Below are 84314 nucleotides of genomic sequence, written 5' to 3'. Positions count from 1 at the left end.
GTTGCTTGGCCTGATGGCTAAGTGATATTGCTCTTTAAAAATTTGGAAAAGCTGAAAAATTAAATTCTGATAGATAACGTAAAGTTATTTATCGAGTTTTCGAAAGAAAATGCCGATTAATAGTTCTATATAGAACAATTAATTAGCGTCTACTTTAGTATTCAATATTAACTTCTGGCGAAGTTAAATCAGTCTTTGATTTACAACTTAAAACTATTTTGGGTTGTATGGTTAAGTGACTAAGCGTACACGGTGGATGCCTTGGCAGTTGGAGGCGATGAAGGACGTACTAACTTGCGATAAGCCTAGTCAAGCCAGTAAGAGGCGCTTGAGACTAGGATTTCCGAATGGGGAAACCCACCTGCTTGCAGGTATCGTTAACTGAATACATAGGTTAACGAGGCGAACGCGGAGAACTGAAACATCTAAGTACCCGTAGGAAAAGAAATCAACCGAGATTCCGAAAGTAGCGGCGAGCGAAATCGGAGCAGCCCTTAAGCTTTAATGTAGTTAGTGGAATATGCTGGAAAGCATGACGAAACAGGGTGATAGTCCCGTACACGACAACTTATTTAAAGTGAAATCGAGTAGGTCGGAGCACGTGAAACTTTGACTGAATATGGGGGGACCATCCTCCAAGGCTAAATACTCCCAACTGACCGATAGTGAACCAGTACCGTGAGGGAAAGGCGAAAAGAACCCCTGTGAGGGGAGTGAAATAGAACCTGAAACCGTGTACGTACAAGCAGTAGGAGCCTACTTGTTGGGTGACTGCGTACCTTTTGTATAATGGGTCAGCGACTTATATTCTGTAGCGAGGTTAACCATTTAGGGGAGCCGTAGCGAAAGCGAGTCTTAACTGGGCGCTTAAGTTGCAGGGTATAGACCCGAAACCCGGTGATCTAGCCATGGGCAGGTTGAAGGTTGAGTAACATCAACTGGAGGACCGAACCCACTAACGTTGAAAAGTTAGGGGATGACCTGTGGCTAGGAGTGAAAGGCTAATCAAACCGGGAGATAGCTGGTTCTCCCCGAAATCTATTTAGGTAGAGCCTCGGACGAATACTTACGGGGGTAGAGCACTGTTAAGGCTAGGGGGTCATCCCGACTTACCAACCCTTTGCAAACTCCGAATACCGTAAAGTAATATCCGGGAGACACACGGCGGGTGCTAACGTCCGTCGTGGAGAGGGAAACAACCCAGACCGTCAGCTAAGGTCCCAAAGTGTATGTTAAGTGGGAAACGATGTGGGAAGGCTAAAACAGCTAGGAGGTTGGCTTAGAAGCAGCCACCCTTTAAAGAAAGCGTAATAGCTCACTAGTCGAGTCGGCCTGCGCGGAAGATGTAACGGGGCTAAACATACCACCGAAGCTACGGCTGCGAATTTATTCGCGGGGTAGGGGAGCGTTCTGTAAGTGGCTGAAGGTGTGCCGGGAGGCATGCTGGACATATCAGAAGTGCGAATGCTGACATGAGTAACGACAAGAGGAGTGAAAAACTCCTCCGCCGGAAGACCAAGGGTTCCTATCCCATGTTAATCAGGGTAGGGTGAGTCGACCCCTAAGGCGAGGCTGAAGAGCGTAGTCGATGGGAAACGGGTTAATATTCCCGTACTCGGTATGAATGCGATGGGGGGACGGAGCAGGCTAGGCAAGCATGGCGTTGGTTGTCCATGTGAAAGGCTGTAGGCTGGTGACTTAGGAAAATCCGGGTTGCTAAGGCTGAGAGTCGAGACGAGCCACTAAGGTGGTGAAGTTGTTGATGCCCTACTTCCAGGAAAAGCCTCTAAGCTTCAGTTTATACTGAATCGTACCCTAAACCGACACAGGTGGTCAGGTAGAGAATACTAAGGCGCTTGAGAGAACTCGGGTGAAGGAACTAGGCAAAATTGTACCGTAACTTCGGGAGAAGGTACGCTCTTGTTTGTGAAAGACTTGCTCTGTAAGCAAACGAGAGCCGCAGTGACCAGGTGGCTGGGACTGTTTATTAAAAACACAGCACTGTGCAAAATCGTAAGATGACGTATACGGTGTGACACCTGCCCGGTGCCGGAAGGTTAATTGATGGGGTTAGCTTAGGCGAAGCTCTTGATCGAAGCCCCGGTAAACGGCGGCCGTAACTATAACGGTCCTAAGGTAGCGAAATTCCTTGTCGGGTAAGTTCCGACCTGCACGAATGGTGTAACCATGGCCACGCTGTCTCCACCCGAGACTCAGTGAAATTGAAATCGCAGTGAAGATGCTGTGTACCCGCGGCTAGACGGAAAGACCCCGTGAACCTTTACTACAGCTTGGCACTGAACATTGACCCTACATGTGTAGGATAGGTGGGAGGCTTTGAAGCGCAGACGCTAGTTTGTGTGGAGCCGACCTTGAAATACCACCCTTGTAGTGTTGATGTTCTAACTTAGGCCCCTGAATCGGGGTTGAGGACAGTGCCTGGTGGGTAGTTTGACTGGGGCGGTCTCCTCCCAAAGAGTAACGGAGGAGCACGAAGGTTTGCTAAGTACGGTCGGACATCGTACGGTTAGTGTAATGGTAGAAGCAAGCTTAACTGCGAGACAGACACGTCGAGCAGGTACGAAAGTAGGTCATAGTGATCCGGTGGTTCTGAATGGAAGGGCCATCGCTCAACGGATAAAAGGTACTCCGGGGATAACAGGCTGATACCGCCCAAGAGTTCATATCGACGGCGGTGTTTGGCACCTCGATGTCGGCTCATCACATCCTGGGGCTGAAGTCGGTCCCAAGGGTATGGCTGTTCGCCATTTAAAGTGGTACGCGAGCTGGGTTTAGAACGTCGTGAGACAGTTCGGTCCCTATCTGCCGTGGGCGTTTGAGAATTGAGAGGGGCTGCTCCTAGTACGAGAGGACCGGAGTGGACGAACCGCTGGTGTTCGGGTTGTGATGCCAATTGCATTGCCCGGTAGCTACGTTCGGAATCGATAACCGCTGAAAGCATCTAAGCGGGAAGCGAGCCTCGAGATGAGTTCTCACTTTGACTTAGAGTCAACTGAAGGGCCGTTGAAGACTACAACGTTGATAGGCGAGATGTGGAAGTGCTGTGAGGCATTAAGCTAACTCGTACTAATTACCCGTGAGGCTTAACCATACAACGCCAAAGTGGTTTATAAGCGACAGAAGTTAATAGACTAAAGTAGACAAAAGAATTTAATAAGCTTTTTCCAGATTTAAGAATTAAACAAGGTGACCAACCTCAGGGTATCGCGAAATCGGTTCACCTTGCGCAAATGGAATGCTCGTGCGAGGCACGATGTCATTAGACATTTGCCCCCAGTTTTCCTGGTGACTATAGCGTTTTGGAACCACCTGACCCCATGCCGAACTCAGAAGTGAAACAAAACAGCGTCGATGATAGTGTGGATTACCCATGTGAAAGTAGAACATCGCCAGGGCCAAATAAGAGAAACCCGTTGCAGAGATGCGACGGGTTTTTTGCTGTTTGGGGTATAGAAAACCTCGCAAGCCAATCAACACATCGCGAGGTAAACTCGCTCCTACCACAGCATCAGCACAGTGCAACATGGTAGGAGATGTATGGACTCCTCTCCCTTAACGGGAGAGTACGGTATAATACCAATTAGTCTTAATACTTGCTCAATTTGAAGGAGCAAATCTGACGCTAACTGTGTTAAAAATTTTTCATTTAGAACAACTAAATAGCAAAATTTTCGCCGTGTTATCGACAAGATTTTCTCGCCTCAAAATAGATCACTTAATTAAGCGAATTGGTATAATACCAATCCATCTTAACTTTTTCCCACCTCTATCCAGTCACGTTGACACATTTTAACCACTCGTTTTGTACATGATACAAAGTCATTCCAAGCCTCACTACAACTCTCAACAATATCTTCATAACCTTTGAAACAGCGGTTCGCTAAATGATGCTGACGCAGCCAACTCCATACACGCTCTATTGGGTTCTGCTCAGGAGAATAGGGAGGTAGCTTGATAATGGCGACATTATCAATATCTGTTACCAGTGACGCTAGGTGCCATCCAGCACCGTCCATTAACACAACAGCATGTCGGCCTGCTGCTGTCTTCGCTGATATTTGCTGCAAATGCTGTTTCATGACACTCATGTTCACCCATGGTGTGATGAGTGCTTCAGTATGCCCCGTTGAAGGGCATACAGCGCCGCATAATCAAACGGTTGTTGTTTGACGGCCCTCGGTCGAGTTCCCTTTTTTGCCCAAAGGCGTGTCGTGGTGTTTTGCTGACCAAATCTGGCCTCGTCTTGAAACCAGATATCCACGTCATTCAGGTTGATAAATAGCGGGATCGTTTTGATCAATTCCGTTTGCAGTTTTTTTAAAGTCCTGCTGAACTTGTTCGGACTGTTTCGGGTGGCGAGAGCGGCTAGTTATCCAGCTAAAGCCTAATTTTTCCAATAATTTATAAATCGCATTAGGGTGGCAAGAGACGTTAAATTCATCTTCAATGTATTGCTTTATACGATACCCTGTCAGCCTACAACCGTTGTCTATTTCGACTGTATTTTTCAATATACTGGCACAGTTGTTTCTGCTGCGCATCGTTTAAATAACAACGTTTACCGATAGGTTTTTTAGCGTCAAGGCCAGTGAGCCCCTCGTTAAGGTAGCGCTTCACCCACTCATTTACCATTCTTCTGCTGACATGCAGCATGGCAGCAATTTGTGTTTTATTGTGGTTATCACGGTAGTGCGCGACCGCTAAATAACGGATCTTTTTACGCGCGTCTTTTTCTGATTTAGCTAACTTGAAAAGTTCGACAGAAGTATGAGTATTCAAAGTTTATTTGTCAGTTGGAAAATAAATACAATTAGATCACAAATCATTACTTAATGGTATTATAAGCCACTTTACTCAGTATATTGTGAGCTGTAAATATCGGCGATCCCACTACCTTTTGTGTGAGATCTTCGTTATGATTTTGCTTTTGTTTCACAACTAATTACGAAATGTCAGAACTCTATCATTGGTTTGATCTCTTGGGCGTTATGGTTTTTGCAATTTCGGGAACCTTAATTGCGCATAGTAAACATATGGATGGCTTTGGTGTGATTGTCCTTGCGACAGTAACTGGTATCGGAGGGGGAACATTACGAGACTTGATTTTAGATCAACCTGTTTTTTGGCTTCATGATACTAGCTATATTTACGCTATTTTATTTGCTGTAGCTGTGAGTATATGGTGGTTAAATCGACATCAAAATATTCCAAGAACTGTACTGCAGGTTGCTGATGCCATTGGGCTTGCTTTTTTCGCTGTAATGGGAGTACAAAAGGCTCTAAGTATAGGAATGCCTGATACGACAGCTGTGATCATGGGCGTATTGACTGGGTGTTTTGGTGGGGTAATCAGAGACGTATTAGCCCGAGAAATTCCGCTTCTTCTTAAAGGAGAGTTATACGCAATCACCTGCATTTTTGGTGGGGTAGTCTATACTCAGGCAATTAAGTTGGGCATGGCAATAGAATACGTAATGGTGTTGTCTATGGCCGCAACCTTATTATTAAGGTTAGCGGCTATGCGATACCACTTGGTGTTACACGTATTTAACTATAAATATTAGTTAAGCAGGAGACATGGATGTCTTTAGCAAGAGTCTTCACTCGAGCACAAGTAGGGATCACCGCACCTGAGGTTATCGTCGAGGTGCATCTTAGTAATGGTTTACCTGCCTTTAGTATTGTAGGGCTTCCTGAAACCTCTGTTAAAGAAGCCAAAGAACGCGTCCGTAGTGCGCTTGTTAATGCTGGCTTTTTATTTCCAGAACAGCGTATCACAGTAAACTTAGCACCAGCAGATCTACCCAAAGACGGGGGTCGCTTTGACTTTGCAATCGCACTAGGTGTTCTCGTCGCATCAGGGCAGTTAGATAGCCATGCTATTGCTGATAAAGAGTTTTATGGTGAACTTGCGTTAAATGGTGAGCTGAGGACGGTCACTGCCATTTTGCCATCTGTTATTGCAGCAGCGAAGGAGGGGCGAATTGCTTACCTACCAATCGGTAACGATGCAGTTGCGAGCCTTGCCGCTGATGCCAATCGTGTTGCTATAAGCTGCTTGCGTACAGCATGGTTAGGCTTAAGCGGCCAGCAATCACTTATGTTTAATCAACTCTACCCGGACGAATTAAATATACAAGCTTCAGGTGGGAGCTTGCTGGATATGGCTGAGGTGAAAGGGCAAGAGGGGGCGAAGCGAGTGCTAGAAATAGCCGCGGCAGGTGGGCATAACGTTTTATTTCTTGGTCCACCAGGTACTGGAAAATCGATGCTTGCTCAACGTCTACCTACAATAATGCCGCTAATGACGGATAATCAGGCGTTAGAAACAGCTTCTATATATTCCATACTGGGAAAAACAATCAGCCAATCAAACTGGAAAACAAGGCCTTTTAGAGCTCCACATCATACTTGCTCTGCGGTAGCCTTGGTTGGAGGCTCGTCGAATCCGAAGCCTGGGGAGATATCATTGTCAAATAATGGAGTTCTATTTTTGGACGAATTACCAGAATTTGATAGGAAGGTACTGGACTCATTACGCGAACCGATGGAAACGGGCATGGTAACGATTTCGCGCGCAGCTCGACAAGTTGATTACCCTGCAAACTTTCAACTTATCGCAGCATTAAACCCCAGTCCTACTGGTTGTTACACTGACAAGCGAGCATCTCCAGATCAAGTATTGCGCTATTTGGCTAAGATTTCAGGTCCATTTTTAGACCGAATAGATCTACAGGTAGAATTACCTCGTCTAAAAACGGAAGAACTACAGTCACAGCATGATGGTGAGTCTAGCGCGACAATAAGGGCTAGGGTGGAGCAGGCCTATAAAACAGCTTTAGCACGTCAGGGAAAATGTAACGACCAACTGAGTGTAAAAGAGCTAAATCATATCTGCTATCTTGCTGATGCTGAACGTTTATTTCTAGCAAAGGCGGCGGAAAAACTAAAACTATCACCACGTTCATATCATCGAATAATCAAAGTTGCGCGTACCATCGCAGATCTGAGTTCTACACCTAATATTAGCCTATCGCATTTAAAGGAGGCGCTGAGTTATCGTGCGCTGGAGAGGTTGTTAGGTCAGTTGACACAGTATTAGCTAACTGCATAGGTAGGGTTCGTGGTAAATATTAGGCTGACAGCATATAACCTTTACCACGAACCGTTACAATGCGTTTTTGTTCTTTTTCATCACCGAGTTTTTTTCGTAGTCGGCCAACTAACACATCAACCGTTCTGTCGCTTGGACTCCAATCTGGTTGCCCAATGTCTTCTGAAATACGCTCTCTGGATGTTGCCCTTCCAGCATTAGAAATAAGACAAATCAACACTTTATGCTCTGCTTCGGTAAGCCGAGACTCAATACCGTGTTGATTGATTAAGGTACGATTGTCAGGGTGTAGTTTAAAGTCGGCATATTCGATAAACTCTTCTGATTCATCGTCTTTATTACCAACTAAACGTTTGTATAAGGCGCGCATACGCAGTTCAAGCTCAAGAGTATCTACTGGCTTACAGACGTAGTCATCTGCGCCTTGCGCAAGGCCTGCGATTCTATCAGCTTGAGAGTCTCTACTGGAAAGCATGATAACACCAAGGTCTGATAAGGTATTAATCTCTTTCGCGAGTTGCAGGCCATCGGTGGCGGGTAAAACAACATCAACAATAGCGAGTGCAAATGGGTTTTGGGCTTGAGCTTGGATAAGCTCAAGCGCATTAGCACCCGTATTGTCTACAGTGATACTGAACTCGGTATTTTCAAAGTGACTACACAGCCGCTTTGCTAAGAGTTCATCATCTTCAACTAATAAAACCTTTATGCTCATGTTTTCACTGTTAATTGTTGTTTAATTGTCGTTAATATAACACTGAGAGATCGCTGCTTGGAAGTGCATGAAACGAATTCTTACAACTCTATATCAGGCACGTTAACCTGACAACCCAGTTCGATCAAGGGGGAAGCTAGCTTTATTGTGAAATTATATACAATGAAGTGGTTGATCGTTGCTTCCATAAACGAAAAGACGGCACACGGTGCCGCCCAAAGTTGATTATTTACCGTATAGGTGTTCCCACCATTGTGGTTCTTGCTTTAAATGTTTATCGAAATAAGCGAGCATGGTGTTCCACCAATGGAAGCGTTTGTCACGAGCAAAAATTTGGTGATCTGCGCCTTTGTATTCGACCAATTCAACATCTTGGCCAAGGATCTTCAACGCCGTGTACATATTGTGACTTTCACCTGGCGGCACATTGGTATCTGCGTCACCGTGAATTAACAATAATGGTGTTGTTACATTGTCTGCATTAAATACCGGGCTATGTTGTGAGTAAAGGGTTGGATTGTTCCAGGGGAAACTTCCTTTTGATGCCTCGCCAGAATATAAATAGCCCCACCAACCTTGGCCCCAATATGAGGTAATATTCGAAATACCGGCATGTGAGATAGAAGCTGAGAACAAATCAGTTTTTGTGGTCAGCAGCATGGTCATGAAGCCACCGTAAGAGGCACCCAAATTACCTAGACGCTTATCATCGACGAAAGGATAGGCTTTCACAAACTCTTTAGTACCCATGATGATATCGTTAGCGGTATGTTCACCCCAAGCATTGACGTGCTCTGCTGAAAATTTCTGACCGAAACCTGTTGCACCAGTTGGTTGCAAGACATAAACAACATAGCCTTTCGCTGCCCATAAATTAAATGGGTAACGGCCTGTAAAGCCACGAGTCACAGGTGAGGTGCCGCCGTAGTAATACACAAGTGCTGGATATTTTTTAGATTTGTCTAAATCATGTGGCAGATATACACGACCCTTAATCTCCACGCCTTCAGTATTAGTAAAATTAAACTCTTCTAGGTTGGCAATTTCCGCATTCTGGTATGCGATATTTGTTGAGTCCCACAGCGTGTCGGCTCGCTTATCTGAGGCAGACATGGTTTTTAACTGCTGTGGAGTTGATGCAGTAGTTCCTGTGAATAAGATCTCTGGATTACGTTCACTAGACACAGAATAGTTCGCGACAACATCAAGTCCAGTGTTTAAGCGTTTGAAAGTAGACTTACTTTCGTCAAAGAAGAAAAGCTGTTGACGATCTTGGTCAGTCGCTTTTAGTACCACATCGCCATTATTGAGTACGGTAAAGCTGCCTATGGCTGGATCAAAGTTTTTACTCAGCGCTTTTACATTTTTGCCTTTGCGATCTATCCAATAAAGTTGACCGTCATAGTTATTCGCGAGCATATCTTCAGGTAAGTTGCGTCCTGCACCTTCCGCAAAATCTGGGCCTGCTGTTACGTAAATACCATTTTTAGTGTATTGAGCGCCATTAAATGTACGATACTGACCAATGACACTTTGCTGATTGTTTGACAGGTCTATTTCTACCAACTCCGTCAACATATGGGGTGGCTGCGCATAATCTTGCTTATTACGGGTAGCTAAAACCGTGTTTTCCTGTGCGTCAAAGTCAGCCAAGCTGTGGCTGTGTGTGCCAACAGTCACTGGATTCAGTAGCCCGCTTTTAATATCTAGTAAGAATATTTGCGATTGAGTGCGGGCATATGACCATCTATCTTCTAATCCTTGATAATGCTTTGTCAGTTTGCCTTCTTCTTTGCCACTGTTAGTCCAAGCAAAAATAAGCGTCTCATTATCAAAAAACTCGATACTATTCGCGCCGTTGAGCTTTGTAGCAACTTGAGTACGTTTAAAGGTTTTTACATCAAGAATGTAAGCTTTGTTATCTTTTAAATAGGTGAGTTTGCTGCTGTCATCACGCCACGCAAAGCTATTTGCACTCATGCCATCGAAACTGTAAAGCATGTCACCATCTTCATTGTATAAAGCAGTTTCGGTGATTGCTGAGTTGCCTTTTTCATCATCGTAGTGGCGTACAGTTGAAATGTAATATTCGCCGTTAGGTGCAAGTGAGATAGCACTCACTGTTGGAGCATCAAACAATTGCTTTGCAGACAGCGCTTTGGTTTGTTTTTCTGTCAGCGTGATAATGTCATGTGCTGCTTCACCTTCAAAGCTAAGATCAACCTTATTCCAGTCATTTACCTGCTCAGCGATAACGAGGATTTGATGATCGCCTTTGACTACATCAAGCTGAACCTCTTTAACACCGGAGGCCGGCTCTCCATTTAGAAATACTTTGGCTTTCTCAATGCCCTCAAGCTTGAGTTTACCTGAGACAAAGCGTTCAGTAGTGAAATTAAACTTCAGAGCCTGTAGTCCAGGTATCGTTAATTGAGATACTTTATTCAGTGATTGCCATTTGCTTTCATTATTGAATAGCGTTACCTGTTTGGTGTCTTGTTGTAATGATGGTAGCAGGTTTTCAATAATTGCATCACGATGAGCTGTATCCGCTGGCTTTATTGTTGATTCGCCTGCGATGGGACCCAAAAATTGTATTTTTGATTCATCTAATGGGCTTGCTGAAAGTTGTGCTGAGACTGCCGTAAATAGTAGAGTGACGGCTGTACGTAATTTCATTTATGTGCGCCTATTGTAGGTAATTATATGATAAAACTATATCATAGTATTTTGAACCGGTTGTATTGCTGCGATAGACGTCCTAAATTTAATAGTCTGTGTTGATGAGCAACATAACGTATGCGGTTAAGCAAACACTTAGCGTTGAATAAAGAGGAGAATTTACTTGGTTTTATTATTAACCTATATGTTTTTGGCAATAGCTATCTCTTTTATCTGTTCGGTGATGGAAGCGGTGCTACTCAGTATTACGCCAAGCCATATAGGGATCTTAAAGCAAGAAAACGATGCATTGGCATCGCGAGTTCAACGCCTGAAAGACAACATTGATCAGCCTTTGTCTGCCATTCTAACGTTAAATACCGTTGCGCATACCGCCGGTGCTGCAGGGGTTGGCGCACAAGCCGCCGTGGTATTTTCAGATGCAGCTGTCGGTATTGCCTCGGCAGTGATGACGCTACTGGTTTTGGTACTGTCAGAAATCATTCCGAAGACCTTAGGGGCGACTTATTGGCGCGGATTAACGCCAATCGTTTCAAGTGTGTTGGTATGGTTAGTTCGAGTATTGAAGCCATTTGTGTGGATGTCGGATCAACTTACAAAAGTGATTGGCCGCAAAGGTGATGAAGCCCACTATATTCGCCAAGAAATTGAAGCAATGGCGGAGATTGGCTCTGAAGCTGGCGCATTGCACCAAGATGAAACGGAAACCATTCGCAGCTTGTTGCGTTTTCGCCATGCCAGGCTCGAAAGCATCATGACACCCAGAACGGTGTTGTTTAAAGTGCATAAAGATATGACTGTGCATGAGTATCTTTCTGAGCATGGTTCGGTCGCTTTTTCTCGGGTGTTGGTATTCGATAAAAATACAGACGACATCATCGGCTTTGTACACAAGAATGACATTATGCTTGCTTATCATAGGCTTGGAGAAGAATATAAGATTGGTAAGCTATCTCGCCCTCTTTATACCGTACCGGAAACGCTAGCTGCTCCAGAGCTATTCAAAGCGTTACTGGCAAAACGTTTACACATCGCACTTGTCATTGATGAATATGGTGATGTACAAGGCATAGTGACATTAGAAGATTTGCTCGAATCATTAATGGGAATGGATATTGTTGATGAGCGAGAGCAAACCACGAACATGCAAGCTGCTGCTAAGCAAAAGTGGCGAGAACGAGTTGATAATCATGATAACTTGATTGAAGACATTGACGAAGTTGAAGCAATGTCTGAAGTGCAGAACCGCGAAGAGGAAACACCCTCTCCAGAGGTTAAGGGTTCGAATTAATCATGCGCTGCCAAGAGTGTATCCACCCTATAAGGTCTGTTAGTGGTTTGGGTTTGCTGATTAAAAAACCCTGCATTAACAGGCTATGTTTGTAGCGGTCAAGGTATTGTAGCTCTTCAATCCGTTCTATACCTTCTGCAACTATGTCTAATTGCTGATTTTGCGCGATGTCGATTAAGCTGTCGATAAGTACCTGAGAAAAGCGATCCGATTCCACATGGGTTATCAAAGAGCGGTCAATTTTGATCTCAGTAAACGGCAAAGATTTTAATTGCTGAATATTGGTAAACCCAGTGCCAAAGTCGTCTAACGAAATATCAAACCCTCGGATCCGTAAACGGTTCATGGTTTCCAATTGGATAGACTGATTCATTGGCTGGTTTTCAGTAATCTCTAAAATGATATCACTGGGCTTTAAGCGGTTTATTTCTAGAATAAGCGCTAGCTTATCTGGGCAGCTTAAATCATTTAGTTGTACAGGCGATAAATTAAAGGCCATTTTAATCGGATAATTTAGCTCAGATTTGATTGTTTTAAACTCGTCCGTTGCCTTTTCAAAAAGCTGGAACGTAATGATGTTGATTAGGTCGGTGTCTTCGGCCACACCAATGAAATGGTCCGGTAAAATGACCTGCTCGGTATTTTTAGACACAATACGGGCAAGCACTTCGACGCTTTTAATCTTTTTGTCACCACGGTGAACCTTTGGCTGATAGTAAGGCGTAATTTCATTGTGACTAATGGCGTGCAAAAGATCGCTTTCGGTCACCTTTTCAATGCGGCTACGTTTAACAGTGGTATACGTCTCCATTTTCTTGAGCATACGCTCGACATCAACCAATTGTACGGGTTTAGAAATATTGCCGATTAGGTGTGCATTGGACTGTCTGGCAAGATTGGTTGCTAGATCAATAATCTTCTCGTCCATTTCGGAAATAATAATAATACCGCCAGAAAACCTTAGCTCTCCTAGTTGGCGAATAAACTCCATGCCATCCATTTCGGGCATATTGAGATCTGTAAAAATGGCGTCGAATTGATGAGGAGTCTGCCGTATTTTTTCTACAGCATTCACCGCACTTGAGCAGGTTGTGACATGCTCAATGCCAAGCTCAGTCATAATGGCTTGCATTACGACGAGGATCGCGGGTGAATCATCTACTACCATTATCCGATGTTTTGCTAATGACATTAACAATTCCTTCGTATACCTTACCTCCTTAAAGTCTAGTACAAATAATTTAAAGTGCTCAAATCCCAAAACGCTTTAAAAGGTGATTTTTACTCAATTTAAAGCGCAATAACGACACTGTACCTGTATTTTTCTAATTCAGATTTCGGTAGTACTTTATGAAGCGGTTGCTTTTAGCGATAATGGCTCAAACGACCTTTGGATCTGAATATGAATAGAGTAGAGCTTTCGCTAGCGGATAAAGCAGTATCTATCTTTTTTAACCAAAAACAAGTAGTACAGCTTTTTGTCGAGCAGCAAGCGATTACCTTTGAAGAGCAGCACAATGGCATTTTTGCGACTATTGATGGACAAGCACTGGCGGTAAATACAGAGCAGTTACCTCAGGGCTTACTTGGTATTGCAGTAAATGGCGCTGAGCTTCAGTGGCTCGAAGTGAGCACCGAGACACCTAAAGAAAAACGTAGTTTATTTGGTTTGGCGGCATTGGGCTTAAAGTTATTCAAAAGTGCCAAGGTGGTCAAAGCTGCACTAGCTGGCGCATCCGTGGCAGGATACGCATGGTTATTTTCTTGGCAGTTTGCGGTTATGCTTGTGGCTTGCTTAGTCGTTCATGAATATGGCCACGTCCGTGCTATGCGTTATTTTGGGATCAAAACCAAAGGCATCTATTTGATCCCTTTCGTTGGTGGCCTGGCTGTAAGTGACGATAAGATCACGACTCGCTGGCAAGATGTAGTTATTTCGTTGATGGGACCGGCATTTGGTTTGATAACCTCAATCCTTGGAGTGGTGTTGTATTACGCGACAGAGATGGAAATCTTTGCTGGTGTTGCAGTATTAAGTGCACTGTTGAACTTATTCAATTTACTACCTATTTTGCCGCTAGATGGCGGGCATGTTCTAAAAAGCATAAGCTTTTCAATGCGCTCTTGGGTGGGGTTATTAGCGTGTATGGCTGGGGTACTATTCGGCCTTTGGATCAGCTACACCTTTGGCTTAATCCTACTGGTAATATTCATTTTGATTGGTAGTTTTGAAATCCTGATTGAGTGGCGTGGCCGTAATTACAGTCACTTATTACCACTTGACCGGTATGGGCAAGTGGTCAGCGCCATTATGTATATAGTTGTTATTACAGGTCATGTTGCGGTAATGATGCATTTTGCTGATTCAGAGAGCCCAATCCTAAGCTTACCAATGAAAATTTTATCAAGTTAATCTGTGTAACAAGGTGCATTACGCACCTTGTTATAGAGGGAGCAACAATAAAGTTGCGATAATTACACCCGTTACCAGCAATTGAACTAGGCAAAATCCCATAATATCTTTGGCTTTAAGGCCTGCAATTGCAAGTACCGGGAGTGCCCAAAATGGCTGGATCAGGTTAGTCCAAGCATCACCCCATGCAACGGCCATGGCGACTCTGGCTATGTCTGCATTAAGTGCTTCTGCTGCGGGAATGATTATTGGTGCTTGTACCGCCCACTGACCGCCGCCAGAAGGCACAAATATATTTACAAGGCCAGCGCTTAAAAAGGTCCACAGCGGTAATGTCCATTGACTACTAATAGAAACAAATCCTTGAGATATTTGTTGCGCAAGTCCTGTTTCTACCATCATAGCCATGATCCCAGCATAAAAAGGAAACTGGATCACGATACCGGCACCACCTTGAATTGCTTGTTGTAGACTATTGAGAATATTTGCAGGGGTTTTGTGTAGCAGCATGGCTAAGAACAAAAACAGGGCTATGACGATATTCAATGTCAATGTGCCTGCGTTAAATATAAAGTAAAAGCCTAGGTAGCTAAGACCGATTGCTCCCCCTAACATGCCAAGCCATGAGGCATTTTCTAATTTTGCAGCCGGAGTATTGCGGTTACTGATATCATTACTTTGTTCAATGAGCTTTTCTTTATCAACAATAACTGCGTCATCATCTTTGGGAAGCATCAGTTTATTTATAAGTGGTAAAACGATAAAAATACTGAGTACGATGAGCAGGTTAAATGGTGCAAAGATTGTCTCTGAAGTGGTAACAATACCGATGCTCTTTTCACTAAAGTGGCCCGGGGTTGCGATAGTTAGAGGGACTGAGCCTGATAGACCAGCGTGCCAAACAACAAAACCAGAGTAAGCACTAGCCACTAACAGGCGATAATCGACTTTCACTTTTCGGGCGATGGCCTTTGCAAACAAAGCTCCGACAACTAAGCCAAACCCCCAATTTAACCAGCTGGCGCTCATCGCAACAAAGGTAGTGAGTATAATTGCTTGAGAGGGAGTCTTAGCTAGGCCAGCTATACGGTCTAGTGCTTTCGCTATTGGAGGGGTCACGGCAAGCATGTGACCACATAATAAAACTAACAACATTTGCATCGCAAAAGTAAGCAGCTTCCAAAAACCATTACCCCATGCCTCAAGCACCATGACAGGCGTTGCTGGAGTAAATAGTGCAGCGAGTATCATCACCAAAAAAGTGAGTAAAAGTACAATCACAAATGGATCGGGTAGATACTTGTCGACTAATTTTGTTAGCGGGGTGGTAAACTTGCTAAGCATAAGACATCCTGTTTTCATTATTATTTTATGTAAATCAAAGTGATTGAATTACGCATCATAATATAGCTAAACTTTAAGCTAAAAGTTAGTGGTTTAGGCTAACTTATAGTGAACAGAAAACAATGATTTTCATTGGTTTCTTTTAAAATCAAAGTGTTAGGGTTGGCATGAAATCTGATATATTAAAAAGAAAGACTTTAAGTAACTAAGAGAGGTAACTATGTCTGGACAAGGTTCTGGTGGTAATGTAATTGCAGCGATTTGTAACGTCTTTTTCCCTGGCCTTGGTCAGTTGGTTCAAGGTCGTATATTGGCGGCTTTAATCTTCGCAATTGTTGTTGTAGGTGGGTATGCGCTGTGGTTTTTATTGGTTCCACCCGTGATTGCAGCCGTTTTCCATTTGTGGGCTATCATTGATGCTGCTAAGTATACGCCGCCTAGGTATTAACGGTTATACCAAAAAGTATAACCACCCAGTCAGACTGACCATACTTAGCACAGTAGACAGCACAACGGTAGCCGCAAGCGTTGCCTGTTGGCTGTCGAGCTGTCTAGCAACAAGATAGGCATTGACTCCCAAAGGAGAGGCACTCATTAAAGTCACCACCTGAACTTGCTGAGTTGCCAATCCTAAATAAGTGGCAAAGAGATAAACCAATCCCGGTAGTAGCATCAGTTTTACTGCACTTAGCCATATTGCACCGTGTAACTTTCCTCGTACACCATACTGCACCAAGCTTGCACCCAGAATAAATAACGCCCCAGGAATGGCAGGTTTTGCCAACCAACTAAAGCTTTCAAGCATTAAGCTTGGTAGCTTTAATCCAGCAATGTTTAATATCAAACCACTCGAAATACTTATCACGATTGGATTTAGCAGCAGTGGTTTCACAATATCCACCTTATTCTTGTGTCTTGCTGCCAGTAAAAAAGTCATAAAAAACAGCATCGCACTGTGGAATGTAATAATCATAAACACCATAGCTGCGGCTTGTTCACCGAGTGCCATTAAGATTATCGGTAATCCGACTAACACAGTATTAGAGTAGGTGCCACTTAATGCTAATGTTGCACTGTCTGCTTTTGAGCGATGTTGCGCTTTAAAGAGAAATAGGTATAAGCCTGCATAAGTCAGAGCGACTGGGAGATAAAAGGATAATAACAAGGAGCCCGTCGCGAGGCTTTCCAGATCTGCTTGCACCATACTGCTAAATAACAGCACAGGAATACATAAATTAAAGATAAAAGTACGCAAGCCATCAAGCTGATTGATGGCGATAAAGCCAATCTTTGCACTCAAAAAACCAGAATTAACAATAAAGATGAGAGGAAATAAGATCTCAACAGGCGACATGCGTTGACCAATAATCGAGAGGTTAAAAGGTAATTCTATCAATGAATGCTTAGCGGACGCCACTTAGGTATAATAAAAGAAGGTGATTTAGTTAAGAAGCAAAGATGGAATACCAGTTTATTCGTGACCCACTTTCTGGGTTTCGAGCTCGCTTAAATGACGAGCATGCGTTGATAGGTCGTTGGCTGAGCGAGGAGCTTGCACATGAGCGTATTGTCAGCCTGCTGACGCAGCTTGAAAACCTGCCAAATCAAAAAGAAGAGCTTGTGTTGGCTGGAAAAGAGATCCGCGCTACGTTCACGCTGCAAGAAGCATTATTTGAAAGCCACGCTCTGTTTCATGAAAGTGATGACTTAGCGCAATACCAAGAAGACGCACTGGCTTTAGATGAATCAGGTATGATGGCGGTTTGTGGCTATGAAGACTTTTTACCCATGCTGATAGAGTGGGCTGAATTTACCAAAGCTAAATAAGCTCTGTGGGGGCCGTTGATCTTTCATTCTTGAGTTCAACAGCCTCCTGAAATAGAGCTTATTTTGGCGTACCATAGAGTTGCTCTGCTCTATTAAATAACACCCAAGAAGTGAGTATATACTTATCATTGGAAACCGGAATGTTGCCTCTATGGGTATGTGTAAAATATCCAGGCGCTATGACCATAGAGCCTTTTACTGGGGCAATCTTACGCTGCTGATAATAAAACTCAGTCTCTCCACCTTCCTCGACATCGTTAAGGTAGAACATAAATAACAGTACTCGGTGTAAGGCTTCATTATGGTCGTGCTGAGGGTAGACTTCGCTGTGCCAATAGGGATAGCCGCCTTTATTTATTTGATATCGCTGGGCTTGGATAGCGCCTAAACGAAATAGCTGTTGAGCAAGGACCGGGAGTTGTGGCTTGCCGACTTCTTCAAAGTTATCCACAGTGAGATCGACAGGCTCACCAGTTTTGGGGTGATACACTTTAAGCCCAAATGCACCGATGATCATAAAGAAATGTTCTTCAAGGTACTCAAATAAGTGCTTTGCCGTAACCTGTTGAATGTGTTGTAACTGTTTGGCATAGTCAGGATAGGAATTTAAATAAAGGTCGTGACTGACTTTTTTACTCAAGTCGACACCACCAGACGTAGTCCCCTGTTTTAAATGTGGGCTTTGATCGAAGGTCTTTACGAATTCATCGCAAAAGTCTGAACTGAGTGCGTTATCGTAAACGCGAATAAAATCACTCATGTTTTTCCCTAGTTTTTATTGGAGTTATTATGCTGTCTGAAAAGCTTATGCCGCGTTTTTGTGACACAGATGTGCTTGGACATATCAACAATACCGTACTCCCTGTGTGGTTTGAAGCCGCGCGCACACCTATTTTCAAAATATTTACACCAGATTTAAATCCAAAAGAGTGGAAATTGATTGTTGCTAAAGTCGAGGTCACCTTTAAAGGGGAGCTATTTTATGGTCAGGAAGTCGAGATAAAAACGGCTGTTGAACATATCGGCAACAGCTCATTTGTGATTTTACAGCAGGCTTGGCAGCATGGAGAGTGCTGTGCTGAAGGTAAAACCATTATGGTGCGATATGACTTTGCGGTTAAGCAATCTCAACCGCTGAGTCAGCAAGAGCGCGATGCGCTAGGCGCGTTTATGGTTGCTGCGGCTTAAACTGATGACCAATTGCCGCTGAAATACAAGGCTTTACTGTATAGGTGTAGCCGTATTCCGCGGCGTTATCCGGCATGATCTCTAAGATCTCATAATCGTTTAATTCAACAATATTACTGCCTTCGCTATGTTCGCAACGTGAGTTTCCGTCAGACTCAAAGCGAAAGATAAAGTAAGCCAATATTTGGTTTAGCACATCGTTATAGTTTTTACCTTGCTCATGCAAATCTGGGTTGGGATCGTTATTAATAGATACCGTTAACGACTCTGGCTCATCTGCAGTGGACTGTGCTTCACCTTGTTGTGGAGTATCACCACTCATTTCTGCCACTGGTGGTTGAGTTTCCGATGCTCCTTCGTTTTTTTCTTCGGAGTCAGAGGAGCGTGATTCTTTCGCGTTGGCTTGGAAAGAAATTCCGTCCTCATCTATTTTGAAATCAGAAGAAAACTCAGTAAATGCGGTTGAAGCGCCTGATTTAGCGATGCCAAGCACCAAGAAAGCCAATAAAACAAAACACATGATCAGCCTGATGATTGCAGTTGTTGCCGGGTAGCGATAGTGATTCTGATGCCAAAAAGGCTTTATACGCAATGGCTTAAGTAGGAAGAGCACAACGACATAGCAGGTCATAAATAATTGCGCGAGAATTAACAAGAAGGTACTGGTAATAAAAAACCAAGTAGGTAACGACAGCAACACACTCAAATTATGTGTGTAGGGGAAGTTATCTGTGCTGACGCCAGTTAAATCATTAATACGACCATCAGCTTGAACTAACACAAAGTTCGCGATAAAGGCGTAAAATAACAGTATCAGTGCTTTTCCTGGCACACTTTCCCAAAAGGTCATGATCCTCGGCCAAAACTCATAACATAGTGCTGTTACAGTGGTTATTAAGATCAAAAAGCCGATGAAATTATTATCTTCAGTTTCACTCAAGCTGAACATAAAAATGATAAAACTGACTAAATAATAGCGTTGAGCCAGCGTTAGACTTTGCCAAAATTGGCCGATGGAAAAGCGCAGTCTTGCTAGGTACGCGGTTAAGTTTTTTGGCGCGAGAAGTTGATGCATAATAAGTGAATTTGTAATTATTATGCACCAATCATAGAGACTTTTAGAAATTAAGACAATAAGGGCTTAAGGTACTTACCTGTGTGTGAAGCTGCAAAGTTAGCCACCGTTTCAGGTGTACCTGAGATGAGTATTTGACCTCCTCCAGCTCCTCCCTCTGGACCTAAGTCTACAATCCAGTCTGCGGTTTTGATGACATCTAGGTTATGCTCGATAACCAACACCGTATTACCATGATCGCGCAGACGATGTAGCACGGCGAGTAGCTGTTGAATATCATGGAAGTGCAGACCTGTGGTCGGCTCATCGAGAATGTAGAGTGTTTTGCCAGTATCTCGTTTTGATAGTTCACGAGCGAGCTTAACACGCTGCGCTTCACCACCGGACAAAGTCGTGGCGGCTTGCCCTAGACGAATGTAGGAAAGGCCAACGTCCATTAAAGTTTGTAGTTTGCGATTGATTGCGGGAATTTTATCAAAAAATTCTCGAGCGTCCTCAACGGTCATTTCCAACACTTCGTGGATATTTTTACCTTTGTACAGCACTTCCAGTGTTTCACGGTTATAGCGCTTACCAGTACAGACATCACAAGGAACGTAGACATCTGGTAGGAAGTGCATTTCTACCTTTATAACGCCATCGCCTTGACAGGCTTCGCAGCGACCACCTTTAACATTAAAACTAAAACGGCCAACCTTATAACCGCGTGAACGCGATTCTTGTGTCCCCGCAAATAATTCGCGGATAGCGGTAAAGATCCCTGTATAAGTTGCTGGGTTCGAACGTGGTGTGCGACCGATAGGACTTTGATCAATATCGATAACTTTATCAAAGTGATCCAGCCCATGAACAGATCCATACGGTGCCGCTTCTTGCGTTGTTGCACCGTTTAATTCCTGATGGGCAAGCTTGAATAGGGTGTCGTTAATGAGGGTCGATTTACCCGAACCAGATACCCCTGTTACGCAGGTCATTAGACCAACAGGCACTTTTAAGTCGACACTTTTTAGGTTATTGCCCGTTGCGCCTTTAAGCTCAAGCCATTTGTCATCACATTGATGACGTTGCGCTGGGACTTCAATGCGTTTTTCGCCACTGAGGTATTGACCCGTTAAGGAGTCTTTACTCTGCATTAGTTCATCGCGAGTTCCCTCCGCGACGACATAGCCACCGTGTACACCGGCCCCTGGGCCTATATCTATAATGTGATCGGCTGCACGAATGGCGTCTTCATCGTGCTCTACCACAATCACGGTGTTGCCAAGATCTCTTAGATGCGTAAGTGTTTTAAGTAAACGGTCGTTATCGCGTTGATGCAGACCAATTGAGGGCTCATCCAGCACGTACATCACCCCTACAAGACCTGCGCCAATTTGGCTTGCAAGACGGATCCGCTGGGCTTCACCGCCAGATAACGTGTCAGCACTACGCTCCAAAGAGAGGTAGTTTAGGCCGACATTAATCAAGAACGATAAACGGTCGCGGATCTCTTTGAGTATTTTGTCCGCAATTTGTGCTTTTTGGCCAGTGAGTGCTAAGTCGATAAAAAATTGACTGGCTTCGCCAATACTCATGGTTGTTACGGTTGGCAGGTTGGTCGAGCCGATAAACACATGGCGAGCTTCTTCGCGCAGGCGTGAGCCATGGCAACTTGGACACGCTTGGCTGGTTTGATATTTGGCGAGTTCTTCTCTTACTGAGCTTGACTCCGTTTCCCGATAACGGCGATTCATATTGTTTAAAACGCCTTCAAACTCGTGATTGCGGGTAATAAGATCGCCTCGGTCATTGCGGTACTTAAACGCAATTGTAGTTTTGCCAGAACCTTCCAATACCACTTTTTGAAATTTGCTCGGTAGATCTTGAAATGGCGTTTCCAAATCAAATCCATATTGCTCGGCAACTGAGCTTAGCATTTGAAAATAGTAAAAACTGCGTTTATCCCACCCTTTGATTGCACCGCCAGACAAGCTTAGTTCTGGGTTTTGCACTACACGTTTGGGATCAAAATACTGCTTTACACCCAAGCCATCACAGCTTTGGCATGCACCTGCAGGGTTATTGAAAGAAAACAATCTTGGTTCAAGTTCACTCATGGCATAGCCACAAGTTGGACAGGCAAAGTTGGCCGAGAAGACCAGTTCGTCTGCGTCGCTATCATCCATATAGGCGATTTGTGCAATGCCATCAGCTAGATCAAGCGCGGTTTCAAAAGACTCGGCTAACCGTTGCTCAAGCCCTGCTTTGACTTTGAAACGATCCACCACAACTTCGATAGTGTGCTTTTTCTGTAGCTCTAGCGTCGGTGGATCTGAGAGATCGCACACCTCGCCATCAATACGTGCGCGAATAAAACCTTGGCTCGCAAGTTCTTCTAACAGTTTTACGTGCTCACCTTTACGGTTTTTCACCACCGGTGCAAGTAGCATAAGTTTGCTACCCTCAGGTAGCGCCAATACAGTATCAACCATTTGGCTGATAGTTTGTGCGGCTAGCGGTAAATCATGCGTAGGACATCTCGGTTCACCCACTCGGGCAAAGAGTAATCTTAAATAGTCGTATATTTCGGTAATAGTTCCCACTGTTGAGCGTGGGTTGTGAGAAGTCGACTTCTGCTCAATGGAAATCGCGGGAGACAAGCCCTCAATGTGATCCACATCTGGTTTTTCCATCAGCGATAAAAATTGCCTCGCGTACGCAGATAAAGACTCAACATAACGACGCTGGCCTTCTGCGTATAAGGTGTCAAATGCTAAAGACGACTTCCCTGAGCCAGAAAGACCCGTGATCACTATCAACTTGTCTCTTGGAATGGTGAGTGAAATGTCTTTTAAATTGTGGGTACGGGCACCCCTAACTTCTATTTTATCCATACGACCCTTGTGTTTTTTCGTGCGCTGTACTGAGTACGCGATACTAATCCACTAAATTGAAACCTGGATCAGTCAAAGCATGATGTGAAGTGAACAGATTACCGCATCCCGAATACAAAATTAAGTTATCTCTGCTAAACGAACTAAACTTATTAAACCGATCAACTTGGGATATTGATTTTGTATCGACTTTTATTGCTTTTGGCGTTGCTTTGCCAAAATGTCTTCGCTTGTGAGCTGGTGGTGCGGTTTGAGAATTATGCTGCGCAGTCTAAGTTAAATGATAACCTTGTTTGGCACGGTATGGATGTTGATTTTGCTAAAGCCTTGTTAGATGAAGCGGGGTGTAGTTATCGTTTCGCAAGTATTCCTTGGGGTCGGGCGCTGAAGCTTTTAGAGGAAGGTGATATCGATCTTATTTTGAGCGTCACAAAAACACCAGTACGTGAACAGTTTGCGTATTTTATTGGTCCCCAACGAATGGAAACCATTGTTTTTGCAATGAACTCAGGGGAGCCTCACCAGCTTGACTCACTTGAGTCGTTATTCCATCTGTCAAAGCCCATCGCTATTCAGCGTAATGCTTATTACGGTGAGGCGTTTACAGCTCGCCTTGCGCGTCGTACCGACAGTGAAACACAATTTATTTATGTACCCGATAATCAGGTAAAATTAAATTTGCTCAAAAAAGGACGGATCGCAGGGTTTTTAGAAGAAAAATTCAATATCCTGTATCAAAGTAAAAATAACCCTGATTTTGAAAAGTTTACTATTAGCCCGTTGGTTATTAACGAAAATCCAGTATATTTTGCCTTTAGCAAGGCACGCATCACGAGCGAGCGTTTGCACCGTTTGAGTCAAGCATTTGAACGGGTAAAACGTAGTGGAAAATTAGATCAGATCACGGCCAAATACGGCGTCAATTAACGCTTTCTTTTTCTCGTAGTAGGTCGTTCAAATCCATGTTAGTAACACTCGCATTGCAAAGATCCGTTCGCGCTAGTGTAAGTTAAGAAAAGAGTTTGTTAAACTTGCGCGTGATTTTCGATAGTGATGAATACCGCCTTATGTCTAATGACTCTTTAAATCCAACTGAAAAGCGCGCCGCGATTTCTCTTGCTGGCGTTTTCGCTTTCCGCATGCTTGGTTTGTTCATGCTGATGCCAGTGTTAGCTGTTTACGGCCAGTCTTTACAGGATGTCTCGCCACTGTGGATTGGTTTGGCTATTGGTGCTTATGGTTTGACTCAAGCTGTACTACAGATACCCATGGGTTGGTTGTCTGACAAGTTCGGTCGTAAGCCAATCATCATTGGTGGGTTGTTGGTATTTGCATTAGGATCCGTTATCGCTGCATTAGCAGATTCAATCTATTGGGTGACATTTGGTAGAGCACTACAGGGTATGGGCGCGATTGCAAGTGCTTTACTCGCGCTAGCCGCAGACTTGAGCCGTGACGAGCAGCGTCCCAAGGTAATGGCGGTCATTGGCATGTGCATTGGTATGAGCTTTGCTGTAGCCATGTTATTAGGACCAATGATTGCGGCGTCTTTTGGTATCGCAGGGATCTTCTGGCTGACGGCGGTATTGGCAATTGTAGGTATCGCTATCATTACCTTTATGGTGCCAAATGCGGTAAATAAAGCCCCAAAAGGTGACACAATTGCAAGTTTTGCAGATATTCGTCGCCTAGTTCAAAATCCACAGCTACTGAGGCTTGATCTGGGGGTGTTGCTATTACATTTGACGCTGACCACGATTTTTGTAGCCTTGCCAGGCCAGTTGATCCGTGACGGCCTTGCCGCAGATAGGCACTGGCAACTCTATATTCCGGTATTTTTACTCGCTTTCATTTTGATGGCTCCGATGATGATAGTGGCGATCCGCAAACAAAAAGAAAAGCAAACATTCTTGCTTTCTATTGCTATGTTAATAGTAAGCTCTGTCGCTTTATACTGTTTTGTGGATTCCCTTTGGGTAATTGCAGGTGCAATGCTGGTCTATTTTATTGCCTTTAATTTTCTCGAAGCAACTATGCCTGCGTTGGTTTCTCGCATAGCTCCAGCAAACCAAAAGGGATCGGCGATGGGAGTGTTTTCATCAGGCCAGTTTCTAGGTGCATTTATAGGCGGTGCTTTGGGTGGTATCTTGGCGCAAAATTTTGCGGTCGATACGATATTTGCCGCAACGGCCATTATTGGGGTAATATGGTTTGTTATCGCATGGGGCATGCAAGTGCCACCCAAGAGCAAAGCGATCAGCTTAGTTTCTGCTGTAGAAAATGAGCAACAAGCGACGGAATTGGCAGACCAATTGGTTTCATTGCCTGGGGTACTTGAGGCCACGGTAGTGAGAGACGAGAATCGTAGCTACCTAAAAGTAGATGATAAAATTTTTGATTTGAAGCAAGCCAAGCAAGTGCTGGGCTTGTCATAGTGTGAGGAGACAATGCCATGGCACGTGGTGTTAATAAAGTAATTTTGGTAGGTAATCTGGGCCAAGATCCTGAAGTTCGCTATATGCCAAACGGTAACGGCGTGGCTAACATCAGCATTGCAACTACGGATAGCTGGAAAGATAAAAACACCGGTCAATTGCAAGAGCGTACAGAATGGCACCGTGTGGTGTTGTTTGGCAAACTTGCGGAAGTTGCGGGTGAGTATTTAAGAAAAGGCTCGCAGGTTTACATTGAAGGTCGTCTACAGACTCGTAAGTGGACAGATCAAAGTGGCCAAGAAAAGTACACAACAGAAATCGTTGTGGACATGGGTGGTCAAATGCAAATGCTAGGTGGCCGTGGCGAGCAGCAGGGTCAAGGTGGTGGCCAATACCAAGGTGGTCAACAGCAGCAAAATAATTATGGCCAGCAAAGCTATAATCAAGCGCCTCAGCAGCAATATTCGCAGCCACAGCAGAGCCAGTCAAACCAGCAGCAAGGTGGATTCTCACCACAGCAATCGCAACAGAGTTCACAGCAGTCTTCTGGGTTTGGTGGTCAGTCTCAAGGTGGTTTTGCACCACAACAGAACCAAAACAGCGGTCAATCAGGCGGTAGCTCAAATCCTATGGAGCCACCAATTGACTTTGATGATGACATTCCGTTCTAAATGGTGGTATAGCATCTAAGAAAACCCTAGCATCACGCTGGGGTTTTTGTTTTTTACTGGTATAAATATCTTTAAGAAAATGGTGACAAGTAAGCTTAGATAAAGCTTAACATCTTGTACGGTTTGTACGGTTAATAAACTTAACGCATTTCTAGTTTTGGCTCAGGTGCTTATCCTTTCTGTACAATTAAAAGCCTTATCTCGCTTGAGTTTTGCACTATTTTGAACAACACTTCAGTTATCTTTCCACCCAATAAAAACATTATGCCAATTCAGCTGTTAGATGGATTTAGTCGTCAGTATCAAAAAAAGCTAATCGCGGTAAGTTTGGCGGTGTTGTTGTGTCTAAATTTCCTTCTTAATCATTTGTTGCATCTTCAGGTTCACACGCAAGGAGAGGAAGCAGCGGCTGAAATTTCGCTGCTATCAGCTGAGGCTTCTGCCACTGGAGTAAGTGAAATAGCAGTTAAGCACGGTTTTTCGTTATTACCTGCTCCGAATGCAGAAGAACATCAATTTGTAGCGAATGGTCAAACTATTACCTTGTATCATGAATCCATTTGGATAAGTCATGGATATATATTGATATTTTTCAACCTATTGTCTATTGGGCTAGTTTTATTCGTGCATCGGTGGTGGTTTTTATACGGTAAGGCTGAGTCTACCTCAAATGCCCAGCAGCCTGTGGCTCTGCCAGCCCCCGCTCCTGAAGGGCAGTTTGCATTATTTGCGTTAATCCATTGGCAGTGCAGCACACCTAAAGAAGTTGATCTACAGTTACATTTTCAGCTTGCTCTGGTCAAAGGTGTTGGGGAGTTTGGGACTGTCGCGGTTAAATATCTTGTTTCAGGAGCGTTAGCCGTGACGGTAAAACAGGTTGGTGCGACGAAAGGAATGGACTTGGCAAAGCAAATGCATGAAATCGTTTATAGAGTACTGCTAGACTTTCGGGGCGATTTATCACGCAGCAAAGTCAAGCTTGGTGCTTGTTTTTATCAGGAAAATAAACAACAAACACAGGTTTATCAAAGTGCAAAATCAGCGCTCTCGATTGCGCAAAATCAAGCGTGGCAACATACCCATCTAGTTCATCTTACAGAGTTATTGGCAAAACGCCTTAGCGAGGACGGTGAGGCTTTGCTGAGTTATCTAAAAGCCGGGCAGTTTTCCTTATTCTTCCAGCCGTTGTTTGATTTTTTAGCTGAAGACGTGATTGTAAGCGAAGCATTGCTGAGGGTGACTCATAAAGAAATGGGGAGAATTTCGGCCAAGCAGGTGATACAACATCTTTATACGCCAGAGCAATTCCAGTTTCTTGATAGAGCGATAGTCAAGCAGGTATTGTCAGTCTATGAGCAGGAAAGAAGTTTTGGCAAGGTAAGTATTAACTTACACATTTCGAGTTGGATGGATAGACAGTTTATTGAGTGGCTAGAGGGGCAGCTTATCGCGTCTCATAGTGGTGCGGCAATTGGGTTTGAACTTAGCATAGAAGAGGTCTATCAACATGGAGAGCGGTTGTTAGCCGCTTTTGATAGGTTGAATCGACTTGGGTGCGATATTTATTTGGATAATGTTACACAGGCTCTTACGCTAGGGCGCTCCCCGCTTGCTGAGTTGATAAAAGCTATCAAGCTCAGCTATGAGCTAGTACATGGCATTGAAAAGTCTGCATATCGTAAACGCACAGTTAAGCAAATAGTCGCTCAAGCGAGAAGCTTGGGTATTCCCGTATATGCAGTGGGGGTTGAAACCGTTACTGAATTGACTTGCATCAAAGGGCTTGGAGTGAAAGGGGCCCAAGGGCATTATTTTTCCGCACCATTACAACAGCTCGCCGATATTCATTAAGCAGCTTATTTGGGTTTTGGATACTTTTTAGTTGCCAGATACCGTAAACCATCTAATCCTTGTAATCCGCCAGTATGGATTGCGGTGATCACACTGCCTTTTTTGAAGTATCCTTGTTTAGCCAAAGTGAAAATAGCGTAAAACAGTTTACCCGTGTAAATAGGCTCAAGAGGCAAGTTATATTTTACCTTCATTTCACGACAAAAACTCAGCAATTCAGGCGTAGTCTTAGCGTAACCTCCGTGGTGAAAATCATGGAGTAGCTGCCATGGTGCACAGCGCTGAGCTGTGATTAATTCATGTATCTCCCGTGCTAAGTATTCAGCACCTTTTAGTACAGTAACACCTAAAACCTGTGTCTGTTTAGGTACTCCTGAGATTAATCCTGCTATCGTGCCGCCACTGCCTACTGCCGTCATGACATAATCACTTTGAGGCAATGAATGCGCTAACTCTTCAACACCTTTGAGCGCAAGCGCGTTAGTACCGCCTTCAGGTATGATATAGGCATGGTTAAATCTAGCTTGTAGAGTTTGCATGTAATCAGGTTGGTTTCTTTGCCTATACTCGACTCGACTCACGGGATGAAGTGTTAGTCCGCATGCACTGGCCATTTTTAGTGTTGGGTTGTGTCGGTCAATCTCTGGGCCTCTTACAATTAAGTGCCCTTTGATTGAGAAAAGTTTGCAAGCCATACTGGTCGCGTATAGGTGGTTAGAAAATGCCCCGCCAAAAGTGACTAACTCTTCAAGGCCAGCTTGCTTTAGGTGGAGTAAGTTGTATTTTAGCTTACGCCATTTGTTTCCTTGGATCATAGGATGGAGCAAATCATCACGCTTAACCAGCAAAGTTAAACCGTATTTATCCAGTATCGGGTGGTGAATGGTTTGAGTTGGTGACTCGGCGATGTTTGTGATGGTTTGCATGATGAAGTCAGTTTGATATTTTGCGTACTATAATAATTAACCCGAGCATTTCGCTCCAGAGGTTATCGTATCTTCTTAATTACTTCCCGACTATTTTGGACTCGAATTAGTAACACATCGCGATGTTAGAGAAAAATAGACAAAATCTCAGCTAAAAACTGGCAAGACGCTGGTTAATAGTTGTAAACTCAGATATTAATTGTGCAAAGCTTGTGTTTTACTTTGTAAGTACATAGCATAGAGCCCTAACTATAAGAAATAACAAGACCAAACAATTGCCGCTGTTGGGAATGGAACATATGCGAATTGCTCCTTTAACTTTTATTGTATCGGCCTCGATTCTGGCCATGGGTACTGTTGCTCAAAGCGCTATGGCGCAAGATACCGCAACGGTCACAGCCATAGAGTCTGAATTGTCTAATAAGCAAAGTGAATTAGACAGATACTCGGTCGTTTTAGAAAAACACCTAGCAGAGGAAACGCGTCTGCAGTCTCAACTTGAGTTATTGAGAAAACGTTCAGGTGAGTTAGATAAAGAAAAAAATCAGGCCTTAGATGCAATGAATGAGTTGTATCGTCGGCTAATTGATGATCCTTCTATTGATATTTCTTCTGCGCAAACACGTTATCAACAAGCGGTGGCAGATCACAAGCAGAATAAAGAAGACATTGCGATGCAAATTGCGGCGATTGCATCACAGCGTAAAGATATTGAGCAAGTCCGTGTGACTAAGCACACCTTAGTAAATACACTTGAAAACTTAAAGGATCAGCTTGGCACGGCGCGAGTAGAGCGACTACGTAATGAATTTACTCGTGAAGGTACGCTAGAGGTAGACCACACAATTAACTGTAAGCGCACAGAAACCTTGGCAGCGTGTGAACAGCGTGGTCAGCAAATGGGGCTTCAAAAAGCAACCAAGCGTTTTATTGATCAGATTTTTGCAAACCTAACCGAGAGCCGTGTTGTCGAGCCAAAACGCAATATGGCTGGCGCGCAGGTTCAAGTAGTTAGCAGCCACGTTGTAAGCAGTGGATTTAGTGGACAAGGTAACTACAACGTTAACCTCAGCGTGACAATGCGTGGTGACGTAAATAGCAGTCGCTTATGTAACTTATTGAGCTTAGACAATCGTTATTGTGCTGAATATGGCACTCCGCTTGCCGTAAATTACCAGTCGAACTACTCTACAGTCTACAGTGATAATCAACTGACTTTTTCAGACGAGCAAAGTAAGCCGGTTGAAGTCGCGACTATTACTAAACAACCAGTCGGGGAGACCTCTCTTGTAAAAAAGTCTCAAACGGCTGATAAAACAGTCGAGTTGACTTTAAGATCAAATGTTTACGACGACGAAGTGTTTATTAATGGAGTCAGCTACGGCGCGACAAAAACGACAGTAGCAATTCCTGCCGGGTTTTATGATGTTGAGATCCGTAAATTAGGTTATGAACCTTATAAGGCACGTATTAATCTGCGAGCCGCGCAAACCATTAATGCAAAATTGGTCAAAAAACGTCAACCGGTTACCGCGGTTGTGACAAAAAAGGCTGAACCTGAAGCTCAACAAGTACAGGTGATCGCCGTAGCAGCCACTGATAATGAGCTGGCTATTATTCCAGCAGGCACTTTTAAAATGGGCGACCTGACGGGTAATGGTTTACCAAATGAGCGTCCGATTGTTGAAAAAGTGTTGAGCCATTCATATGCCATGCAGAGCACAGAGGTTACAGTGGCAGCTTTTCGCCGTTTTACGCAAAGCACTGGATATAAAACCTTAGCTGAGCAAGGTAAAGGCTGCGCATATTATAAAAATGGCGAACCAGTCTGGGAGCTAGAATATAACTGGGAAAGTCCTGGTTACGAACAGTCAGATAATTTCCCTGTTGTTTGTGTTGCCTACGATGATGCGAAGGCGTACGCCAACTGGTTGTCTGGCGAAAAAGGACAGCAATTTAGACTACCCAATGAAGTCGAGTGGGAATACGCTGCGCGTGCAGGCACTGCATCTGAGTACCCTTGGGGTAATGAAATCGGAAGAAACCTAGCTAATTGTGGTTGGTGTGGTAGTGAGTGGTCTAACAAAAGTCCTTCACCTGTGGCCCAATTTTCACCGAATAGCTATGGCTTATATGATACTGTAGGAAACGTATGGGAGTGGACGCAAAAGCGTGCTTCTCAGAGCGATGTTACAGTGCGTGGCGGTGCATGGAACTTCGCGCCGAGTTTGGCTCGAGTGTCAACTCGCTTAGCGTTAGCGCCAGATTTTAGAGCGAATTATATAGGTTTTCGACTTGTTCGAGAGCGATAAGTAGTAAATTAAGAGCAGCAGGTGATGCTGCTTTGTTTGACAGAATTCTGAAAGGTCACCCAGCCTCATGTTTAAAAAATTACGCGGATTATTTTCTAACGATCTCTCTATCGATTTAGGGACGGCAAACACACTTATTTATGTAAAAGAAGAAGGCATCGTACTGAATGAGCCATCAGTGGTGGCAATTCGTCAGGAGCGAGCTGGTGGCCCAAAAAGCGTTGCGTCAGTGGGTACTGCGGCTAAGCAAATGCTAGGTCGAACTCCGGGTAACATCAAAGCCATTCGCCCAATGAAAGATGGGGTGATTGCTGACTTCTATGTAACAGAAAAAATGTTACAGCACTTTATTAAGCAAGTGCACAATAATAACTTTATGCGTCCAAGCCCTCGAGTACTTATTTGTGTACCTTGTGGTGCAACTCAAGTTGAAAAACGTGCAATCCGTGAATCAGCAATGGGTGCTGGCGCGCGTGAAGTGTACTTAATTGAAGAGCCAATGGCAGCAGCAATTGGTGCTGGATTACCAGTATCTGAAGCGACAGGTTCAATGGTTGTTGATATTGGTGGTGGTACGACGGAAGTCGCGATTATCTCGCTGAATGGTGTCGTTTATTCGTCTTCAGTGCGTATCGGTGGTGATAAGTTTGATGAAGCGATTATCAACTACGTACGTCGTAACTTCGGAAGCCTAATTGGCGAAGCAACGGCTGAACATATCAAACATGAAATCGGTTCTGCATTTAAGAGCGAAACGCCGATTGAAATTGAGGTTCGCGGCCGTAACTTAGCTGAAGGGGTACCACGCTCTTTTACACTCAACTCGCATGAAATCTTAGAAGCGTTACAAGAGCCTTTGATGGGGATTGTAAGTGCAGTAATGGTTGCGCTAGAGCAGTCGCCACCAGAGCTTGCCTCTGATATTTCTGCCCACGGCATGGTATTAACAGGTGGTGGCGCATTACTCAAAGATTTAGACCGTTTGTTGATGGAAGAAACCGGTATCCCAGTGGTGGTTGCTGATGATCCATTAACTTGTGTGGCAAGAGGTGGTGGTAAAGCGTTAGAGATGATAGACATGCACGGTGGTGACGTATTTAGTTACGACTGATGAATTTATTATTTGGCCGAACCGTTCCTTTACAACTGCGACTTACTGTCGCAGTTGTGCTTAGTATTATTCTGATCATTGGTGACCGTTACACGGTTGGTGGGACTATGGTGCGAACCAGTTTAAACACTTTGGTCAGTCCGCTACTGTACGTCGCTAACATTCCCTATGAAGCGTTCAACTTGGGCCTAAAAAGTCTCAATACCAGAGAAAAGTTGCAACAAGAAAACCAAGCACTCAGGGAAAAACAATTAATACAGAGTGAGCAATTACAGCAACTTCAGTTTTTGCAAAAAGAAAATCAAGAATTACGCGCCTTATTAGGTGCTTCGGCTAGGGAAACCAATCAACGTTTAATATCTCAAGTGTTGTCTGTTCATTCGAACCCTTATAGTCATCAGGTTGTGATTAATCGCGGTACGATTGATGGGATCAGCGAAGGGCAGGCAGTTATTGACGAAATGGGCATTGTTGGACAGCTAACTCAAGTGGGTACCACGACATCAAGGGTGCTGCTTATGACTGATACCACCCATGCGACACCGGTCAGAATATTGCGTAATGACGTTCGTACTGTGGTAGAGGGGACGGGTAAAATCAATAACGTTCGCCTGGCTCATGTACCGCATAGCATGGATATTCGCATTGGCGATGTGTTGGTCACTTCAGGGCTTGGTGGTACTTTCCCTGAGGGCTATCCGGTGGCAGTAGTCACCGAGATAGACAGAGACGAAGGCTTGCCATTTGCGCAAGTACAGGCAGAGCCGGTTGCGCAATTAGATCGTATTCGCTTACTCGTGGTGTTAGGTAAACGTAGCCAAGAGGCAATTAATCATGAGTAAACATAGCAACTTATCGATTGCTTTGAGTGTCTTTGTTGCGTTAATCATGGCGCTTATGCCATTACCATTCTCACTTGAGCCCTTTCGTCCCGATTGGGTATTATTGGTGCTGATGTACTGGTCTTTGGCAGTACCTCACCGTGTGAATATTGGTTGGGCTTGGATGACAGGCCTGATAATAGATTTAGCGATGGGCGCGCCACTCGGGGTGAACTCGTTGACCTATTCCATTTGTATTTATATTACCGCCAGCAACTTTCAGAAAATTCGTAATTTCTCCATCTGGCAGCAAGCAGTACTGATCGGGCTATTTCTCGCGCTCTATCATTTGTTACAATTTTGGCTTAATCATTTCTTGCTTGATATCTACTTTAACCCGCATTATCTGTGGCCTGCGGTTACGGGCATGGTGTGCTGGCTGTGGATATTCCCACTGCTGAGAAAATATCGTAGACAGTTTAGGATCAGATAATGTCTATCTCTTTATATTTAGCTTCAGCTTCTCCACGTCGCAAAGCGCTATTAACCCAGCTTGGTTATCCGTTCGAGCAATTTAGTGTTGATGCAGACGAAAGCCCGCTAGACGATGAAACGGCATTACAGTTGGTGGAACGTTTAGCGTGTTTAAAAGCGCAATCAGGTGTGGCGCTAGGGTATACCGACAGGCCGGTTCTTGGCAGTGACACTGTGGTCGTCATTGACGGAGAAGCGCTTGGCAAGCCTCGTGATAAAGCGGATTTCAAAGCGATGATGCAGCGTCTTTCTGGTCATACGCATCAGGTGATGACTGCGATTGCGCTTGCAAATACAAACAAAGTACTGAGCGATGTGATTGTGACCAATGTGACCTTTAAAACGCTTAGTGAAACTGAAATTGATGCCTACTGGGATACTAACGAGCCACAAGATAAAGCGGGTGGCTATGGGATCCAAGGGTTAGGTGGGCGCTTTGTAACTGAGATCCAAGGTAGCTATTTTGCAGTTGTAGGCTTACCTTTGTATGAGACAGACGAATTAATTCAACGGTTTTTAAAATAAAATATGAGTAGCGAACTACTAATCAATGTCACCCCAAGTGAAAGTCGCGTAGCCTTAATCGAAAATGGGGTGCTGCAAGAAGTTCAGGTTGAACGGATCGGTAACCTAGGCATCGTTGGTAACATTTATCTTGGCAAAGTGAGCCGAGTGCTTCCTGGTATGCAGGCTGCTTTTGTGGATATCGGCTTGGAAAAAGCGGCGTTTCTACATGCGTCAGATATCGTGAACAGCGCTTCTATTGAAGAAGGGGTGGCCGAGTCCCCAGTTAAAAAAGTGCAGGATATTCGTGAGCTGGTTAAACAAGGCCAGTTCATTATGGTACAAGTGGTCAAAGATCCGCTTGGCACAAAAGGCGCTAGGCTGACAACGGATATCACGATTCCCTCACGCTATTTGGTGTTTATGCCAGACGCGACTCATGTGGGGGTTAGCCAGCGCATTGAAACCGAACAAGAGCGTGACCGGTTAAAAGAAATCGTTGCACAATATAACGACGAAAACGGTGGTTTTATCGTTCGCACCGCTGCTGAAGGCGCTTCGGAAGCCGAATTACAGCATGATGCAGAGTTTTTGAAAAAACTCTGGCAAAAAATTGTGACTCGCCGCCGTAAAACGAGCAAAGCGAAAATCTTGCACGAAGATCTTACTTTGGCATTTCGAACCTTGCGTGATTATGTTGGTGAGGATATGGAGCGTATCCGTGTTGACTCAAAGCTAACCTACCAAGAGCTAACACTTTTCACCGAAGAGTTTGTTCCCCAACTCGCAAGTGCACTTGAATACTATCCCGGTGAGCGACCCATTTTTGACTTGTTTGATGTTGAGTCTGAGATCCAAAAAGCGCTACATCGTAAGGTTGAGCTAAAATCTGGTGGCTACCTCATCATCGACCAAACAGAAGCAATGACAACCGTTGATGTCAATACTGGCGCATTTGTTGGCCATCGCAATCTTGAAGAAACGATTTTTAATACTAATGTTGAAGCGACGTCGGCAATTGCTAGGCAATTAAGGTTAAGAAACCTTGGTGGTATCATTATTATCGATTTTATCGACATGGTATCAGACGAGCATAAACGTCGAGTATTGCACTCTTTAGAAACTGCGTTGTCTAAAGACCGAGCAAAAGCTAATATCAATGGTCTCTCTGCGCTTGGTCTTGTCGAAATGACTCGCAAGCGCACGCGTGAAAGCCTGGAGCATATTCTTTGTGATGTGTGTCCATCTTGCTCAGGTCGTGGTTCACTAAAAACAGTCGAAACCGTTTGTTATGAAATCTTAAGAGAAATCGTGCGTGTTAATCGTGCTTATGATGCAGACAAATTTATGGTTTATGCCTCGCCAGCGGTGAGCGAAGCCTTGATTAACGACGAGTATCATAATTTAGCTGAGCTTGAATTATTTATTGGTAAGCAGGTTAGCATTCAAACTGAGAGCTTATATAGCCAAGAGCAGTTTGACGTAGTAATGATGTAAAGGGTAGCGGTACATGCAGGCTAAGGCCGTCTGTTTTTTCTGCCTGCGTAAAGCGTGGCAAATTTTTGCGATAACTTTAGTGACACTCGCGGTGCTGGTGTCTGCACTAAAGTACGCCTTACCCTATGCAAATGATTACAAGAGTAACATCGAAGCACTGATCCAAAAGCAACTTAATGTTGATATTAGCATCGGCCAGATCAGTGCGAGTTGGGAAGGCAACGGACCTGCCCTTGTGTTGGAATCACTCTCTTTTAAAGATAATAAAGACTCGCCAATCTCCATTAATATTGCCAAAACCTCTTTACAACTCAATGTATTCGAATCTGTAAGACAAATGCAGATCGCATCGAACTACTTTGTGCTAGAAGGGTTTGAAGCAGATATAGACTTGAGCAAGTTAAGTGCGGCTCAAGATCAAGGTGAATTTGAGCAGCAAGCATTAATTGAAAGCCTTTTCTTAGGCGATGTAGGACATTTTGCGGTGCAAAATAGTCGTCTTAATATTACTTTTTCTAGCGGTAAGACTCATCGTTTGTTACTGAAGGATTTGGTGTGGCAAAACTCTAGCGCATTACACGAAGGTGCGGGAGAAATCGCATTACCGGGGTTTTCTCAAGGCCAGTTTAACGCTCGTCTTTCTTTGTCAGGGCGAAAGCTACGTGAATTGGCGGGTAATATCTATGTATCCGCGGATAAGGTTAATCCGGTCGATTGGCTAGAAGAACTTATTACCCTAGCGCACCCGGATCTTAAAGCAGACATCAATGCTCAGTTATGGTTAGGTTTTGAGCAAGGTACGTTGCAAGATATTACGGTGGATATCAAGCCCAGCGTATTGATATGGCAAGAAGATGAAAATCAGCGCACGTTGGCACTAGACGATGCGCAATTTCTATTACGACCAGATCAGCAGGGTTGGTGGGTGCAAAGTAGTGGTATCCAATTTAGTCGTAATCAAGAAGCGCTTGCTCCTATTTTATTTGAAGCGAAATGGCATAAAGACAACAAGACCTTTTGGTTAAAGGATATTAACGCCAACTTTTTAGCTGAGTTAGCGCAACTTGCTAAATTTCCTGGGCGAGATTTACTTTATGGCATGAACCCCAACGGTCAACTGAGCGCAGCGAAATTCAGCCTAAGTAATAATAATGCTTTTTCGGCATGGGGAGTCGTTGAAGAAATTGCTTTCGAGCCATTTCATGGGATCCCGGGAATTTATGGTACTAGGTTAGAGATGAGTGCGACTGATGAGCAAATTAGGCTCAATTTAAGTGCTGAACAAACTGAACTGCTATCAAAAGAGACCTTCAAAGATAATATTGAGATCCAGCAGCTCACTGGTGATGTCTATATCCGCAATCAACAATCGCAAGGCTGGCGAATTTCTAGTCCCAACTTTTGGCTTAGCAATCAAGATGTAGCGTTAGCCACGGAATTTTCCTTGCAGTTGTCCGATGAGCCTCGGCTTGATTTATATGCAGAACTATTCGGTGGGCGTGGTGAAATCGCTTCACAGTACTTTCCTGTCAGTATTATGCGTAAAAGCTTAGTCGATTATTTAGAAGCAGGGATCCAAAGTGGTCAGCACTTGCAGACTCAAGTCTTACTGAGCGGGGCGCTTTCACAATTTCCATTCGCTGATAAGCAAGGTCAGTTTGAAGTTAAATCACGTTTGAACGATGTGACGTTTGGTTTTGCGCCGGATTGGCCTAGCGTTACTTCAGGTGATGTCACACTACATTTTGAAAACGAAAGAATGGATATCTATGCGCATCGTGGGGAACTTGTTAATCAAAGTATTGATGAGGGGGTCATCGTTAGTATTGCGGATTTAAATCACGCTGATGTGCTGACTGTAGATATTAATCACACCACAAAAGCGAGCACGTTACAGCCTTTCTTTGCGGCAACACCGCTCGCAGATCCGCTCGCGAATATATTAGATATTGTTCAAGGTAAAGGCAAAGCAAAAGGGGATGTGCAATTGGCCGTCGACCTGCACTCAGGTGCCGTACATGCTAAAGGTGACATCTACCTAGACAATAACCCGGTTTTCTTGGCAAAGCCTGGTATGCAATTACAGCAAGTTAAGGGAGTGGTTAGCTTCGATGATGACAATATCAAAGTGAATGATTTGACTGCTACGTGGTTGGACATGCCTTTGTCGTTGGACCTATCAGGAAGCGGAGATAAGCAAAATTACCAAGTAACGACCAAGGTAAGCCTTGAGGCTGGAATAGAACAACTGCAACCGCATGCTAATGGAATTATTGACGGCTACTTTGAGGGCAATAGCGTGCTGAGCACAGATCTTATGCTTAATTTTGCTGATGCGGGATTTAACTATAAAGCCAAATTTGCCAGTGATTTACGGGGGATTACCAGTCATTTACCCGAACAATTCGGCAAACCAGCTGAGCAAGCTAAACTACTAAGCGGCACGGTATTAGGGGATGATATTTCGAATCTCGTTACGGCAAGTCTAGATAATCAATTGTATTTCAATGGCATCATTGAAAATGAATCTGGTGTGATGCGTAATGCACACCTGATTATTGGTAGTAAAGATGAAGGCTTAAATGCAGCAGGCTTTGATATCACAATCAAACAACAAGAAGTAGAGTTGTTACCTTGGTTGCCATTGATTAATCGTATTATCAAGGCGCCGAGCTCAGGTTCTGATCCCGGATTTCTGCCAGCACTAAATCGGGTGGAGGGCTCTTTTTCAAGATTAACATTCTCAGAGATCCCTTTCCATGATGTTGACTTTACTATGGCATCTATTGATGGCCCGATGCAGCTTAAAATCAATAGTAAAGAAATGCGCTCACAAGTCGCTATTCCAGCATCGAACTCAAGCCGGCCTATTCACATTAATAGTGATTATTTACGTCTAAACTTACCTAAGTCAGAGGCACAACAAGAGGCTGTGAAAACAGACATTCACTCGTTAGATTGGCTGCTGAGCTTACCTGCAACCGAATTTGTGTGTGGAGACTGTAAAGTCGGTGAATATCAGTTAGATCAGGTCAATATGTCGTTGTTCGGAGATGGTAATAGACTCAATATCTCAGAGTTAGTGATTGATAAAAAAGATCATAAACTCAATGCCAGTGGCCGCTTTGAACAAGGTAAAACATCACTGAGCGGTGCGCTAAACAGCGATGACTTTGGTGAACTAATGGATGAGTTTGATATTACTTCGACTATCAAAGACTCCCGCGCCAACATTGATTTTGCGCTCAATTGGCAAGGTGCGCCATACGAAATGGATTTGCCTAGCCTAGGTGGCGAGTTAACTTGGCGTTTAGGTGAAGGTCATTTGGCAGAAATAAGCGACAAAGGTGCACGTGTCTTTTCGCTACTGAGTTTGGACTCTTTGATCAGAAAGCTGCGCTTAGATTTTAGAGATGTGTTTTCTAAAGGCTTTTTCTATAACAGTATGAGCGGTTCGGTACAGCTAACGAATGGTATTGCAATTACTGAAGATTCAAAGCTTGATGGCGTACCTGCTGATTTAACGATACGTGGCTATGCCGACCTCAATACCCATGAAATTAATTATGATTTGGCCGTCGCACCACAAGTAACTTCGAGTTTACCTGTGATTATGGCATGGGCGGTGAATCCTGTTACGGGATTAGCTGCACTGGCACTGGATAAAGTGATCCACTCTGCACGAGTGATTTCCGAGATTAATTTTAAAATCACCGGAACGATGCAAGAGCCAGTGGTTACAGAGGTTGATCGTAAGAGTAAAGAAATTGAGTTACCCAAACCGGTTATGCCTCCTAGTGAAGAAGTTACGCCAGATGGTTCTGATGAGAATACAAGTAAAGAAGCACCTGCATTGAATTCAGAATCACATCCAAGTGCTACACTTAAGCAAAGTGAGCAACCTCTTGTGTCGCAAAATAAGGAAAGTGGTAATGGCTAAGGTGATTGCATTGCCAATGTGCTCGGCTAAAGCACCCCAAACAAATATAGATTACCTTAAAAACCAGCTAGCTAAGTTAGTGGTTGAAGAGCTAACCTTAGTCTGTTTACCTGAAACTTGGCTGGCGTTTTGCGACAATGCGCAACAGACTTGGGAATACGCGCAGCATAATGAAGCACTGCTTGGAGAGCTTTCAGCGCTTTGTCAACAACATAACATTTGGTTGGCGGCAGGCACTATCGCGATACCAAGTCAGAACGATAAATATCTGGCTGCGAGTTACTTATTTAATTCGAGTGGTGAAATCGTAGCACGCTATAATAAGATCCATTTGTTTGACGCCGATGTGAGTGACAAAACTAAACAATACCGAGAGTCTGAGCGAACAGAGTCCGGACAGGATGTCGTAGTAGTGGATAGTCCATTTGGCAGAATTGGATTAAGCGTGTGTTATGATCTGCGCTTTCCTGGTTTGTTTCAAATGATGAGGGAGGAGGGAGCCGAGTTGTTTTTAGTCCCGAGTGCTTTTACTTGTGCAACGGGCGAGGCACACTGGCAGCCATTATTACAGGCGAGGGCGATAGAAAACCAATGCTATGTAGTTGCAGCCGCGCAAGTCGGTTGTCACGAAAATGGCCGAGAAACCTACGGGCACAGTTTAATTGTATCACCTTGGGGTGAAGTCCTAGTAGACTCTGGTGCGAGTCTAGAACCCATTTCACAGCAGCTAGATAGCGCGTTTCTTGATTCGATCCGGAAAAAAATGCCTGTTGCGTATCATAACCGATTTAAAAGTGAGTTTTTATGAGTAATGTAGAGCAAAATTTACTGACCAACAGTCAGCTGACACGTGAGCAATTATCACAAACTCTCGCGTATATTCATCAGCACAAAGTAAATTATGCCGATCTGTACTTTCAATCAAGCTACCACGAAACTTGGGTGCTGGAAGACGGCATAGTCAAAGATGGCAGCTACAATATTGAACGTGGTGTTGGTGTGCGTGCAGTAAGTGGTGAGAAGACTGGCTTTAGTTATTCTGATGCGATCAGTATTGAAGCGTTAACTAAGGCTGCAGAAGCCGCACGCAGTATTGCGCAAGCGGGTGAAAGCAATAAAGTCCAAGTATTTAGCGATGTAAAAGCACCCATTCAATTTCAACCCGCGCAGCCAATTACCAGCATGACGGATGCGGATAAAGTGGCTTTACTTAGAGATATTGAGCAGTGTATTCGCGATTTAGCACCTGAGGCGCAGCAAGTGGTCAGTTCGCTGTCGGCGGTATATGAAGAAGTGTTAATTGCTGCAAGTGACGGTACGTTCGCAACCGATATCCGCCCGTTAATACGTTTAAATTGCTCAGTACTACTTGAGAAAAGTGGTCGCAGAGAGCGTGGTAGTGCGGGTGGTGGTGCGCGTTTAGACTATGGTTACTTTAAAGAATTGGTAGACGGTGAACCGAGATGGATGCAGTTTGCCAAAGAAGCAGTACGACAAGCTCGAGTGAATCTTGAAGCCATTGATGCTCCAGCAGGAGCGATGCCCGTGGTGCTGGGTGCAGGTTGGCCGGGCGTTTTGTTACACGAAGCTGTTGGACATGGCCTAGAAGGTGATTTTAACCGTAAAGGTGCCTCTGCATTCAGTGGTAAAATAGGTGAACAAGTCGCTTCGAGTCTTTGTACTGTGGTGGATGATGGCACGATAGCCGACCGTCGCGGCTCTTTGAATGTCGACGATGAAGGTACGCCTGCGGCATACAACGTACTGATTGAAAATGGTATTTTGAAAGGCTATATGCAAGACAAGCAAAACGCGAGCTTGATGGGCGTCGCGCCTACAGGCAATGCGCGTCGTGAGTCTTATGCTCATTTACCGATGCCGAGAATGACAAATACCTACATGCTTGCGGGTGAGCACAGTCAAGAAGAGATCATTCGTAGCGTAGATAAAGGTATTTTTGCTAGTAACTTCGGTGGTGGCCAAGTAGACATTACCTCCGGCAAGTTTGTATTTTCAGCATCTGAGGCCTACTTAATTGAGAATGGTAAGATAACCCAACCTATTAAAGGCGCAACGCTTATAGGAAATGGCCCTGAAGTTATGAAAAAGGTCTCTATGGTAGGTAATGACCTTGCGCTTGATAAAGGCGTTGGAGTATGTGGTAAAGATGGTCAAAGCGTCCCAGTGGGAGTAGGTCAACCGAGTTTGAAGATTGATGAAATTACTGTAGGTGGCACAGCGTAATACCAACCCCATACGATATGACGGTTATCTCATACAAGCAAAAAGGCGCATCAGCGCCTTTTTATATTGTCCAGAGCAACATAGCGTTATGGCATAATTGCTTCTTTTAAGTACTGAAACAGTTCTTTGTAGGCTTTGCCTGGCTTCTCAGCTTTTACTTCTTTACTTGCTTGGCGAGCCATCTGACGCATTTTTTGACGCTCAAGTTCAGGATACTTATCCAATAACTCATTAATCTTGCTATCGCCCTTGGCAATCACTTCATCGCGAATAAGCTCAATCTTATTCAGCAATACGTCTGCTTTATTGTTCTTATTTAGCATCAAATCCATAGCAGCCTGAATGTCTTCGACATTTGGAGTGCTACGCAATGTCTTTGCAATGTAGTTCATATGACGACGGTAAGCATCCGTTTTAGCACGGATCCTATCCGCAACCGTCATGGCCTCTTTAAGCTCGTCCGTTAGAGGTAACTTCTCACGCTGCTTCTTGCCAAGCCCTGCAATTTCACAGCCAAGTTCATGCAACTCTAGCGCTTCGCGCTTAAGCTCGCTTTTTGAAACGTAAATAATCTCTTCTTCGGTCGTTTGCTCGTGTTTAGCCATTGGTCTTGTCTATACTAGTAAATATTAAGGTCTCTAACATTAGAGTATACCACAATTGATCACTACAATAGTTAGTAGCTGTGATAGCATATTAACTAATATGTTTTAGTTAGACGAGCGAGCGGATAAGGTATCTATGACTCAACCTCAACAACACCCTATATATAATCAAATTGATGATGTGAAAAATGCAGTTGCTGATGTGTTAGCGCATGCTAAAAAACTAGGTGCAACCTCGGCAGAAGCGGCGATGTCTAGCACCTCAGGTCTGTCTGTAAGTACACGAATGGGAGAGGTTGAAACCATTGAGTTTAATCAAGATGGTGGTCTTGGTATCAGTGTTTATGTGGGCAATCATAAAGGTTCTGCATCAACCGCGGATCTGAGTCCTGAAGCTCTACGCTCAGTGGTTGAAAAGGCCGTAGATATTGCTCGATTTACTTCTGATGATCCCTGCAATGGTGTGGCGGATAAAGCCTTGCTAGAGATGTCGCCACCGGATTTAGATCTTTTCCATCCTTGGCAGGTTTCTCCCGATGAAGCTATTGAGCAATGTATTGCCGCTGAGAAAGCTGCGTTGGAATTCGATCCTCGAATCGTGAACTCTGATGGCGCAAGCTTATCGAGCCATCAAGGGATCCGTGTGTATGGTAATAGCCACGGCTTAATTGCTGGGTTCCCACGTACCAGACACAGCCTGAGTACCATGGTGATTGGTAAAGAAGGTGAACAAATGCAACGAGATTCTGCATATGCGTTATCTCGCGTGCACACAGAGCTAAAATCCCACAAGAAGTTGGTTTAGAAGCGGCACAATCTACGCTGGCAAAATTAGGCAGTCGCAAGGTATCGACGCGTAAAGTGCCTGTTATTTTTCGAGCGGATATCGCTAACAGCTTATTTGGACACTTAGTGTCAGGTATCGGTGGCGGCGCACTATATCGTAAGTCTAGCTTCTTGTTGGATTCTTTAGACACACAAATTTTTAATCGCTGCGTTAATATTGACGAAAAACCACATTTACCAAGAGGGCTTGCTTCTAGTCCATTCGATAGCGAAGGTGTAAAAACCATCGACCGTGAAATCATTACAGATGGCGTGCTTAACACTTACTTATTGGCAAGCTATGCTGCACGTAGAATGAATATGCAAGCGACAGGGCACGCAGGTGGGATCCATAATTGGCAGGTAAAACCAACGCACGATGATTTAACTTGCCTACTTGCATCAATGGGTACTGGTTTGTTAGTCACTGAACTAATGGGGCAAGGTGTTAATACGGTAACCGGTGATTACTCTAGGGGGCTGCTGGTTTTTGGGTCGAAAATGGTGAGCTTCAATATCCTGTGAGTGAAATTACGATCGCTGGCAATTTAAAAGATATGTTTATGGGCATTGAAGGGGTTGGCGGTGATATTGAATGTCGAGGCGCAGTACAAACCGGCTCCATACTACTCAATAATATGCAAATAGCGGGTGAGTAACTCCCCTCAGCTCAAGGAATGCTGGTTTTGACCAGCATTCTCCGTCACTTCGACACTGTTACTGCTACACTAACAACCAAGTTGCCGTGCCAAGGAATGCAAAGATCCCAACGATATCAGTAACTGTTGTTAGTACTACACTACCAGCTAGCGCTGGGTCGATATTCATTTTCTTTAGCATAATTGGAATACTGGCACCCGCGATACCTGCCGCGACTAAGTTCATAAACATCGCGAAGGCAATAACGGCACCGAGTGTAAAATCCCACTGCCATACAGCAATAACTCCAGCGATCAAGACAGACCATAGGACACCGTTTAGGGCTCCGATCGCCAGTTCTTTACCCATTAAAAACTTTTGGTTAGTTTGGTTGATATGACCAAGGGCAATACCACGAATCACTAAGGTTAGCGTTTGACTACCGGCAACGCCACCCATACTTGGTACTATGCCATTTAACACCGCGAGAATCGGTAAAATATCCAGAGTTCCTTCGAAGAAGCTTGCAACAAACGCTGCCATCAAGGCGGTTAGCAGGTTAATCCCAAGCCAAATAGAGCGACGCTGGCTACTTTTTAGAACTGGCGCAAAGGTATCTTCTTCGTCTTCAAGACCTGCCATACTTAATAAACTGTGCTCGGCATCTTCACGGATGACGTCAACAACGTCGTCGATGGTGACACGACCAAGCAAATGGGCGTTATCGTCAACGACGGGAGCTGAGATCCAGTTATGGCGCTCAAAAAGCTGCGCCACTTCAGACTCATCCATGGAGATAGGGATCGTTTCCTTATCTTCATCCATCAAGTCTCGAACCATGCTGTCAGGAGACTTAGTTAATAAGGTATTGACAGGCAGCGTGCCTAAAAAGCAGTTGTCTTTATCAACTACATACAACTCGTCCGTACCGTCTGGCAATTCGCCTTTAAGACGTAGATATCTAAATACAACCTCTAAGGTAACATCGGGTCGAATGGTGACCGTGTCGGTGCTCATCAAGGCACCTGCCGAGTGCTCCTTATAGGACAATGCTTGTGTCGCACGTTCTCTGTCTTGGCTATCCATCGCACCGATAACGTCTTGGTAGACGGTATCAGGCAAGCTTCTCAGGACATCACCAAGGTCATCGTCGTCCATATCTTCTGTCGCGGCAGCAATTAGCTCCGGTTCCATCTGGGCGATGATCCCAAGTCTTACGTCCTCTGATAGCTCTTCTAAGACATCCCCTTGGATATCTGGGTCAACGAGCTGCCACAACATAGAGCGAACTTTATGAGGAGATGATTCTAAAAGCAGTGCAGTGTCACAAGGTGCGGTCTCTGCGAGCATACGCCTAACTTGAACAAACTGACCACTGTTTAAGGCTTTGGTTACCTTTTGGAGTTGTTCCAGTGTGTAGTCTTGTTCAAATACTTCAGGCATAGGCATCCTTATTGATAATGCTGGCGGATAACGTGATTAAGTTAACCCTATTCATTTATTTTATAGCAGAAACCTATTTCTTAATTTGAATTTTACTCGTGTTGTTTCCGCTGGTGGGTTGCTATCGTTAATGCACGCTAAATATGCGAGCAACGATAAAGTAGGCTTGTCTCGGCAACTCGCTTTACTGCACGAGATAAACCTAAATTGGTATTACAGTGTAACTCAGTTTATTGGGAACTACCAAGGTTTACGCTTAATTATGAGAGACTTATTATACCAATTCGCTTAATTAAGTGATCTATTTTGAGGCGAGAAAATCTTGTCGATAACACGGCGAAAATTTTGCTATTTAACCTGAGGTTTGGATAAGGAATGTTCCAACTCATTGTTGCTAAAGCACAACTTAGTTTTTTCCTTGTCTAGCCAGCAAGTTTTAGGGAAAACAAGGCGAATTTACGCACCAATAGCTGGCTATTGGAAGTGAATTCAACGCAGTTAGCGCTAAAACTGGCTGCTAGAAAGGCATTAATTATCCGCAGCTCAGGTTATTTAGTTGTTCTAAATGAAAAATTTTTAACACAGTTAGCGTCAGATTTGCTCCTTCAAATTGAGCAAGTATTAAGACTAATTGGTATTATACCAGTCTGGTTACGGAGGGGGAGGGTAGCAGGGAATACATGAATCAGGCCTTAGTGCTATATTGGTGATAGCAGCTTGAGTCACTCAGATTCATTAAACTTATTTTCTATTAATCCACCAATGGCGTCTAGTGCATACTGAGCATCAGGACCTTCGCAGACAACTCGCACCTCTTTTCCCTGGCTGCTTTCAAGTAACAACAGTGCTAGTACGCTGTCTGCAGCAGCACTTTTGTCTCCCTGATATAAGGTCACTTCGGCATCAAATTGTGTCGCTAACTGAGCAAGAACTGTCGCAGCCCGAGCGTGTAGACCGAGTTTATTCTGGATTAAAAACGTATCTTCTAACATCTAACCCTCTTGCTCACGGTGACGAATTTTGACGTTAGGATGGGTTTTAGCAAAACGCTCGCCAATGGTTTGCGCTAAGTATACTGAGCGATGCTGTCCACCAGTACATCCGATAGCAATCGTTAGGTAGCTACGATTGTTACGTTCTAAGTGTGGTAACCAAGTTTGTACAAAGGTTTGGATCTGCCAAGTGAATTTTTGCACGATACTGTGGCTCGACAAATAGTCTTTGACAGGCTGATCTAGGCCCGTGAGCGGCTTAAGCTCAGGCTCCCAATGTGGATTTGGCAAAAAGCGCGCATCAAAAACGTAATCCGCTTGTTTTGGGATGCCATGTTTAAAGCCGAAAGATTCAAAAGTAATAATGAGTTGTTTGTCTTTCTTGCCTAAGATTTTTTCGCGGATATCTTCTGCAAGTTGATGAACGCTAAGGCCTGTGGTATCGATGAGAAAGTCGGCTCGAGTGATCAATACGTCTAACAGTTCACGTTCTTTTTTTATCGCGACATCTAATGGAAGATTATGCAGTGAAAGAGGGTGCAAACGGCGTGTTTCAGAAAAGCGCTTTATCAGGGTTTGGTCATCACTGTCTAAATAAAACAGGGTAGGTTTGGCGAAACCGGGCAAGTATTCAAGAATGTCATTAAACTCGTCCTGTTCTTTAGGCAAGTTTCTAACATCAATGCTCACTGCAATTTTATTATAATTGTCGGAAACGCTGCGGACTAAAGACGGTAGCAAATTGACCGGAATATTATCTACACAATAGTAGCCTAAGTCTTCCAATACTCGAAGCGCTACAGATTTACCAGAGCCTGAGCGGCCACTGATAATGATAAGCTCGAGTCCTTTTTCTTCATCACTCATCAGATTCACCTTGGATCACTGCATATAACTCATCATCACTTTTTGCTTGCCTGAGCATTTTACAAAAAGACTTGTCTTTGAGTGTATCAGCAATCGCCGCTAAGGTCTTCAGGTGCTGTTGATTATCACCTTCAGGTACGATGAACGCGACAAAAATATCGACAGGCTGCTTATCTATGGCTTCAAACTGGATCCCTTGTTCGCTGACAAGGACCATTGCAAGGATTTTATCCAAACCTTCAAGTCGACCATGGGGAATAGCAATGCCTTTACCGATCCCTGTGCTGCCTAATTTCTCTCGCGCCATTAAAGCGTCCAAGATAGCATGTTGACTGGCATTCGGAATTTGGCTATGAGCCAGTTCGCTGATGTATTCTAAAATACGTTTTTTGCTATTAAAAAGGACCGCAGCTTTACTGCAGTCCTTGTTCACTAATTCACTTAATTTCATTTTAGTGTCGAGTGAGCTTCTCTTTGTGTTTAATAACTTGACGATCTAGCTTGTCGATAAGGCCATCAATTGCGGCATACATATCTTGATGCTCTGTTGATGCAAATAGCTCGCCGCCGTTTACGTGTAATGTTGCTTCTGCTTTTTGTACTAGTTTCTCGACATCAAGGATCACATGCACGTTATTGATATGATCAAAGTGCCTTTCTAGCTTCGCAAACTTGTTGGTGACATAGTCTCTTAATGAGTCAGTAATTTCTACATGGCGACCAGTTAGATTTAGTTGCATAAGCATTTTTCCTTCTTGGGTTTTACGTCTTATATCAAGCTTTTACGCTGATTTGACGGTGGAATGGCTAGGGATTCACGATATTTTGCAATCGTGCGTCTCGCTACCTTAATTCCTTGCTCAGCTAAGATATCTGCAATTTTGCTGTCACTCAATGGCTTAGCAGTATTTTCTGCAGCTATCAGCTTTTTGATAAGTGCTCTAATTGCTGTAGAAGAGCACTCACCTCCATTTTCTGTACTTACATGGCTAGAGAAGAAATACTTCAGCTCAAATATTCCCCGTGGTGTATGCATGTATTTTTGTGTCGTTACTCGTGAAATTGTGGACTCATGCATCTCAACCATTTCAGCAACATCATTTAGCACCATAGGGCGCATTGCTTCGGGGCCATGTTCAAAGAATGCCTGTTGTTGTTGCACAATGCAATTGGTAACTTTTAATAAAGTATCATTGCGGCTTTCTAAGCTTTTAATAAACCACTTTGCTTCTTGTAAATGTGAGCGAATAAACTGACTATCCGTGCTGGATTTCGCCGTTCTAGACATGGCAGCATAATGGTCGTTTACTCTTATTTTAGGCATAGCATCAGGATTTAGCTCTACGACCCAACGACCTTTTACTTTTTTCACCGATACGTCAGGGATAACATATTCAGGCTCTTCATGAATAATGCTTGCCGCTGGCTTTGGATTAAGACTATGAATTAACGTCATGACCTCTTTGAGGTCCGCCTCTTTAAGGCGCGTTTTCTTTGCCAAAGTTCGATAGTCACGGCTGGCAAGCAAGTCGATATGCTCTGTCAGGATCATTTTCGTTTCGGCAATCCATGGCGTATCTGGAGCGAATTGATTTAGCTGAATACACAAGCATTCTTGTAAACTGCGCGCTGCGATACCGACAGGGTCAAAAAGTTGAATGCGTTTGAGTACGGCTTCGACTTCATCCAGCTCAATAGGCTCTTCGCTATTTTCGTCATTAATGCTTTCTAAAATGTCTTCGCAAGATAAGGTTAAAATGCCTGACAGGTCTACCGCTTCAATAATCGCAATCGCGATAGCTCTATCGGTTGGGCTAAATGGCGTCAGTTCGAGTTGCCACATGAGATAATCATGGAGAGATTCAGAGGTTTCCCCTTGATAAACATTATCGTCATCAGGCAGAGGGCCTGAACTTGCAGCCGGCGCTGCACTCATGTACTCATCCCAAGTGACATCCATGGCAAGGTCATCACTCACAGTGTCTTTGCTCATGGCGGTATCTGAGTCTATTTCATAGTCACTAACAGGCACTTCATCGCCTGAATCTTGATTATCGTCAGCGCTGCTCTTTTCTTGGCCGTGTTGGTCAGCATTTTCGCCGTCAGTATTATCACCTTCTTCCACTTCCAACAATGGATTGCTGTCTAATGCTTCTTGTATTTCTTGTTGCAGATCCAAGGTACTAAGCTGCAGCAAGCGAATGGCTTGTTGCAGTTGCGGAGTCATTGTAAGTTGCTGCCCCATGCGCAGCTGTAATGATTGCCTCATGTATCTCTAACAATCCTTTTTAACAGTTATTAATACTACGTCTTAACTATAGCTTGAATTGTTCGCCTAGGTAGACATCTCTTACGGTTTGATCTGCCAAAACATGTTCTGGCGTGCCTGCAGCGATTAACTCACCATGTGAAACGATGTAGGCCTTTTCACATACGTCCAGTGTTTCTCTAACATTATGGTCGGTGATTAACACACCGATACCGCGGTTTTTTAGGTGCTCTATTATCGTCTTTATATCTAACACCGAAATAGGATCAACACCAGCAAAAGGTTCATCTAACAGGATAAACTTTGGGTTTGCGGCTAAAGCGCGAGCAATTTCTACTCGTCTTCTCTCACCTCCCGACAATGCCATGCCCTGTGAATCACGAATGTGTTGAATATTAAATTCATCTAGTAACTCGTTTAGTTCAGCTTCTCTTTCAACTTTAGATAAGTCTTTTCGAGTTTCTAAAATCGCCATCAAATTTTGATAGACAGTGAGTTTTCTAAAGATTGAAGACTCTTGTGGTAGATAGCCAATGCCGAGTCGTGCACGGCTGTGCATCGGCAGCAAAGTGATATCTTCGTCATCAATCTGAATAAAGCCTTTGTCGCTTGGTACTAGCCCTACAATCATGTAAAAAGTAGTGGTTTTGCCTGCGCCATTTGGTCCCAACAAGCCTACAATACTGCCAGCTTGAACACTTAAGCCAACATTCTTAACGACTTGGCGACCTTTATAACTCTTTGCTAAACCAGTTGCTTTGAGCTCGCTCATTAATTATTACCTTCTTCCTGCGCTTTTTTGTCTTTTGCGTCTTTTTTATCATCCACAGGAACAAGGATGGTTCTGACACGAGAATCTTCCTGATCTGAGCGCTCTGCACTGATCAATTGTTTTTCAATGTCATAAGTGATGACCTGCGCATTTATCTTTTGCCCAGTTTGATTGATTTCCGCATCGCCAGAAATGACTAAGGTGCCCTTCGCAACGTCGTAACGAATTTCATTTGCTTTTGCTTCTAGCAAATTACCATCAGGTTGACGTTCGCTAAAAGTGGCTGGGCTGCCAGTTGCAACAAGCAGCTGTTTATTGGTGCCAAGTTCGGCACGGCGATGTACTTCTAGGCGATCGGCATTTATTTTTCTGTTGCCATGAATAATGACGACATTCTGTTCAAAAATACCGATATTGCTTTGCAGCTGAGCTTGCTGACGGCCAGCATCAATAATGACTTCATTTTGTTCTGCAGCAACTGCCAGAGTAGAACTTGCAAGCAAGCCGATGAAAACTAGTTTGTTAATGATTTTACTGGTCATAATAAATTGTCTTTGTGTGGTTGATGAGTTCGATCACTTGCTTTTGCAGATCCGCATGTAGTCCTTTACCTGTGATCCTAAGACTAGGACCTGTGATAACGACAGGATGTTCCGACTTCATCAATTTTTGCTTAATTTCAACTCGTACATTATCGGCATTGATATCAGTGATCATGGCATTAGGTGTTAAATTCTTTGCCAGTACATTGCCCTCTAATATTAAGGTATTGTTTTCATATAGTGTTGCTTCTAATGCACTTATCTGCCAATTCTGCTCACCGTTGTACAAGGTGAAAATAGGTTTTTCAAAGTGACTAAAGCCAAGGTCTTGATACAATTCCATCTTATCAGCAGTTACCTGATAGTTTAATAAGCCATTTTCACTATAGGTAGTTTGCTGGAGTGTCGTTGCAACATAATCGGGCTTAGCTAACGGTTCATCTTCTTTTGTTGGATCCGTCTTTGATGGATTAAACATGGGTGACCACATCCATACCATTAAAGAGCTAAATATAATGAGTAAGATGACACGCAATACGGTCATGTACTTGATCCTTTGGAAGTTAATAAGTGATGTTGGCTGAGCATGAGAAGATCTGTAAGCTCTCTCACTGCACCAAAACCACCAGGCATCAACGTCGTATAATGAGCGATATGCTTAACAAGTGGATGTGCATCGTTGACGGCAACGGCAAAACCGACTCGTTCCATTACTGGTAGGTCAGGACCATCATCACCAATATACGCGATTTCATCATCACTAAGGTTGAGCTTAGTCTTCAGTTCATCATATGCCACTAGCTTGTTTTCTTGCCCTTGGTAAATATAAGTTACATTTAAACTAGTCATGCGTTGCTGAACTATTTGTGAATGTCTACCTGTGATAACGGCGACTTCGATACCACAATCAATTAAGGCCTTAATACCAAAGCCATCTTTGGTATTAAACGCTTTCAGTTCTTCACCATTATTACCAAGGTATATGCGACCATCGGAGAACACGCCATCAATGTCACAAATCAATAATTTGATTTTCTTTGCTTTTTCCCAAGCTTCAGTTGAAATGGCTTGATATAGATCTTCAAATCGCATTACAGCACTCCTGCTCTAAGTAAATCTTGCGTATTCAGGGCGCCAACTGGAACGTTATTTTCATTTACCACAATCAAGCCATTAATTCGTTTGGTTTCCATGATATTGAGTACCTCAGCCGCGAGCATATCTGCGCGTGCCGTTGTGCTTTTAGCCGTCATTACTTGCGTGATTGGAGTTGTGTGGATATCCACCTTTTGCTCGATAATACGGCGCAAGTCGCCATCGGTAAAAATACCTTGTAATTGCGAGCTTTCATCTACGATTGCCGTCATGCCTAAACTTTTAGCGGACATCTCAAATAATGCTTCTTTAACCGTGCAATGGCTGTCGACCATAGGGATTGCATCCCCTTGATGCATGACGTCAGCAACGGTTAGTAGTAGGCGTTTTCCTAAACTACCACCTGGGTGGGAAAGCGCAAAATCATCAGCCGTGAATCCTCTAGCTTCAAGTAGCGCAACCGCGAGCGCGTCGCCCATTACTAACGTAGCTGTGGTGCTGGCGGTGGGGGCAAGCCCCAACGGGCAGGCTTCTTTCGATACTTTGACACAAAGATGGACCGTCGCATTACGAGCCATCGTAGAATTAGGATTGCCTGTCATGGAAATGACAGGGGCACCTAAGCGCTTAATAACAGGGAGGATTGAGATCACCTCTTGGGTTTCTCCTGAGTTGGAGATCATCAATACAACATCATCTTTGGTGATCATACCCAAGTCGCCGTGACTTGCTTCACCTGGATGAACAAAAAACGCAGGACTGCCAGTACTTGCGAGTGTTGCTGCGATTTTGTTACCGATGTGGCCAGACTTGCCCATACCAATCACAATGATCCGGCCTTGGCAGCCAAACATAATCTCACAGGCTTTTGCAAATTGCTGATCAACAAACTGTTGCACTTCTTCTATTGCTGCAAGTTCAGTAGCAAAAACTTGATTTGCAGAGTCAATAAATGGGTTCGTTGTCACTAGGCTTCCTTAAATGATGTAGTAGATGTAACCGACGAAGCTTGCGACAAGTATACCGCCTTCCAAGCGGTTAATGCGGCGTTTACCTGTCAAGCTGAGGCTCATTAGGATAAGCAGCAGAGTCGCACCAAGCATAATAAAGATATCACGTGAAGCAATATTGGCGTCGAGGACGGATGGGTTAATGATCCCAGCAATTGATAGCACTGCCAATATATTAAAGATGTTCGAACCGATAATATTGCCAAGCGCTAGATCGTCTTCCTTTTTAAGTACGCCAGCAACACAGGCTGCAAGCTCAGGTAAACTAGTACCAACGGCGATAATGGTTAGTCCTATTAACAGGTCACTCATGCCAAAATATTTGGCTATATCAACCGCAGCGCCAACTAAATAGTCCGCGCTAACAGGTAGTAAAACCATACCCACGATGAGCCAGAAAACGGCTTTTTGAGTCGGAATATTGTTTGGAACTTCTTCACAAGCTTCACTTACAAATGGATCCTCGCTATCTCCGCCACCACGCTTCGTGATGATGATAAGTGCGAGAAGAAAAGCGGCGAAGCCTACTAATAATAAAACACCTTCGACGAAGCTGAAGTGGTTATCACTAACGATATACCAAGCTGCTAATGAAACGATAACTAACAGCGGCATTTCGCGGCGTAAAATGCCGGAGCCTACGGAGAGTGGTCTTAATAATGCTGTGAGACCCAAAACGAGTAAGATATTGGCGATGTTAGAACCTATGGCATTGCCCACAGCGGTGTCTGTTTTATCTGCAAGAGAGGCTTGCGCAGCAACCATCATTTCAGGCGCTGAAGAACCCATGGCTACAATAGTTAAGCCAACAATTAATGTCGGTACACCAAAGTTTCGTGCAAGCGCGGCCGCACCAAAAACAAAGCGGTCAGCACTCCAAACCAGTGCAATAAAGCCCAAAACGAGAATAACAAACGATAAAACCATGAACCTCTAGCCAATAGGATTGAAATTTCGATAGATACTACCAAAAGCGCTCTGGAAAGTATAAGCAAACCGTTACATTTCACTACTTACAAAATTTTACCAAAACGATTTTCCATCTTGTTTGAAAAAAAAGTATCATACTTGGATGAATATAGTCTGGATCTGGAGAGCGACTTGTCGCAGTCAATTGTAGAAATCAAGGATGTAACCTTCTCTCGGGGTGAAAGGATCATCTACAAAAACATGAGCTTTTCCGTACCAAAAGGCAAAATTACCGCAATAATGGGACCGAGCGGCATTGGTAAAACCACCATGTTGCGATTAATTGGCGGTCAGCTAAAACCTGATAGCGGTGATATTCTTTTTGCAGGAAACAGTATCCCTAACATGTCACGAGCAGCCTTATACCAAGCGCGAACGCGCATGAGTATGTTATTTCAAAGCGGCGCCTTGTTTACCGATATGAGCGTGTTTGATAATGTGGCTTTTCCTCTACGCGAGCATACCGAACTATCAGAAGATTTAATCCGTTTAGTGGTGCTGATGAAGCTCCAAGCGGTTGGCCTTCGTGGCGCAAAAGATTTAATGCCGGCAGAGCTTTCTGGTGGTATGGCAAGACGTGCTGCATTGGCACGTTCTATTGCGCTTGATCCTGAATTAATAATGTACGATGAACCTTTTGCAGGTCAGGATCCGATTTCCATGGGGGTTCTAGTTCGGTTAATCAAGTCTCTTAATGAAGTATTGGGGTTATCGTCACTGATAGTAACTCATGATGTTACCGAAGTGCTGAGCATTGCCGACCATGTTGTTATTATTGCTGAGCAAGGTGTAATTGGTACAGGCACCCCTGAACAGATGCTTGAACACGAATCTCCATTAGTGCAGCAGTTCTTACAAGGTTTGGCGGATGGACCTGTGCCATTCCATTTTAAAGCGCCTGATTATCAGCAAGCACTGTTGCAAGGAGAGTGAGTATGGTCGACTTTTTACAAAAACTAGGCCACAAAACACTTAGCCGTTTTGCTGCGCTTGGCCGTGCTACAACAATGCTTTTTGGTGCGCTATTTAGCTTACCTAATTTCCGAAAAGGCACGCCGCTTTTGATAAAGCAACTTTACATGGTTGGTCATCAATCGTTGTTGATTATCATGGTGTCCGGTTTATTTATCGGTATGGTATTGGCGCTACAAGGCTATACCGTGTTAGTCGGATATGGCGCTGAAGATAGCCTTGGACCTTTGGTTGCGTTGAGTTTACTTCGAGAGCTAGGTCCCGTGGTAACCGCACTCTTATTTGCAGGGCGTGCAGGCAGTGCGTTAACTGCAGAAATTGGTTTGATGAAGGCTACGGAGCAATTATCCAGTTTAGAAATGATGGCGATAGATCCGCTTAAGCGCGTCGTAGCCCCTCGTTTTTGGGCCGGTTTTATTAGTATGCCGTTACTCGCATTGATATTCTCTGCGATCGCTATTTTAGGCGCACACTTGGTGGGTGTTGATTGGTTAGGCGTAGATTCAGGTAGCTTCTGGTCAATTATGCAATCGCAAGTGTCGTTTCAACAAGACATCTTAAATGGTCTTATTAAGAGTTTCGTATTTGCACTATTAGTAACTTGGATCGCGCTATACAAAGGCTATGACTGTATTCCTACTTCTGAAGGAATAAGTAAAGCGACGACAGAGACGGTAGTACATTCTTCACTGGCTGTACTTGGCTTTGACTTTGTATTAACAGCGGTTATGTTCTCAAGTTAAAAGGTTTTAAAAATGAATACACGGAAAATAGAAATTTTAGTTGGGTTGTTCGTGGCATTGGGCATTGCTGCATTCGTTATGTTGGCGCTTAAGGTGGCTAACTCAGGCTTAAGCGGAAATGGTGAGACTTACACCTTACACGCTAAATTCGAAAATATCGGCTCGTTAAAAACCCGTGCCCCAATTAAGGTGGGCGGTGTTGTGATTGGCCGTGTCGATGGGATTTACATTCATCCGCAAGAGTTCGTGCCTGTGGTATCAATGAGTTTGGATAGAAACTATGAGTGTCAGTTTTCCGATACTTCTTCAGTTTCTATTTTGACGTCGGGCATTTTGGGTGAGCAATATTTAGGTATTTCCCCCGTGATTGCCGCTGAATCAGCAAAGCAAAAATGCCTTGGTCAGGAAGTGACGAGTGAGGATAGTGTCGATCTTGAGTCTCTTTTTGGTGTTGAATCAAAAGCGCTAAAAGACGGTGACATGATCACAGATACGAAATCGGCACTTGTGTTAGAAGAGTTAATTGGTCAGTTCCTATTTAATCAAGGGAGCGAGTAAATATGTTAAAGAACGTCTATGCAAAATGTCTGACTCTATTTGTAGCATTGATGGCTACCACATTGGTACAGGCAAAAGAGGTGGACTCAAGCGATCCTTATAAAATGGTAGAGCAAGTCGCGGCGCAAACTTTTCAGCGTGTGACGAAAGATCAAAGCATCATCGAAAAGGACAAAGAGCACTTACGCGTTATCGTGGAAGAAGAGCTTATGCCTTACATCGATTATAAGTATGCTGCGTACCGTGTCTTGGGTTCGTATATTCAAACCGTTCGGAATATGGATAACGCAGAAGAAAAGGCTGCTGCAGTAGAGCATATTCGTGAGTTTATCGATGTGTTTAGAAACTATCTTATCGCAACTTATGCAGGGGTATTTACCCAATATAAAGATCAAAAGGTAGAGTTTGGTGAGCATCGCCCATTTGAGAATGAAGGCGTGGTGGTTGTTAAAACCAAAATTGTAGAGCCTGGTAAGCCTGATATCAAAATTGATTTTAAAGTTAGACGCGGTCAAGACGGTGACTGGCGCGCTTTTGACATGATGGCGGAAGGCATTAGTTTACTAGATGCCAAACAGTCGGAGCTACATGGTATTTTGCGCCAACAAGGTATTGAACATGTGATTCAACTGTTAGATAAGAAGAGCAAGCTACCAGTGCAATTTAGAGGGGATGATGGTGACGCCTAGTATTTCATTCACCGAAAGTAAAGGTGAAATCGTGTTAACTGGTGAACTTACGAGAGCGAGTTTACCAAGCGCACTGAAACAGTCGACCATCGTTCAAGTGTTGAAAAATGCACAATCAACCGTCTATTTTAACCTTTCTGAGGTGACAAGGGTTGACACCGCGGGCTTAGCTTGGTTAATTCACTCTTTAGGTCAATTGAAACAGCGCGACATTCGTCTCGAGCTGAAAAATACGCCTGAACAACTGCAAAATTTAATGGAGTTGGGTCAGGTGACAACCCTATTTGAGTGAGTCTAATGGAAACAAATCAAGTCGAAACTTTATTGAGAGATGCACTATCGCTTGACGAGATCATCGTCAAAGCTAACGGTAGTCACTACGAAGTCATTGCTGTTGGAACGTGTTTTGACGGATTAAGAAGGCTGAAAAGAGAACAGCTGATCTATGGCCCACTGATGGATACTATTAAAGACGGCACCATGCATGCTGTTAGCATCCGCGCATTCACACCAGATGAATGGCAAAAAGAGCGCAAATTTATTCTTCCACAATAACGGAGTGCCGCAATGGATCAGTTTGTTATCCAAGGTGGCACCACTTTAGCCGGTGAAGTCACTATTTCTGGGGCTAAAAATGCAGCCCTTCCTATTCTTTTCGCCGCTCTGCTTGGCGATGGTAAAAGCCGTTTTTCTAATGTACCGCACTTACGCGATATTGGTACCACTGAAGCCTTATTAAAAACACTGGGCGCTGAAGTTGAGTGGGATGGCGATATCTTAGAAATCAATGGTGCAACGGTAAATAGCGTGCTCGCACCTTATGAACTCGTTAAGCAAATGCGTGCATCTGTATTGGCGCTGGGCCCATTAGTCGCTAGATTTGGTCAGGCGCAAGTATCCCTACCGGGAGGTTGTGCTATCGGTGCTCGTCCAGTCGATCTGCATATTTCGGGTCTTGAGAAAATGGGCGCTAAGATCAAAGTTGAGAATGGTTATATCCATGCGGTAACAGACGGTCGTCTTCGTGGCGCTGAGATCTTTATGGAAACCGTCAGTGTTGGTGCAACTGAAAACTTACTGATGGCTGCAACCCTCGCCGATGGTAAAACTGTGATAGATAATGCGGCTAGAGAGCCTGAGATTATCAACTTAGCGGAATGCTTAGTTGCTATGGGGGCAAAGATCAGCGGGGCAGGCTCTAGCCGAATTGAGATAGAAGGCGTTGAGCGTCTTAATGGTTGCGAGCATAAAATTCTTCCAGATCGCATCGAAACGGGAACCTTTTTGGTTGCTGCTGCAATGGCAAAAGGCGAAGTGCTTTGTAAAAACACGGATTATCATAGTCTTGAGCCAGTGCTTGAAAAGCTACGAGCTGCTAATGCTATTGTTGAGATAAATGAAGACAGTATTTATGTGGATATGCGTCAACGCGCTTTGAAAGCCGTTAATATCAAAACCATGCCACATCCAGGTTTTCCAACAGACATGCAAGCTCAGTTTACTGCATTAAATGTGGTGGCTGAAGGGAGTGCGACAATCACAGAAACTATCTTTGAAAACCGTTTTATGCATGTGCCAGAGCTGCAGCGCATGGGCGCGAATATTCGTTTAGAAGGCAATACCGCAATCTGTGGTGAGACTGAATCATTATCAGGTGCGCAGGTAATGGCAACCGATTTACGCGCATCCGCGAGTCTTATCCTAACGGGTATTGTTGCCACAGGCGAAACCGTTGTTGACCGCATCTATCACGTTGATAGGGGTTATCAGAAGATAGAAGATAAGCTAAGCCGTTTAGGTGCAAATATAAAACGCCGTAAAACCTGAGCTTAATTATTCTGAATAGAAAACGAAAAAGCGTCCACTGGGACGCTTTTTGCTTAACCTTTTTGCCTAATATAATCCAGTTTCGAGTTCAGCAACTTCCACTGTAATAGTGAGGCGTTGACCACCTCTGAGTACTTCAAACTCGAGTTTAGTACCAGGCGCGGTATTGCCAATCGTCTTCAGTGTCCTTTGCGGATTAGTCACAGGCTCTCCACCTACTTTAACCACAATATCGTGCTCTTTCATGCCAGCTTGCCATGCGGGACCCAGCGGGTCTAATTCACTCACAGCAAGGCCGACAATAGGCGTGTAGAGATCCCTCACGCGCTTCCCTGTATTATCTACCGGTGTGCCTCTAAAGCCAAGATAGCCTCTGATCACTCGGCCATCCATAATGAGCTTATGCATGACGTCCAGTGCAAGATCATAAGGGATCGCAAAAGAGATACCTTGGATATCAATATTCAAACGCGTGCGAAACTGTGCCGAGGTAATGCCAACTAGCGCGCCATTAGAATTGACAACGGCCCCACCTGAGTTACCAACATTAATTGCCGCATCCATCTGCAATAAATTATTGAACTGGCTTTCAGTGAGTGCTTGTTTGCCTGTTGCACTGATAATACCTTGAGTAATGGTTTGTCCAATGTTCAATGGGTTACCAATTGCGAGCACCACATCTCCGACACGCGGTGAGTAGTCATGATCGATAGGAATGACAGGCAAATTCTCTGCTGGAATTTTTAATAAAGCTAAATCTGTAATAGTGTCAAAGCCTATCAATTGCGTATCGCTATACTGACGGCCGTCAGGAAGAAGCACGATGATTTGATCGGCATTATTCACCACATGATAGTTTGTTAGTATGTAGCCGTCTCGACTCATAATCACACCAGAACCAAGCTCTCTAACGGTGCTTTGGCGCTGATATCTTGGCTGATTGCTAAAGCCCTCGGAAAAAATCGTCACGACCGCTGGAGCCGTTTTTTCTACTGCATCAGCAAAACTCATATGGTGGGCCTGAATATGTGGGGCCTCAAGTTTTGGCAAATTATCCCTCAACTCAGGATTAAACCAAATGATGATAAAAGCGATCCCAAGTCCGGCAAGTAGCGGTGGAAAAATGAATTTAATTAATTTGAACACAAGAGCTTATATTTATCGTTATCTAATACTGCTAATAATGACACAAAAAAAAACACAGCGACAAGTTTCGCTGTGTTTCATTTGTAATATTTATTGATTTCGTTATTGAATGAGGTAGAAAACAGTCTCGCGACCACGTTTAATTCCAAGCACGATATTGCCTTTAATACCGTTAATTAGCTTAGACATTTCTTTGACGCTAGTGACACGTTTACGATTCACTTGCATGATCACATCACCTTCTTCAAGGCCAACACGTGCCGCTGGTGAGCGGGGCTCTACTGAGGTAATGACGACACCTTCGTTGCCGTTGCGCTCGCCACTCTCTAGTACCGCGCCTCGTAGGTTTGGATGTACATCCTCTGCATTCGCCTGTTCTTCTTGCTTACCACCAAGCTCTACGTCGATAAACTTGGTTTTGCCATCACGGTAGACACCAAGCCTAACTTCACGACCCTCACCCATTGTAGCCACTTTACCATGGAGTTCATTGAAGCTCTCAATATCGTCGCCGTTTAGGCTAACAATGACATCATTAGCTTTCAGGCCCGCTTTATCTGCTGCTGAATCTTCCACTACGCGCATGACATAAGCACCGCGCTTAACATCAAAGCCTTGTGCTTTGGCAAGGCCTGCGTCTAAGGTACGACCCAAAATACCTAATGAACCGCGACGAACTTCTCCGTACTCAACAATTTGATCCACTAGGTTTTTCATCATGTTTGACGGAATAGCAAAACCGATGCCCACATTACCACCTGAGGCGCCTAAAATAGCGGTGTTGATACCAATGAGCTCACCATTTAGGTTAACTAGTGCACCACCTGAGTTACCTTGGTTGATTGCCGCATCTGTTTGGATAAAATCTTCATAGCCTTCTATATTTAAGCCGCTACGACCTAGCGCACTGATTATTCCTGAGGTGACTGTATGACTTAAACCAAATGGGTTACCAATAGCAACAGAAAAATCACCCACTCTTAACTTGTCTGAATTAGCTAGCTTGATTTCTGTTAGGTCTTCGCCGTCGATTTGTAGTAATGCAATATCAGATTCGGCGTCGCTACCGATTAATTTAGCCTCAAACTCTCTGCCATCCTTTAAGGTGACGAGCATTTCGTCTGCATCATCAATAACGTGATTGTTTGTAACGACATAGCCTTTATCTGCATCGATGATTACACCTGAGCCCAAACCACTAAAGGGGCGTTTTTGGCTACGAGGTTGCGGTTGTCCAAAGAAAAAGTCGAATGGGTCGACGCGGCGACGCACTTCTTTGGCGCCTTTTACTTGGATACTAACAACGCCGGGGGCTACCTTTTCCAGCATCGGCGCTAGTGTTGGTAATTGTTGACCGTCTACGGCAACAGGAAGTTTGGCCATGCTTTGCTGCGGTAACAGCAATAAGCTAGAAGAAAGTAAAGCGGCCGATAACAAAGATAGTTTAAATTTCATAGTCGTGAAGTACTCCGCTATTAGCGTTAATATAAGTCATAAGAGGCTGATAATTAGCCTCTTATTAGGGCCTGTTGACCTTTGCTGTTTGACTTTTGTTCCCCTGAGTGGGCTTTGGTCGCGGCGCTCGACTTACCGCCTAGTAATCTAAGCAAAAGTTGAGCAACAATGAACAAAGCGCACTCAGGAAAACCCAAAGGGCAGCGCTTGATTGGCATTTCTACTGTGTTATCGCCTGACTTACATAGAAAAACTATGCTACACAGGCTCTGCCTTGTATAAATACCAATCAAACTGCTGCAAAAGCAAACTCGAAAGATCAATAGGCCCTAGAATCAATAACTTCTTTTAAAGACTATGGGGTCAACAAAAAGTTTCATCAAGAGGCTTTAATTTGCTCACTTTCTTTTTTTTGCCCAGAAAATAACCCAGTTTCACCTTCGGCATAGTCACTTGGTGGTACTTCAAAACTTGGGTCTTGTTTACGTCTTCTCTCTGGACGTGCTTGAAGAGAAGCTTGTAGTTGTTCTGTGGTTTCTTTCGAGAAAAAAGGATCAGCAGGATGAGATGGGCGATCTTGTGTGAGTAGCTGATTGGTTTCTTCCACATGGGTAAGCAGTTGCTGATAGCTATCCTGCATTTTATTTACTAGCTTTTTGGTGCTAGTAAGGTGATCTGATACGTCTTGACGATATTGCTCAAGGTCGTGTTTAGCTTGTTGTGCTTGAACTTCCAGTTCGTCGTGTTTGAACTGCTTTTTCGTTACAAAGCCACCTAAAAAGAATGCAGCAATGGCAACAATGATCAGTAATCCAAGCCAAGTAACGGTAGTCATAGGTTTCTCCCTGTGTGCCTCAACGGCAAATAAAATTAAAACTCTGTTAGAGTTCAATATACGCTGTGAATACAGTCGTGTTAATATAACCTACAAACAAATCGTAAAAAAATATTTAAGTCGATGACGCCTTGGGAAAAATATCAGCAAGATCTAGAACGTGATGATTTTCAATATGACAGCGCGCAAGAAAATGCAGTAAAGCATTTACAGCGACTGTATGACGACCTTATCAATCAGCCGCCAGTCAAACAAAACTTCTTCTCGCGCTTGTTTGGTAAAGCTGAGCCGCCAAAAGTGAAAGGGTTATACTTTTGGGGCGGAGTAGGGCGTGGTAAAACTTATCTAGTTGATACTTTCTATGATGCGTTGCCGACGGAGCGTAAAATGCGGGTGCATTTTCACCGCTTTATGCATCGTGTTCACGCAGAGCTAAAAAAGCTTAATGAAGTGAAAAACCCTCTGGAAAGCATCGCTGACACGTTCAAATCTGAAACCGACATCATCTGCTTTGATGAATTTTTCGTTCAAGACATCACTGATGCCATGTTGCTAGGTGGATTGATGCAAGCGTTGTTCGCGCGCGGTATCGTGTTGGTTGCCACATCAAATATTGTGCCAGATGACTTGTATAAAAATGGTCTACAGCGTGCGCGATTCTTACCCGCCATTGAATTAGTAAAGGCTAATACTGAGGTTGTTAATGTGGACTCGGGTATTGACTATCGTTTGCGTACGTTGGAGCAAGCGGAAATTTTTCACAGCCCACTTGATAAACAAGCAGATGAAAACTTATTCGACTATTTTAACAAACTCTCTCCAGAGCCGGGTAAAGCCGGACAAGCGATTGAGATTGAAGGTCGGATGATCCAAACTCGAATGGTGTCTGACTGTATTGTTATGTTTGATTTCCCTGCACTGTGTGAAACCGCTCGTTCGCAAGTGGATTACATGGAAATCAGTCGCTTATATAATACGGTGATTCTATCTAATGTGAAGCAAATGGGTCAGCAAAACGATGATGCTGCGAGACGCTTTATTGCGCTTGTCGATGAGTTTTATGAGCGCAATGTAACGCTTATCATCTCGGCTGCGGCGCCTATTACTGAACTTTATACCGAAGGTACATTGAATTTTGAGTTCAAACGCTGCATCAGTCGCTTGCAAGAAATGCAGTCCCATGAATATTTAGCAAAAGAGCATTTAGCCTAACGGCAATTGCTTTTTGTTAAAAGGACTTGTTCGGTGTTGGTGTTTGTAAACATCGTATTAGAACGAGTCCTTGTCACGCACACGTCATCGTTTCGCTGGATTTTTTGCCTTTTCGATTTTTTTCGAAATTCTTCAGATTTTCTTGTAGAAAAAAGCACCAAGCGCTGGTTTTCACCCAGAAGGCTTGCTATAATCCGCGGCCTGCCACGTTGCGTTCTATTGCCCTCGTCGGCTTAGCCACTGACTTGAGCGGCATAAAAGTCTTCAACTCGAAGGGGTTAAAGCAAATACAAGTAGAGCGGTAGTCCAAGGACTGCCTGTGGTTTTAAAATTGAAAACTTTGGATTTTTATAATGAAAACGTTTGTTGCTAAACCAGAAACTGTAAAACGTGACTGGTACGTAGTTGACGCTGAAGGTAAAACTTTAGGTCGCATCGCTACTGAAATCGCTCGTCGCCTTCGCGGTAAGCACAAAGCTGAGTATACTCCACACGTTGACACTGGTGACTACATCATCGTAATCAACGCTGAGAAAGTTACTGTAACTGGTAACAAAGCTCAGGACAAAATGTATTATGCTCACTCTGGTTACCCAGGTGGCCTTAAGTCTATCAACTTTGAGAAACTTCAAGCTAAAAAGCCTGAAATGATCATTGAGAAAGCGGTTAAAGGCATGTTACCTCGCGGTCCTCTAGGTCGTGAAATGTTCCGTAAACTTAAAGTTTACGCTGGTAACGAGCACAACCACGCTGCACAGCAGCCTCAGGTTCTAGACATTTAAGGAGCACTATCATGGCAAATCAATACTACGGTACAGGTCGTCGTAAAAGTTCAAGTGCTCGCGTATTCCTACGCCCAGGCACTGGCAACATCGTAATCAATAAGCGCTCTTTAGAAGAGTTCTTCGGTCGTGAAACTTCTCGCATGGTTGTTCGTCAGCCTTTAGAGCTAGTTGAAATGACAGAAAAGTTTGACCTATACATCACTGTTGCAGGTGGTGGTACAACTGGTCAAGCGGGTGCTATCCGTCACGGTATCACACGTGCACTAATGGAGTTTGACGAGTCACTACGTCCAACTCTACGTAAAGCTGGCTTTGTTACTCGCGATGCTCGTAAAGTTGAGCGTAAGAAAGTGGGTCTTAAGAAAGCACGTAAGAAGACACAGTTCTCTAAGCGTTAATTTATTACGTTTCAAGAATTCAAAAACCCAGCTTATGCTGGGTTTTTTGTTTTTAGCATTTCCTATGTACAGTAATCTCTCGTATTTACGGGCTATCTAAATCGTTTTGTCCTGCTTATTTGCTCAAAAATATCGCGTCGAGTTAAAAAAGTTCAATAAATATAATAATTAGTGCAATTCGAGCGGTAACTTGGCGGTTTTTTTTGCTACAATTGGCGAAGCAAGTAGAAAGACCTGAGATCCAGTCACGCGATTTGGTGCGTATCCTTAGTCGAGGGGTTGATCTTAGTCAGTATATTGTTGTGTCAGATGCGATATCATAAATACTCGGTTTCATGCTCGAAGTAATCATAGATGATTTTCTGCGGGTTTATTCGGGCATGGATCTGGAATAACCTTGTTTTAATCAAGGTATTTATTTATGATCGCGTCTATTTTGTAATTTCTTAAATTAACCTGCTGTAACTGATGTTCTCAATATAGCAAGTGTTGGGAATCAAGTGGAGATAAGTGGATGAGCAATGCGCCTGTAGACAACAGCCGACGTCGCTTTTTAACTATCGCTACCTCTGTTGTAGGTGGCGTTGGTGCGGTTGGAGCTGCTGTTCCTTTTATTGCGTCCTGGAATCCAAGTGAGCGAGCTAAATCTGCAGGTGCGCCTGTAGAAGTAGATATCAGCAAACTTGAGTCTGGACAACTTATTCGTGTTGAGTGGCGAGGCAAACCAGTTTGGATTGTTAATCGTACACCAAAAATGCTAGAACAAATGAAGCAACACGAAGACAAACTTCGTGATCCTAACTCAGAAGAGCCACAGCAGTTGGCGTCGGCCCAGAACGATTACCGTTCTCAACGACCTGAAATCTTCGTAGCGGTTGGGATTTGTACTCACTTGGGATGTTCACCGTCTTTCCTCAATGGAAGCTTTGGTGAAAAAGTAGAAGGCACTGATAGTGGTTTCTTCTGTCCTTGTCATGGTTCGAAGTTTGATATGGCGGGGCGCGTATTCCAAAACGTACCTGCACCTCTAAACTTAGAGATCCCTCCGTATACCTTTATTGACGACACTACCATTTTGGTAGGTGAAGAAGAAGGGGTTGCATAATGTCTGTTAATGTAGATAAAGCAGCAAATACGGGCGTCGTGGGCAAAGTTGTTGATTGGATCGATGCTCGTATTCCGATGACTCGCGTCTGGAATATGCACATTGCTCAATACCCAGCGCCAAAAAACTTTAACTTCTGGTACTTGTTTGGTTCACTCGCCATTCTAGTACTGGTAAACCAGATTGTAACGGGTATCTGGCTAACCATGAACTTTGTACCTTCTGCTGAAGGTGCATTTGCATCAGTAGAATACATCATGCGTGATGTTGAATATGGTTGGTTATTGCGATACCTACACTCTACCGGCGCATCCGCATTCTTTATCGTGGTCTATCTTCACATGTTCCGCGGTATGATCTACGGTTCTTATCAAAAGCCACGTGAATTACTGTGGTTGTTCGGTATGTTTATCTTCCTAGCGCTAATGGCTGAAGCTTTCATGGGTTACTTATTACCATGGGGTCAGATGTCTTTCTGGGGTGCTCAGGTAATCATTTCATTATTCGGTGCAATCCCTGTAATTGGTGATGACTTAACGCTGTGGATCCGTGGTGACTACGTTATTTCTGGTGCAACGCTTAACCGTTTCTTTGCACTACACGTTATTGCACTACCACTAGTACTGGTTATCTTAGTGTTCCTTCACATTGTTGCACTGCACGAAGTGGGCTCAAACAACCCTGACGGTGTTGAGATCAAGCGCAAGAAAGGCTCTGTAGCTGAGGAAGACAAACCTAAGTTTAAATTCCATGAATACTACACTGATAAAAAAGATATTGTGGATGCAATTCCATTCCACCCTTACTACACAGTAAAAGATGTTTTAGGTGTTGCTGGCTTCTTAATTTTCTTCTGCGCAATTGTTTTCTTTGCACCAGAAATGAACGGTTTCTTCCTTGAAGCGCCAAACTTTGAAGCTGCAAACCCGCTTAAAACGCCAGCGCACATTTTCCCAGTTTGGTACTTTACGCCATTCTACGCGATCCTTCGTGCTATTCCTGATAAGTTGATTGGTGTACTAGCAATGGGCGCTTCAATCGTAGTATTGGCTCTACTACCTTGGATTGATCGTGGTTCGGTTCGTTCAATTCGCTACCGTTGTGGTTTCCATAAGTTGAACATTGCTCAGTTTGTTGTCACTTTCGTTATCCTTGGTTGGATTGGTGCAACGCCACAAACTGACTTTAAAACGCTATTGTCGCAAATCACGACAGTAACTTATTTTATGTTCTTCGTGTTGCTATTCTTCTACAGTAAAAACGAGAAGACGAAGCCACTACCAACGAGGTTGACGAAATGATGAAAAAGCTAGTAATCGGTTTATTCGCATTGTTGCCAACGTTATCGATGGCAGCGGGCCCATCAGTACCTTTGATGGAAGCAAATAATGACTTAACTGATAAAGCATCTCTACAGCGTGGCGCTAAGTTATTTATGAACTACTGCCTTGGCTGTCACCAAATGCAATATCAGCGTTATGAGCGTACTTTCAGTGACATCGGTATCCCAACTGAAATTGGTCAAGAAACGCTTATTTTCGATGGTTCAAAAGTAGGTAGCCATATTAAAAACTCTATGGCTAAAGATGATGCAGCAAAATGGTTTGGTGCAGCGCCACCAGACTTAACACTTATCTCTCGTGTTAAGTCTCCGGACTACATCTATACTTACTTGAAGTCATTCTATAAAGATGAGTCCCGCCCATTTGGTGTAAACAACGTTGTTTTCCCATTGGTGGGTATGCCTCACGTACTACAAGAGTTACAAGGCTTGCCAACACCGATCACTGAAGAAGTGGAAGAACACGGTCACACAGTGACTAAAGTTGTCGGCACTGAAACAGATGGTACTGGTGAGATGAGTGTTGATGAATATGACCAAGCAGCACGTGACCTTACAAACTTCTTAGCTTATGTAGGTGAGCCTTCTCGCCTAGAGTCAGAAGCTTTAGGTATTAAGGTTATTGGTTTCTTAGTTATCTTCTTCATCCTGGCATTCTTCTTGAAGAAAGAATACTGGAGAGATGTTCATTAATTTGAATATTCAAAGGTAATTTTTGCAATAGGGGCGTTCGCCCCTTTTGCTGTTTAAAGTGATTTAATTACTTTTAGTTTTTTAATGGAGGTAGGCATGGCCGTTGCTGCCAATAAGCGCCCTGTAATGACACTTTTTTCTGGGTCAAACTGTATGTACAGTCATCAAGTACGTATTGTACTTGCTGAGAAAGGTGTAAGTGTTGATATTCATCAGGCTGAAAAGGACAACTTACCAGAAGCTCTACACGAGATTAACCCGTATGGCACTGTTCCTACGCTAATCGACCGTGAGCTTGGTTTGTACCAAGCGAATATCATTATGGAGTATCTAGACGAGCGCTTCCCGCATCCTCCTCTGATGCCTGTATATCCAGTAATGCGTGGTCGTAGTCGTTTAATGATGCATCGCATTGAAACTGACTGGTATTCACTTGCTGAAAAGATCAGCGAGGGTGGTGGTGAAGCTGCACAAGCTCGTAAAGAGTTAACCGAAGCGTTACTAGCTGTAGCCCCTATCTTCAATGAAGCACCTTACTTCATGAGTGAAGAGTTCAGCCTAGTTGATTGTTATTTGGCTCCACTACTTTGGCGTTTACCACAGCTTGGTATTGAGTTGAATGGTGCTGGTAGCAAAGAGCTAAAAGAATACATGCTGCGTTTATTTGAGCGTGACTCATTCCAAGCATCTCTAACTGATGCAGAGCGTGAGATCAGATCGTAATGACGTCTAATCGTCCTTACTTATTACGCGCATTTTACGAGTGGATTGTCGATAACGAATGTACACCGCATTTAGTGGTGAATGCAGACTTTCCCTCGGTACAGGTTCCAACACAATTTGTGCAAGAAGGACAAATTGTGTTGAATGTGAGCCCATCGGCTGTGACGAATTTCTCAATGGATAACCATGCACTGAGCTTCAATGCTCGGTTTGGTGGTCAGCCAATGCAAGTATATGTACCTAACGGTGCAGTATTGGCTATCTATGCAAGAGAAAATGGTGAAGGCACGGTATTCACACCTGAAGAAGAAATCTTTGAAGATGACGAGTTAGATTTGGTAGAAGAGACGGAAGTCTCAGAAGTGCCAGAGACTAAACCAGAACCTGAGAAGAAAAAGGGTTCTCACCTTCGAGTGATAAAATAAAAAAACCTGCGAATGCAGGTTTTTTTTTGGCTATACGTTATTGTTTATATGTACTCAAAGGCTTTGATCACACGTTTTACACCATTAATATTTCTGGCGATTTCTACCGCTGAGTTTGCTTCTTGCTTGGAGACTAAGCCCATCAAGAACACTTCGGCATTCTCGGTAACCACCTTAATATTTGCACCGTTGACTTCGTCTGCCGCCAGTAGCTTGGTTTTAACTTTAGAGGTCAGCCACGTATCATGTGTTTGCGTCGTAATGCCTATATTAGAGCTTATTCTCAACTGGTTATGTACTTGCTTAATTCCAGCAACGTTCTGTAGTGCACGCTCAGCTTCCGTTTTCATTTCTTGATTGGTAACCTGACCAATCATTAATACCACGCCATTAACGCTAACCAGCGTGATATTGGCATGATCCGCGAGGCGCTTAATCTCTTTGATGGCAAGCGTACCTTTAATTTCGATATTGTTATCGTCAATTTGTGCACCGATAGTGCGTCTATCATTTGCTGCAGACACCGCACCAGCTGTGCCTGCAACTACCGCAGCAGCACACCCTTGTAATAACAAGATGGCGGCAAGTAAAGAGGTTATTCTCATCATCATACTTCGTCCTGAGGGAATAAAATTGCGTCGATTAGCTCACTTAAACAGTGGGTATTGAATAGTTGTGACTCGATTATTCGGCTTGGGCGTTTACTTGGGATCCGGATCTCTACATCCTGTGGGCCTAACAAGCCGGTTATTTCACCACCATCATCGCCAACTAGCGCGATAACTTTCATATCTCTAGTAAGGGCAGCTTCTACCGCGCCAATAACCGCCTTTTCTTGTCCGTTAATGGCATAAGCTACCAGCAAGTCTCCTTGCTGCGCGAATGCACGTATTTGCTTGGCAAAACGCTCTCTGGCTTTGCCATTTTCTGGCGACGCCAAGTTATATTGCTCATTCGTCAGTGCAATTGCTGGCAGACACGGGCGTTCCGTTTCGTAAAAGTTGCTTAAGATGGTTGCGAAGTGATGCGCCAACATATGATTACTTGGCGCCCCGCAGCAGATGATTTTATTGCCATTGATCAGACTCTGAGCCATCGTCATAGCTGCGGTTTCTAGCGCTTTAGGCAATACCTCGCCCGCCGCTATCTGCGCTTGAATTGACTCTGTAAATATAGATTTTATAGATTCTTGCATGCTAAAAAATATTTCTAATCCAGTTTATTTCAGGGGGGTCGGCCCCTTGAATGGCAACAAAGTCGACTCTAAGTTGCGTGTTATGCAAATTTTGCTGTGCTAAATAATTATAAATACTACGCTTTAATCTTTGAAGCTTAGTTTTCGATAGCGCGTTAATTGCGCCACCAAAGTGTCGGCTATCACGATACTTTACTTCAATAAACACTAAGGTTTGCGACTCTCGCATGATAAGGTCTATCTCTCCGAATTTACAGAGATAGTTTCTGGTGACAGGGGTTAATCCTTGTTTTACCAAGAATTGCTCCGCAATCAACTCAAAATGCTCGCCCTTACTCCGTGTGTTGCTAAATAGTCCTTTGAACATCCAGATATCCTATCTGATCAAAGAGTCTCCCGTAGGTTTCTCTTGTTGCATAAATAATGGTAGTGGAGGCTGTTCATCCAAGCTCACCAAGCGAATTTGTTTATTATGATACTGTGCCCAACTCAGTTTTCGTACAACATCAGTGCCGCCATGAATACTGAGCTGGCCGGTTAAGCCATCAAAACTTTTACCCGATAGCCAAGCCAGCTGGCGCAGCTCTGGGACTAAATTCGTGGCGTCATATGCCATCGCAAATAGGCGCTGTTCTAGGTCGGCCTGTTCAGGCCATAAAGATTGATACGCATCTCTAAGCGATGCTTGTTCTACTGCACCCGGCAGCATCCACGGTTGCTCAGTAAAATAAAGCCCTTCTAAATCGCCCTTATCTGTAACATCAATTTGTTTACTATAACTGCGAGAGCTTGCATACAAAGGGATCCTGTCTGCAAACGTACTGACATTGACATCTAAATAAGGCTTGAGCAGTCGGGTTTCCATTGCATCACCTAAAATATAGATGGCATCAATGTCGCGTCTAGAGCGTGTTTCGCTTTTGACCTCTTTACGAAATAGACTTTTGATGACACTGGTGCGTGCTTTGGAAGCGTCGACCTCTAAAATATCCGTGATGACATCTGCCATGTTGGTACTATTGGTGTAATAGCCCACTTCTGGCTCGGTCTCACTGTAGTGCTTCCAACCTTGGTCAAAATACTCAATCAAACGTTTACCAGATGCGTTTGCTGGAGCCAGTAACATTGGCTTTTTATAGCCTTTAGCAAGAAAATGCTTCATTGCTTGCTCAACTTCATGCTCAGGATTAAGCGCAAAAAAGTACTGTTCACTGCTGCTCGGCGTGAGCGTTTCGCGCGCATTTAAAAATAAGGTTGGGTAAGCTGAAAAGCTTTTATTGGCAAGCAGTTTTTCAACGTTAGATTTTAATAATGGACCAATGACAAAATCGACATTTGCCTCAGCAAGTAGCGTCAATATTTCAGATTCGGATGCCATTTCATCAATGAAGAAGACTTCTTCAATCGCCCCTTCATCTGTCGCAGCTAAGAAACCATTTTTAAGTGCTGTTCCGAGTCGCTCGCTCGTACCCGACTGTGGTAGTAACACCGCAAGTCTTTTAACTTGATAGGGTTCAAGCGCAACCGCGCCTTGTAAATCTTTAGGCAGTAAAGCAATCGCGGGGTGATTAGTAAAGCGGCGACGCCAGTTATTCATGGCTTGGTCGAGTTCGACGCTCGAACCCAAATAAATTTGTTGATATTTAGCCAGTGTTACCCAACCGCGTTGTAAAACAGAGCCAGAATCAAAGCGCTCAAGAGCGTAACTTGATAGTTGCTGTAGCGCGAGCCAAATTTCTTCATTTAACCCTGCCACCGCTAAGTTATGTTCATTGGCAACATCGGCCGCTTTAAAATACTCAACTAATGCTTTTTTTGGTAATTGCTGCGAGGCATAAATACTACCAAGTAAATACTCATACCATGCTTGGTGTTCAGGGGTATTGAGTCGACCTTCTAGAGTGTTTAGGATGGTTAACGCATTGGCATACTGCGATAATTCTTTGCGAGCATATGCGATGTATAACTTGTTTTGAATGTGATCAACACTGGCTTTAGCTTCCATCGCTAAACCAATTTGCTCTAGCATTTGCCAGTCTTTTTCTAAGATAGCAGCGTCTCTGGCTGCATATAGCAATTGGATTTTGGCAACGCCTTCTTTACTCTGCGCCTTTGCAAATAACGACGCGGCACTGTCATCCGATTGGCTAACGGCTTTAGTTGTTTTAGTTTCTTGGGGGATTTGGTGACATTTGTGCTTGTACTACAAGCGGATAACCCCGACAATATGGCAACTAAAAGCGCTATCTTTTTAAACTGCACAGGCAAACCTTCTTTTTCACGACTGAGTGGATATCTTACTGACTGATATTGGAGAGCTCAATGGCTAATCTTCACAACGAAAACAAAATCGGCACCCTACATATTGTAGCGACACCAATAGGTAATTTAGATGACATCAGTGAACGTGCACTGAAAGTGTTAAGTCAGGTCGATTTAATCGCTGCAGAAGATACGCGCCACACTGGTAAATTATTGAGCCACTTTAGCATTAAAGCAAAAACTTTTGCACTGCATGATCACAATGAGAAACAAAAAGCGCAGCAAATTTTAGATTGGTTAAACGAAGGTAAAGACATCGCGTTAGTGTCTGATGCGGGGACGCCGCTTATCAGCGATCCAGGCTATGCCGTAGTCAACCTGTGTCGTGAAGCAGGTGCTACCGTCACTCCCGTTCCTGGTGCGTGTGCCGCTATTGCTGCGGTGAGCTGTTCAGGCTTACCAACAGATAAATTCCAATTCGTGGGATTTTCACCAGCAAAAAGCCAAGCGCGTCAGCAATTTTTTAAAGATGCAGTCACGTCCGGTATCACCAGTATCTTGTACGAAAGCACGCACCGCATTATGGCCAGCCTAGAGGATATGAAAGTCGCGTTAGGCGAGGCGCAGAAAGTGGTGTTTGCTAAAGAGCTAACCAAGACCTATGAAACCTTCTTTAGTGGCACGGTTACTGAGCTCATCGATTTTTTGACAGAAACGCCTGAAAAGCAAAAAGGTGAATTGGTGTTGATGCTACCCGGTGAGCAAAGAGATGAACAAGCATTAACGCCAGAAGCGAAAAAGCTCATTGAGTTACTAGAGCCAGAAATGCCATTGAAGAAAGCCTGCGGCGTGGCTGCTGAATATTTGGGGCTAAAAAAGAACGCCTTGTATAAGGCTATCATTGCCGAGCGAGAAGCGTAATACATGCAATTTATCGCGTGCGTTATTGCATTAAAGTGCGTATAATCGCCCGCCTGAGTCAGCCGGATAATCGCTGCCTGTGACGAAAATGATCAGGGGGAGGAAAGTCCGGGCTCCAATGGGCAGGGTGCCAGCTAACGGCTGGGGGGCGTGAGCCTACGACAAGTGCAGCAGAGAGAAGACCGCCTAAGTCCTTCGGGACCGGTAAGGGTGAAAGGGTGCGGTAAGAGCGCACCGGGCCGCTGGTAACAGTTGGCTGCAAGGTAAACTCCACCCGGAGCAAGACCAAATAGGGTTCCTTATGGTGTGGCCCGCATCGGAACCGGGTAGGTTGCTTGAGCCTAGGAGCGATCCTAGGCCTAGACGAATGATTATCGATCTCCTTCGGGAGTGAACAGAACCCGGCTTATAGGCTGACTCACCCTATTCAAAGAAAACCGCTCGATTTATTTTTATAAGTCGAGCGGTTGTCCAAGGCTTTTCTATATTAAAAACCATAAATTATGGCCTCTAGTAAGCGCAGGTAATACCAATTAGTCTTAATACTTGTTCAATTTGAAAGAGCAAACCTGACGCTAACTGCGTTGAAAATTTCTCATTTAGAACAACTAAATAGCAAAATTCGCCTTGCCTACAGTATGTAGGTACCTTGGCGATAGCAGAGCGCGGTAGCGGTGTTATCGACAAGGTTTTCTCGCCTCAAAATAGATCACTTAATTAAGCGAATAGGTATAATTTCTTAACTTGGCGTTTTGAACTATAACAACTTCCCTTTGCTGTCTAGGAGAATAGTAATTCACAGCTCAGGTTACCTATGATGCTTTTTTTTCGGCCATTTTACGGTGATGAATGCGCCGCCCGTATGGTCATGATTACACATCGTTAAATTACCTGCGTGCCAAAGACATATTCTTTCCACTATATACAGTCCTAAACCATAACCACTTGCTATATTGCTGCGGGTTGTGGGTGAAAATGGCGTAAGTAGAGATGCTGCATCCTTGGGTAAGCCCGCGCCATCATCATAAATCTCCAGCACTTGTTCGCTATTAGTGTCTTTCAGCGTTAGCGATACCTGTTTTTGTGCATATTTTACGGCATTAAAAAGCAGGTTTTGTACTAAAATGGCGAAGCTATTCGGTTCACAATATATTGAATTCGTTAATATATTAGTTTTGATATCAATACGTGTAAAAAGCTTATTTTTTTTCACTTCTTTATTAATAAATTCATGAGCGTCCAAGCGTCTAAAGTGGATAGGTTGCGTTAAATACTCGACCCGAGCAAAGTCTAGGTATTGAGTCAGCCTGTTCTCTATCTCATCAACATTGCGTTTGATAGTTTGCCTAAGTTCTGCGTCCGTTGCTTCGCTCAATGACAGCATAAAGCGCATACGTGAAAGTGGTGTTCTAATTTCATGAGAGATTATCCGAGACAGGTCTTCATGAAGCTGAATGAAAAGGCTAATTTGCGTCGACATTTCGCTCAGACTCAGCGCTAGTGAATAGACAGTGGAGCTGGGTTTCACCGTAGGAGAAAACGGTTTTTTATCTCGAGAAAATTGCTTCGCAATCTGCTCTAGCTTAGCTAAGTCTTTAAATACCGGCCAGATAAATGCCATAACTAATAGGGCTATGGTGCTGTACGCGAGCATAAAATAAACGCTGTGATCCTCTTGATTGGGTGCTATGGTGATGGGCCCAATGCGATAAATTAACTCACTCGATTTGGTCAAATCCTTTATATAGATATAGTTCTGACCTTCTTGAATGACGGTAAGCATCTGTTGTTGGGATAGTTGCTCTTCAAGATCTGCAGGTAGTGCTAGCTCATGACGCTGCAGAGTAATTAATGTATTGGTTTTATCTGCAAGTAGCTTAGACCATTCCGTAATAGGTAACGTGATACTTGGGGGAGACTCAAAAACGTAATTTTGATAAATTTGACCAAATGCGATTAGTGCAGCAATCACGCTAAAAATGATAAAGACATAAAGGCGAAGAAACTGTTTACGCATGTGGCACAGTCGGTATTTGAATTAAATAGCCTTCGCCACGGATAGAGATAATATCTAGGCCTTTGAGGCCGTGAGTACGAATTTTTTTGCGTAGTCGACTCACTTTTAAATCAGCAGCTCTGTCTAGGCCATCATACTCTCTTCCTATTATTTCTCGGAATAGATTCTCACGAGATAACGGAGTTGGATAAGCCTGAAAAAACAATTCGAACAAGTGAGTTTCATCATCATTCAGGTGTAGCGAAAGGTGATTAAGATGCAGTCGGCGTTGGGCCGTGTCTAACGTCAATGGCCCTAATACTTTGACTACACTTCCCACGCCCTTTAAACGTAAAGCGCTATTGATGCGCGCTAATAATAGTTCGGGGCGAATGGGTTTGATGAGATAGTCATCTGCTCCAAGATTTAATCCTTTGATTTGGGAGTGATCAGAATCTAATGCGGTGAGGAAAAAAATTGGGCAACTGAAGTGTTTCTTAAGCAAGGGAAATAGCTTAAAGCCATCTCCGTCAGGTAGCATAATATCGCATATGACAAGAGCTGGGTGGAGTGTGCTTGATGTCACTTTAAATTCGCGGATACTAGTTAGTTTTAACACCTCGAATCCATTTTGATCCAAAAAGCGAGAAATTAAGTCGGCTAACTCTTTGTCGTCTTCTATAAGTAAAATGTTCTGCCTCATGGCTATATTCCCCACCCAAAGCGTCTTCTGATCCGGTAATTTTTTGTGGCTAATTTCGCAACATCAAGTTTCTTACTGATCAATACTTCACCGTCATTATTAGTCAACGAAATTGTGGTCGTATTCTCAAGTGTTACGCGATAGGTGACGGAAATTTTGTTGCTGTTGTAACATGCTTTCAGCTCTTTCTTTACGGCTATTTCTATACATAGCTGCGAGTGGTTTGTTGATGATGCGGTGACTTCTATTTCCATCGTACAGGCGGCAGCATGTTTGTTCTGTACACAAATATGAGGGGCAACGTCTAACATTGCTTCTGCACCACCTGCCAAAGCGGCTGATAGTATTAAGGGAGAGATGAAAAAGCCAATAAACATAGCGGATTAAAATTTGATTAAAATCCCAGTGAAGCCAGATATGTACCGGGACCGGTCAAACATAGCTGTATCACTGAGATCATTATCAATCCAAGTGTTAGAAATACCAAACGTAACGTGATAGCGCTGACTTATAGGATATTGATACTCCAGTTTTATATGATAATTGATGGCATGCTCGTTAGGTAAATTGAGTGGAGCTTTGGTTACCGTTTCATGGGGGGTGAGGCGATAATAATACGTTATTAAATCGCGACTTTTATAGGTAGCGCCTGTTTCTAAGGTCAATACTCCAGCATATAAACTTTGTACATGGTAAGCGATTAATTTGTTTTCAAAGCTATTATGCACCCCACTGATATCGTGCAATGTAGTGAATTCAACACCCCAATCTTTTGCAGCGTAACCAAATGCGATCCCACCTTCGTAGGAGAGGCTGCGCTTTACTGTGGCCTGTTCTGAGGGTCGAGGTCTATTGGGACGGGATGTATCCCGTATTGCAGAAGTCGTAAATAGTTTATCTACACCGTCAAGTTCGAAGAAGAAGCCATCTTCATTAAAGGTGGTGACCAGATCAATGTAAATAGACTTGTCTTGATACAAGCTGTAGCCAAGAGAAAAGTCATCGAAGTACCATCTATCGCCATAATAGGCGAAGTGAGGTAGTAAAACTGAACTAAAATGTTTAGCGCCTACTAATGGGCTTTCTATCCCGCCATATCCAATAATTAATGAGGCTTCATAGGTGTCCACTCCAACATACATCTCAGATTCGGCGTTGAGACTTTGTGACATTCCGTGAGCGGAAAACAAAGTGCAGACACACAGAAGATATTTATTCATATTGCAGGGGTCCGAATTAGCTCCTTATTGAATCCTATCTACTTTCATATGCGAAGCAACCCTATTTTTGGTTAAAAAACAATCAGATCTACATTGAGTTAATGATACTCAATAGGAAGATAATTCAAGTGCTTGATTGCTATGAATTTATATTCTTGTAAATGCGATCTGCTAAAGAATGACTGTACAAATTGCTACAAAAATCCCCTGTATTTCTGACTTGACCGAGCGTTGCCTAATTTTAATCAATGGGGAAGGTACAAAAGTGTACAAGATGTTTCTAGGCTCACCTTAATCTCATGTGTTTGAATCAAGTTGTTAACGTTTTATTTTAAATAATTTGAGAATTTGATTGTGTGGTGAGAGGTTATTATGAAAAAAACAACAATAGCTACTGGAGTTAGTGCCGCGCTCTTCTGCGCCGGATCGCTATACGCATTAGAAAGTGAACATTTATCAAGTGTATTGCAAGCGCCCAGTTTTAATCTTGAAGATATACGTGACTTACAAAGCAAACTATACCAGCAAGAGCAACCAATTGAAGCGCGCTTAGGCCTTAACGTTAATCTAAATACGCCTAAAAGAGAGTTCGTTAATGAGCGTATAGCTGGCGAACATGTTTATATCGTTCGCTTACGTGATGCTTCAGTGGCAATTGCAGCGAATGAACTAAATTCAACGGTTGGCCGAACACGCTATTCTGCGTCAAATAAACTATTTCAGCGTGGTCAAGCCATATCTAATGCAATCAAAGTTTATGAAAGTAAACTTATTGATAAGCAAGAAAAAGTAATTGATGAAATCAGTATGTTGACTGGCCGCACTAAGCTTCGTCATCGATTTACGAAAGCGATAAATGGCTTTTCCATGAAAATGACCGAGCAAGAGGCGATGCGCATTGCAAGCTTGGGTAGTGTTGCCTCGGTGATACGTTCCAAAAACTATGATTTGCTATCAGATGAAGGGCATAAGCAAATAAAAGCAGATCAAGTATGGTCAGGTGCTGCCTCTTCTAGTGGTGTAAAGTACAAAGGAGAGGGTCAAATTATAGGTATTATTGATACAGGGATTAATTCAGATCATCCTTCTTTTGCAGATATTTCGGGGGATGGTTATGACCATACCAATCCTTGGGGCGCGGGTAATTATGTTGGAGACTGTGTCGAAGAGGCTGAGTTGATCCGGTGTAATGATAAATTGATAGGCGTGCGCTCATACGATGTAATCACAGATTCTTATTCCAGTATGATCCCTGATTGGCCAGCCATAGGAGAGGATTATCAAGGGCATGGTTCACACGTCGCATCAACAGCGGCTGGTAATGTGATCAGAGACGTGCCTTATATGGTCGCTGGTACAGGTGATGAGCAAGATGGCAAAGTCATAAAGGATGGCCTCTTTACGGAAATTTCGGGAGTTGCTCCACGAGCAAATATCGTCGCTTACCAAGTGTGCCATTCCTCAAATAATAGTGGCTATAAAGGATGCCCTGGGGAAGCACTAGTTGCGGGAATTGAAGATGCGATTTCGGACGGCGTGGATGTTATCAACTTTTCGATTGGTGGGGCAGACTCGAATGTTTGGGAGGACCCAGTGCAGCTGGCGTTTTTGTCAGCGCGAAAGGCGGGCATCAATGTCGCGGCGGCGGCTGGTAATGATGGTACAGGTGTGTGCGGCGCAACAGAGTGTTTGGGATATCTGGATAATTCGTCCCCATGGCTGACTCAGGTAGCTGCAACCACTCACGGTCGAACTGTAGAAATTGCAACTCCAGTTGAGTATGCCGGATTTATCGATCCGAGTATGGGGAGCGAAATTCCGGGCTGGGCTAACAGTGGAATAGTTGGCGGCTCAATAAACAAAAAAGCACTTACAGGTGTGGTTGTTTGGGCCAAAGATTATGTAGATGTGAGTGGTACTAAAGACAGTAACGGCTACTGTGTAAACGCATATCCAGCCGGCACTTTTGATTTCTTTAACGACGGAACAGAAATACCGGGGCCGTTGAAGGAGAAACAAATGTTATCGTTATCTGTCAACGTCATGACCCTCAAGACCCTGATGCTAACGCCCGTACTGCCAAGGTAGAGAATATTAAGTCAGGTGGAGCGGATGGCTTTATTCTATACAACAAAAATAAAACCCAAAGCACGGTTGCTGAAAGTTATTCTATACCCAGTGTGCATTTCACTTATGACCAATGGCACGGTACAGAACCAAATACAAGTTTTGAAGATTGGATTGATAGTCGCACTGAAAAAGGGCATATGATCACCATCAATCCGACAAAAATAGAACGACACATTGATAATGCCGATGCTGATTGGCTCGCCGACTTTTCATCAAGAGGGCCATCATTCGATAATATTGAAGTGTTAGCACCAACGTTAGCTGCGCCAGGTGTCTCGATCTACGCTGCGTATTCAGATGAACACCCCTTTGTCGCAGAACCTTACGGTATGGATTACTCATTGAGCAGCGGCACGTCAATGGCATCGCCCCATGTTGCTGGTGCAATGGCACTTATTCGCCAAGCTCATCCGGAATGGAGTGCATCGGAGGTACAGTCAGCGTTAGCAATGACGGCTGATAATACGGTTAAATATTATCGTTTAAATCAAACTGGTGGAGAGGTCGATAAGGCTCAGATCTACCGAGCCGGTGCAGGACGGATCAATGTTGCCAATGCGGTTAAATCAGGATTGGTGATGGATGAAACTGCAGATAATTTTCTAGCCGCAGATCCTTTCAACGGTGGTACGCCGCACAAACTCAATATGCCAAATCTAGTTAACTTTGCTTGTGCACCAGAGTGTCAGTGGATACGTACTGTCAAAGCCACTCGAGACGGAACTTGGAATGTGAGTCATGAAGATGTCGTTAACTGGGCATATGACATGCGCCAGCAGTCGGCACAAAATGGTGTGAACATTGAGATCTTACCCGACAGTTTTTCTCTAAAAGCAGGTGAGTCGCAAACCATCATAGTTAAAGCTTCTGTGATGGACACCCAAGATTGGTTCAGTAACTCGGAAGTGGAATTGCACACAAACTTAGTGTTCAAAGCACAAGATGCGAGTATTCCGCAAGCGCATTGGCCTGTCGCATTTAAATATAATCGTGGTGAATTGCCGTCACGTTTAAAAGTTACCGCCCATGCGAATAGCGACAACTATACAGTAAAAGGTATTACCTTACCTTTAGTTGATGCCCCTAAGGCTCAGGTGTATCAGCCAGTAAAAGCCGATCTTAAAACAGTCACTATTCCAAAAGACGATGATAGAGTTTTTCCTTGGGCATTACATCGTTCAGATGAAGTGAATTATGACGATATTATTGACGAGGCGGTGCATGTTGGCTTTGTCACTGTGCCGACAGATGCAAAACGTTTAATCGTAGAGTTACAGAGCGTTGAGCAGTCTGAGTTGAAAAAAAGCTTAAAAATAGGCAATCCCGGTGTCTTTGTCGGGAAAGACTACAATGGAGATGGCATTATTCAACCGCAAGATGAAATTTTGTGTGTATCGAACCATACGATCTACCCTAACTTTTGTAACATTAATAACCCAGAAAAGGGGGAGTATTGGTACATGCTGTATAACAACCTTGAAGAGGGGTATGCGGGGCTAGAGGAAACCTTCAAGTATGCAGTAGCAGTAGTAGATAATCAGGTAAGCAGTGAAATTACCGCGTCATTTCCGACAATTAATGATGTTCGTAAAGCAGATATGGAGATTGCTTGGAACTTAGAGATGACAGAAGGAGAAACCTATTACAGTTCGATTGACGTAGGCTCTTCAGTGGCGAATCGCAATAACTTAGGCTCAATTCCGATTAAATTAGAGCGCGGTGTTGATCGTGTGAACCTTGACGTACCACAAACTCAGGCCAAAGTGGGTGACACGGTTCCTTTCACCTTTGAAGTATTAGAAAACAACACAGGGCAAGACCGTAAATTTGTTTTCAGCGTTGATATTCCAGAGGGGCTGCATGTTGATAGACAAAAAGTATTGAGTTCACGCCGTGATGTAGAAATTGACTTAACCGAAGACAAATTAGTCATATCAGGTATCCAAAAAGATACCAGAGATGTGACGCCAGATTATATCGTTACTAATAATATATCGGACGAATTCTGTAAGGTTCCTGATTTTGGCAATTCCAATCCGGGGGGGTATGTTGACCTTAGGGAATTTGGACTAATGCCAATCTTTTCCGGTTTTGATGAGAAAAATCAAATTAATTATCGCAAGGGCTACGAGATCCCAGTAAAAGCTTTATTTGATGGTAGTTACGAAAACCTAAGTCTTTATAACAACTCAGATAAACTAAATACTGGTTTCGGCCTTTTAACGGTAAGACCTAATGGTAAGCTTGATTTTGGACCAGGTCCCCAATTCTTCCCTTTCCATGATAAATATCCTTATGAGAACTTTCCATACGAGGGGCTAAGCGCGTTGTGGAGAGGTTGGTTCCCAGGATATGCAATGGATATCATGAGCCTTGGTTTGAGTCCATCGGAAGGTATTACCCTTGCTACAACCCCCACTGGTTGGGGAATTGTGGAATGGGACAATGCAGCGGATTATGGTGACGCAACCTATGATCAAGGTTCGGGCCAATATCAATGGCAAAAGCGTGATAACTCGTTTGATTTTGAGGTCATCTTTAATGCAAATACGCGTTTTGGTGATAATGAGCACGAAATCTATTTCGCTTACGACAATATCGATTTTGGGTCTACTGACAATCGAGGAAGTATCGGTATTCAAGGGTTTAGAGGAGCTTTATATTCTCACGGACCACTCGAAGGGTACCTAGGGCGGACGATCAATTTCAATGAGGTAAATAGTGTAGTGAAGGACGGCATGGTTGTGTGTTTAGATTATGTTGGACCCGAATCATCAAAATTTGAAATTACCGTATGGGCAGACATCACTTCTGCGTCTGTTGGTCGAGAAATGAATTTCGTTGCCAATATTGACGTTGATGGGATGGCAAGTGTAACAAAGTCACACAAGCTATCCGTACCGAGTAATATCACCTTGGCGCCGTTGGATGATATGGAAACGGCGGAAAATGAGTCGTTATCATTCAAAGTGCACTACATCGATGAGTACAACAGCAACAATGAAATTCTTGTAACAGGGGAGCACATTGGTGTTGAAGTCAATGGAGACAATGTCACCATTCAACCTGAAACAGATTTTTACGGTAATACGAACGTGACTGTAACGGTCTCAGATATTGAAAACCCTTCAGATAGGGCATCAACTAGCTTCAATTTAAAAGTTATTTCTGATGGAAAAGAGCCTCCTGTAGTCATAAAACCAGAACCAGAGACGAAATCTAGTTCAGGTTCTCTTGCTTGGTTATTGCTATTTGGGCCGATAGCGTGGTTCAGAAATAGATTGCGTTAGTATTGTCCTTGTCCATTCTCCATAGTAGTAAGTGGCTCATAGTGAGCCCTTTTTATGCCTCTCACTACGTGTTTGAATAGGGTTAGTAAACGAACGATATTAATTGGTGAAAATGACTAAATGATAGTCAAAAACTTACCTTTGATGATGAAGTTGTTTTGTTAACATTATGATATTTAAGGGTTTTAATATTTGGTCTGATTTTTGTAATGATGTAGCTATCTCTCAAACGAAAATGAGTAATGGAACAATCATGTACAAAAATAACAAAGTATTACTATCAACAGTGTTATGGTTCGGCACGCTTTTATGGTCGGCATTATTTTCATCTTTGGTGAAGGCTGAGTCGGTAGACAAGCTGATCAAAACCCTCATGAAGGAAAGGCATATTCCGGGCCTACAGCTGGCTGTTATCAAGGACGATAAAATCGTTAAGCAAGCAAGTTATGGGTTTGCCGACTTACAACACCAAGTGCCTGTTACCGAACAGACGTTATTTCCGATTAATTCGATGACAAAGGCTTTTACCGGTGTTGCAATTGTACAGCTAGCAGAGCAAGGTTATCTCAACATTGACGATGAAATTGGTAAACATTTACCCGATTTACCAAAGGCTTGGCAGCAACTGAAAATTAATCAATTAATGGGTCACACGACAGGATTACCACCGATCCTGGCATCAAATTATGCCCTAGAAACCATTGTACCGAACGATGTAGAGGCCTCATGGCAAGCGGTGCAAAAGCAGCCACTTCAATTTACACCTAACTCACGTTTTCGTTATAACCAAACTGGTTATGTGATTTTGGGTAAAATCATTGATAAATATGCACCTGAAGGGTTTCCTGCTTTTATTACTAAGATGCAGTTAGCACGTGCCAATATGCCAAAGACAGCGCAGGCAGGTTTTGACTATCTTGAACTTATGGTGCCAAATCAGGCTCGCCAATATATTCATTTGGGTGAGGGGAATTACAAAAACTTTTACGGCGAATTCCCTTATATGCTAAGAACCGCCGCGGGAATGAGTTCAACGGCAACGGAGCTGGCTAACTATCTTATATCACTACAACAAGGCGAGCTGGTTAAAGAGTTAGATATGCTATGGACGCCAGTTAAGCTAAACAACGGGCGTACAGAAGCCTTTAACAACAAAGAAAACGGTTATGCAATGGGTTGGCAAGTGACTCAGCGTAAATATCACCCAGCAATCAGTGCAAGTGGTGGTGACGCGACTACAGTGATCACTTACCCTGAAGACAAAGTCTCGGTGATTATACTCACTAACTTGCTGGGTGGATTACCCATTACCTTTGTCGATGATATTGCTGCTTATTATATTCCCAACTTTAACGACGCTAGTAAGCAAAAGGCCTATCAGCCAATGGTGTACTTAAAGCAGCTGACAGATAAACAAGGTTTTACCAACTTCGCCGCTACGTTTGCAAAAGCGCAGCAAGATACCGGTGTAATGTATGACTTAGAGATCTTAGTGGAGTGGGGCAATAAGCTGGTCGAAAATGGCCAAGTTGATAATGGTATCGAAATCTTTAAATTTGCGCTGACACAGAATAACGAGCAGCCATATTACCACAACAGCATTGCGCAAGCGTATGAGTTAAACAAGCAGTATGCGCAAGCACTGGTGCACTATCAGCAGTTACTTGCGATAAACCCGAACAGTCAGTTCGCAAGAAATAAAGTGGCGGAAGTGAAGGAATATCTATAAGTCGCCTTGAGGCTGTAGCCTAAGCAACTCGAAAGCTGCAAGTTCAATTACTTGCGGCTTTTTAGTATTTACTATTGGCAATAATTCGTTGTGTATACTTAACGAAGTATTAGAAGCTACGGTATACTACGCAATCACCTATTTGAGCCACGTACCATTATAGATATTCAATATTGAATAACAGGTACGGCCATTGATAGTAAATCTGATTGAGAAAGTCATACTATGAGCCAACAACCTACTCCACCCTTTGAGCTACAGATACCTAATCACTGTGTTGATGCCTTTCGCCGCTTTAGCGTTGCACCCATGCTGGATTGGACGGACTTTCAATAAAATTAGCTAGTTTTAAGTTTTGAGGGTGATATAGGGGTGACTAAGGAATTGTTGTGGATCAAAGTCACCCTAAAAGAATAACTTAAATAATGAACTACATGTAATTTTTATTTACAATGTTCCTTTAATTTTAAAAAGGAATATTTACATGAAGTACTTTGCAATCCTTCTAATGGCCGTTTCCTTCAATTCTTCGGCAATCAGTGT

Annotated in this window: 72 protein-coding genes, 2 rRNA genes, 1 other RNA gene and 3 pseudogenes (1 of these 78 running past the window's edge); 44 read left to right on the top strand and 34 right to left on the bottom strand. The window is 43.7% G+C overall.

The genetic code is table 11. The annotated features are described in order from the left end of the window. Positions 1-229: 229 nt before the first annotated feature. Together B1L02_RS17225 and rrf are read left to right on the top strand one after the other, a co-directional pair. Positions 230-3112, top strand: a 23S ribosomal RNA gene (locus tag B1L02_RS17225). A 190-nt stretch (positions 3113-3302) separates the two neighbouring features. Beyond that, positions 3303-3416, top strand: a 5S ribosomal RNA gene (rrf, locus tag B1L02_RS17220). A gap of 354 nt (positions 3417-3770) precedes the next feature. Here the strand turns inward: rrf and B1L02_RS17210 are convergent. Next, positions 3771-4800, bottom strand: a pseudogene (locus tag B1L02_RS17210) (IS630 family transposase). Between the two features lie 170 nt (positions 4801-4970). Here B1L02_RS17210 and B1L02_RS17205 point away from each other — a divergent pair. After that, positions 4971-5585: a trimeric intracellular cation channel family protein gene (locus tag B1L02_RS17205; protein WP_088532003.1), complete on the top strand. Its 615-nt coding sequence runs from the start codon at positions 4971-4973 to the stop codon at positions 5583-5585. A gap of 17 nt (positions 5586-5602) precedes the next feature. After that, the gene (locus tag B1L02_RS17200; protein ID WP_088532002.1) at positions 5603-7123 is read left to right on the top strand and encodes a YifB family Mg chelatase-like AAA ATPase; all 1521 of its coding nucleotides are present in this window, start codon (positions 5603-5605) and stop codon (positions 7121-7123) included. A gap of 31 nt (positions 7124-7154) precedes the next feature. On the opposite strand, the gene B1L02_RS17195 is transcribed toward B1L02_RS17200, so the two are convergent. Further along, a complete protein-coding gene (locus B1L02_RS17195) occupies positions 7155-7850 on the bottom strand; it encodes a response regulator transcription factor (protein ID WP_088532001.1) in 696 nt (231 codons plus the stop codon). Positions 7851-8075: 225 nt separating this feature from the next. After that, a complete protein-coding gene (locus B1L02_RS17190) occupies positions 8076-10529 on the bottom strand; it encodes an alpha/beta hydrolase family protein (RefSeq protein WP_088532000.1) in 2454 nt (817 codons plus the stop codon). A gap of 166 nt (positions 10530-10695) precedes the next feature. On the opposite strand from B1L02_RS17190, the gene B1L02_RS17185 reads away from it, so the two are divergent. After that, on the top strand, positions 10696-11823 hold the full coding sequence (locus B1L02_RS17185) for a hemolysin family protein (RefSeq protein ID WP_167651266.1): 1128 nt from the start codon (positions 10696-10698) through the stop codon (positions 11821-11823). On the opposite strand, the gene B1L02_RS17180 is transcribed toward B1L02_RS17185, so the two are convergent. Beyond that, the gene (locus B1L02_RS17180) at positions 11807-13015 is read right to left on the bottom strand and encodes an EAL domain-containing protein (RefSeq protein ID WP_088531999.1); all 1209 of its coding nucleotides are present in this window, start codon (positions 13013-13015) and stop codon (positions 11807-11809) included. The two genes, B1L02_RS17185 and B1L02_RS17180, sit on opposite strands and share 17 nt — an antisense overlap. A 210-nt stretch (positions 13016-13225) precedes the next feature. Here B1L02_RS17180 and B1L02_RS17175 point away from each other — a divergent pair, with 210 nt between their 5' ends. Then, positions 13226-14236 carry a metalloprotease gene (locus B1L02_RS17175; RefSeq protein WP_088531998.1) on the top strand — a complete coding sequence of 337 codons (1011 nt, stop codon included), beginning with the start codon at positions 13226-13228 and terminating at the stop codon, positions 14234-14236. Positions 14237-14266: 30 nt separating this feature from the next. Here the strand turns inward: B1L02_RS17175 and B1L02_RS17170 are convergent, their stop codons facing one another. After that, complete coding sequence (locus B1L02_RS17170; RefSeq protein WP_088531997.1) at positions 14267-15580, bottom strand: short-chain fatty acid transporter; 1314 nt, start codon at positions 15578-15580, stop codon at positions 14267-14269. A 220-nt stretch (positions 15581-15800) separates the two neighbouring features. Here B1L02_RS17170 and B1L02_RS17165 point away from each other — a divergent pair, with 220 nt between their 5' ends. After that, positions 15801-16028 (top strand): hypothetical protein, encoded by a 228-nt coding sequence (locus tag B1L02_RS17165; protein ID WP_010376621.1) that lies wholly within the window; start codon positions 15801-15803, stop codon positions 16026-16028. A 3-nt stretch (positions 16029-16031) separates the two neighbouring features. Here B1L02_RS17165 and B1L02_RS17160 read toward each other — a convergent pair whose 3' ends face one another. Further along, complete coding sequence (locus tag B1L02_RS17160; RefSeq protein WP_223191952.1) at positions 16032-16976, bottom strand: AEC family transporter; 945 nt, start codon at positions 16974-16976, stop codon at positions 16032-16034. A gap of 62 nt (positions 16977-17038) precedes the next feature. Here B1L02_RS17160 and B1L02_RS17155 point away from each other — a divergent pair, with 62 nt between their 5' ends. Further along, positions 17039-17407 carry a YacL family protein gene (locus tag B1L02_RS17155; protein ID WP_088531995.1) on the top strand — a complete coding sequence of 123 codons (369 nt, stop codon included), beginning with the start codon at positions 17039-17041 and terminating at the stop codon, positions 17405-17407. A gap of 58 nt (positions 17408-17465) precedes the next feature. Here the strand turns inward: B1L02_RS17155 and B1L02_RS17150 are convergent, their stop codons facing one another. Further along, positions 17466-18167 carry a 2OG-Fe(II) oxygenase gene (locus B1L02_RS17150; RefSeq protein ID WP_088531994.1) on the bottom strand — a complete coding sequence of 234 codons (702 nt, stop codon included), beginning with the start codon at positions 18165-18167 and terminating at the stop codon, positions 17466-17468. A 29-nt stretch (positions 18168-18196) separates the two neighbouring features. Here B1L02_RS17150 and B1L02_RS17145 point away from each other — a divergent pair, with 29 nt between their 5' ends. Further along, positions 18197-18595: an acyl-CoA thioesterase gene (locus B1L02_RS17145; RefSeq protein ID WP_088531993.1), complete on the top strand. Its 399-nt coding sequence runs from the start codon at positions 18197-18199 to the stop codon at positions 18593-18595. On the opposite strand, the gene B1L02_RS17140 is transcribed toward B1L02_RS17145, so the two are convergent. Continuing rightward, the gene (locus B1L02_RS17140; protein ID WP_088531992.1) at positions 18576-19670 is read right to left on the bottom strand and encodes a hypothetical protein; all 1095 of its coding nucleotides are present in this window, start codon (positions 19668-19670) and stop codon (positions 18576-18578) included. The genes B1L02_RS17145 and B1L02_RS17140 overlap by 20 nt on opposite strands. Positions 19671-19720: 50 nt before the next feature. After that, a complete protein-coding gene (uvrA, locus tag B1L02_RS17135; RefSeq protein WP_088531991.1) occupies positions 19721-22543 on the bottom strand; it encodes an excinuclease ABC subunit UvrA in 2823 nt (940 codons plus the stop codon). Between the two features lie 180 nt (positions 22544-22723). Here uvrA and B1L02_RS17130 point away from each other — a divergent pair, with 180 nt between their 5' ends. The 4 genes from B1L02_RS17130 (at position 22724) to B1L02_RS17115 (ending at position 27500) form a co-directional block, all read left to right on the top strand. Beyond that, entirely contained in the window at positions 22724-23470 is a 747-nt protein-coding gene (locus B1L02_RS17130; protein ID WP_088531990.1) for a substrate-binding periplasmic protein, read from the top strand. A gap of 140 nt (positions 23471-23610) precedes the next feature. Next, entirely contained in the window at positions 23611-24978 is a 1368-nt protein-coding gene (locus B1L02_RS17125; RefSeq protein ID WP_088532305.1) for an MFS transporter, read from the top strand. Between the two features lie 17 nt (positions 24979-24995). Beyond that, a complete protein-coding gene (ssb, locus tag B1L02_RS17120) occupies positions 24996-25649 on the top strand; it encodes a single-stranded DNA-binding protein (RefSeq protein ID WP_088531989.1) in 654 nt (217 codons plus the stop codon). A 264-nt stretch (positions 25650-25913) separates the two neighbouring features. Beyond that, the gene (locus B1L02_RS17115; RefSeq protein ID WP_088532304.1) at positions 25914-27500 is read left to right on the top strand and encodes an EAL domain-containing protein; all 1587 of its coding nucleotides are present in this window, start codon (positions 25914-25916) and stop codon (positions 27498-27500) included. Between the two features lie 5 nt (positions 27501-27505). On the opposite strand, the gene B1L02_RS17110 is transcribed toward B1L02_RS17115, so the two are convergent. Further along, positions 27506-28426 carry a 1-aminocyclopropane-1-carboxylate deaminase/D-cysteine desulfhydrase gene (locus tag B1L02_RS17110; protein ID WP_088531988.1) on the bottom strand — a complete coding sequence of 307 codons (921 nt, stop codon included), beginning with the start codon at positions 28424-28426 and terminating at the stop codon, positions 27506-27508. Between the two features lie 299 nt (positions 28427-28725). Here B1L02_RS17110 and B1L02_RS17105 point away from each other — a divergent pair, with 299 nt between their 5' ends. The 9 genes from B1L02_RS17105 to tldD all read left to right on the top strand — a co-directional run bounded on the left by B1L02_RS17105 (position 28726) and on the right by tldD (position 41389). Beyond that, positions 28726-30738 carry an SUMF1/EgtB/PvdO family nonheme iron enzyme gene (locus tag B1L02_RS17105; protein WP_088531987.1) on the top strand — a complete coding sequence of 671 codons (2013 nt, stop codon included), beginning with the start codon at positions 28726-28728 and terminating at the stop codon, positions 30736-30738. 67 nt (positions 30739-30805) lie between these two features. After that, complete coding sequence (locus B1L02_RS17100; protein ID WP_010376642.1) at positions 30806-31849, top strand: rod shape-determining protein; 1044 nt, start codon at positions 30806-30808, stop codon at positions 31847-31849. After that, the gene (gene mreC, locus B1L02_RS17095; protein ID WP_088531986.1) at positions 31849-32691 is read left to right on the top strand and encodes a rod shape-determining protein MreC; all 843 of its coding nucleotides are present in this window, start codon (positions 31849-31851) and stop codon (positions 32689-32691) included. The genes B1L02_RS17100 and mreC overlap by 1 nt, the downstream gene beginning before the upstream one ends. Further along, positions 32684-33163, top strand: a complete 480-nt coding sequence (gene mreD, locus B1L02_RS17090; protein ID WP_088531985.1) for a rod shape-determining protein MreD — start codon at positions 32684-32686, stop codon at positions 33161-33163. Before mreC ends, mreD begins: the two co-directional genes overlap by 8 nt. After that, positions 33163-33729, top strand: coding sequence for a Maf family protein (locus B1L02_RS17085; protein ID WP_088531984.1), 567 nt, complete (start codon positions 33163-33165; stop codon positions 33727-33729). Before mreD ends, B1L02_RS17085 begins: the two co-directional genes overlap by 1 nt. 3 nt (positions 33730-33732) lie before the next feature. Beyond that, positions 33733-35205, top strand: a complete 1473-nt coding sequence (gene rng, locus B1L02_RS17080) for a ribonuclease G (protein ID WP_088531983.1) — start codon at positions 33733-33735, stop codon at positions 35203-35205. A gap of 13 nt (positions 35206-35218) precedes the next feature. Next, a complete protein-coding gene (locus tag B1L02_RS17075) occupies positions 35219-39145 on the top strand; it encodes a YhdP family protein (RefSeq protein ID WP_088531982.1) in 3927 nt (1308 codons plus the stop codon). Then, a complete protein-coding gene (locus B1L02_RS17070) occupies positions 39138-39953 on the top strand; it encodes a carbon-nitrogen hydrolase family protein (RefSeq protein WP_088531981.1) in 816 nt (271 codons plus the stop codon). The genes B1L02_RS17075 and B1L02_RS17070 overlap by 8 nt, the downstream gene beginning before the upstream one ends. Continuing rightward, a complete protein-coding gene (gene tldD, locus B1L02_RS17065; RefSeq protein ID WP_088531980.1) occupies positions 39950-41389 on the top strand; it encodes a metalloprotease TldD in 1440 nt (479 codons plus the stop codon). The genes B1L02_RS17070 and tldD overlap by 4 nt, the downstream gene beginning before the upstream one ends. Positions 41390-41475: 86 nt before the next feature. Here the strand turns inward: tldD and yjgA are convergent, their stop codons facing one another. Next, complete coding sequence (yjgA, locus tag B1L02_RS17060) at positions 41476-41994, bottom strand: ribosome biogenesis factor YjgA (RefSeq protein WP_010605940.1); 519 nt, start codon at positions 41992-41994, stop codon at positions 41476-41478. A 136-nt stretch (positions 41995-42130) separates the two neighbouring features. Between yjgA and pmbA the strand changes: the two are divergent. Next, positions 42131-43478: pseudogene (pmbA, locus tag B1L02_RS17055) on the top strand (metalloprotease PmbA). A gap of 64 nt (positions 43479-43542) precedes the next feature. On the opposite strand, the gene mgtE reads toward pmbA, so the two are convergent. The 12 genes from mgtE to B1L02_RS16990 form a co-directional block, all read right to left on the bottom strand. Beyond that, positions 43543-44901, bottom strand: coding sequence for a magnesium transporter (gene mgtE, locus B1L02_RS17050; protein WP_088531979.1), 1359 nt, complete (start codon positions 44899-44901; stop codon positions 43543-43545). Positions 44902-45623: 722 nt separating this feature from the next. Continuing rightward, positions 45624-45893, bottom strand: a complete 270-nt coding sequence (locus B1L02_RS17040) for an HPr family phosphocarrier protein (protein ID WP_010376658.1) — start codon at positions 45891-45893, stop codon at positions 45624-45626. Then, on the bottom strand, positions 45894-46760 hold the full coding sequence (gene rapZ / locus B1L02_RS17035) for an RNase adapter RapZ (protein WP_010605937.1): 867 nt from the start codon (positions 46758-46760) through the stop codon (positions 45894-45896). Then, complete coding sequence (gene ptsN, locus B1L02_RS17030; RefSeq protein ID WP_088531977.1) at positions 46753-47211, bottom strand: PTS IIA-like nitrogen regulatory protein PtsN; 459 nt, start codon at positions 47209-47211, stop codon at positions 46753-46755. Before ptsN ends, rapZ begins: the two co-directional genes overlap by 8 nt. 1 nt (position 47212) lies before the next feature. Then, positions 47213-47500 carry a ribosome hibernation promoting factor gene (gene hpf / locus B1L02_RS17025; protein WP_010376661.1) on the bottom strand — a complete coding sequence of 96 codons (288 nt, stop codon included), beginning with the start codon at positions 47498-47500 and terminating at the stop codon, positions 47213-47215. A gap of 29 nt (positions 47501-47529) precedes the next feature. Beyond that, entirely contained in the window at positions 47530-49029 is a 1500-nt protein-coding gene (locus tag B1L02_RS17020; RefSeq protein ID WP_088531976.1) for an RNA polymerase factor sigma-54, read from the bottom strand. A 46-nt stretch (positions 49030-49075) separates the two neighbouring features. Further along, the gene (gene lptB / locus B1L02_RS17015) at positions 49076-49801 is read right to left on the bottom strand and encodes an LPS export ABC transporter ATP-binding protein (RefSeq protein ID WP_010376664.1); all 726 of its coding nucleotides are present in this window, start codon (positions 49799-49801) and stop codon (positions 49076-49078) included. Further along, positions 49801-50343, bottom strand: a complete 543-nt coding sequence (gene lptA, locus B1L02_RS17010; protein WP_088531975.1) for a lipopolysaccharide transport periplasmic protein LptA — start codon at positions 50341-50343, stop codon at positions 49801-49803. The genes lptB and lptA overlap by 1 nt, the downstream gene beginning before the upstream one ends. Next, a complete protein-coding gene (gene lptC / locus B1L02_RS17005) occupies positions 50333-50887 on the bottom strand; it encodes an LPS export ABC transporter periplasmic protein LptC (RefSeq protein ID WP_088531974.1) in 555 nt (184 codons plus the stop codon). Before lptC ends, lptA begins: the two co-directional genes overlap by 11 nt. Further along, positions 50884-51435, bottom strand: a complete 552-nt coding sequence (kdsC, locus tag B1L02_RS17000; protein ID WP_088531973.1) for a 3-deoxy-manno-octulosonate-8-phosphatase KdsC — start codon at positions 51433-51435, stop codon at positions 50884-50886. Before kdsC ends, lptC begins: the two co-directional genes overlap by 4 nt. Beyond that, the gene (locus tag B1L02_RS16995; RefSeq protein ID WP_088531972.1) at positions 51435-52406 is read right to left on the bottom strand and encodes a KpsF/GutQ family sugar-phosphate isomerase; all 972 of its coding nucleotides are present in this window, start codon (positions 52404-52406) and stop codon (positions 51435-51437) included. The genes kdsC and B1L02_RS16995 overlap by 1 nt, the downstream gene beginning before the upstream one ends. Positions 52407-52415: 9 nt before the next feature. After that, complete coding sequence (locus B1L02_RS16990; RefSeq protein ID WP_088531971.1) at positions 52416-53375, bottom strand: calcium/sodium antiporter; 960 nt, start codon at positions 53373-53375, stop codon at positions 52416-52418. A 174-nt stretch (positions 53376-53549) separates the two neighbouring features. Between B1L02_RS16990 and B1L02_RS16985 the strand changes: the two genes are divergently transcribed. The 7 genes from B1L02_RS16985 to murA are packed head-to-tail and all read left to right on the top strand — an operon-like array spanning position 53550 to position 58206. After that, positions 53550-54350 carry an ATP-binding cassette domain-containing protein gene (locus B1L02_RS16985; protein WP_174694564.1) on the top strand — a complete coding sequence of 267 codons (801 nt, stop codon included), beginning with the start codon at positions 53550-53552 and terminating at the stop codon, positions 54348-54350. A 2-nt stretch (positions 54351-54352) separates the two neighbouring features. Beyond that, the gene (gene mlaE / locus B1L02_RS16980) at positions 54353-55132 is read left to right on the top strand and encodes a lipid asymmetry maintenance ABC transporter permease subunit MlaE (protein WP_088531969.1); all 780 of its coding nucleotides are present in this window, start codon (positions 54353-54355) and stop codon (positions 55130-55132) included. Positions 55133-55144: 12 nt separating this feature from the next. Continuing rightward, the gene (gene mlaD / locus B1L02_RS16975; RefSeq protein WP_088531968.1) at positions 55145-55690 is read left to right on the top strand and encodes an outer membrane lipid asymmetry maintenance protein MlaD; all 546 of its coding nucleotides are present in this window, start codon (positions 55145-55147) and stop codon (positions 55688-55690) included. A gap of 2 nt (positions 55691-55692) precedes the next feature. Further along, on the top strand, positions 55693-56379 hold the full coding sequence (locus B1L02_RS16970; protein WP_088531967.1) for an MlaC/ttg2D family ABC transporter substrate-binding protein: 687 nt from the start codon (positions 55693-55695) through the stop codon (positions 56377-56379). Beyond that, complete coding sequence (locus B1L02_RS16965; protein ID WP_039492913.1) at positions 56366-56671, top strand: STAS domain-containing protein; 306 nt, start codon at positions 56366-56368, stop codon at positions 56669-56671. The genes B1L02_RS16970 and B1L02_RS16965 overlap by 14 nt, the downstream gene beginning before the upstream one ends. Positions 56672-56676: 5 nt before the next feature. After that, positions 56677-56934, top strand: a complete 258-nt coding sequence (locus B1L02_RS16960; protein ID WP_010376682.1) for a BolA family protein — start codon at positions 56677-56679, stop codon at positions 56932-56934. A 12-nt stretch (positions 56935-56946) separates the two neighbouring features. Then, positions 56947-58206: a UDP-N-acetylglucosamine 1-carboxyvinyltransferase gene (gene murA, locus B1L02_RS16955; RefSeq protein ID WP_088531966.1), complete on the top strand. Its 1260-nt coding sequence runs from the start codon at positions 56947-56949 to the stop codon at positions 58204-58206. Between the two features lie 66 nt (positions 58207-58272). On the opposite strand, the gene B1L02_RS16950 is transcribed toward murA, so the two are convergent. The 3 genes from B1L02_RS16950 to B1L02_RS16940 form a co-directional block, all read right to left on the bottom strand. Beyond that, on the bottom strand, positions 58273-59352 hold the full coding sequence (locus B1L02_RS16950; protein ID WP_088531965.1) for a trypsin-like peptidase domain-containing protein: 1080 nt from the start codon (positions 59350-59352) through the stop codon (positions 58273-58275). A gap of 102 nt (positions 59353-59454) precedes the next feature. Next, the gene (locus tag B1L02_RS16945; protein WP_088531964.1) at positions 59455-60807 is read right to left on the bottom strand and encodes a DegQ family serine endoprotease; all 1353 of its coding nucleotides are present in this window, start codon (positions 60805-60807) and stop codon (positions 59455-59457) included. Positions 60808-61186: 379 nt separating this feature from the next. Further along, on the bottom strand, positions 61187-61642 hold the full coding sequence (locus B1L02_RS16940) for a YhcB family protein (RefSeq protein ID WP_088531963.1): 456 nt from the start codon (positions 61640-61642) through the stop codon (positions 61187-61189). Between the two features lie 123 nt (positions 61643-61765). On the opposite strand from B1L02_RS16940, the gene zapE reads away from it, so the two are divergent. The 8 genes from zapE to B1L02_RS16900 all read left to right on the top strand — a co-directional run bounded on the left by zapE (position 61766) and on the right by B1L02_RS16900 (position 68325). Next, entirely contained in the window at positions 61766-62854 is a 1089-nt protein-coding gene (gene zapE / locus B1L02_RS16935) for a cell division protein ZapE (protein ID WP_088531962.1), read from the top strand. A gap of 353 nt (positions 62855-63207) precedes the next feature. Further along, positions 63208-63636: a 50S ribosomal protein L13 gene (rplM, locus tag B1L02_RS16930; protein ID WP_088531961.1), complete on the top strand. Its 429-nt coding sequence runs from the start codon at positions 63208-63210 to the stop codon at positions 63634-63636. Between the two features lie 8 nt (positions 63637-63644). Continuing rightward, positions 63645-64037 (top strand): 30S ribosomal protein S9, encoded by a 393-nt coding sequence (gene rpsI, locus B1L02_RS16925; RefSeq protein WP_161568695.1) that lies wholly within the window; start codon positions 63645-63647, stop codon positions 64035-64037. Positions 64038-64551: 514 nt separating this feature from the next. Further along, the gene (gene petA / locus B1L02_RS16920; protein WP_088531959.1) at positions 64552-65142 is read left to right on the top strand and encodes a ubiquinol-cytochrome c reductase iron-sulfur subunit; all 591 of its coding nucleotides are present in this window, start codon (positions 64552-64554) and stop codon (positions 65140-65142) included. Next, positions 65142-66443, top strand: a complete 1302-nt coding sequence (locus B1L02_RS16915) for a cytochrome b (RefSeq protein WP_088531958.1) — start codon at positions 65142-65144, stop codon at positions 66441-66443. The genes petA and B1L02_RS16915 overlap by 1 nt, the downstream gene beginning before the upstream one ends. After that, on the top strand, positions 66440-67177 hold the full coding sequence (locus B1L02_RS16910; protein WP_088531957.1) for a cytochrome c1: 738 nt from the start codon (positions 66440-66442) through the stop codon (positions 67175-67177). The genes B1L02_RS16915 and B1L02_RS16910 overlap by 4 nt, the downstream gene beginning before the upstream one ends. Before the next feature lie 96 nt (positions 67178-67273). Next, on the top strand, positions 67274-67900 hold the full coding sequence (sspA, locus tag B1L02_RS16905; RefSeq protein WP_088531956.1) for a stringent starvation protein SspA: 627 nt from the start codon (positions 67274-67276) through the stop codon (positions 67898-67900). Next, positions 67900-68325: a ClpXP protease specificity-enhancing factor gene (locus B1L02_RS16900; protein ID WP_088531955.1), complete on the top strand. Its 426-nt coding sequence runs from the start codon at positions 67900-67902 to the stop codon at positions 68323-68325. Before sspA ends, B1L02_RS16900 begins: the two co-directional genes overlap by 1 nt. Before the next feature lie 44 nt (positions 68326-68369). Here the strand turns inward: B1L02_RS16900 and dolP are convergent, their stop codons facing one another. The 4 genes and pseudogenes from dolP to B1L02_RS16880 all read right to left on the bottom strand — a co-directional run bounded on the left by dolP (position 68370) and on the right by B1L02_RS16880 (position 71782). Next, complete coding sequence (gene dolP, locus B1L02_RS16895) at positions 68370-68936, bottom strand: division/outer membrane stress-associated lipid-binding lipoprotein (protein ID WP_017219053.1); 567 nt, start codon at positions 68934-68936, stop codon at positions 68370-68372. Continuing rightward, positions 68933-69520 carry an SIS domain-containing protein gene (locus tag B1L02_RS16890; RefSeq protein WP_010376705.1) on the bottom strand — a complete coding sequence of 196 codons (588 nt, stop codon included), beginning with the start codon at positions 69518-69520 and terminating at the stop codon, positions 68933-68935. The genes dolP and B1L02_RS16890 overlap by 4 nt, the downstream gene beginning before the upstream one ends. 1 nt (position 69521) lies before the next feature. Continuing rightward, positions 69522-69887 (bottom strand): YraN family protein, encoded by a 366-nt coding sequence (locus B1L02_RS16885; protein WP_088531954.1) that lies wholly within the window; start codon positions 69885-69887, stop codon positions 69522-69524. Between the two features lie 9 nt (positions 69888-69896). Beyond that, positions 69897-71782, bottom strand: a pseudogene (locus B1L02_RS16880) (penicillin-binding protein activator). Positions 71783-71842: 60 nt separating this feature from the next. On the opposite strand from B1L02_RS16880, the gene rsmI reads away from it, so the two are divergent. Together rsmI and rnpB are read left to right on the top strand one after the other, a co-directional pair. Continuing rightward, positions 71843-72703, top strand: a complete 861-nt coding sequence (rsmI, locus tag B1L02_RS16875; RefSeq protein ID WP_088531953.1) for a 16S rRNA (cytidine(1402)-2'-O)-methyltransferase — start codon at positions 71843-71845, stop codon at positions 72701-72703. 54 nt (positions 72704-72757) lie between these two features. Beyond that, positions 72758-73128: RNase P RNA component class A (gene rnpB / locus B1L02_RS16870), an RNA gene on the top strand. A gap of 383 nt (positions 73129-73511) precedes the next feature. Here rnpB and B1L02_RS16860 read toward each other — a convergent pair. Genes B1L02_RS16860 through B1L02_RS16845 form a run of 4 tightly spaced genes read right to left on the bottom strand, consistent with a single transcriptional unit; the run spans position 73512 to position 76574 of the window. Beyond that, positions 73512-74720, bottom strand: coding sequence for a sensor histidine kinase (locus tag B1L02_RS16860; protein WP_088531952.1), 1209 nt, complete (start codon positions 74718-74720; stop codon positions 73512-73514). Beyond that, a complete protein-coding gene (locus B1L02_RS16855; RefSeq protein ID WP_088531951.1) occupies positions 74713-75402 on the bottom strand; it encodes a response regulator transcription factor in 690 nt (229 codons plus the stop codon). The genes B1L02_RS16860 and B1L02_RS16855 overlap by 8 nt, the downstream gene beginning before the upstream one ends. Before the next feature lie 2 nt (positions 75403-75404). Then, a complete protein-coding gene (locus B1L02_RS16850) occupies positions 75405-75779 on the bottom strand; it encodes a DUF3019 domain-containing protein (protein ID WP_088531950.1) in 375 nt (124 codons plus the stop codon). 6 nt (positions 75780-75785) lie between these two features. Beyond that, positions 75786-76574, bottom strand: coding sequence for a MipA/OmpV family protein (locus tag B1L02_RS16845; RefSeq protein ID WP_232003106.1), 789 nt, complete (start codon positions 76572-76574; stop codon positions 75786-75788). Between the two features lie 420 nt (positions 76575-76994). On the opposite strand from B1L02_RS16845, the gene B1L02_RS16840 reads away from it, so the two are divergent. The 4 genes from B1L02_RS16840 to B1L02_RS16825 all read left to right on the top strand — a co-directional run. Then, entirely contained in the window at positions 76995-78710 is a 1716-nt protein-coding gene (locus tag B1L02_RS16840) for a S8 family serine peptidase (protein WP_088531948.1), read from the top strand. A 92-nt stretch (positions 78711-78802) separates the two neighbouring features. Further along, on the top strand, positions 78803-82042 hold the full coding sequence (locus B1L02_RS16835) for a S8 family serine peptidase (RefSeq protein WP_088531947.1): 3240 nt from the start codon (positions 78803-78805) through the stop codon (positions 82040-82042). 253 nt (positions 82043-82295) lie between these two features. Further along, a complete protein-coding gene (locus B1L02_RS16830) occupies positions 82296-83771 on the top strand; it encodes a serine hydrolase domain-containing protein (RefSeq protein WP_088531946.1) in 1476 nt (491 codons plus the stop codon). Positions 83772-84255: 484 nt separating this feature from the next. Beyond that, positions 84256-84314: the beginning of a hypothetical protein gene (locus B1L02_RS16825; RefSeq protein WP_088531945.1), read on the top strand. The gene runs 391 nt beyond the window's last position; the window shows 59 of its 450 coding nt (coding positions 1-59); its start codon is at positions 84256-84258; the stop codon falls past the right edge of the window.

This window comes from Pseudoalteromonas piscicida (assembly GCF_002208135.1).
Lineage (GTDB): Bacteria > Pseudomonadota > Gammaproteobacteria > Enterobacterales > Alteromonadaceae > Pseudoalteromonas > Pseudoalteromonas piscicida_A.
Note: the sequence above shows the minus strand (reverse complement) of the source record. Positions and strands in the feature narration are given on the sequence as shown.

Excerpts from the sequence above, each read along its gene's own strand:
- B1L02_RS17205 (WP_088532003.1), top strand. The coding sequence starts at position 4,971 with ATGTCAGAACTCTATCATTGGTTTGATCTCTTGGGCGTTATGGTTTTT.
- B1L02_RS17200 (WP_088532002.1), top strand. The coding sequence starts at position 5,603 with ATGTCTTTAGCAAGAGTCTTCACTCGAGCACAAGTAGGGATCACCGCA.
- B1L02_RS17195 (WP_088532001.1), bottom strand. The coding sequence starts at position 7,850 with ATGAGCATAAAGGTTTTATTAGTTGAAGATGATGAACTCTTAGCAAAG.
- B1L02_RS17190 (WP_088532000.1), bottom strand. The coding sequence starts at position 10,529 with ATGAAATTACGTACAGCCGTCACTCTACTATTTACGGCAGTCTCAGCA.
- B1L02_RS17180 (WP_088531999.1), bottom strand. The coding sequence starts at position 13,015 with ATGTCATTAGCAAAACATCGGATAATGGTAGTAGATGATTCACCCGCG.
- B1L02_RS17175 (WP_088531998.1), top strand. The coding sequence starts at position 13,226 with ATGAATAGAGTAGAGCTTTCGCTAGCGGATAAAGCAGTATCTATCTTT.
- B1L02_RS17170 (WP_088531997.1), bottom strand. The coding sequence starts at position 15,580 with ATGCTTAGCAAGTTTACCACCCCGCTAACAAAATTAGTCGACAAGTAT.
- B1L02_RS17165 (WP_010376621.1), top strand. The coding sequence starts at position 15,801 with ATGTCTGGACAAGGTTCTGGTGGTAATGTAATTGCAGCGATTTGTAAC.
- B1L02_RS17155 (WP_088531995.1), top strand. The coding sequence starts at position 17,039 with ATGGAATACCAGTTTATTCGTGACCCACTTTCTGGGTTTCGAGCTCGC.
- B1L02_RS17150 (WP_088531994.1), bottom strand. The coding sequence starts at position 18,167 with ATGAGTGATTTTATTCGCGTTTACGATAACGCACTCAGTTCAGACTTT.
- B1L02_RS17145 (WP_088531993.1), top strand. The coding sequence starts at position 18,197 with ATGCTGTCTGAAAAGCTTATGCCGCGTTTTTGTGACACAGATGTGCTT.
- B1L02_RS17140 (WP_088531992.1), bottom strand. The coding sequence starts at position 19,670 with ATGCATCAACTTCTCGCGCCAAAAAACTTAACCGCGTACCTAGCAAGA.
- uvrA (WP_088531991.1), bottom strand. The coding sequence starts at position 22,543 with ATGGATAAAATAGAAGTTAGGGGTGCCCGTACCCACAATTTAAAAGAC.
- B1L02_RS17125 (WP_088532305.1), top strand. The coding sequence starts at position 23,611 with ATGTCTAATGACTCTTTAAATCCAACTGAAAAGCGCGCCGCGATTTCT.
- ssb (WP_088531989.1), top strand. The coding sequence starts at position 24,996 with ATGGCACGTGGTGTTAATAAAGTAATTTTGGTAGGTAATCTGGGCCAA.
- B1L02_RS17115 (WP_088532304.1), top strand. The coding sequence starts at position 25,914 with ATGCCAATTCAGCTGTTAGATGGATTTAGTCGTCAGTATCAAAAAAAG.
- B1L02_RS17110 (WP_088531988.1), bottom strand. The coding sequence starts at position 28,426 with ATGCAAACCATCACAAACATCGCCGAGTCACCAACTCAAACCATTCAC.
- B1L02_RS17105 (WP_088531987.1), top strand. The coding sequence starts at position 28,726 with ATGCGAATTGCTCCTTTAACTTTTATTGTATCGGCCTCGATTCTGGCC.
- B1L02_RS17100 (WP_010376642.1), top strand. The coding sequence starts at position 30,806 with ATGTTTAAAAAATTACGCGGATTATTTTCTAACGATCTCTCTATCGAT.
- mreC (WP_088531986.1), top strand. The coding sequence starts at position 31,849 with ATGAATTTATTATTTGGCCGAACCGTTCCTTTACAACTGCGACTTACT.
- mreD (WP_088531985.1), top strand. The coding sequence starts at position 32,684 with ATGAGTAAACATAGCAACTTATCGATTGCTTTGAGTGTCTTTGTTGCG.
- B1L02_RS17085 (WP_088531984.1), top strand. The coding sequence starts at position 33,163 with ATGTCTATCTCTTTATATTTAGCTTCAGCTTCTCCACGTCGCAAAGCG.
- rng (WP_088531983.1), top strand. The coding sequence starts at position 33,733 with ATGAGTAGCGAACTACTAATCAATGTCACCCCAAGTGAAAGTCGCGTA.
- B1L02_RS17075 (WP_088531982.1), top strand. The coding sequence starts at position 35,219 with ATGCAGGCTAAGGCCGTCTGTTTTTTCTGCCTGCGTAAAGCGTGGCAA.
- B1L02_RS17070 (WP_088531981.1), top strand. The coding sequence starts at position 39,138 with ATGGCTAAGGTGATTGCATTGCCAATGTGCTCGGCTAAAGCACCCCAA.
- tldD (WP_088531980.1), top strand. The coding sequence starts at position 39,950 with ATGAGTAATGTAGAGCAAAATTTACTGACCAACAGTCAGCTGACACGT.
- yjgA (WP_010605940.1), bottom strand. The coding sequence starts at position 41,994 with ATGGCTAAACACGAGCAAACGACCGAAGAAGAGATTATTTACGTTTCA.
- mgtE (WP_088531979.1), bottom strand. The coding sequence starts at position 44,901 with ATGCCTGAAGTATTTGAACAAGACTACACACTGGAACAACTCCAAAAG.
- B1L02_RS17040 (WP_010376658.1), bottom strand. The coding sequence starts at position 45,893 with ATGTTAGAAGATACGTTTTTAATCCAGAATAAACTCGGTCTACACGCT.
- rapZ (WP_010605937.1), bottom strand. The coding sequence starts at position 46,760 with ATGAGTGATGAAGAAAAAGGACTCGAGCTTATCATTATCAGTGGCCGC.
- ptsN (WP_088531977.1), bottom strand. The coding sequence starts at position 47,211 with ATGAAATTAAGTGAATTAGTGAACAAGGACTGCAGTAAAGCTGCGGTC.
- hpf (WP_010376661.1), bottom strand. The coding sequence starts at position 47,500 with ATGCAACTAAATCTAACTGGTCGCCATGTAGAAATTACTGACTCATTA.
- B1L02_RS17020 (WP_088531976.1), bottom strand. The coding sequence starts at position 49,029 with ATGAGGCAATCATTACAGCTGCGCATGGGGCAGCAACTTACAATGACT.
- lptB (WP_010376664.1), bottom strand. The coding sequence starts at position 49,801 with ATGAGCGAGCTCAAAGCAACTGGTTTAGCAAAGAGTTATAAAGGTCGC.
- lptA (WP_088531975.1), bottom strand. The coding sequence starts at position 50,343 with ATGACCAGTAAAATCATTAACAAACTAGTTTTCATCGGCTTGCTTGCA.
- lptC (WP_088531974.1), bottom strand. The coding sequence starts at position 50,887 with ATGACCGTATTGCGTGTCATCTTACTCATTATATTTAGCTCTTTAATG.
- kdsC (WP_088531973.1), bottom strand. The coding sequence starts at position 51,435 with ATGCGATTTGAAGATCTATATCAAGCCATTTCAACTGAAGCTTGGGAA.
- B1L02_RS16990 (WP_088531971.1), bottom strand. The coding sequence starts at position 53,375 with ATGGTTTTATCGTTTGTTATTCTCGTTTTGGGCTTTATTGCACTGGTT.
- mlaE (WP_088531969.1), top strand. The coding sequence starts at position 54,353 with ATGGTCGACTTTTTACAAAAACTAGGCCACAAAACACTTAGCCGTTTT.
- mlaD (WP_088531968.1), top strand. The coding sequence starts at position 55,145 with ATGAATACACGGAAAATAGAAATTTTAGTTGGGTTGTTCGTGGCATTG.
- B1L02_RS16970 (WP_088531967.1), top strand. The coding sequence starts at position 55,693 with ATGTTAAAGAACGTCTATGCAAAATGTCTGACTCTATTTGTAGCATTG.
- B1L02_RS16965 (WP_039492913.1), top strand. The coding sequence starts at position 56,366 with ATGGTGACGCCTAGTATTTCATTCACCGAAAGTAAAGGTGAAATCGTG.
- B1L02_RS16960 (WP_010376682.1), top strand. The coding sequence starts at position 56,677 with ATGGAAACAAATCAAGTCGAAACTTTATTGAGAGATGCACTATCGCTT.
- murA (WP_088531966.1), top strand. The coding sequence starts at position 56,947 with ATGGATCAGTTTGTTATCCAAGGTGGCACCACTTTAGCCGGTGAAGTC.
- B1L02_RS16945 (WP_088531964.1), bottom strand. The coding sequence starts at position 60,807 with ATGAAATTTAAACTATCTTTGTTATCGGCCGCTTTACTTTCTTCTAGC.
- B1L02_RS16940 (WP_088531963.1), bottom strand. The coding sequence starts at position 61,642 with ATGACTACCGTTACTTGGCTTGGATTACTGATCATTGTTGCCATTGCT.
- zapE (WP_088531962.1), top strand. The coding sequence starts at position 61,766 with ATGACGCCTTGGGAAAAATATCAGCAAGATCTAGAACGTGATGATTTT.
- rplM (WP_088531961.1), top strand. The coding sequence starts at position 63,208 with ATGAAAACGTTTGTTGCTAAACCAGAAACTGTAAAACGTGACTGGTAC.
- petA (WP_088531959.1), top strand. The coding sequence starts at position 64,552 with ATGAGCAATGCGCCTGTAGACAACAGCCGACGTCGCTTTTTAACTATC.
- B1L02_RS16915 (WP_088531958.1), top strand. The coding sequence starts at position 65,142 with ATGTCTGTTAATGTAGATAAAGCAGCAAATACGGGCGTCGTGGGCAAA.
- B1L02_RS16910 (WP_088531957.1), top strand. The coding sequence starts at position 66,440 with ATGATGAAAAAGCTAGTAATCGGTTTATTCGCATTGTTGCCAACGTTA.
- sspA (WP_088531956.1), top strand. The coding sequence starts at position 67,274 with ATGGCCGTTGCTGCCAATAAGCGCCCTGTAATGACACTTTTTTCTGGG.
- B1L02_RS16900 (WP_088531955.1), top strand. The coding sequence starts at position 67,900 with ATGACGTCTAATCGTCCTTACTTATTACGCGCATTTTACGAGTGGATT.
- dolP (WP_017219053.1), bottom strand. The coding sequence starts at position 68,936 with ATGATGATGAGAATAACCTCTTTACTTGCCGCCATCTTGTTATTACAA.
- B1L02_RS16890 (WP_010376705.1), bottom strand. The coding sequence starts at position 69,520 with ATGCAAGAATCTATAAAATCTATATTTACAGAGTCAATTCAAGCGCAG.
- B1L02_RS16885 (WP_088531954.1), bottom strand. The coding sequence starts at position 69,887 with ATGTTCAAAGGACTATTTAGCAACACACGGAGTAAGGGCGAGCATTTT.
- rsmI (WP_088531953.1), top strand. The coding sequence starts at position 71,843 with ATGGCTAATCTTCACAACGAAAACAAAATCGGCACCCTACATATTGTA.
- B1L02_RS16860 (WP_088531952.1), bottom strand. The coding sequence starts at position 74,720 with ATGCGTAAACAGTTTCTTCGCCTTTATGTCTTTATCATTTTTAGCGTG.
- B1L02_RS16855 (WP_088531951.1), bottom strand. The coding sequence starts at position 75,402 with ATGAGGCAGAACATTTTACTTATAGAAGACGACAAAGAGTTAGCCGAC.
- B1L02_RS16850 (WP_088531950.1), bottom strand. The coding sequence starts at position 75,779 with ATGTTTATTGGCTTTTTCATCTCTCCCTTAATACTATCAGCCGCTTTG.
- B1L02_RS16845 (WP_232003106.1), bottom strand. The coding sequence starts at position 76,574 with ATGTCACAAAGTCTCAACGCCGAATCTGAGATGTATGTTGGAGTGGAC.
- B1L02_RS16840 (WP_088531948.1), top strand. The coding sequence starts at position 76,995 with ATGAAAAAAACAACAATAGCTACTGGAGTTAGTGCCGCGCTCTTCTGC.
- B1L02_RS16830 (WP_088531946.1), top strand. The coding sequence starts at position 82,296 with ATGTACAAAAATAACAAAGTATTACTATCAACAGTGTTATGGTTCGGC.